The sequence below is a fragment of the Algibacter pacificus genome (genome assembly GCF_008033385.1).
Lineage (GTDB): Bacteria > Bacteroidota > Bacteroidia > Flavobacteriales > Flavobacteriaceae > Algibacter > Algibacter pacificus.
This window is the reverse complement of sequence record NZ_VOGY01000005.1, coordinates 173,015-288,357: the sequence shown is the minus strand read 5'-3', so window position 1 is coordinate 288,357 and position 115,343 is coordinate 173,015. Positions and strand designations below refer to the sequence as shown.

The following is a 115,343-nucleotide window of genomic DNA, read 5'->3' as shown; positions in this document are numbered from 1 at the left end:
CGCAGGAACCTATAGCGACGGGAAATTATACACCCGAAGTTTAAAACGTGGCGATGTGCGTCGTATTTTTGAAAACTTAGTGTTTCACGGGGCAACCGATCAAATTTTAGTTGATGCTCATCCGCATATTGGGACAAACAAACTCCCAAAAGTGGTTCAGAATATTCGGGAAACCATTTTAAATTATGGTGGCGAAATACATTTTGAAACCCGTGTTACCGATTTCATTATAAAGGATAATACTATTAAAGCCATTCAGCTTTTAAATAAAGAAGAAATCCCTGTTGATAAAGTCATTTTAGCAACCGGGCATTCCGCACGAGACATCTTTTATTTACTTCATAAAAAAGACATCGCTTTAGAAGCAAAATCATTTGCCATGGGCGTTCGTGTAGAGCATCCGCAACATATTATCGATTCTATTCAATACCATTGCTCTGGCGATCGTCACGAGCTTTTACCCGCCGCCTCTTACGGATTGGTACAACAAGTTAACCATCGTGGGGTATACTCATTCTGTATGTGTCCTGGCGGATTTATTGTTCCGGCCGCAACTGCAAACGGTGAAGTGGTCGTTAATGGTATGTCGCCATCGAAACGAAATAATTTATTTGCGAATTCAGGTATTGTTGTTGAGATTGATGTGCACAAAGATTTACCAAAATATGAAAAATTTGGGGTATTGAAAGGTTTAGAATATCAGAAGAATTTAGAACGTTTAGCTTTTACCGCAGGCGGAAGAAGTCAAGTCGCACCCGCGCAACGTTTAACCGATTTTGTAGACGGTAAGTTATCGTCTAGTTTAAATCCTACTTCATATCAACCCGGATTAAACTCAGCACCTTTACATTCCCTTTTACCAAAATTTATTGGAAGCCGATTACGAAAAGGTTTCCAAGCATTTGGACAAAAAATGAAAGGATATCACACCGAAGAAGCTAACGTTGTTGGTGTAGAATCTCGAACCTCATCGCCCGTATCTATTCCTAGAAAAGACAACCTAGCACATCCTGAAATTTCAAACTTATTCCCTTGCGGGGAAGGTGGCGGATACGCTGGCGGCATTGTTTCTGCCGCTATGGATGGCGAACGTTGTGCTGAAGCTGCAACCAGAAACTTATAATTCTATATTGATTTTTATTAGAAATCTAGCTAAAACCATTAAAACTATAGATAATAGTTAATAATTCTTATTTTTGCACACTAAAAATAGATTAACTTATGAACGCATATATTTTTCCAGGCCAAGGCGCACAATTTTCAGGAATGGGTTTAGACCTTTATGAAAACTCACCTTTAGCACAAAGTTTATTCGAAAAAGCTAATGATATCTTAGGCTTTCACATTACCGATGTGATGTTTGAAGGTTCTGCGGAAGACTTAAAAGAAACCAAAGTGACCCAACCGGCTATATTTTTACACTCTGTAATTTTAGCAAAAACATTAGGTGAAAACTTTAAACCTGATATGGTAGCAGGACATTCCTTAGGTGAATTCTCTGCGTTAGTAGCTGCTGGTGCTTTAACCTTTGAAGACGGTTTAAAACTCGTTTCTCAACGTGCTATCGCCATGCAAAAAGCTTGCGAAATACAACCAAGTACTATGGCCGCCGTTTTAGGTTTAGAAGATGCTGCTGTTGAAAAAGTATGCCAAGACATCGACGGTGTTGTTGTTGCAGCAAACTACAACTGCCCGGGTCAATTAGTAATTTCGGGAGAAGTTGAGGCTATAAACAAAGCTTGCGAAGCTTTAAAAGAAGCCGGAGCACGTCGAGCATTAGTATTACCTGTTGGTGGTGCTTTCCACTCACCAATGATGGAACCAGCTCGTGAAGAATTAGCAGCAGCCATTGAAAACACAACCTTCAGCAAACCAAATTGCCCCATTTATCAAAACGTAACAGCCACTGCTATTACCGATGAATCGGAAATAAAAGCCAATTTAATTTCGCAACTTACTGCGCCTGTACGTTGGACACAATCTGTACAACAAATGATAGCAGATGGTGCTACTTTATTTACTGAAGTGGGGCCAGGAAAAGTACTTCAAGGTTTAGTGAAAAAAATTAATAGAGCTTCAGAAACCGCTTCTGCAACTTTAGATACCTCGAAGTAAATGAAACTTACCAAACGCTCCATTTACATTTTTGCCGTTATTATTTTAACTATTGCTGCCGATCAAATTTCGAAAGTATTAGTTCGAAATACTATTGTTGGTCGTACCGACACGCATCCAGGCGAACGTATTTCTTTAATAGGCGATGCTTTCATTATGATGAATGTTGAAAATACGGGCGCTTTTTTAGGCATGGGAAGCGATTTAAACCCAACCCTTAGAATTATTTTATTACTCATTCTACCTATCGTGGTTTTAGCTTTTGTTTTACGTCATATTTTAAAAGATACCAGTTTAGATAATTGGTCGCTTTTTGCTTTTGCAAGTATTATAGGTGGCGGAATTGCTAATGTTTACGACCGCGTCGTTTATGGCTCTGTAACCGATTTTTTCTTTATTGATTTAGGAGGTGTTTTTAGAACCGGTATTTTTAACCTCGCCGATATGTCGGTGACGGCTGGAATGATTATTTTGGTATTTATGAGTTTTAAGAAAAAGAAGAAAACTGAAGTATAAAAAGATTTATAGACTCGCTGTGCTTTTAAACTCTAAAGGATTGAGCTAATTTGCTGTCTTGATAATTATTAGACATCAATTTTATAAAAAATAAAAAGCCGTTTGAAATTAATTTCAAACGGCTTTTTTATATTCTTAATTGAAGGTTTAAAATTTATTTACCTCTTACTTTACATTCCCATTTCCATGCAGAACGCATAGCATCATCGAGAGACAATTGTGTTTTCCAACCTAATTCATCATTGGCTTTATGGGTGTCTGCATAAGCAGAAATAACATCGCCCTCTCTTCTTCCTACAATTTTATAATTTAATTTTTCACCAGAAACCTTCTCAAAAGATTTAATAACTTCTAAAACAGAACTTCCTGTTCCTGTTCCTAAGTTAAAGGTTTCATAACTGGCTTTATTCTTATTTTCTAGTAAACGTTTTAAAGCTATAACATGCGCTTTTGCTAAATCTACAACGTGAATATAATCACGAATACAAGTACCGTCAGGTGTTGGATAATCGTCCCCAAAAACAGAAAGTTGCTCACGTAAACCAATAGCCGTTTGCGTAATAAATGGTACTAAATTTTGTGGCACTCCAATAGGCAATTCACCAATTTCAACCGACTCATGTGCACCAACGGGATTAAAGTAACGTAACGCAATGGCTTTTAAATTAGGAGAGATTTTACAAGTATCTTTAATAATTTCTTCTCCAATTTGTTTGGTGTTCCCGTAAGGCGATTCCGCTTGTTTTACTGGCGCATTTTCGGTAATTGGTAACTCATCTGCTTGTCCGTAAACCGTACAAGATGAGCTAAAAATAAATCCTGCCGATGGCAATTTTCGCAATTCTTTTAAAATATAAACTAATGTTCCTATATTATTTTCATAATACATCAATGGTTCATTTACACTTTCACCAACCGCTTTACTCGCTGCAAAATGAATCACACCTTTTATATCATTATGCTTTGCAAAAAAGGCTTCAACCTTGTCTTTTTCTTTTAAATCTAATTTTTCAAAAACAGGCTTTTTCCCAGTAATGGCCGTTATACCGTCCAATACATTTTCTGAAGAATTTGATAAATCGTCAATAATTACAACCTCGTAACCTTCGTTTTGTAATTCTACAACCGTATGCGAACCAATAAACCCTAGCCCGCCAGTAACTAATATTTTATCCATGTATAAATTTTATTATCGTTGATGTTATGTGTTCAATTTGATCATCTTCTAATTCGGTATGCATTGGTAAAGAAATCACATCTTTTACTAACTGATTTGTTACCGCAAAATCGGCTTCATTATATCGAGAATCTAAATAGGCCTTTTGTAAATGCAAAGGAATTGGATAATATACCCCGCAAGGAATATCATGTGCTTGTAAATGTTTTACTAAAGCATCTCTATCAACACCTTTTACGCGTAAAGTATATTGATGAAATACATGGCAATCACAGGTATCACAAATTTCGTTACAGTTATTAACTTTAGGGGTCGTAATACTTGAAATCCCCTCAAAAGCTTTAGTATATTTTGTAGCTGCTGCTTGTCTCGACTTATTGTAAGTATCCAAATGCGGTAATTTAGCATTTAAAACTGCAGCTTGAATACTATCTAAACGAGAATTAACGCCAACGACATCATGATGATAACGTTCGTACATACCATGATTTACAATACCACGAATGGTATGTGCCAAAGCATCATCATTTGTAAAAATAGCGCCCCCATCCCCGTAGCAACCTAAATTTTTAGAAGGAAAAAATGAAGTAGCTCCAACATTCCCAATGGTTCCTGCCTTTACTTTTTCACCATTTTTATAAGTATAATTGGCTCCAATAGCTTGCGCATTATCTTCAATTACAAATAAATTATTGGCTTCCGCAATTTCCATTACCGCTTCCATATTAGCACACTGTCCAAATAAATGTACAGGCACAATTGCTTTAGTTTTTGGTGTAATCGCCTTTTTTAAAGCCTCTATATTTATATTGAAATCATCTTCATTAACATCGACCAAAACCGGCGTTAATTGCAGTAAAGCAATAACCTCAACTGTTGCAGCAAAAGTAAAATCGACAGTTATAACCTCATCGCCCGGTTTTAAACCCAAGCCCATCATAGCAATTTGTAAAGCATCGGTACCATTGGCACATGGAATTACGTGTTTTACCCCTAAATACTGCTCTAAATTACTTTGAAATTTGTGAACTTGTGGTCCGTTTACAAATGCGGTAGTTTCAATAACTTCTTGAATAGTAGGGTTTATAACATCTTTTATATCGTTATACTGACCTTTAAGGTCAACCATTTGAATTTTCTTCATCTAAAATAAATTTAAGCCCTATATAAAAAAGACTTATTTTAAAGCACTCCTTTCGTTTGTTTATTTAAATTTAAACAGCTACGAATTTACAAAATTCATTCACGCCAACCAATCAATTTATTTTAAAGAATGTATTTTAGCAGCAAAGAAAAAAAGTTGCGTTTTATTTATAACATACTCATCCATTTAGCCGATTTAGCTTTAAAAGCTATTGCTCCATTTAACGCCAAAATTAAAAGTGGTGTCATGGGCAGAAAAAACACGTTTAAAACATTAAATACAGGACTTGGTAAAACCGATAAAACCCTCTGGTTTCATTGTGCTTCTTTAGGGGAATACGAGCAAGGTTTACCCGTATTTAAAAAACTACGAGCACATTATACAAAGCATAAAATTGTACTTTCATTTTTTTCTCCTTCGGGATATGAAATTAGAAAAAATTCGCCCATTGCAGATATTGTGGTCTATTTACCCATGGACACTAAAAAGAACGCCAAAAACTTTTTAGATATCGTAAACCCCGAACTCACTATTTTTGTGAAATATGATATTTGGCCAAATTTTTTAAATGAAGTAAAACGAAGACACTTACGCGCTATTCTTATTTCGGCGGCTTTTAGAAAAAATCAATCGTATTTTAAATGCTATGGCGGAAATTTACGCGGGGCGTTATTTGCTTTCGAACATATTTTTACACAAAATGAAACCTCTAAACATTTACTTGAATCTATAAACTATAATGCCGTTTCGGTATCTGGAGATACCCGTTTCGATCGTGTTTATAGCCAATTAGAATTGGATAATACACTCGATTTTATTGAAACCTTTAAAGACAATAAACTTTGTATTGTTGCTGGAAGCACCTGGCCTGAGGGCGAAAAAATGCTTTCTAATTATATAAATTCAAAACCTTCAGCAGACATCAAATTTATAATTGCACCACATAATATAAAAGATGGACAAATAAATCAGTTACAAGAAAACTTAAAAGTGGATACGGTTTTATATTCCGAAAAAGACCGAGCTAACCTAAAAAATGCCAAGGTATTTATTGTAAACACTATTGGTATACTTACTAAAATTTACAACTACGCCGATATTGCCTACGTTGGTGGCGCCATGGGAAACACAGGACTACACAACACTTTAGAGCCCGCCGTATTTGGCATTCCTATTATTATAGGAAAAAACCATAAAAATTTTCCAGAAGCCCAGGCTATGATAGACATAAAAGGATTGTTTTCAGTTGAAACTCAGCAAGAATTTAATGCAATTTTGGATAAATTGATTGAAAATTCAATCTTTAGAACGTCGTCTGGCGAAAATAATTCAAAATATATCAAAAAAAACAAAGGTGCCGTCATCCAAATACTAGACTATCTACGTATATAGCATGAATTTGATACTAAAAGCGAAACTATAATTAACCCTTTTTTTCAATTTAGGTATTAATTTCATAATTAAAATTAACACTCTAAAACACAAAAAAAATGAAAAAATTATTATTTAGCGCAGCTCTATTAGTAGCTTTAGGCATGTCTTTTACATCATGTAGAGATGAGAAAAAAGGTGACTCTATTAAAGATGCTATGGAAAATGCTGCTGAAGCTACTGAAAACGCGATAGAAGATGCTGCTGAAACTACAAGTGATGCTGTTAAAAATGCAACCGAAGCTACTGAAGAAGCTTTAGAAGGTGCTACTGAAGCAACAGGAAATGCTATTGACAAAACCGTTGATGCTGCAGAAAACACTGCTAACAAAGCAGGAGAAGCTGTAAATGATGCCGCTAAAGCAACTGGAGAAGCTGTTAATAAAACGGTTGATGCTGCAGGAAAAAAAATAGATAAAGCTGCCGATGCTGTGAAAGCTGAAGCTAATAAATTAAAAAACTAATTTATTATTACTTTAAACAAAACGAAAAAACCACCTTTAATTGGGTGGTTTTTTTATGCATTATAATGAACGCTATATGTCGATAAAAACGTATTCTAACTAGAAATAGCCTTAGCCACAATAAATCCGCCGGTCCAAGCATTCTGAAAATTAAAACCACCTGTAACGGCATCAATATTTAAAACTTCACCAGCGAAATAGAGATTTTCGTGTTTTTTACTTTCAAAGGTTTTAAAATTCACTTCTTTTAAATTCACTCCACCGGCCGTAACAAATTCTTCTTTAAAGGTGCTCTTTCCATCGACACTAAAAACGGCAGCGGTTAACTGATTTGTTAAAGCTTCCAATTGCATTTTATTTAAATCTGCCCAACGGGTTTCGGTGGTTATTTGCGAAGCCAAAACCAATTTATGCCAAAGGCGTTTTGGTAAATCGAATTCCGTAGATTTAAAAACCGTTTTTTTTGCTAAATCCTGTTTCGTTGTTTTTAAAACATCTAAACAACTTTCAAAATCCTGACGAATAAAATTAACTTCAATTTGAAATTTATAATCCCGTTTTGCTAATTCTATCGCCCCAAAAGCAGATAACTTTAAGATGGCAGGCGCACTCATGCCCCAATGCGTAATTAATAACGGCCCTTCACTCCTTAAATTAGTATTTACCACCTTTATTTCTACGTTTAAAGCCACCACACCGGGAATCTCCGTAATGCGCTCATCTTTTATGTTGAATGTAAAAAGCGACGGTACAGGCTGAGAAACCGTATGCCCTAAGCCTTCTAAAACTTTCCAAATTTTAGGATTACTTCCTGTAGCAATCACCACTTTTTCTGCTGAAAAATCACCTTGAGTGGTTTCAATTTGATATGAAGATTCGAAATGTGTTATCGTTTTTACGGCGTGATTCTTAAAAATTGCTACGCCATATTTTTCTGCTTCACCTAAAAAACAATCTATAATAGTTTGAGAGGAGTTACTTTCGGGAAACATACGTCCATCGTCTTCGATTTTAAGCGGTACGCCTCTGTTTTCAAACCATTCAATAGTATCGCCCGTCATAAATTGATGGAACGGTCCACGCAATTCCTTTTCACCTCGCGGATAATTTTTCACCAATTCTTCTGGCATAAATTCGGCATGCGTAACATTACAGCGTCCGCCACCAGAAACCTTAACCTTGGTAAGTACTTCGCCACCACGTTCTAAAATAGCCACTTTTAAATCGGGGTTTTGTTCCGCAATATTAATAGCACTAAAAAAACCTGCAGCACCTCCTCCAATAATTATAACATTGTATTCCTTCATAAGTTTAAAAAACTCAGTAAATTTACCATTTAAATTTTAAAGCATAAATGAACAAACTTATTATATTATTATTAATCTTAAACGCAAGTTGCGAAAATGAGAACATTAAATTTCTTGCCGAATTACCGAAATCTTTAGATGAAGTTTCTGGAACGGAAACCACAGTAAACTCCGATTATATTTGGATGTTGAATGACGGTGGGAATGCATCAAAATTATACGGTGTTTCAGCTAAAGGCAACATAAAAGAAGAATTAAAAATAGACGCAAAAAATAACGATTGGGAAGATTTAACTTCGGATGAAGAAGGCAATCTTTATATTGGTGATTTTGGAAACAACGATAGTAAACGTAAAAACCTATCCATATTAAAAGTTAAAAAGAAAGCCTTAAACGACAAAGGTAAAATTGACGTTGATCGTATTTCTTTTAGCTACCCCAACCAAAAGAAATTTCCACCTAAAAATAAAAACTTATATTTTGATTGTGAAGCCTTTTTCTATTTCAATGGCAACTTTTACTTATTTACAAAAAGCCGAGTAGAAAAGGATTTTGGGAAAACCACTTTATACAAAGTTCCTGCTAAAAAAGGGAAACATGTTGCCGAACTTTTAGGAACATTTAATACCTGTAGCGATATGGATTGCTGGATTACATCGGCTGATATTAGTGACGATGGTAAAACGGTTGTATTGTTAAGTCCGAAATCGGTTTGGACCTTTACAAATTTTAAAGGTGACGATTTCTTTAACGGAACATCTACTGAAATACCACTTAATGGACGCATCTCTCAAAAGGAAAGTATATGTTTTAACAACAACAACACGCTATATATTACAGACGAAAAAGCCCATGGTAGCGAAGGGAATTTATATCAATTCCATTTAAAATAATGTGTTTTTAAAACCCAAAACCAACTTTAAAAGCGAAGCGCAAACCATCGTCACTATTAAAGGCCGATACATTTAAAGTTACAACATCTGAGGCATTGGCAAACACACCTCCACCCATAGAAGTATTCCATTTATTGGAATTAAATGCGGCATTACCATCGAGAACTAAATGGTTATCAATCCAAACACGACCATAATCGAAACCACCATAAACACCTATTTTTAAAGGTAAAAAAGCCGTACGAACTTCGGTAAGATTTAAACGTAAATCGGTGCTTTGGTAAAACGAATTTTTACCCGAAAACCGTTCGTTTCTATACCCACGTAAACCATTATTAGCCCCAATATTTGCGGCTTGATAAAACTCGAAATCATCGCCAAAAATAAGATGCGCTTTGGCATTCGTTGCTAATACCAAATTCCCACTCTTAATGAGTTTATAATCGAAACCAAGTTCTGGAATTACATATCCAAACCCTTTAGATTCATCTACATTTGTTTTATACCCAACCTGTAAACTCGTTTGCATTCCTAAGGTTGGGAACGCCTTATTATCTTTGTTTTGATAAGAATACAACGCATTGGCGCCTAAAAATTTCTTATGATTTTCAGCACCATTTTCAATATAAAATGTATTTATAAATCTATTGGATGATTCTTCAACCTCTATATCCTCATAACTTACACTTACTTTTATATGGCTCCCTAAATGACTACGCCAATTTAAAGACGGCGCAAAAGACAGTGTACTATATTTAACACGGTTATAATCTAAACTATAAGTATCCTCATCGTCCACATTTAAATTGGGAGTACTGTTACCAAAACCGAAGAAGTTAATAGCATAATTGGAGCTTGTAAATTTAGCATTTAACCCTAAATTCCATGATCCTAAAACATTGGCAAACTCGCCTGTATATTCAAAATCAAATCCGCTAGTTGCAAAATAATAGGCTGCTCCAAAAATATGTTGCGAACTAAATGGGTTACGATCGAAACCATAATTTGTATGCGTATTTAAAACCCCCATTTTAAACCCATCGTCTGGATTAGCACCTATAATAGGAACTAATTGATTGGTACTGTTTTTTAATTTTCTAAAATCGTAGACATTGGTTTCATAATCATCGGTGAGTTTATTGCTTCCTAAATTTGTTTCGATGGTATTTTTTTTCGATTTAAAATCGTAGAATCGCACTTTTTTACCATTTTCAACAGTATAGGTATCGTTATTTTGTCCCCCAATTAAACGTACTTTAATAAAGTGGTCTCCACTACCAAAAACTTTAAATTCATCTTCATCATCTAAACCGTAAACCCAAATTTCTTTAGTGTCTTCTTTCGAATAAGTATTCTCAAAAAACACCATTCCTTTTTCACCATTTTTTATTCGGCTTGCCGTTACCTTTGTTGTACCATTTGGCAATCTTTCAATTTCAAATAAATCATCTTTATCTGTACCTACAATCACTACGCAATGGTTTATAACCTCGTAATAGTCCATGCCGTAGGTTGATAAATTTTTAATACGCTCGATAAACGTTTTCTTAATTTCTGCAATGGATTCCTCTCGGACTTCCTTCGGAAAATTAGTAAAAGCCTTATCAATAACGCTTTCGGTTAAATGGTCTTGAATGAACTTAATTTGTTCTTCCCATTGGGCTTTACTCGTTTTATTTAGTAAAGCAATATCCAAAGAATACGGACTAAAATTGAAACCTTTAATATTTCTAACATCATCATCAAAGCCTTCCATAAGTTTTAAAGGCGGAATAATTCGAGTGGCTATTTGCATTAATCCACCATCGCCCATAATGGAAAATACCTGATCCCGATCTCGTGGAATAGGTTTATAAATCACTTGGTTGGTTTCTTTATTTTCAAACTCAGCCCAACGCCATTGGTCGGTGTGTCTGTCCCAGTCTCCAATAACCATATCGAATAAACGGGCTCTAAGGAAAGTAACTTCATCAACTTGATACTTTTCGTCTTTTCGAAGTTTTTTCATTAAATCGGAAGTGCTTTCAATTTTGTTAGCATAACCAAAACTAGCGACTTCGCCATGACCATCGGAAACATGTTCTTCAATCATATATAACTCATCACCAAAGCTAGTATTAAAATCTTCCAATGCCTTTTGTTTTGGCACATAATACAATGTTGGATTGGTGTGAAATAATTGAACCGCATCGGATAAATCGCCGGTTACAAAGGCTGCATAAGGGTGAGATCCCGTGTAAAAATCTAAAAGAATACTCTCGGTTAAGGTGCCTTCAAATTCGCCTTTTATAAATTGATCTTTAAACGCCATAGCCTGTAAATACACCGTAGCACTTTTTCTAAGTGCCCGCATCACATAGCGTTTTCCGTTTTCATCGATTAAATGCAAAGATTTAGATTGGTGCCCACCCCCTTTTCTGTACGGCGATAAACCTCCAAATAAAGTATCTAAATTTACCGTAGGCGCTTCTATTTTTGTGCCATAAAATTCGCGGTAACGATCGCCCCAAATGGCTTTATGAAAACCACCTTTATCCACCTCATCGGCGCTATAAATAGATGCTGTTTCTGTTTTAGGAAATGTATTTTCGTAAATTGATTTATCTTCTCTAATATCTGGTCCATACACTTCTGTTTGATAAACAACTTTATTTTCTTTAGCTGAATAAAACCGAACAAATGATGAACCGTCTTTAAAAATATCCAATCGAGCATAACCAGCTTCACTTGTAGAAAAAGCATCGTTCACATTTCTAGTTGGCGTAGATTTAGATCCAGCACCACTAATTATTTGTACTAAATTGCTCTGCTCTAAATACTGTAAATTATGCTCGTGACCTGAAACCAAAATTACTTTTTCGTTTTCTTGAGCCAATGTAACCACACGCTTTTTTAATTCATTGTATCTTTTATTTTGTAAATCAGCAGGGGAAACTCCAGTAGTTTTTCGAAGTAAATTTTTTAAACTTCCTAATACCGGTATGGGTTTTAAAGTTGAATTAAAACTATACTCACCACCGTGCGAACCATTAGTAAACATGGGATGATGCAAGGCCAGTATGGTCGATTTTCCTCTCGCTTTTTTTATCAAACTTTCCAATTCTTCAAAAAATTGCGACCGCGTTTTTATTTCGCAATCATCGTTCATTGTTGGGTGGTTATCCCAATTAGTCAAATACCATTCGGTATCTACAATAATTATTTCAACATCATCGGAAATTTCTACTTTCTCAATCGGGCAGCCATTTTCAGGTAAAAAGGTGTTTTTCCCTAAAACGTCTTCAACATAATTTTCTTGACGTTTTAAACCTTTTAACCCATCACTATACCAATCGTGATTTCCCGGAATAAAAATAGTTTCACCTTTAAAATTCTTTACAGCATCCGTTTGAATTTTCATTTGATATTCTGCAAATTCACGACCTTTGTCGCTTTTTTTCGGAAACCCTTTTGGGTAGATATTATCACCTAAAAACAATACGGTGCTTTGCTCTGGTGCATTATTAATTTCATTTCTGAAAGCCTTAAGTCCCGCAGATTCCGAACCTATTGGAGAATTTCCTGCATCGCCAATTAAATAAAACGAATAACTAAGTTCTTTATTAGGAAACTGAACATTTGCAACATCATTAATTTGCGTTTTATAAGTGGCACAGGCATTTATAAAAAACACTAAAAAAGATAATATAATGTAGCGTAAAGTTTTAGTCATAATTAACGGATATTAATTTTTACAAAAATAATTGTTTAAAAAGAGAATCTTGATGATATCACTTAAGAAAACGACCTTAATCAATTTAATAGTCCAAACCATTATAAACACCAAGGCAGTAGAATGCTTATTCCTCTATAAGAGTGGTATTAAAAATAACGCCACTCGCTAGTGTTTTATGCACTGGGCAGCGTGATGAAATATCTTTTAATCGTGCTTTTTGAGTCTCATCTAAATCTCCAACCAACTTAATTTTTTTGGTGATATGATCTAAATAGGATGGTTTTTCCAAATCTAAACCTAAATCGTCACTATGTTTTTTAGAATGTGTCACGTAAACAAAAACCTCTTGTAAATCCCATTTTTTACGTTCGGCATACATTTTTAATGTCATAGCTGTGCAAGCTACCAAAGCCGCATTTAAATATTCGTAAGGCGAAGGGCCAAAATCATCACCACCAATAGAGGCTGGCTCATCGGCAATCATGCTGTGGTTTTTGGACTGTATGTTAGTAGTAAAATGATCTTCAGTAAGATTTAAATGCCCAACAAGTTGTTCGCCATTGGTTTCCAACATATCATTTTCTTGAGGCTTAAAATAACGTTGCACCCAAGTTCCAATCATATTTCCCGCATAAATACTATCTCTTGAATTTGATAATAAATGGTCGGCATCATCTAAAGTTACAAAACTTTTTGGGTGCTGTGCTTTATGATAAAGTTCTTCGGCATTTTTAATCCCCACCACCTGATCTGTTGGCGCATGCATAATTAACAGCGGTTTTCTTAAGCCCTTAACGATGGACGGCAAATCGGTTTTACCAAAATCTTCAACAAACTCGTTATCAATTTTAAAAGGCCTTCCCCCAATATTAACTTCAACTTCTCCTTTATCTTTTACGGCATCTATACCGTGAGAAAATAAATGCGTAACATGACTTACAGTAGATGGTGCTCCAATGGTTGCAACGGCTTTTACATGATCCAACTTTGCTGCGGCCGAAAGCACTGCTGCTCCACCTAAAGAATGCCCAACCAACAACGATGGTGCGCCATAATTAGACGACATAAAATCACTCACAGCTATCAAATCTTCAACATTAGCCGAAAAATGACTATCGGCAAATTCACCTTCACTTCTTCCTAAACCTGTAAAATCGAAACGTACTACTCCAAAACCATAATTTGTTAAGGCGCGGCTAATATTTTTTACAGCACCTAACGAACTTGTACATGTAAAACAATGTGCAAAAATGGCATAATGATTCGGCTTTTGGTTTGCCGGCAACTCTAATTGTGCCTGTAACATTAAGCCTTTTTTATTTTCTATTTTTAGTCTAGTGCTCCTCATGAATTAATTTTGAATATCAGTCGTTTATAAATCGGTTTCCTTAACATTAATTAACATATTTTGAAAATTTGTCGACTAATACTTTTAATTTCGGGTTAATAAACTGTTTGCAAAATGGTTTTTCGGGATTCTTTTTATAATAATTTTGAATGGCCTCTCGCGATGCTTTAAATTCTGAAAAAGGTAAAATTTCAGTGATTATTTCGTCTTCAAAAATATTTTTAAAATCATTTAAAATGTGAATAGCTTTCTTTTCTTGTACTTCGGAAAATGTATAAACCGCAGATCGATACTTATCGCGCATAGAATGATTACTCGTGCTTTTATGGGTATACAAATGAATTTCAATTAAAACTGATAAAGCAATCTTTTCTTCATTAAAATGAACAATCACAGCTTCGGAAAACGAGGTGTTTCCTTCAACGGAAGCCACATAACCTTGTTCTACTTTTACAACACCTTTTAAAGCTTGAAAAACAGCCTCGGTGCACCAATGACAACCACCACCTAAAGCTATTTTTGAGAGCGTCTTCATTTTAAAACATTAGTTCCATTGCAGTGCTTTGCGTTCTGCCCAATATTCAGATACATTGGCTTTAAAACTTGACAGTTCTTCCAATTCTAAAGGGGATAAAATAAAAGTGTTCACCTTTAAATTTTCTTGCAACTGTGTGTTATTACCTGCGCCACTTAACACCATACTTCCCGGAATAGTTTGCGCACAATACTGTAAACAAACAGCATCTATACCAACCTGATATTGATTTGCTAAACGCTCTAAAACCTGATACATTTCGTCGTAATTCGGATAGTTTTTATTCCTAAAAACGCGTCCGTTGGCCAAAGCTTCTTTTATAACAATCGATTTATTTTCCTTAGCCAAAATACTATAAACATCTTTTAAACTTTGGTCTAATAAATTATACGTGACTTGAAAAATATCGAATAACGGCTCTCCTTCAACCTCAACGGTTAAAGCCCTTTTTAAAACCTCTACTTGATTAGTTCCCGTAGTCGTAATTCCCATTTTTATACGGTGCGTCTTTTTTAAAAAAGCCAAATAATCTAAAACAGCTTGGTTTTCCAACACGCCCGTTTCAAACGTTGTGGAATGTATTTGATACACTTTTAAATACGGTAAAAACTGTTTAGAAACCTCCCATTGTTCTTTCAGTTTTTCTAAACTATGCTCTTTAACTTCGTGAACTTTAGCATTGGGATCAAAATTTGCGGTATAGGTATACCCCCATTTTGTAGCGATTTCAATAGTATCATCATCTTTAGTTTTTAACCAATCCAGCAGTAATTGTTCCGCCAAACCATAACCTGGCGCCGTATCAAAATACCGAACCCCAAGATTATAAGCATTTTCTAAAACCGAAAAACTTTCATTTTTAAAAGCTTCTAAATTTGATGTATTAGAAGGATTTTGACGCACATTTATATATTGCGGTCGTCCTAAAGCTGCTGTTCCTAAACCTAATTGCATTTGTTTTTCTTTTAATTTTTATATTTACGAACTACAAGATAACATAGAGCAGCCCACTTTATGGCGCGCCCATTCTGGTCTTTTTACAAACCATTTTTCATGTTCTGGTTGTTCATCGTATGGTTTTTTCAAAAGATTGAAGAGTTCATCAATTAATTTATAATCCCCTTTATCGGCATCATCAATAGCCAATTGCGACATATAATTACGAAGCACGTATTTTGGGTTAACACTATTCATTTGAATTTTTCTATCTTCGGAAGAAACCGTTTCTACTTTTAAACGTTTGGCATAACTTTTAAACCAAGTCTGCCATTTTGTTTCAATCTCACCTTCAACTTCATTTAAATTATAAAACGCATCTTTAATGATTGAAATACCTTCGGAAAGATTTTCTTCTGAAAAACGACTTAAATTTCTGAAGAAAATCGTCATATCCGTTTCAGTTAACTGCAAATTTTCTTCTAATTGCTGAATTAAAATTTTATCATTTTCAGCTTCATTTTCAAACCCTAATTTATTCCGCATCATCCTTAAAGATTGCGTGTCGAAACCGGTTTGATAGCTATCGAGAACAGCTTGCAACGGTTCCACATCTTCAATTAACGGATACAAGGCATTGGCGAGTTGGTACAAATTCCAAAGTCCCATATTGGGTTGATTTCCGTAACGATAACGCTTATGTTGACTATCGGTGGTGTTTGGGGTCCAGCCATAACTAAAATCTTCTAACCAGCCGTAAGGCCCGTAATCTATAGTTAAACCAAGGATAGACATATTATCGGTATTCATAACGCCATGCACAAAACCTACCCGTTGCCAATCCACAATCATTTTTAAAGTGCGCTGAGCAACTTCTTTAAAAAATGCGATATAGGTTTCTTTTGAAGGTTTTCCTAACTCTGGAAAAAAGTTAGATATGGTATAATCTGTCAATAGTTTTAAAGTTTCAGCATCGCCTCTAGCCGCTAATATTTGAAAACTTCCAAAACGTAAAAAACTAGGTGCAACTCGAGAAACAATAGCGCCTTTTTCGTAAGCCGAATTCCCATCATAAAGCATATCCCGTAAAACTTGATCGCCCGATAATGCTAAAGACAAAGCTCGCGTTGTTGGAACGCCTAAATGAAACATGGCTTCGCTACATAAATACTCCCGAATGGAAGACCGTAACACCGCCAAACCATCGGCCGTTCTAGAATATGGTGTTTCACCGGATCCTTTTAACTGCACCGCCCAATGTTGCTGGTTATGCTCAACTTCAAATAAATTAATAGCTCGACCATCGCCTAATTGCCCGGCCCAATGTCCAAATTGATGCCCGCCATAACACATAGCAAAAGGCTTTGTGTTTGGGTAAACTTCATTTCCTGTTAACACCTTTAAAAAGGTTTCACTTTTAGCCTCTGCTGCTGTTAAACCTAAATTTTCAAGCATTTCTGGAGACACATGCAACAACTCTGGTTTTGCCGTTTGCTTTGGTGTTACAAAAGAAAAACAAGCTTTTTCCACCTGACGTCTTGTGTTTTCAAGATTAGGATCGGCTGGTAATTGAGTATTAAAAGTGTCTTTTATGTTGAGTTTCATACTATTCTAATTTTGAAAGGAGATAGATTTAAAAATATTATCCCTTCAATTTATCGGCATGCATACTTCGTAATTTAGCCAATTTCGGTGTAATTACAAAACTGCAATAGCCTTGTGTTTGGTTTTCTCTGTAGTAATTTTGATGTTCTTTTTCGGCTTGAAAAAACTGAGGTAATTCCGTTATTTCGGTAACTATCGGGTTTTCAAAATAAGGTTTTACTTCTTTTAAAACAATTTCAGCCATTTGCTTTTGTTCTTCATTATGATAATAAATTACAGAACGATATTGCGTGCCTTTATCTGCACCTTGTCTGTTTAAAGTAGTAGGATCGTGAGTGGTCATAAAAATAGTTAAAAGATCTGCGTATGAAATAACATCTACATTAAAAGTCACTTGAATCACCTCGGCATGCCCGGTTAAACCAGAACAAATTTCCCGATACGTTGGATGCCCAGGAACATGTCCACCAGCATAACCTGATACTACTTTTTCCACGCCTTTTACTTCCTGAAAAACGGCTTCGGTACACCAAAAACAGCCGCCTCCAATTGTGGCTAATTGTATATTTTTATTTTGCATGTGTTTAAAATTTAAACCTGTTGTTCTAAAAAAACAGATTGGTATATGAATTAAAGCTCAGCCTTTTCTAATTGCATAGATTCCGAATTCACGCAATAGCGCAACCCGCTAGGCTCTGGACCATCGGGAAAAACATGCCCTAAATGCGCATCGCAAACATTACACATCACTTCTACACGCACCATACCCAAAGTAGTATCGCGCTCGTATTTAATCGCATTTTCTTTTATAGGTTGGGTAAAACTAGGCCATCCCGTTCCGGAGCTAAATTTTATAGTAGAATCGAAAAGTGGTGTATTGCAGCACACACAATTATATTTACCAGCATCATGAACTGTACAAAGCGCACCACTATGCGGATGCTCCGTTCCTTTTAGACGTGTTACTCTAAATTGCTCTGGCGTTAATAGCGCTTTCCATTCGGCTTCAGTTTTTTCTACACGTTTATCCGGTTTTGGATTTCCTTTTACTGAAAAATTAATAATGTCTTTCCAAGTTAGCATACTTTTTCCTTTCTTTTAATTTAATAGATGCTTTATTAGAATATTTAGTCGAAAATGAAATATAAATCTTACTATTTCCCAAATCGCTCTTAAATATGAAAGCATTCACGAAATTTACGACAAATATCATCGTTACTATAGTAATTCTAATTTCATCTTTTAAAGTTTTGTACTTTTACTAAATAATCTTTTTACACATTTTAAATATGCTGATCGCTAAAGCTGAAAAATTTGTTATTAATCTGCTCAACGAAAAATTGACCCCTGAGTTTACTTATCATAACATTGCGCACACACAACTTGTTGTAAATAAAGCTGAAAAATTAGCCGAACTCGCAAAACTTGATGATAAACAAAAGGAACTCCTTTTAGTTGCGGCGTGGCTCCACGATACCGGGTATACCGAGAACCCTAAAAACCACGAAGATGCTAGCGTATTAATAGCTGAAGGCTTTCTAAAAGCTGAAAAATGTAGTGCTGAGGATATTGCTACCGTTTCTAGCATGATCATGACCACCAAAATGGGAGTTATGCCCAATACAACTTTAGAGAAAATTATTAAAGATGCCGATTGTGCACATGTTGGAAGTAAAGATTATTCCGACACTTCGGAGTTACTTCGGAAAGAATTGGAACTTACCTCGAATAGAAAGCTCTCTGAAAGTGAATGGCTAGAGGAAAACATTAAGTTTTTAACCAAAAAGCATCGGTTTTTTACTGCAGAAGCGGCATCTAACTGGGAAAAACGCAAAGGAAAAAATCTAGCTAATTTATTAAATAGAAAGAAAAAACTAGATTTAGACAAAGGCAAACTTACCCAGAAAAAAGCCGAGTTACAATTCAAAAAAGAAAAGATAGAATTACCAGAACGCGGTATTGAAACCATGTTTCGTGTTACCCTAAAAAACCATATCACCCTCAGTAATATTGCGGATACCAAAGCTAATATTTTATTATCCGTAAATGCTATTATTGTATCGTTAGTATTATCGAATTTAGCATCTAAACTCGACAAACCTTCTAACGATTATTTAATTGTACCTACTATTATTTTTGTACTATTTACAGTAGCTTCTATTATTTTATCCATTATGGCAACACGACCAAATGTGACTAGAGGAAAATTTACAAAAGAAGATGTTGCTAATAAAAATGTGAATTTATTATTCTTCGGAAATTTCCATAAAATGAGCCTGAACGATTTTGAATGGGCTATGGGAGAAATGATGCAGGATCGTGATTACCTTTATTCTTCAATGAAAAAAGATTTATACTTTTTAGGTTTGGTTTTAGATAAAAAATACAAAATACTGAGACTGACTTACGGGGTATTTATGACAGGTATCATTGTTAGTGTTATTGCCTTCATTATTTCGTTTTTTTATGCTGGAATAATCTTCTAATTTATTCGGCGGGCGATTAAATAAAGCGACTCTTTTTCAACAATTATATATTCTAAAACGAAGGAAATTAGGCTTTAATTTCGGTCATTAAATCATCGTAAGTATAAAAGGCTTTATCTTCTTCATTCTTATGATATAACACACTTACTCTAATCGCTTTTAAACCGGTTACAGCCTGTAAATCTTCGAGCTCTACAATTTCCACATCGGTATCTACATAATGTTTAGCTTGCAGGAATTTAATGTATTGTAAATACTCAATTTCATCTTGTTTTTGAGAATATACAATACTAATTTTTCCTTTTTGCGTTACCCGTTCAGAAGACCCTTTTATATGTGCTTTATCTACACGTTTTTTAACAATTTCATATCGTGCATTATAGGTTCCATCAACATCAAATTGCTTTTCGTCCATTCTAAAACTAATGGTTAAAGGCTGATTAAAAACCAAAACCATAGAAGCCACATCGAGAGCCACAGGAAATTTGTGCTGCATTTTATAAAACTCGTTTTCCATTTCGCACATGACTTGCAATTGCCACAAACGGAGATTATATAAATAAATAGGATTAAAAGAATCCTCTTTAGTAATGGATTCTCCCACATACATGTTGTGCTCTACACCATCGGTTTTAAAACGTTCGAAATAATGCGGATACATTTTTTGTGCGTCTTCTTGTTTTTTATCCAGCAATGCCGCCATAGACTTATTTATTAAAGCTACGGTCTTATCATATTGCTTTCTATGGTTATAAAGCACATGAACCTTTTTATCTATAGCATTAAAATAAGATTCTATCTCTGGCTGTAAATCTTTTAAAACTTTCATGTGTTCAAAAGCGGTTTCCATCTCATTTTTGAAAAATGATGAAATTTGCTGTTCACTATCCACCTGAAATTGGTTTAACCCCTCTAAATACTCATCAATTTGATAAATAAATTGCTCGTAAATGGGTAAGTTTTCAATTTGAAACGCTTTTTCAAAAATAGATTTCGCTATATTTAATTGCAACGTTAAATCTTCTTTTGTTGCTAAATTTCTAGCTTCCGAAGACCCTTTAATATCTATTTGACCGTAAAGCGGATAAACATTTTCAAAGGCTATTTTTTTAAAAGAGGCCTGTTCGCCACTCATTTCAGATTTTATAAAATTCTTAGCCTCTTTAACAAATCGCCAATGCACACTAGAATGAATAGAGGTACATTCTTTTTGAATAATGGCTTCAATTAAATTTTCTTCTTCGTTTTTAGAACGCTCTACAGCCGAAATAATATACGGCATAACATCGACTAATTTATTTGCATTAATGCTGTTGAGTTCTTGGGGTGTGTTTGAAACTATTTCAATAATTCCCATTAAACCATCATCATTAGCAATGGGAGCAAAAATGGCACTTTTAATCCCTTGTTTTTTTAAACTTGTTATATGTGGAGGAACTTCTCCGGTTGTACATTTAGATACATCGTCAACATTAGATACAGAAAACACTTTATTCTCCTTTAACAAACGATTATATGATAAACAACAAAGGGCATCGGCACATTTTTTAGTTTGGTCTTCACCTAAAAGATAACTGCTCATGCCATCTCCATAAATGCGCTCAAAAATGTCCTCTTCTTCATTATAAATTGAAAAGCCAACTTTTAAATTTTTAATACCAAAAAGTGAGCTAAAAATATCGTGAAATCCAGCGATAAGTTCAGATTTCATACTTTTATCATCACTAATTAAGTTCGATTTTATATTAGAAATCGATTGATCATCGGTAACATCAAAAATATTTGAAATGGCAAAACCTTTAAACGTGTAGCTGTTTGGAGGAAATTTCTCTTTCCAAAGGTCTATGTTTTCATAATTATCGAGTAACTCATCGTAATCGGCCTGAGTTATTTTAGGAGCATTTTCATTTGGAATAATTTCACAAAAATCTGCATTGTATAAAATTTTATAATAGCGAAGAATGCCGTTAGCATCTGGTATTTCGTAATAAAATGGCCGTTTAAAATTAATATGAAAATCGTAACAAAACCCCAAAATAATAGTACAAGCCACGATATAAATATCATTTTCGGGCATGTTTTTCATTTGAAGTTTAAAATCCTTACCTGCCGTTTTTACAATATTTTTAAACCGTTCGGAAGCATTAAAAATTAAATCGTGAAAAGGAGCCGAAGCTGTTTTAATTTCATTATTGGTTAATAACGGACTAAAGATGTCTTGAAGAATAAAAGCAATTTCTTTTTCGCGTGCTTTTATGGCAGAAATATCGCTAAAACCATCACGTAACTCTGGGTATTTCTTAACTATATCCAAAATACCTTTTGCTTTATTTGCCATAAAAACATCGTCACTTAGCAACAACGCATCATAATGTTTCAATAGTTTATTGAAACTTATTTTTATGTTTAAAGGAGACTCTATATTGTCGTTTATATCCATTATGGGTTTTCTTGTAAAACAAAGTTACAAATTAAATAGGTTTGTCGTAGGTTTTACATATTCCTAACTCAAAAATCGCTATTTTTTTTACTTATAATTATAAAAAAACGCTTTTACATTCTAAACTTACAAATGGTGTAAATTATGAAAAAAGTAAAAGCGTTTTCTATTTTATTTTATTGGTCTGTTATGACATGGCAATATATAAACCGATAACCATAGCAACCACTACAAAACCTACTGGTTTTAAATATTTCCAGTTAACAATATCCACTTGTTTGGTATAGGTTTGAACATAATCTGTTTCTCGTGGGTAAAAATGACTTACCACATACATAATGATAATAGTTAACACAAATAAAATACCCATAAGATGTAAGAAACTAATATCTGGTTTAATAACATACAACGTGATTAAATAAGTAACTACACTAAATAAAATAGCAATGTTTGCTGCCTTTCCAGAAACACGTTTAGAAAACACCCCAATAACAACAATAGCTAAAATTGGCACACTGTGTGTTCCGTTAAGCTGTTGCAAGTAGGTGAAAATTCCTCCCTCTACACCATACAATAATGGTGCTATTCCAATAGAAAACAAAGCGAGTATAATACCAAAGGTTTTACCTGCTTTTACCACTTGTAATTCGGTAGCATCTTTATTTATATATTCTTTGTAAAAATCTAATCCGAAAAGTGTAACCGAACTATTTAAAGCACTATTAAATGAACTTAAAATAGCACCAAAAAGCACCGCTGCAAAGAAACCAATATAAGCCGCAGGTAATACTTTTTTAACAAGCATTGGATAAGCTTCATCTGCATTCGCCAAATCGCCATTAAAAATATAATACGCAATAATACCAGGAAGCACTACAATAATTGGCCCCAAGATTTTAACAAAAGCAGCTAGTAAAAGTCCTTTTTGACCTTCTTTTAAATTCTTTGCACCTAAAGCACGTTGTATAATAGCTTGATTGGTTCCCCAGTAATAAAAATTAACAATAATCATTCCTGTAAAAAGTGTCATAAAAGGCACATCGGATTCTGGTCCTCCAATAATATCAAACTTCTCTGGCAATGCTGTTGTTAATGTGGTTAACCCCGTAAATACATTTCCATCTCCAATATACATTAAACCAAAAATTGGAATTAAAGATCCTCCAACTATTAAGCCCACTGCATTTATTGAATCGGATACGGCCACGGCTTTTAATCCTCCAAAAATGGCATAAATACTACCAATAACCCCAATAGAAATCACGGTAACCCAAAGCGTAGCTTCTGGCCCCATACCAATCATTTCAGGAATACCAAACATGGTATTTAACGCTAAGGCTCCCGAGTATAAAACGGTAGGTAACATAGAAATAGCATACCCTAAAAGGAATAAAAGAGAAACAATAGTTTTAGTCGTTTTTCCATAACGGTTTTCTAAAAATTGTGGAATGGTTGCAATACCACTTTTAAGATATTTAGGTAACAACACAAAGGCTGTAAATACCATGGCAATTGCGGCAAGAACCTCATAAGCCATAATTGGGGCACCATCTCTAAACGAGACACCGTTCATTCCAACAATTTGCTCTGTGGATAGGTTTGTTAATAATAAAGACCCTGCAATTACTGGCCCCGTTAAACTCCGCCCACCTAAAAAATAGCCATCTGAAGATGTTTCATCTGTTTTTCGTGTAGACCACCACGCAATAAAGGCTACCAATAAAGTAAACCCTGCGAAAGAAATAATTCCCATAATAATTAATTTGGTTTAGTTAATATTCTATATTTAGTTTTTATGCTTACTTATTTTTAATAAAGCAATGCCTATGAATACCCCTACAAGGTATAAAAAATATTAAAAATAAGTGTTATACAAACACTTTTTAAAATGTTATAAAAAAAACTGTAATTTGAAAAAAATAATTCAACTACAGATTAAAATGTTTTTCTTTTTTATACCAAGCTTCATCAAAACGATATAAAAAAGCACCTCTTCTCGACTCGGTCATATCTTTTTCTTCTAGCTTGACTAAATAATTCATTTGCGATACTTTTCTACGAAAGTTACGCTTATCTAATGTTTCGTCTAAAATACCTTCATAAAGTGCTTGTAACTGTGGAAGCGTAAATTTTGAAGGTAATAAATTAAATGCTATAGGAAAGTTTCTAACGCGACGACGCATTCTTTTAATAGCAATATCAACCATATCATTGTGGTCAAAAATAAGTTCTGGTACCTCTGTTATAGGAAACCACTGGGCATTATACTTTTCAATTTGATCTTCAGTATAGCTCGATTTTAAAATCATGGCGCTATAGGTTGAAGAAATAACACGATCGAATGAACAACGATTTACTTTTCCGAAAGTTTTAATTTGCTCCATATAAATATCTTGCAAACCAGATAAATCGGATAGTATCCTATTGGCAGCTTCGTCTAAATCTTCATCAAAGCCAACAAAACCGCCAATTAGAGACCATTTTCCCTTTTCGGGTTCATCTTTCTTTTTTATTAATAACAGCTCTAGTTTGTTATCATTAAATCCGAAAATAATACAATCTACTGATACTTTAATCTGCTGAATAGTCTGCTCTGTTCTGTTCGATTTAATCATTCAGTTACAAATAAAATTCAACAAATTAAAGTAGCGTTATTATTGATTACCTTTATTATAATCTTCTAAAAACTTAGCTAAACCACTATCTGTTAAAGGGTGTTTTAACAATCCTGTAATTGAAGATAAAGGCCCAGTCATAACATCAGATCCTAATTTAGCACAGTTAATTACGTGCATCGTGTGACGTATAGACGCTGCTAAAATTTGTGTTTTAAAACCGTAGTTATCGTAAATCATTCTAATTTCGTCAATCAGGTTTAAACCATCGGTAGAAATATCATCTAAACGTCCTAAAAACGGAGACACATACGTCGCTCCCGCTTTTGCGGCTAATAAAGCTTGACCAGCAGAAAACACTAAAGTTACGTTGGTTCTAATCCCTTTATCAGAGAAATATTTACAAGCTTTTACACCATCGGCAATCATAGGTAATTTTACTACAATTTGTGGGTGTAAAGCCGCTAAGGCTTCACCTTCTTTTACCATACCGTCAAAATCGGTAGAAATCACTTCGGCAGAAACATCGCCATCGACTAAATCACAAATTTTTTGGTAATGCGCTAAAATATTTTCAGCACCTGTAATCCCTTCTTTTGCCATTAATGATGGGTTTGTTGTTACGCCATCTAAAACGCCTAAAGCTTGTGCTTCTGCAATTTCGCTTAAGTTTGCTGTGTCAATAAAAAATTTCATATTCTTCTTTGTTATTGTTTATTAAAAGCTAAATGTCGCACCCAAAACACAGTAAACCTGTAATTCTGGACACGACATTATTTAAATTTTCTAAACTGTTTTTAAATATTCTAATACTTGGTTGCTTACTTTTTCGCCTGTAAAACCAAATTTTTCGTCTAATACAGATGCTGGTGCAGAGTAACCAAAATGGTCTAAACCAAATACTTTTCCGCTATCTCCCACCAAACCTTCTAAATTTACTGGTAAACCTGCGGTTAAACCAAATAATGGTGTGTTTTTAGGAATTACAGAGTTTTGGTATTCTTTAGATTGTAATCTGAAAACACCTTCTGAAATTACCGAAGCAATACTCACTTTTAAGTTGTTTTGAGATTCTAATATTTCAGCTGCTGCGAATAATGTAGCCACTTCCGAACCGTTTGCGATTAACACCACATCTGGATTTTCTACTGCTTTCACTAAGTATCCTCCTTTTTCAGCAGCTAAAGCTTCTTCGTACCTTGAAGAACCTTGCGCTTCAATATCTTTAATTCCCTGACGAGAAAGGATTAAACCTGTTGGCGTATTTTTATTTTCTAAAGCCATTTTCCAAGCAACGCTAGTTTCTGCAGAATCTGCAGGACGTAACGCTAAGAAACTTGGGTTTCCGCTATGATTTTTTAATTTTTCTAATAAACGAATTTGAGCTTCTTGCTCAACAGGTTGGTGTGTTGGTCCATCTTCACCTACTCTAAAAGCATCGTGCGTCCAAACATATTTTACACCTAATTCTTGAATACCACTTAAACGAATGGCTGGTTTCATATAATCTGAAAACACAAAGAATGTTGCTACCACCGGAATAATTCCACCGTGAAGCGCGATACCATTTGCAATACAAGCCATAGTTAACTCAGCAACACCAGCTTGTAAAAATGATCCTGAAAAATCACCTTTTTTAAGCGCATGTGTTTTCTTTAAGAATCCATCAGTTTTATCGGAGTTTGATAAATCGGCAGAAGACACAATCATGTTTTCTACATTTTCAGCTAAATACCCTAAAACTCCCGAAGACGCGGCTCTTGTTGCTAAACCTGCTTTATGTGCTATTGAAGCGAAATCTAATTCTGGTAATTCCCCAGATAAAAAGAAATCTAATTTTGAAGCCAATGCCTCATTCGCTTCTCTCCAAGCTGCTATTTCGGCTTTCTTTTCTGCTGCTTTTGCTGTTTTTTCAGCAATAAGATTTTTATAAAAATCTTTAACTTCAGGAAAAATATCGAAAGGACTTTCAGGATTTGCTCCTAAATTAATTAGGGTTTTTGTGTAATCTGCTCCGGTTGCTCCAATTGGCTGTCCGTGTAATTCACAGTGCCCTTCAAACATAGCTCCATCTGCAGTAACACAGCCTTTACCCATTATAGTTTTACCTATAATTAATGTTGGTTTTTCTGTTTGGTTATTGGCATCGGTTAATGCTTTTCTTATTTCATCATGGTTATGCCCGTCGATAGTAACAACGTTCCATCCCCAAGATTCATATTTCATTGCTGTATCTTCAGTCGTTACTTCATCTGTAGAAGTAGATAATTGAATATCATTAGAATCGAAAAACATAATAAAGTTACTCAATCCTAAATGTCCAGCTATACGACCGGCACCCTGAGAAATTTCTTCTTGAATTCCACCATCTGAAATAAAACCATAGATTTTATGATTCATCCAATCTCCAAAACGCGCTTGTAAAAATTTAGCTGCAATGGCTGCACCCACACCCATAGTGTGTCCTTGACCTAATGGTCCAGATGTATTTTCAATACCACGTTTTACATCAACTTCTGGGTGACCTGGAGTAATAGAACCCCATTGTCTAAAGTTTGCAACATCATCTTTAGCATAGTTTCCTAAAAGGTAATATTGTGCATACATTAAAGTTGATAAGTGACCAGCATCCATGAAAAAACGATCTCTAAATGCCCATTCCATATCCGATGGATCGTAATTAAAGAACTCTGAGTATAAGATGTGCATAAAATCGCCTCCACCCATTGGACCACCTGGATGACCTGATTTCGCTTTTTCTACCATGGCTACAGCTAATGCTCTTATATTATCTGCCGCTTGTTGATCAATTTGTTTGTTCATTTTAATTTATGGTTAATTTTTAATAACTCTCACTTCAATAAATTCACCATTCTAAAAACAACCAAACGCTTTTAAAATGGTATTTTACAAATGTACTATTTAAACTTCAATTAAGTGTTTTAAGGACACTTAATTATTTAAACGTTAAATTTGCGCCGTAAAAATACATTTAATTTAATCGATAGACCTAATAAAGATGTAACGTTTTATATAACAAATCACGCATTTTGTAAATAGTATGGTTTATAAATTGAATATTTAAAAGATAATAGCTATCCTAAGTTTTATTTCTAAGATACACACCGTTGTAGATATATAGTTTATAATCGTAAAAAAAGATATATTTTAGAACAAAACATTTAATATTCCAAATATTATTAACTCTATAAAGGATAAGCAGTATTACATAAAAAAAAGCCCTCGTTGTTGATACTCTACTTAAAGAAATTGATAACACTGGGCAAAATTATGCACCTGATAAACATGGTTATCATTGACTTTATATAACCTAGATGAGACAACAGTTACAGTTTTAACAACATGTAAACAATGACTTTATTTGATAATTCGATTTAGTTTTCCACTTTTAAACAAAAATTATAAAACTATGCTATATTCAGTATTTTATAAAAAAATAACTGGGCTTTTGGAACAAAAAAAATATTGATTGAGTTATCAAAATTTTTAAATAACTTTTAAATTTCATAAAAATTAAAAATTATTTATAATTGGAAAATACCATATTAACCAATACATTTAAAATAACCGATTTACCGTCTTTATTATCAAAGACCTACAAAGCTTGGGATGCCGAAAACCCATTTAGATTGAGCGCTGTTGTTGCATATTATGCTATTTTATCTCTTCCTGGTTTACTAGTTATCATTATAAATGTAATTGGTTCCATATGGGGAACAGAAATTGTTCAAGGTGAATTAACAGTTGAAATATCTAAAGCATTAGGACGCGATGTTGCAAATACGGTAGAAACAATGATTTCTGACACTCAAGGTGGAAATAAAAACTTAATTTCCACAATAATTGGAATTGGGACACTCATATATGGTGCCTCTGGCGTTTTTTACCATTTACAATTATCTCTTAATCAAATTTGGAAAATTGAATCTTTACAACTATCGTTTTGGCACATGCTTATTAATAGAGTCCGAAGCTTTACCTTTATTTTAGTTTTAGGATTTTTGCTATTTATTAGCTTTATACTTACTACAAGTATTTCCGCACTTTCAAGTTTTTTAAACGATATATTTCCAGATGCTGTTGTGTATTTAGCCTATGTTTTTGATATTATATTTTCATTAGCACTAATATCAGTATTGTTTGCGCTCATGTTTAAATATTTACCAAACGCCATTATAAAATGGAAATCCGTTCGGGTTGGAGCCATTATTACTGCTATTCTGTTTGTTCTAGGTAAGTTTTTAATAGGGTTATATTTTGGACGTGCCGACTTCGACTCTACTTACGGTGCCGCAGGAACATTTATTCTTATTTTACTTTGGGTATCATATTCTTGTTTAATACTTTTCTTTGGAGCCGAATTCACAAAAGTTTATTCAGAACAATACGGTTACGGTATTCAACCTACCGAACACTCAAAAAAAATATAACACTTATATTTCCTCTTGTTTCTAAATTAAAATTAATAACCAAATTGATTTACCATTACAGTTAACATCATTATTTAAAGGGTTACTATTTTACTTAACTATTGTATAGTTTTAAATACAGATTAAGAGTAGATAAAACAAGAAACAAATCTATGCTTTTCCTATTTTCGAACTATAAACTCTTCAACATATATTATGAAACACATTAGCCATAACCTTGTCAACCAGTTATTTTTATTATTCATAATAATTTGTATAGCAGGGCTTATTTTTTTTGAAATAACGCCCTATTTTTCAGGTATTTTAGGCGCAATAACTTTTTATGTACTGTTACGAAAACCAATGAAAAAATTGGTTAATAAAGGCTGGAACCCTCAGCTTTCTGCAATAACATTATTGTTTTTATCTGCTATTGGAGTTTTAATTCCTGTTATTGGCACAGTGTTCATGCTAGAGAATAAGGTTAGCCATGTTACCAATAACTCGGAACATGTTATCAATAATCTTAAAGCTAAATTAGAAAATTCTGAAAATTACTTAGGATTCGATTTATATTCTATGCTCGATATCTCTAAAATATCCTCTGTTGTTTCGGAAAAACTACAAAGCTTTGCTGGAAGTACTTTTGAAATTGCTATATCTATTTTTATCATGTATTTTTTACTATTCTACATGCTTACAAATCGAAAAAAATTAACAGGAGAATTATATGAGTATATTCCTTTAAAGAAAAATAGTTTAAAAATAATTAGCAAGGATATAAATACTATGGTGCGTTCTAACGCCCTGGGAATACCGCTTGTAGCCATAGCACAAGGCCTAGTAGCTTTATTAGGATTCTTTATTTTTGGAATTGAGCATTCAATATTTTGGTTTGTTTTAGTAACCATAGGCTCTATGATTCCATTTATAGGTGGTTTTTTAGGTATTCTACCAGCCTTTATCGTGACATATGCTGGAGGAGAGGTTTTTGCAGCCTGGGCCATTTTAATTTACGGCATCCTAATTGTTGGATCTACAGATAATTTAATTCGGCTCTTTGTTCTAAAAAAAATAGACAATGTACACCCTTTAATTACACTTATAGGAGTAATAATTGGCGTGCCTTTGTTCGGCTTTATAGGATTAATATTTGGGCCATTACTTATAAGTCTATTTATAGTTGTTATTAAAATTTACAAAGAAGAATATGGGGAGCCAAAAGGTAAAACTATTGAACATTAATTACATCTTAAAAAACAAAAAAACATGGGAGTTATTTCTAAAAATGATCATCAAATAAAATTGTATTATAATTCTGAAACCTCAACAGGTAAACAATCTAAAGCATACGTTGAAACTTCTGATAAAAAAATTATAACTATTAATATTTCTAAAACAAAACTAACAGGTACGCAATGGACAGAAATTGCCAGCACCTTAAACCTTCACATTTCCGAACTAGTAAACCAACAACATCCTGATTTTATTAAAAAATACGGGAATGAAAAAGTGAACTTAGAGCATAGAGATTGGTTAAAACTTATAGAAAATCATCCTGCAGTTATAAAAGCGCCCATACTAATTAACGGAAAGGATTTTATAGTAGTAAAAACCCCTTCCGAAATTGCAAAATATTTAGAGAACGAATAAACTATTTTATATACACCGTTTTCTTATTTACAAAGGCCAACATACCTTCTTTAGAAAGCTCTCGCCCATAGCCAGAGTTTTTGGTGCCTCCAAACGGTAATCTTGGATCGGATTTTGTCATTTCATTTATAAAAAATGATCCATCTTCTATGTTATCTATTTGCATTCTAGCAGCCTCAATATCTTGAGTAAAAAGCATAGTTCCTAAACCAAATTTAGTGTGAGACGCTATTTTAATAGATGCGTCTCTATCCTTTACTCTTATCACTGCAGCAACAGGTCCAAATATTTCCTCTTCAAACAACGGCATACCTTCTTTTACATTTGTAACAATGGTAGGCTGGTAATTTGCTTTCTCACAACTATTACCCCAATATACTGTTGCTCCCTTTTTAAGAGAATTATTTACCTGCTCGGTTATTGTTTTTGCTAAATCTGGTCTTGCTAGAGTGGCTATATCTGTATTTTTGTCCATAGGATTTCCTCTTTTTAAAGCCACTACTTTTTCTTTTAATCTTACTAAAAACTCATCGTAAATGGCATCTACTACAATAAAACGTTTTGCGGCAATACAGCTTTGACCAGCGTTAGCCATTCTAGAACTAACAATAGTATTCATGTGTACATCCAAATCGGCATCTTCCCAAATAATACAAGCATTGTTTCCACCAAGTTCTAAAACTGTTTTCTTTAAATTTTTGCCAGCAAGTGCTGCAATATCGCTTCCTGCTTTTTCGCTTCCCGTTAAGGTTACCGCCTTAACAACAGGATTTTCTATCATTGATTTTATTTGTTTATGCCCTACCACTACAGTTTGAAAACACCCTTTAGGATAACCAGCTTCTTCAAATAAATTTTGAATAGCCATAGCACAACCTGTCGTATTAGATGCATGTTTTAAAATAGCGGTATTCCCTGCTGTTAAAGTAGGGGCAGCAAAACGCAACACTTGCCAAAACGGGAAATTCCATGGCATAATTGCTAAAATACAGCCCATAGGGTCATAACTAATAAAACTTTCTTGTGCATCGGTTTCAATAAGCTCATCAGATAGAAACTTAGCGGCATTTACAGCATAAAAATCGCACACCCAACTACATTTTTCAATTTCTGCAAGACTTTGTTTTATGGGTTTACCCATTTCTAGGGTAATTAATTCGGCTAATTCTAGTTTTCTCTTTAATAAAAGATCACTTAATATTTTTAGATGTTTTACTCTTACCGAAATTGCTTCTTTTTTCCAATACTGAAATGTGCTTTGAGCCATTTCTAAAACTTGATTTACTTGATGACTAGAATGCTGATTATATTCTGCTATTTGTTCTCCGTTATACGGGTTTACTGTTACTATTTTTTTCATACTATTTTTTATTTATTCTAAAAGCCTGCTATCCCAACACGACAAGGAGTTTTATTAGCGAGCAGACATTAGATTATCTTTCTAACACTTGTTTTAAAAGTAAATAATTATTTGGTTTTAATTATTATTATAACTTAGATAAATGGGATATCCCTATTTAGAGATCGCAATTAAGCATCCAATGGACACCAAATTTATCGGTACATCTTCCATATAGTGCGCCCCACTCTTCTTTATTAAAAGGATTATTTACTTGACCGCCTTCCGAAAGCTTTTTAAAAATATCTTTTGCTTTATCAGGATCGTTAAAAGCGATACTCATGTGCATTTTATTACCAGTGTTTAAAGGTGTATCTGGCGAAGCATCATAAGCTAAAATATGAACACCGTTACCTTTTATTTCTGCATGTTGTAATTTTTTTTGATAAGAATCTGGAATATCAATTTTAGAATTTTCATATGTTATTCTTTTTATTATATCTGCTTGAAAGCAATTGGCATAAAAACCTATGGCTTGTTGGCAATTGCCTGAAAAGGCTAAATATGGTTTTACGTTCATAATAATTTGTGTTTTTATGTTGCCTAACAATACTATAAAAATCAGGTAAAAAACCTTAACTCAAATCATGTCTAGGTTAACTGAAAAAACAAAAAACGCAAAAAATGGCACCTAATTTCAAATGCGTTAAGCTTTATGCGGTTTCAATCAATTAAACTTATAAAATCGAGCTAATTTTGAGTAAAACATGATGTTATATGGTTAGCATCTTAAAAAAAGAAACCAGTAACTTTTAAAACTTAGAACTATGTTACGTTGGACAATTACATTTATAATTTTAGCCATTATTGCTGCAATATTTGGTTTTGGCGGGATTGCCGAAGGCGCTGCTAGTATTGCCAAAATATTGTTTTTTATATTTATTGCTCTTTTTATAATTTCTATTATTACTGGAAAAAGAAAAATTTAACCTCAGGTTTTACATTTATATTATCTAAACGAGTATTCATCAATACTCGTTTTTTTATTTTTTAAAAACAAATTAAGGATTAAGCCATTCCTGTATTTTTTTTAAACGCATATTTTACTATATCTACGCTAGTAATATTCCATTAAACACCAACAAAATAACACTTCCTAAAAAAGTTCTATTAAACAATTTAAATATTAGAATTCTATTTAAATTGACTACATTTACTTTGTAATGAGCAGTTATTGGTTATTACTGAAATATTGATTTTATGAAAATATACGTGTCTTTTGATTTTAATATTACCCGAAATGTGATTCTTAAAGAGCAATTAGACAAATTAGGTGTTTCTTTTGTTATTAATAATGCTAAAGAAATAACTATTAATGACACATTAACACCAGAACAAGAATTAAAACTAAAAACATCTTTACAAAAGTATGGGGTAACAATCATAGATAATCAAACCACCGAAATAGTACAACGTATAAAAGATACTATTAATGAAATGTTAGAAGATGAAGACGCAAAATTAATTAAGGTATCTTCTTATTTAGCCGATAAATTAAACTACTCTTATGCTTATTTATCGAATCTTTTTTCTGAAAACACCTATACGTCCATAGAAAACTTTGTAATTTTAAAAAAAGTAGATTATGCCAAAGAGTTAATAGCAAATACGGATTTAACCCTAACCGAAATCTCCTACAAACTTAATTACAGTAGTGTTGCTCATTTATCGGCTCAGTTTAAAAAAACAACAGGCTTAACCCCTTCTGGATTTCAAAAAATAATAAAAAAACGTAAAACATTTAATGCTAATAATTAATATCTAAACTTATGTCCCTAAATATTTTAAATGTTTTTCTTGCTGATGATGATGAAGATGACAGATGGCTATTTGAACAAGCCTTAAGCCAATTAAAAATAAAAACATCGCTTGCGTTATTTAAAAATGGAAAAGAAATAATGGATTACTTAAAACAAGTAGAACATATTCCTCATATTATATTCCTAGATTTAAATATGCCTATTAAAAATGGAATGGAGTGCTTATTAGAACTTCGTAAAGACCCTAATTTAAAAAAAATACCAGTAGCTATTTACTCCACCTCATCTTCAGAAGAAGATATTGAAAATACTTTTATAAATGGAGCAAACATTTATATAAACAAACCCAATAGTTTTGCTGCTCTTAAAGAAGTTGTAGATAAGGTATTGCAGCTAAACTGGCAATACCATACCTCTAATTTAAGCAGGGATAACTATTTATTTAGAATATAAAAAACACCATGCGTTTTAGAGCAATAAAATCTTCAATAAAATCATACAAAATAGCTTCAACCATAGCTATTGCATTGTTGCTATTGCTTTCTAGTATTTCATATAAGCAAAATAAGGCTTTAAAAAAATCGGCTGAATTGGTTTCCAAATCACTAATGATTGATAAGGAAATAAATACGCTATTTTCCTATTTCAGTTTAATAGAAGCTCTAGAATATAAAGCGCTAATATTAAAGGATACAACATTTTTTAACACCTATATCGATTATAAAAAACAATCCAAAACTTCCCTCTTAAACTTAACCGAGCTCACTAAAGATATTCCAGAACAACATAAATACCTGGACTCCATCAACCTATATACAGACAGTTTAGAAATTGCTGTAACAAAGCTTAACACCTATCATAATGAACCCATTGTTGAAAAGGCAATAATAGCTGAACTTGATAATTTGTCTAGCATACTTAACACCATAAATTCTTTTAAAATAAGTATGATAAACAATAAAGAGGCCTTACTTAAAGAACGTAAAGCAACATATAAAACTGAAACTTTTCTCACACCTTTCTTTTCTTTATTTTTAGTGGTCTTTGCGCTCATTGTTTTTATAATAGCCTTTATAAAAATAAACAACGACAGTAAGAAGTTATTAAACACACAAGCCTTTATAGATAAAATTATTAGTAATAGTAACAATATTATCACCTACTTAGAACCTGTAAAAGATGCAGATAATAAAATTATTGACTTTCGAATTGATTATGCAAATAATAAAATTTCAGAACAAGCCGGTAAAACTATAGAACAGGTAATTGGTAAAAACATTTCAGAAATATTTCCAACACTTTTTACAAACGGTGTATTTGAAATATATGTAAAATGTGTCACCACTGGAGAACCCCAACACTATCAAAAAGAATATCATTTTAATAATAAAAATCAATGGTTTAGTAGTACCACGTCTAAATTAGCCACCGGTGTAATTATTACAACAGTTGATGTTACTAAAGAAAGAAAAAGTAAAGAGGATTTAAGTAAATTAAACAGCTATTTTTTTGAAAAAAACACCATTTTAAACAATGCAGAAACCCTAGCTAAAATTGGAAGTTATAGTTGGTACGTAACCACAAACACCATAGAACTCTCTGAAAATTTCTACAAACTATTAGGTTTTGCTCCTAATGAATTTGAATCAAACTTTGAAAATTTTAAAAACTTTATTCACCCAGATGATTTAGTTAAATATCAAACAAAAAATTCTCAGGCTTTAAAAAATAAACATTTTAAAGATTTTATTTACAGGGTAATAAACAAAGAGGGAAAAGTAAGATATTGGCGAACCACAGGTGAATTTATTATTGAAAATGGAAATGAAAAAATAGTAGGCATTGTTCAAGATGTAACAGAAAGTATAAAAACAGATATAAAATTACGAAAAAAAAACAAAGCGCTTAAGCGTTCCAACGCCGAGCTAGAATCTTTTAACCGTGTAGTTAGCCACGATTTGCAGGAACCCTTGCGTAAAATTCAAATGTTTATTTCTATATTGAGTGAAGCTGAGGCCGATTATTTATCTAACCAAAACAGGGTTTATTTTGATAAAATTGATAATGCTGCAAGCCGAATGCAGTTACTTATAAAAAACCTGTTAAGCTATTCTAGAATTGATAGCACGCATGAAAACTTTGAAACCATAGACTTAAATAAAAAGCTTGAAAAAGTTGAAGACAACCTTTCTGCTAGAATTCTAGAAACCAATTTAAAAATAATAAAAAAAAACCTCCCTACTATACAAGGTATTCCGTTTCAAATGGAACAGTTATTTAATAATTTGCTTTCTAATGCCATTAAATATAGAGACTTAAACAAAGATTCTAAAATTTTGATAGACGCATCAATCGTGCATAAAGATCAAATACCGCTTCCTGATAAAAAGACATCAAAAAACTACCATAAAATTGTAGTGAGTGATAACGGCATTGGTTTTGATCAAGAGAATGCCAAAAAAATATTTGATATTTTTGAACGATTACACCAAAAATCAGCTTATTCTGGAACAGGAGTAGGACTGGCAATTTGTAAAAAAATAGTGGAAAACCATCATGGTTTTATCTACGCCACTGGAGAACATCAAAAAGGTGCTATTTTTTACATTTATCTTCCTATCGATATTAAATAATTTAGACACACATTCATCTTAAATCTAGCTTTCTTCAACCTTATTTTTAGCACCGCTGTTTTAAATAACATCGTTTTATGCTTCAACTATTTTTCATATAAACACTTAACGTCTAAAAAACAAACACAAAACCCTGTTTATTAAACAGATAGACTTTTTTGTTTAAGAAAAACCAATAATTATATAACAATATCCTAAAACTCTGTAACGCCTAAAGTGTTCCATTGGATGATCTTTGTAGTATACAAAGACAAACACTTTAAGGCTCTCGCTTAAAAACAAATAATCTAAAAGTGAGTTTTAAAATTTTATAACAAATTGTAACATGTCCAAAATTTTATATGGTTTAGCCATTTTATTTTTAATAGCATGGGGAATAGGCTTCTTTATATATAGCTTAAATCTATTTATACACTTGTTATTATTTGCGGCTGTCGTTCTTGTTGTAATTAACATCCTTAAAGAAGACCTCTAAATTATTAATCACATTTAAACAAAATATCATGAAAACTACACATATTAAAACAAGTAAGTTAGAAAAAATTTTTAATGCGTTACATGAAAATTTTGGAGGAACTTTAAAAACACTTTCCAATGAGTTTATACTTCACTTAAACGATCCATTTGGTACAGGAACTATAAAAGGTATTTCTTTAAAAAATGGAGTTTCTTACTTAGAATTTGATATTAATTTAAATCACGAGGTGACTTTAAGTATAAATGCTACCGAAAATTTACCCATTTACTTTGCATATTGCTCAGCAGGTGAATTAGGACATCGATTTGGAAGTAAAAGCAAACAAAGATTATTAAAAAAATACCAAACAGGCATTTTAACTTGCCAAAATGCAGAAGAAAATAATTTATCTTTTAAAAAGCATACACGCACCAAAATATCCTTAATCGTGGTTAATACAGCTGTATCTGAAAGTTATGAAGGTTTTAATTTTAACAAAAAATTAAGAGACACCTTTTTTAAAAATAACACCATAGATAATTCGATTTACATTGGCTCTTTTAACTTAAAAATTAATAATAAAATAGGAGAATTAAAAGCCATCAAGCAAAAAGGAATTGTTAGAAATTTGATGATTGAAGGTATCGTAAATTTAATACTTGCCATGGAAATTCAACAGCGCGCAGATGATTTAAAAAATGTGGCTAACGATACAGGTAGCTTAACCAAAAGTGAAATGGAAATTATTAAAGAAATATCAGAACAAATAATTAATTCTCCCGAAGAGGATTACACCCTAAAATTATTACGTAAAAAATCTGGACTCTCTGCTAGCAAATTACAAGAAGGCTTTAAAATGTTACATAATAGAACTGTAAGAGATTTTATTATTAATGAAAGAATAAAAAAATCTGAACAATTAATAAGAACTACAGATTTAAATATTTCAGAAGTCGTTTATAGCATTGGGTTTTCAAGTAGAAGTTATTTTTCTAAAATATTTAAGCAAAAATATGATTGTAGTCCAAAATACTATAAAGAAAATCAAAACACGTTAGCTGCAACAGCATAAAATATAACTTAAAACCATTATTGGCAGCATCCTAAAAAGGACACTATCCTAAAATCTGTACAAGTCCCAAAAATCAGGGTTAAGTTATTTATAGCTTAATCCTGTTTTCAAATTTAGCTAAAAATTGATTTATTATAACATCACAATTTTACTACCGCTTGTAGCTGTAATTGTATTGTTATTTGGCTTTTAGCCATGCTAAATATTGTTTCTGGAATAGGAATTAGACGTCTAATTCACACACTATTCGGTCTTGCAATAATTGCTGTATTATACAATATAATTTATTAATTAATTGAACTTAAAACTTAAAATACACCTGTCCAACAACTAGTTTTTGGACAGGTGTATTTTTAGATAAGAGATTGTAAAATACTAATTTCAAAAAACACAAAATTTTGGATACATTCGAAAAAAAAAATCTCAGATTAATTTTTAACCTGAGATTTGCAGATATATAATATCTGCATGCTATTAACTAAACTTACTTAATACTTATCGATTTCTTTTTTTAATTCCTCTTTAGTTTTTCCTGTTTTCTCTTGAAGTTTACCAAGCATTTCGTCAAACTTACCTTCGGCATATGTAAGATCATCATCTACTAATGCTCCATATTTTTGTTTTAAACTTCCTTTAGCTTTGTTCCATTTTCCTTTTAATTGTTCTGTATTCATAATACTGGTATTTTATTTACTAACGATTTCTTGTTTTAATTTATACTCTATTCTTACGCTTAAAAATTACTGTTTTGCTTTAGCGTTTTCTTCAGATTTTGCACTCATTCTGTTTACAGTATATAGCGGAGCAAACTTTAATTTGAGACCCGCAATTTTTATATTATCTGCGCTTGATAAGCCTTCATTTTCTACGGTGTTTTTTCTAGAATCTATAGCTTCATATAATAATTTTATTTCATCCCAATCTTCTCTAGAATATGAATCTTTATTTTTTTGAACGGTGTTTACAAAGTTTTCATAAACACTCAAAATATTATCTTTATTAATCCATTTAAAGGTCATGTCGCCATCTACATAGTTAGAGCCTAATAAGGTTTTCTTTATTTTATTCTTCTGATTTTGAGCTTCAAGTTTTTCTTTTTGAGCCATAATATTTTGTCTCAGAGTTTCATACTTAAGTTCTGCGTTCTTTATTTTCTCTTCAAAATCTATTTTATCTTCAAGCTTATCAATCTCGTTTGTGGCCTTATTTTGCACCATTTTAAATTCATCTTCTATGGCGCTCCAGCTTTCCATTGCATTTTCTGTTTGAACATTATTAATAGAATCGACATAGTTTACTAAATTAGCGGTCATTTTTTCTGCTTTAGAATTATTCTTAGCACAAGATGCTAGGAAAAGAGTTCCTACTAAAACTCCGGGTATTAAATAATTTAAAGGTTTCATCATTTTCATCATTTTCATTTTTAATTAATATTAATTTCTATACTACAAAGATGCAACCCTTGCTAGGGTTTCATGTTACAGCATTTTTCAATATGTTTATAATATTCCCATATTAGGTATAAAACTTGTTTATTCTTGGTTTCAAGCTTGTTTTAAAACAAGGGTATGGCATGTATTTACGCTTTCTTTCCATTTCCTGTTAAAGTACTTATCAAACCACTTTCAACATTAATCCATAAATAATTAAAGAAAGATTTAGTTGTTTGCCGCCCAACCTCAATTTTACCATGTCTGTAGCCTTCTCCATCGGTTTTAGAGCCATCATTTACAAATAGATTACCAATAGTGGTAAACAGTTTATTCACTTGGTTTTTATCGTTTATAATCTCAAATTTAAAATTGTCGTATTTCATTTTTAAATCGCCTTGAGATTCCAAATTATTTCCACTAAAGGTGAAATAAATTTGCTCAATTTCACCATCTGCTTTAACATTTAAATTCGATTTGAAAAATGCATTGGCAATTTCTGCATTAAAGTTTTTTAATGCTCCGGATGCCAAAAACGTATCTTGCTTGTTATTTATATCAAAACGAACATCTAAATGCATGGGCGTTTGTCCCATAAATTTAGAATCTACTAACAATACCGTTTTACCGCCTTTTTTATAAGTGTTTGATAGTTGACTTAAACAAGCATTTATACTATCAAAAAATATTTTCCCAGCTTTATCTGTATCTTCAATTCGCTCGGCATAACTCATATAAGCATCATTAATATTTATTTTAGAAAAAGCGAAATCGAAATCTAATGCCCTAAGCATTTTACTATACATTCTTTTTATTCTTAAATCATCTGCTACTCTTTTATCTCTATAAACCACTAAATTAGGTTTGCTAATGTTGCTAGAATCGGCTGCTACAAAAAAGGTATTGTTATTAAAGCCAAAATCAAGTTTATATATTGCTATTTCGGGAATATGAAGTTCAAAATAATCCCGCTCAACATTTAGTTTTGTTGATAACACCTCCCTGGTGAATTTTGGATTTATACAGAGATTTTTTAAACTTAATTGATTGTCTTCGATATTTAAATCCTGAATTTCTAAAGTTTCAAAGTTGCTTAAATTTGTAAAAAATTCTTTAGCTTTTATCTTAAAACCATCATAATGAAATGGTATTTTCTCTTTTAATTGAACAGGGTTTGTTTTACACTTGTTTAATGTAAAATGGATGCCGTCTAGGCTTGTAGACACCATGGAACCGTTATTTTGATACAATTTAAATGAGCCATTTATTATGGAAATTTTATCTACAACAATATTTTTATCAAATTGATTATTATCTGTAACATTTTTTTGTTGTAATTGTTTTAAGAGGTTTCGATAGTGCTGAAGGTTTGGGTTTTCTAATACTATCGCATCCAAAGCAATTGTATCATACATTAAAAAATGCCAAAAACTTAAGCCAGAAACCATAAATTTATCCATCTTAATTTGAGAAATTAAATCTTTATTTGAATTAAATAATTGAATAGAAACCCGATACAGCTGAATATTTCCCGCTAAAATAGAGGTGTTTATTTTTGCATAATCCAGCTTAATATTGGGTGGTAATTTTGTCTCTATGCCGTTAACAATTTCATTTTTAAATCTATTCTGAAGAAAGAAAAAACCAATAATAATACAGCCTATAAGTATTCCAATAATTATCTTTAATCTGCGCATGCTAATATTTTTTTATGAATTACAAATTCTATTAAAATTTTAACTTTTTGTAACTCAAAAGCAATAATAGTTAGTCCATTAGCGGTAATCTTTTTTATTTGTTAGTTTGAACAATTATATTGTGATTGAAATAAAATATATGAATAAAACGATACCAAATATTATAGCAAACCGTGTAAATAAGGCGCTATCTTATTACCCAAATTTAAAGGCCGTTTCAATTGAGTTTAAGATTAAAAAAAACATAAAAAAGTCCACAATGCAAGCACAACCTAAATGGGATTTTTTATGGAAATCTAGAAAAAACCGATCGTATATTATTTTAATTAGTAATACGTTTAAAATTGAAGGAAAACAATTTAATACTTTAGATATTCCAACTGAAGTTTTTATTGGGTGGATTGGACACGAATTAGGACACATTATGGATTATGAAAATAGAGGAAAACTAAGCTTAATTTGGTTTGGAATAACCTACTTGTTTTCTCAAAAATCTATTAAACATGCAGAACGCACAGCAGATACTTTTGCTGTTGCACAAGGTATGAGAAGCTATATTTTAGCAACCAAAAATTTTATACTTAATAACGCCTCAATTTCTAAAAAATATAAAAATAGAATTATAAAATACTACCTGTCTCCAGAGGAAATTATGGAGTTAGTAGAACAAAAACCATAGCGCTAATTTTAAAAAAAAAGAATTAGTATTGATAATTATTTGAGTAATAAGGCTTTTATAAAAAAGCTTACTTCTGCTGTTGTTTTACAAAAGTTTCCCAAGTTTCAAATTTATCTTCACCCATAACACGCTCCATTTTTACTTGTCCGCCCTTTTTTTTATTATGGTTACTCCATTCATGAAAAACAGCAGGTTTTATAAGTTTTACTTTTACACCTTTTAGTGCCTTAGCCCGAGCAACTTCATAATTGTTATTGGCACTTTTTAAAGCGTTATCTAACTTGTTAGCAATTTCAACCGTGTCTAATGTTGTATTTTCTGTTCCCAAATACCAAGAATGATAATAATTGTCATCGAAACGTTTAGCAGAAATGGTGTATTCTGTAATTTTAATTTTAAAAAAATCTTCGAGTTCTTTTACGGCTACATTCATTTTATTGACCGATAATTGAGAACCTACTACATTCAAAAAGAATTTTGTACGTCCTGTAATTTTTATTTCGGCGCGTTCAATATTAGTAAATTCAATGGTATCACCAATTAAATAGCGCCACGCTCCAGATACGGTACTAATTATAAGTACATAATCCTGATTTAATTTCACGTCCGCAAGCGTTTTCACTTTAGCATTTGGTACTAAAGAACCGTCTTCTTGAATATATTCTGGTTGAAATGGTACAAACTCATAATAAACACCTTCATTGGTTGCTAATTGCATGGCCGAAGTTTCTGGTCGAGCTTGAAACGCCAAAAATCCTTCGGAAGCCAAATAGGTATCTATAATGGTTATTGGTTGTCCTAAAAGAGCATTAAAACTTTTTTCATAAGAATCGAAAGCGACACCCCCAGAAGTATAAACTTGTAGATTAGGCCAGATTTCGTGAATATGTTCAACTTTATGATAATTTATCACTTCTTGTAGCATGAGCTCCATCCAAGAAGGGATACCACTTAACGCACCAATATCCCAATTTTTAGCATTTTTGGCTATTTCTTTTACACGTAAATCCCAATCGTCTATTTTAGCTATTTTATCTCCAGGCTTATAATAAGGCTTAAACCAAAACGGAATATGGCTTGCGCTAATGCCGCTAATCTCGCCTTCTAAATAACCTTTGTTTTCTTGTAATTCGGTAGAACTGCCAAGCATCATTATTTCTTTTTCAAAAAAATCTGCTGGTAAATCAAAGTTATTTAAAGCCAAAACTTGATCGATTCCTGTTTGCCGGATGGCTTCTAACATGGCATTGGTAACAGGAATTTTTTTACTTGTTTTCCCTGTGGTTCCAGAACTCAAAGCAAAATAATTTGGAGTACCTGGCCAGGTTACATTGTCTTTACCCTCGTGTAGTTTGTACCACCATTCGGTATTCATTTTATTGTAATCAAAAAAAGGAATGTTTTTTGCAAAATCTTCAGCTGCCGTTTCCGAATTTAAAATTTTAGTGAAATGATAATACTTACCAAACTCTGTATCTTTCGCTTTTTCCAATAATTCTTGTAACACCTTTTTTTGTGCCTCAACGGGATTATAATCTGGTGTTAATTTATCGGTAACCTGGATTACCCCCTTAATTACATTGCCTAAAATTGCCATATTGTCGTATTTTAAAACTTATAAAGTTATGTTGTAGAGATGAATCATTGGTTTTAATTCAATGGTTTATCTTATCTATCCAAATCCTTAGATATATATAAAAATAAATATTTTAAGGGTTACCATTGTGCTGCAACACGTGCTTTATTAACTCAAATAAAACACTATTTAAATAGCGATTACAGTAAAGGCGTAAAAAGCCTTGCTAATCCTTCTAAAAATTTATTGTAAAACAGACGAGCGTTGTGTGCCTCTAAAGTAAGTAAATTGCCTTTTTCGCAATTTTTTAAGAAACTATTAGAAGCTTTTATGGCGACTTCTTTATCGTAAATAAGAGCGTTGGTCTCAAAATTTTGTTCAAAACTTCTGTAGTCAAAATTACCAGAACCTATAGAAACAATTTCATTATCTACTATAATAATTTTACTGTGTAAAAAATTACTGCTTTTGTAAATTTCTATACCGACTTCTAACAGTTCTTTAAAATAAGATTGCATACTATATGCTGCTAATACGGAATCTGATTTTTCTGGGACTAATAATTTTATTTTAACACCCCCTAAAGCAGCTATTTTTATCCCTTCTAGCAAAGGTTTACTAGGCATAAAATACGGGTTTGCAATATAAATATAAGTATTGGCAATGTTAATTAAACTTAGGTATTGGTATAAAATAGTAGCGTGATCAAAATCGGGTTCGCTAGCAACAATTTGAGTTTTGGCGTGTCCTGATTTTTTAATTTTTGGATGGTATTTATCTTGAAATAAATGTTCACTATTGGAAGCAAAATAATAATCTTTTATAAACACCTTATGTAAACTATCTACGGCAGGACCTTCTATACAAATGTGCTTATCATCCCAAATCCCAAGTTCTGGTTGAGAACTAATATATTTATCACTAATATTTACACCTCCGGTAAAACCAATTTTACCATCTATAATTATTATTTTTCGATGATTTCTAAAATTAATTGAAAAAAGAATAGTTCCAAACTTTAAAGGCATTACAGGAAAAACCTCTATCCCTAAAGCTTTAAACCTTTTAATTATTTTTCGCTTTAACCAAAAACTACCAAGGGCGTCATAAATTATTCTAATTTCGACACCTTCTTCTTTTTTACGTTTAAAGATATCGTATAATCTATCTAAAATAACACCTTCTTCTAGTATGTAAAATTGGATATGGATAAACTTTTTAGCAAGTTCTAACTTATCAAAAATAGTTTTATAAGTGTTTGCGCCACTATTTAAAATGGTAATAGCATTACCTTCGACTACTGGAAATTGAGAGGTTTTTTCGAGTAATAAAGCTAGTTTTGTTTTTTTAGAAGATTTAAAAACCACTTTGTTATCGATAGAATTCTGTTTTAAAAATTTCTGGTCATATAACCGGCGTTCTAAAATACGTTTTAAGGTAAATATTTTAAACTCTCGTCGGTTAATACCAAATAGCAAATAAGAGATACCCCCTGCATAAGGTATAAAAACTACAACTAGTATCCAGCCTAAAGATCGTGAAGGATCCGAACCGTATAATACTATGCTAACTACTGTAGCTAATACAGTAATGATATAAATTGCAATAAAAATAGTTAGCATAAGTTTTAGTTAAAAACTAGAATTGTAAGTTACGCCATTTTTATTTATTATTAATATTCTCTGCGTTAGAACTTTGTGCTTTAGGTACTTTTGTAAAAAACTCTGCTACGGCTGTTACGTTTGCGGGACCGTAGGGCACTAAAACCGTACCTTTAGAATGGTTGCCAGCTTCAATAACGTATAAAATAGACATGTCTGAAGGGTTTGTCATACCTTCAAATCTATGCTCTGCAACAATAGAAATTGCATTTGGAGAAAACCCTTTTTTAGAGTTTAAATCTATCAACTTTTCATCTTTAACTTGAAAACTTGATGTATATCCTTTGCTTTGATATTGGTCTATATAGTATTTTTCACTTTTTTTCATTAGTATTGGGTTTCATTTATTTATTATAACTTTTGTTCACTTTTTTAATCCTAAACATTTTTTAAGTTTAAATCCCAATAATATGGATATGATTCAAACCTCTGCTTTTTACCTTATTTTTTAAAAATTTTTTTAAGTAAAAAGAGTATTCCAAACCTTTTAAAGGCGTCCACCGCTGGCATTATCCAATTATTAGGTGTTAGGCTCTCTTGGGCGGAGTGGGCAGAGTGTTTAATTTCTTCATATGCTATTTTACGCTCAAGGCTTAATCGTTTTATTTCAAGTTCTATTTCTGTAAAAGAATTATAAGTTCTCATTGTTTTTAATTTTGTTAATCGAAAAACGATTTAGACATTTTTCTCAATATTTTTTTATCCACATACTTCCTAAAAGCATAAGTTATAACACCAATTAATAACAACAAGCCTCCTACTATCAAGAGCCCTAAAGACATACTATTTAAGAGTTCCCCCAAGGCAATAGCTCCAGCAATAGCTAAGAAAATAAATCCTAAAAAAATAAATCCACCAACCAGCGCTAGTTTAATTAATACACTAAAAGAAAGCGCTAGTTGCTGAAATATTTTAAGCTTTAAATATTCCTCTGTACTTTTAATATAGTTCTCACTAGATTTAATAGCATTCGATGTTGATTTATTTATGGATTCAAAAATATTCATTAGGCTTTTTGATATTTTTTATTTTGTTTTTTTAAATCTGCTAATTTATTTTCTAAGGTACTTATTACATCTTCTGTTTTGTGACTTACATCTGAAACAATAGATTCTACTTGCTCGTCTAATGTTACTTTTTTACTATGAGCAGAATTGACTACAGTATCTTTTATTTCAGAAGCTTTTTCTACTAAATTGTCTTTAGCTTCTACAGCTCCAGTTGCTATCTTTTTTCTCGTGTTGGCCCCTTTATCTGGCGCATATAAAATACCTAAAGCTGCTCCTGCAATAGCTCCTGCAAAAATTCCGAAAATGGTGTTTGATGTGTTGTTATTCATTGTTTTAAGTTTTTAAAGGTTCATGTTATTTTATTGAAAGGAACTGTTTTACAAATCCTTACACTCCAAAATTGATAAATTTATAATGTTCTGGTTAATTCAATGCGTGAAAAGATTGACTTAAAAAATATTTTTAGATTTTATCAAATAGATGCTACAATGTGGTCATGTTAGATTTTCTATAGCCTTTCTATTAATTCTATCCTCTGCTATTTCGTTTAAAATATTATCCACATCATAGACTTCTCTTAAGGTTTCTTGCAATTTATCGGCAATTTCTGTGTGGCCTAATTCTTTTGCAAATCTAATAGCTGTTCCATAACCTGCTATTTCATAATGCTCTATACGTTGTACTTTTGCTATTATTCCAACATCTAAAACTTCGTGGTTTGCTGCTTTTTTTGTTAGCTTTTTTATGTCTTTTATAATTTCTTTTACGGCATAACTATTTTTACCAGATGGAGATACATTAATCTCCCTACAAATGGTTTCCAATCTACTTTTTTGTTTTTTAGATTCTATTAACTGATCCTCAAAGACTTTTGTTAATTTCTTATTGTTAACGTTATCGGCTATAAACGGAAGCGCAGAAATTAATTGCGTTTCTGCACTAAATAAATCTTTTATTTGATGTTTAAATAAATCGTCCAATGTTTTCATACTTGAATGTTATATTTTTTAATTAAGCTTATTTTAAAGTTATGATGCTGATTGCTGTAAATAGCTGACGCTAAAACATTATTTTATAGCGTTCTACACGAAATAATTTGGACTAAAAACCTAACGTATTCCATCCATTGTTACATATCGATTAACGCGCCTCGCATTTAAAAAAAATTCTCAACAAGAGAGTCTTAAAGAATAAGATAAAAATTACAAAATTATTTTTTACTTTGTTGCTCCTTAATCGTGCTATTATCTAGATCGAATTCATCTACTTTGGTGTTATTTATTTTAGGATTACTAGGGTTTTTCTGTTCAACTTGTCTTTTAAATTTTCTGTTTTTTTCAATTTCTCCCATTACATTTTTTATTTTTAAATTAATAATTCGGTTTATTTAGTAAACAAATTTTATAATACTTGTATACTACTACTTACAATAGTAATTATTTTAAACACCATGCATTAACGCTAAAAAAGTTATAGTTAACACAAATAAAAATCTTATAATATTAAAAGAAAACCCTCTAATTATATAACATTATAAATAGGGTTTAAAATATCTTTGTAAACCTATTAAGTCCGTTTTTAATTTTAAAAAAAACCTTAATTTGATACACCGAAGTATCATAGAGGTATTATTTTAAAATAAATTATAACTAACTATAAAACCGTAATTTGAAAAAAGTAGCTAAGTTTTTTTTAAAGATAATAGTCGCATTTGTAGCACTTTTTTTATTAATAGTGCTTACTTTACAAATTCCCTTTATTCAAAACGTCGTAAAGCACAAAACGGTGTTTTATTTACAAAAAAAAATAAATACTAAAGTTGAAATTGGCACTATAGAAATTGGATTACCAAAAAAAATTATTCTTCGGGATTTTTACTTTGAGGATCAAGCTAAAGACACTTTGCTTGCAGGAAAAACTTTAAAAGTTGATGTTGATTTATTGCAATTACTAAAGAATAAAGCCGAGATTAATTCTATTTACTTAGAAGATTTTACAGCAAATATTCAGGTAAACAAAGACTCCGTTTATAATTTTGATTACATTATTAATGCTTTTGAAACTCCAAAGTCTAATACTAAAAAAGGAGATGAAGAAAGCATGCAGATTTCTATTAAAAAAATAGAACTAAATACCATAAAATTTAGATACGCAGATGCGATTTCAAACAACAATGTTCATTTATTTATAAATCATTTTGACACCACTATAAGCACATTTAATCTAGATCATTTAGCGTTTAATGTTCCCGATATTAATTTAAATGGGTTAAAATTAAACTTAAATCAAGGTTTTGTAGAAGCTTCAAAAACAGCAGTAACAACTGTTAAAAACGACACTAAACCAAATGCTTTAAAACTTAATTTAAAAAATATTAATCTTGAAAATATTGATATAAATTATAAAGATGCTATTTCAAATCTAGACGCTAAAATTCAGTTTAAAAATTTAAAAACTACTGTAAACACTATCGATTTAGAGCAACAACTTGTAGCTTTAAATGCTATAGAATTAAATAATACAAACGGACAAATTACTTTAACAAAATCGGAAAAAGTAGAAACCGAAATAGAAACGGAGACCTCTAAAAACTCTTCAGGTTTACCCTGGAAAATAGATGTTAACGCAATAAATATAACCGACCTTAATTTTGCTTTTGATAATAACAATAACATTGAAACTAAAAAAGGCATGGACTTTAATCATTTAGATTTTAAAGATCTTGCTTTTAAAGGAGATACTTTTGCAATCCATAAAAATACCTACAGCGGAAACATAAAGGCACTTACTTTTAAAGAAAAAAGCGGCTTACAGTTAGACGCGTTTACCACCAAATTTAATTACACAACTACCGGAGTTTCTCTTAAAAACCTGTATTTAAAAACGCCTCAAACAACAATACAAAATGCTATTTCGGTAAGTTATTCTTCTATAGAATCGATAAGTAAAAACCCAGAAAATGTAGGTATTAACGTTAACTTACTAAACAGCAAACTTAGTTTTAAAGATGTTATGTTGCTCGCTCCTCAACTTAGTGCCAACCCCATTTTTAAAAACAAGCCCAATACCATTGTTAATTTTAATGCTAAATTAAAAGGAAAGCTAAGCAACTTAAATATTGAAACTTTTAAAGCGCGCATTATGGCTTCGACTAAAATAGCTATGCATGGCACAATTAAAGGTTTGCCAGATATAGATAGTAGTGTTTTTAATCTTACCGTTTTAAACTTTGAAAGTACAGCAAAGAGTATTTATGCTTTCACACCTAAAAACACCATTCCTGAAACCATTCAACTACCCGAAACCTTTAACATTAAAGGAACTTTAAAAGGAGGTATCAATGCTTTTAAAACAGATTTAGCTTTCAAAAGTTCTCTTGGTAATGCACTCGTCAATGCCACTTTTAATAGCGCCATTAAAAACAACGAAACCTATAAAGTAAATGCGAGTTTAGAAAACTTTGATGTTGGACAACTTATAAAAAACAACCAACTGGGTAAAATTACTGCAAACGCTGATATAAACGGAACTAGTTTAAACCCTGCAACCGCTATAGCTACTTTAAAATCAACCATTGTTAAAACCAATTTGAACAACTACGATTATAAAAATATTGGAATTAACGGCACCTTTGAAAATGGATTATATAAAGCCAATGCTCACTCTAAAGATCCCAATTTAACGTTTAATCTTGATGCAAAAGGCGCTTTAGATTCTATAAAACCAACACTAAACGCTAAGTTAAACATAGAAATTGTTGATGTAAATAAACTCAATTTTTATACCGATTCTTTAAAAATGCGCGGTACGGTTTCGGCTAATTTCAACAATTTAAATCCAGATAATTTAAACGGAACTATAGAAGCTTCTAATTTTTTAGTTGCCTTAAAAGATGAACAATTCCCGATAGAAACCATTACTATTAATGCCGGTTCTAGAACAGAAAAAGATTCCATCACACTAAAATCTCAATTTGCAAACGGAAAAATTACGGGAAATTATAAACTTTCTTCACTAAGCAACCAACTAATAAACTCTGTTTCAAAATATTACAAAACAAACACCGCATACGCCAAAAATAGCGAGCCACAGCAATTGGATTTTGACTTTATTTTAAACAATGATCCAGTAATTCAGCAATTAATTCCCAATCTTAAAAATCTATCAGAAATTAAACTTAGTGGCGCCTATTATTCGGTTAATGATTCTTTAAACGTGAACGTCTCAATTCCAAGTTTAAATTATGCAAATAATGAAATTTCAAACGGAGGATTAACCATAAATACGCGCGATAACACTTTAACATACAACCTCTCTTTAGGAAGCCTTAAAAACCCACAATTTTCAATTCCAAAGACAAATATTTCAGGGCAATTAAAGGATCATATTATTGATTATGAACTCAATATAAAAGATTTAAAAAACAAAGAGGCTTATTTGATTTCCGGAACGGTTAAAGACAGTTTAGGCGCTTCTATTATTAATTTTAATGCGGATAAACTGATTCTTAATTATAGCAAGTGGACTATTGATAACGATAATTTAATTCGTTTAAAAGGACAAGATATTTTAGTGTCTAATTTTAGTATCCAAAACAACAAACAATCCTTCTCCATTCAATCAAAAAACAACCAAACAAACGCACCAATTGTTGTCGATTTTAAAGATTTCAGATTAAAATCATTAACCAATATCGTTAAATCTAATTTCGATTTTGGAGGCACAATCAATGGAGAAACCACCATTAGTAATATAAACACAAACCCTTTATTTAGTGCCGATGTAGCTATTGAAAATTTCAAAATTAAAAACGACACCGTTGGCACTATAAATATTGAAATTAATAATAAAACCACTAATTTATATAAGGCAAAGCTAGCTTTAACCGGGTTTGATAATCAAGTAAATATTGATGGAGATTATAATATTAGTAAAGAAAGTTTAGACTTTACTGCCGATATTAAAAAACTAAAAATGAAATCTTTACAACCTTTTAGCCTTAATAATTTAGAGGAAAGTGTTGGTTTTTTAAGTGGAAAAATAGGCGTTACAGGGAAAGCTTCAAACCCCGAAGTTATTGGTAACCTAAAATTTAATGCGGTTGGTTTTGTAGTGACCTCCTTAAATTCAAGATTCAAATTAATTAATGATGCTATTACTTTTAAATCTAACAAAATAATTTTTGACAACTTTAAATTAAAAGATGAAAACGATAATCTATTAAAAATAAATGGATTGATAAACAGTAAAGATTACACTAATTTAGGATTCGATTTAAATGTAGTTGCCAATAATTTTAGAGCTATTAACTCTAAAGCCCAAGACAACGATTTATTCTATGGCGAACTCTTTTTAGACAACAATTTAGGGATAAAAGGCACTTTTAACAACCCAATTATAGATGGAAACATTAAAATAAATGCGGAAACAAAATTTAATATTGTGCTGCCACAAGAAGATCCTTCTATTGCAGACAGAGCTGGTATTGTAGAGTTTGTAGATCAGGATCAGCCTACATTAATATCCATGGAAGATCCTACAAAACAAATTACGCAAACGGAAATTAAAGGTATTGATGCCTCTGTAAATATTACCGTAGATAAAGAGGCCGAAATTTCAATTATCATAGATCAATTAAATGGAGATTATTTAAAACTTCAAGGTGAAGCAGATTTAACTGGTGGTATCGACCCCTCAGGAAAAACAACCTTAACCGGTAAATATGAGTTTACAGATGGTGCTTATGAAATGAGTTTTAATTTAATTAAGCGAAAATTTGAAATAGAATCGGGAAGTTATATTCTATGGACCGGAGAACCCACCACGGCAAACATAAATATAAACGCTATTTACAATGTAAAAACTGCGCCGCTAGATTTGGTGGATGATCAATTAATTGGAGTTACTACCGAAACAAGAAACACTTACAAACAAAAAATCCCTTTTGAAACGAAATTAATCATGAAAGGGGAACTATTACAACCCCAAATTACATTCGATATTATTCTACCTGATGGAAACAACAACATTTCGACAGAAATAATTAATACCACCAAAGCAAAATTAGAACAAATAAGACGTGATGAAGACGCCCTTAACAAACAGGTTTTTGCACTTTTGTTATTAAATAGATTTATAGGAGAAAATCCCTTTGAAAGTGAAACAGGCAGTACAAGTAGTGCTTTTTTAGCCAAACAAAGTGTTAGTAAAATTTTATCCCAACAGCTCAATAATTTAGCTGGTGATTTAATTTCAGGTTTCGAGCTAGATTTCGACCTCGAAGCCACAGAAAATTACTCAACAGGAGAACGCCAAGAAAGAACCGATCTAAACGTGGGGCTTTCAAAACAATTGTTAAACGACCGCTTAAAAGTTTCTGTAGGAAGCAGTTTTGGTATAGAAGGTGAACAATTAAAAAACGAACAAACTACAAATCTTGCTGAAGATGTTACTATAGATTATTTAATTACAAAAGATGGTCGGTATAAACTAAGAACATATCGAAAAAACAACTATCAAGTAGCACTGCAAGGTCAAGTTATAGAAACAGGTGTTGCTTTTATAATTACAATGAGTTATAATAAATTTAAAGCGTTATTTCAGAAAAAGACAAATACAGGTCGCAAAAAGAGAAAGAACAATGAAAATTAACAACCCAACACCATTACTTTTTTTAATAGCTCTTTTTTATGGATGCAGCGGAACACGTCACATTCCAGAAGGCGATTTATTGTATATAGGGCATACTATAAAAGTGGAAAAAGGGAATGAATCGAAAAAAACCAGAAAAAAAATAGCCTCTAATTTAGATGATTTAATTCGGCCAATTCCAAATAAATCCTTTTTAGGCATGCGGCCAAGTCTTTTTTTTTACAATATTTTCAATAACGTTAAAAAAGATAAAGGCTTTAAACATTGGGTAAAATACAAACTTGGTAGAGCTCCAGTTTTAATGAGTAAGGTCGATTTGGAATACAACAGGCAAGTCATTCAAAATTACGTTGAAAACAATGGCTTTTTCAATGCAGGCTCTAAAGCAGATTCCTTAAGAAAAGGCAAAAAAGCAGAAGCCGAATACAACGTTAAATTAAACAACCAATACAAAATAAAAGCAGTTGTTTTCCCGAAAGATACTTCGGTTCTTGCTAAAGAAATAAATAAACTAAAGGAAAATAGTTTTTTAAAAATAGGAAAACCTTACAATCTAGATCTCATTAAGAAGGAACGAAATCGCATTGACTCAAAATTAAAAGAACGTGGTTTTTACTATTTTAATGAAGATTATATTTTAACGCAAGTAGATAGTACCGTTGCAAAACACGAAGTGAATTTACTTTTGAAAATTAAAAAAGAAACCCCTCAAAAAGCAAAAAAACAATACAAAATTAACGATGTTTTTGTATACCCAAGTTTTAATCTTAAAAAAGATACCATTGCCAATCGAAAAGCAGATACGCTGAACTACCAAGATTTAACTATCATTGATAATAAAACCGTTTTTAAACCCTTCATTTTTAAAAAAACCTTGTTATTCAACAAAGGCGATCTATATAATAGAACAACCCACAACTTATCATTAAATAGACTAATAACTTTAGGAACATTTAAATTTGTTAAAAACGAATTTAAAGTAACAAACTCTACCAACCAGCAACTAGATGCTTATTACTATTTAACACCTTCACAAAAAAAATCAATTCAAATTGAAACACTAGCAAAAACAAATTCTGCCAATTATTCTGGAGGCGAATTAAATATTAATTGGAGTAATCGAAACACTTTTAAAGGCGCCGAATTATTAAAAATATCTGCTTTTTCCGGGTTAGAAGTTCAAGTTTCTGGACAAAATAAGGGATTCAATGTCTATCGTTTTGGAGGCAATGCTAACTTAATTTGGCCTCGTTTTATTTCACCTTTCAGAATGTCTTCAGGTAGCGCTTTTGTTCCTAACACTACGGCAAGCTTAGGCTATGAGCATCAAAAAAGAACAAAATTATATGCATTACAAACATTTAATGGTTTGTTTGGATATACTTGGAAAGAAAACGAACGTAAAGAACACAATCTTAATGTTCTAAATATGGCTTATACATCATCTAGTAATATTTCCAGTTTATATAAATCTCAAATTACCGAAAGTCCTTCACTGCAAAAAATTATAGATAAGCAGTTTATTTTAGGGAGTACCTACGCTTATACATACAGCAATACCATGTTGAAAAACAGAAAAACAAACACCTATTTTAAGGGTAGTTTAGATCTATCTGGAAATTTATCCAGTTTAATTTTAGGAGCAAATGATAGCGACAATCCAAAATCAATTTTAGGCGTTCCTTTTAGTCAATATGCAAAAGTAGAAGCCGAATTTAGGTATTATTATAATTTTGATAAAGAAACTACTTTGGCAAATAGAATTATTGTAGGCGCAGGAATGCCTTACGGAAACTCTAAAGACTTGCCGTTTATTAAACAGTTTTTTATTGGTGGAACAAGTAGTATAAGAGCCTTTCAGGCAAGATCTATTGGCCCCGGATCTTATAATGGTACCGCAACGAGTTCTGCTTTTTTACCAGATCAATCTGGCGATTTAAAACTAGAGCTAAACACGGAATTACGTACCAAATTGTACCATTTTGTAAAAGGTGCCGTTTTTGTAGACGCAGGAAATATTTGGTTAATAAATAAAAATAATGAAAAGTCAAGAGCTCAGTTTTCTGGAGATTTTTTAAAAGAATTAGCTGTAGGTACAGGTATAGGGTTACGTTTCGATTTTAATTTCTTAATTCTAAGAACCGATTTAGCATTCCCTATAAGAAAACCTTATCTCCCAGAAGGAAACCGATGGGTTATTGATGGTATTAACTTTGGAGATAGTACTTGGAGAAATGAAAACTTAATATTCAATTTAGCTATTGGATACCCATTTTAAGAAATCATACTTAAAAAATAAAAAAGCCTCAATACAAATAGTATTAAGGCTTTTCCTTTAGGTTGTGCGGGCGGGGAGACTCGAACTCCCACACCTCGCGGCACTAGATCCTAAGTCTAGCGTATATTTGACCAAATAAGAACAAAGTCATTCATTTACAATTACTTAGGGTGTTTGTAATTTTATTTGATATCATCTAATATCAATTAATTTCAGTATTTGTTGTACCTATGTTGTACCTAGAGAAACTAATAAAAGTGTATCTTTGCATAGGTTTTAAAACCAAATGTTGTACCTGATTTGACTTTCGTGCTAAAACAGGTCAATTATGTCATCAAACGCAAAAATAGTACTTCGTAAAAAACCGAATAGGAAAGGTCTATATCCTCTTGCTATTCGAATTACCAAAAATCGTCGCTCAACTTATCAATATATAGGTCATTACATAGATATTGAAGATTGGGATAAAAAGAATATACGTGTAAAAAAATCTCATCCAAATTCTGTCAGTTTAAATAGTTTATTATCTCAAGAAATTTCAGAAGTAAACAAATCTTTAATTGCTTTACAAGTAAAAAATAAAGATGCTTCAGCAAATCAAATTAAGAACGAATTATACAATTTAGGTAAAAACTCTACATTTTTTGAACTTGCAAATGAACATTTAGATGATTTAAAATTATCGAATAAACTAAATCGTTTATCATGTGATAAAGCTTGGGTCGGCTTCATATTAAAATTCCATAAATCAAAACAACTTACTTTTCAGGAAATTGATGAACGTTTCTTGAAGAAGCTAATGATTACTTTAAAGTCAATACATTCTTTATCTGACACATCGATTATGAATATACTTGTTCTTTTGCGTTTACTATATAATCGAGCAATAAAACAAAAAATTATTAGTAAAGAACTCTATCCTTTTGGCTCAGATAAAATACGAATCAAATTTCCAGAGACAACAAAAATTGGGCTTACTATTTCAGAGATAAAAAAGCTACAATCGTTAGAGAATTTGACTTTTAGAGAAATCCATGCACGGAACATATGGCTTTTTAGTTTTAATTTTGCAGGCATGAGAGTCTCAGATATTTTAAGAACTCGTTGGTCTGATATTTATGACCAAAGATTTCACTACAGAATGGGTAAAAATTCTAAATTGTTATCATTAAAAATTCCAGATAAAATATCAGTTGTCTTAGAAAGTTACAAAATGGATAAAAAAAGTGATGATGATTTCATTTTTCCTGAACTAAAAAAAGCTGATTTGAATAACCCTAAAGATGTTTTTAATAAACTAAAAACTGCTAACAAAAAATTAAATGACTGTCTTAAATCGATTACTATAAAAGCTGGAATTAAAAAGAAGGTTACCATGCATATTGCTCGACACAGTTTTGGGAATATCGCTGGAGACAAAATTCATCCTAGAATACTTCAAAAATTATATAGACATAGTGATTTAAAAACGACCTTAAATTATCAAACTAACTTTATCCATCAAGAAGCAGATGACGCTTTAGAAGAAGTAATTAACTTTTAAGTTATTTTAAAAGCTCTTCGGAATAATAAAAATTTGCCGGTAAGCCACCTGTATGCCAAAAGAGCACATTGGAGTTTTTTTCTACCTTATTACTTTTCAGATGATCTATCATTCCGTAAAAAGCTCTACCAGAATAAACAGGATCTAACAATATACCTTCACTTTGAGCCAATTGTTTTATGGCCATCTTTTCATTTTGAGTAATTACTCCATAACCAGGTTTGTCGTAACCTCTAATAAGTGTTGCCTCTTTAATTGAGTACGTTTTTTGAATACTCAATTCTTTTTGACCTTGATGTAGTATCTCTAAAACAGCATCGTCTAATGCTTTATCTCCTAAACCAATTTTATCAATACTGATTGGCATTAACTTAATATCAATACCAAATAAATCCACTCCAAGTCTAAGTCCTGCTTGTGTTCCTCCTGAGCTTGAAGCAAAGAAAATATAATCGATTTTTAATTTCTTTTCTGAAAGTTGCTTCTTTAATTCTTTAACTGCATCGACAAAACCGTAAGCCCCTAGTAAGTTCGAGCCACCATAAGGAATTTCATATACTTTTCTTTTCTGTGCTTCTAAATCTTGCTTTAATTTGATTATATCCTCCCCCTTTCTATTATCTCCAGTAAAGTAAATTTTAGCTCCTAAAAGATGGGAAAGCAACAAATTACCATTGTAATTCTGAGGTTCTATACCTCCTAACAACAAATGGCATTTTAATCCAGCTTTAGCGCAAGCCGCTGCTGTTTGTCGGCAATGATTAGACTGTTGAGCTCCTGCAGTAATTATGGTATCACATCCTTTTTCTAAAGCATCATAAATAAAGTATTGTAACTTCCTAACCTTGTTTCCTCCTGATGCTAGTCCAGAATTATCATCTCGTTTAATAAATAAATCAAAATCAGGATATTTTTTAGATAGATTATCTAATCGCTCAAGTGGTGTTGGAAAAACACCTAAACTGTATTTTTTATATAACATTATAAGCTAATTTTTGATTAACACTAATATATAGTATCTTTAACAGTAATGAAAATTAAATATAATATTTTGTTATTCAAATACTTATATGCTACCCAAAGAGCAAAAATATCATTTCACACCTGAATACGTTTATTCATCTTCAATGCATTGGATAGTATTATTTATATGTATTGTAATCAGTATAATCATTGTTCTTCAACTTTTAAAAATAATATTTAGCAAACAAAAAACAATCAAAGCTTCTTACAGATATTTGATTTTAGCTATTCTTTTTCTATTATATAATATACTTAATGGCTTATTACCTAATACATCTCTACCTGGTCCTTTGTTCTTGCAATACATAACAACATACAGTATTTCCATTATTATGTGTATTTACCTTATTTGGTATTTATATATTGAGTTTAATATTATCACACCAAACCCTTTTTTCAAAATCAAAAATCTAACAATAATACTAACTCTGTGCTTTCTGTTTTTATTCATTATACCATATTATTATACAAACTCGCTTAGTTTTTCTAGAAGTCTGTTTTTGGTATTACCTATATTTATGTCCATAACATTTTTGATATATTTCTTTATGACCATAAGAAAAGAAGTTAAAAGACAACGTTACTTCAAAATTCAAACTTACTTAGGTCTTACTTCTATATTATCTGTAATTCTTTTGCCTTTATTAACATATTTTGGAGATTTTCAACCGATTACCCAGCCTCTAGTAACTATGGCATTCTTTTTAGTTACCATTATGGAAATTAACAGCTATTCATACAGGTTAAAAAACACTTACATATTAAAACGTAATATTGGAAAAGAATATAGTTTCACAAATAGAGAAAATGAAATTGCCATCCAAATTATCAAAGGAGATAGTTATAAAAAAATATCCAAGAATATGTTTATTTCCTATGGAACAGTAAGGAAACATGCTTCTAATATTTTTATAAAATCTAATGTTTCCAACAAAGAGGACTTTGTAAAAAAGTTTAAAGGTTAAACATAAACACTAAAATACATGTGAACAAAAATTCACATACGAAATACGCAAAAAATACACAGGTATAATTTTGATTCTATTATTATTTTAAACAACTTAGAATTAAATTGAAATAGTAAACCTTAAAAAATCTAAATTAATAGAAGCATTAATATGATCGATTATTACTAGTTTCCCTCATTTACTTCTTTCATATCATCCTTTTAAATTTTACATTCTTCTTAGAAACAACTATTTCTTTATTAAAATGAAAGAATGGATTTTAAAAAGAAAAACAAGAATCTACTTTTCGATTTGGATGAGATAAAATATAGTTCCAATGGAATTATTGAGCGTTCAAATAAATCCATAATTGCATGTCGAAACCTTCTTAACACATATAGAAAATTAGTAGTCATCGATGGTTTTAAATCTACTGAAGAAGAAATAGAATTTTTTAAAAAAATAAAGCAAATTCCATTTAGTCAACTCATTTATTATTCAGAAATCCGCTCTTTTGAAATTCAATTCCCTAAAGTGGGCAGCAGCCAACAAAGAAAATATGTTAAAAAGAAATTGAGCAAACTAAATCGGTTCTTTTTATACAACATGGACTTTGTACAATATATTGAATCCAAACAGACACATCTAGACAAGCAATTCTTCACTAGAGATTATTTTGATAATGTTCCTATAACATCTTCAAAATTTTACTTTCAAGACCCAGACTTCTGTACACCTTATGATTTACTCCTAGGTAAATTAAAAGCATCAAAGCGTTTTATCAATTATTTACAAAACCGATTATTGGATGCTAAGAAATCAATATACAAGAATGAATTAGAATTGAACAATCTTACAGAGCTAGAATGGACATCTTCAAAAACAGCCCTCACAGAATTGGTCTATGCTTTATACCATAGTAGGGTCATTAATAACGGAAAATCTGACATTAAAGAAATTGCATCTACCTTTGAAAGCATATTTCATTTTAAACTGGGCGACTACTATAAAACCTTTGCTGATATAAAATCCCGAAAAATTAGTCGCACCAAGTTCTTGGATGTCCTTTCCGCAAGCTTACTTTCTCATATAGAGAACTCAGAAGAATAACGCTTCGAAAAACATCGTACTCGGTTTACCTTACGCTTTTAAATTTATACTCCAAAAAAGGAATTACTTCATATTAAAATAAATAATTTCCGTACCAAAGCACATCAAATAACACCATTTATCAAGATGTTAAATTTTGACCCTACTACGGTTTAACTACTGATTAAATGCCAACAATACTATTCAAATTTGTAGAACGAAAGTCAAATCAGGTCAAGGACTATCATTTTAGTTAAAAGCAAAATGGTAGTTCTTTTCTAAAAACAGTTCTACTATGCCAGCAACAATTATTACTACAGATGATCTAATGGATTTCAAACTTGAACTACTTGATGACATCAAAAAACTTTTAAATAAACAAGCGCAAGGTAAGCTGAAGAAATATCTAAAATCTTCAGAACTCATGGACTTACTTCAAATTAGTCCTGGTACTCTACAGAATCTTCGAATTAAAGGTACACTACCCTACACAAAGGTTGGTGGCATCATTTTTTATGATTCCGAAGAAATTCAGAAGGTTATGGACAATAATCGAGTACATCATAAAACGGAATAAATATGTATGAATTATATAAAACATCTCAATGCTGTATTTCAAAAATTCTATGCAGACAAAAGGTTAAATACAACGCATGTAAGCTTATATATGGCTTTGTTTCAGTTTTGGAATTTAAACCGATTTCGAGAAGAATTTTACATAGACAGACAAGAAGTTATGGAACTCTCAAAAATTGGTTCAACAGCAACTTATCATCGTTGTTTAAAACAGATGGATTCATGGGATTATCTAAAATATTTCCCTTCACATAATCCATATAAAGGCAGTAAAATCAAGTTGTTCAATTTCGGTACAACCTCTGAACAAGTTGTGAATGAGTTTGAAACAAGTACTGAACAAGCATTGATACGTAATACAAACATTAATAAACAAATAGAAAACATAAATAAAACTAAGCTACCAAAAAATGAATTTGAAGTCATTGATTTTTTTAAAAAGAAAAAATGGCCTGATAATGAAGCAAAGAAATTCTACAACCATTACCAAGGCATCGGTTGGAAAATTGGTGGTAAAATAAAAATTGAAGATTGGCATGCTACCGCAAGTAATTGGATGCTAAAAGCCAAAGAATTTGAAACTGCAGATGCAGTTCCTCAAAAAAAGGACAACCTGAGAACCAATAAAAACAAAGATTATGGTCAACCCTTGTAAAATAGTCGAAGAACACAAAACGTATGACATTGGCACGTTTGATGGCAAAGAAGTGACGTACGATTTTGAAAAAATCTTAATTTACCTCGATGTCAAAGGAAAAATGCTCTTTGGTAACGGTTTTAAAATCTACGAAGAAGACCATCCAATCATTTTAAAACTCTGTCATTATTTCATAAAAGACAAAGCAAACTGCGAGAAAAACGAGATAGATCCAGATAAAGGCATTTTACTTTCCGGACCTGTAGGGTGTGGCAAAACAAGCTTAATGATTTTGCTTAAAAACATCGTTCCGTTGCAAAAACCATACATCCTGATTCCTTCCAGAAACATTGTATTTGGTTTCAATCACATTGGTTATAAAACCATTGAAGATTATGGTTGTAGGCAGTTTTTCTGTTTTGATGATTTAGGCGTTGAACCTATTGGAAGACACTACGGAAAGGACTGTAACGTCATGGGCGAAATCTTACTCTCACGTCATGAACTTTTTATAAACCATCATATAAAAACACACGGAACTACAAACCTAAATGCTGAAGAATTGGAAGATTTATATGGCAATAGAGTACGAAGCAGAATGCGAGAATTATTTAATCTGGTAGCATTCGATGAAGACTCTTGCGATAAAAGAAAATAAAAAACTAAGAAATTATGAAAATAGCAACTTTTAATGTCCAGAACTTATTCCATAGAGACAGAAGTCTTCTAGAAAAACCAATTGAAAACTTAATTCCCGATTGGACAATAGAGCTTGATACACTCATGCTTGAACCTTCTAAATCATTAAGCCAACAAGATCGAATTAGAGAATTATCATTTTTAATTGGTTTTGAAAAATCAAGTCCTCGTCCTTATGCTGTTTTGAGACGAAAAGCAGGTTTTCTGTTTATGAAAGGTTTAAGCCATTCTATTGATAACAAAGCTGGTAATATCACAGATTGGAATGGATGGATAAAACTTCAAACCGTTCCTATTCATCCCAAATCAACACAACATAAAGCACAAGTTATCGCCAACGTAAATCCAGATATTTTACTGCTACAAGAAATTGAGGACAGAGCATCGTTTGAGGACTTTAACCAACTCATTCTACCAGAATTTGACTGCAAACCTTTTAACCACTCTTTTGTGATTCAAGGTAACGATATGCATAGTTTAGAAATGGGAATAGCATTACGACAAGGCTACAATCTAGAAGCTGTTAGAACTCACAACATAAATTCTATTTCTAACGATGATGGTAAAAATTTAATTGAATATGAAATTAGCACACCATCAAAAGAAATTATTTGGCTATTAAATGCATATTTAAAAAAGCCAACAAAAGACAGAACACAATCGGATAACATTAGAAAAAAACAAGTTTGCAAAATTGCTGAAGTTTATAACAAACTGATAGCTGAAGGTAAAGTCAATGTCATCATAGCAGGTACATTTAACGCACCATCTTATTGTAATTCTTTATCGCCTTTAATTCAAAATACAGACCTAAAAGACATCACAAAACACCTATCGTTTGAAGTGGATATAGACAAAGGAAATGACTCTACTTATTATAGATTAGGCGCTTACAGAATGGGTGTAAATATTAAGCAGAAAGATTATATGCTCTTCTCTCCTGCTCTATTCAATAAAATGAAGGATAGTGGATTAAACCGTAAAGCAATGTGGCCAGAAAAACAGCCACAATGGTCTATTTACAAATCTGTTACTAATAGAAATGTTGCTGCTAGTGAGCATCCTTTGGTTTGGGGGAAGATTGAGAAGTAATGGGATGAATTTCTCTTTATAAACTATCAATTTATACAGCCAAAAACCTCAATACCGGTAGGTAAAGGAATAGCGTTCGGAAGCGTATGAATAAGTTGTTTTAATTTGACTTCTTTTGATAAAGCTTATGAAATAAAAAGAATTAATTCTTCCTCAATAATTACACAGAATGCAATATCTGATTAATCAATTTCAATCAGAAATCACATTTGGCATACCACAAGAATCGCACATCATCACTTTGTCTTTTATGTTACATAAAATGATCCTTCCACAATTTTTGCATGATATTTATTTTACTTTAATTTTAGGAATTATACCTAAAAACATGTTCTGTTCTGTTCCCGGAAAGCTAGGAATCCACTCAACATCATTTTCTTTTGGTTCATAATGGTATTCCGTCGTTGAGAAAATTATTTGAGCTCTTTTATTGGATACGGTTGTTTTAAGCTTATCTATAAAAGCTGCAAAATGCTCTGTTTCTATATCGTGTTGTTTTGGGGTGTCAAATATTAAAAATTCAAAGGCAGACAATTCAGATGAGATATAGATATCAAAAAACGCCGCTTTAATAGCTAAAATAACTCGTAGCAACGTGCTTCCACTTAATTGGGATAATTTTTCTGTTCCAAATAAGATATTAAAGTCTGAATCAATATTAATGTTTCTCGATACATTTTTGGTACTTAAAACATCTAACCATTCCGTTATTTGTTTTTTAAAATCCGTTCTAAACTTTAATTGTTTTAAGTCAACGGTAGAATTTCTATCATCTAAAGAGGCAATAGTATTATGCAATTGCTCTCTTTTACTTATAAATCTATTATACTTTTTTTCTTCTAGCTCAAGCCTTCCTACTATTTCCTTTTCTCTCTGTAAATCAATAATTGATCTTGTAAGTTCACTAATAGTATTAACTAAATTTTGAGCAGTACCTCCAGATTGCTCTTCAGATAAATTAATTTTTAGTTTTTTTATTTCACCTTCAATATTATCAAAGTTTATGCAAAACTCATCGAGACGTTCCTTTTGATAACCCAGGTTTCGGTCTAAATCTTTAGTTTGATCTTTCAGGTACAACAGGTTTTTACCATAAGATTCAGAACTGCTCAAAAAAAGTTGGCAACCTCTATTACTACATATTTCATCAAATGAACTAAATACACGTTTAGCCTCTTCGTTCAAGGAAAGTGTATTTATTTCAATTTCAATTTCATCTTTGATTTTGCCAAAACCATTGATTCTTTCCCTTAAATCTCTAATTTTAGAATCTGTACTGTTTTTTTCAGACAACTTCTCATTTATCAAAGTTTGAATTGCTGAGTTAGTGCTATAAGATGTATCTTGATTAGAATTAAGCTCATCTAATCTATCTTTCAATTTTTGAAGACGATCTTCTACATCTATTTTGGACAGCAACGAACCTTTTCTTTGAAGAATTAAAGTTTCAATAAAATTTTCTGTACTTACAATTTCTGAATCAATTAAGCCTAGTTCCTTTTTATTTTCTATTAAATCCTTCTTTTTTTCGTAAGAGTTTTTTGCAATTACTCCAATAGACATGCGCACCATTTCAGCATATTGGTCTTTAATAAAGTTAGATTGCGCTTTGTATGCGCTAGTGTAGCCAGAATCTTGATCTACATAAAATAAAGGAAGTAATGTTGAAACATAGGGGAACGTTGGAAGGTTTTTTAAGGATGTAAGGGCAGCGGTTGACAACCCTAATAAATCGAAAAGATATACGGATAAATCTTTCTCACTATAAAAAACTTTATTATTTTCAGAATCATCTCCTATAATTTCATCATAAACATTACATTCAACATTAAAACTCGAAGACAATTCTCGTTTGAAAACTATGATATTTTCCTCATGTGAAGCCTTTAATACTACAGATTTGCAATTTCTTAGAATATCCTCACGAAACTTTACAGGATAACCCATTGCGTAGGCTATTGAATGGATTACAGGTGTCTTTCCACATCCATTAGGCCCATAAAGCTGTGTAATGTCGTCCCCAAACGTTAGCTGCTCCGATTCCCAACCGTCTAACTCAACATGCTCTATTTTTAATTCTAATAATTTCATACTATGCCTATCGCTATTTGTTTTTCTGCTCTAATATCTCTGTATTTTTGTTCAATTACTCGTAAATTATATCCTAAGTCAGTATCATCATCTATTGCCTTAGAAATAACCTTTTTTCCCATGTCCGTAACCTTTATCCTAGAATCTTGAATATCAACTTCAATTAAATTAGCTGTTTCAAGAAAAGTCAAGGCCTTAACTGTTCTCATTCTTAAATTTGCGGACCATCCCAAATATTGAGAAGAACCTTTAAATCCTTTGAAAGCTCTCTCAAAACATTCTCCTATTAATTGCCCTATCTCATCACTTTTGGGTTTGCTTCTTGATTTTGAAAGTAATAAAATAGTCATCGCTATCAACGGTAAATGAAAAAGCGCTTCATTACTTAGTCTATGAGAAATAGATGTTTTCGGATTATCAAGTGTTAATGTTACATCTCTTTCCTCTGCCTCATTAAAAAATTCTTTATAATTCATTGTGACTCATTTCTTACGATTACAGAAAAAACTCCACCGAGCAAAAGTTCATTAGTCAAAGTTTTTGAAACATCCTTGAGATCGTTACTTAGGTTTGCTATTTCTTTTCTTAATTCCTCAAGTGATTGATTCTTATTTGCCCACTGATTTGCAATTAACGCTACACGATCCATAATAAAATTTAAATCAAACTCTGGAATATTATGTCGTTTTTCTCTATACCAAATATCCCAATTTACTTTGCATTTAGAAGCATATTCAATCATTTGGTTACTGGCACCACCCTGACTTAATAATCTTTGAATTATTGAAGCATTTTTAATAGCTTGAACATCACCTCCATCATTTAAAAGATTATACGCTCCTCTAGATATACTAAGAATATCTAACATATCTTCTAGACAAATGCCTGCAATTTCATCAAGATCAGACTCGTCACAATTTAATACGAGTTTAGTGAACGATTTTCTTTCAACTAATGAAACTAGGTTATTAATAATCTCCTCACTTTCTATTTTTTTTAAATCAATTTCACTATACTTAAAAATAGTGTCTCTTGCTATCGCATAAAAATTTTCATCTGAAGGTAGCAAGTATGATTTATTAGGTTCAAGCTGAAGTTTCTTTATTGCTTTTAAAACCTCTATTTCATCAAGAGGGGCATCTTTTGAGAAAGCGGTATTAAAAGTTTCGAGCAATGATGCATAGTGTTTGTTGTCTTGATCATTGTCTAAACACGCTTTCATGCATGATTCTACATCGTCATCAAAATGTATATTAGTGAGAAAAATAACCTTTCCACAAGAATTATTAAACTTAACCGTATGTATCAATAATTTACCAGCAAAGCTATGTTCTATTTTATCAATTGATGCTTGCTTCTTCTTTTTGTATAAACCAAAAATTTCATTAATGCCCCATTGGTGATTAAGCTTATTTTTCGTTTTTACCTGATAAAAATTATAAATCTGTTGTCCATCAACATTTAGTCGAGTTACAAAATCATCTTGATAATCACAATAAACTCTATCTAGTTCGCCTCCTTCCAATAAAGTTAAGCATTCATAAGCTGCCCCTCTAAATTGCCCCTGGTATCTAGCAATAATATCTCTCCCCACAACCTCTCTTGGAACTACTTCATGTAATTTTGGATTTTCAGTAGCACTTTTATTTTCAGCCATATATTGCAACACAGCCTATTGGCTTTATAATTTCAGATATTCTCATACTTATTTAAGTTTAAAATAAAACTTAAATACATTCAAGTATAATTTTTTGTCTAAAATAAGAAATTATTTATATTATTAAGTGAGGTTTTCCGTAATCTATAATATTACTTTTACTCAAATTTTTAGTAGTACATTTTGTTCAATTTTAATTTCAAATAAATACGTGAGTTATATTCTTAGTTCGATAATCTTCTTTTAATTGATTTCAATATCACTATTAAAACCCTTTTAATTACCACCGTAATTTCCATAAAAAATTCACTCATAATCCTAAAAATTTAATAATCGATTGAAGTATGACCAAAGCAATAGCATACTGAGATTTTTCTTTAGTTAAGTAAATAGCCTCATCCGTTTGAGATAAGAACCCAAGTTCTAAAAGAACCGTTGCATTACTATTGTCGTTACCTCGCAACACCTGAAAATTGCCATATTTGACACCTCTGTTATTAATACCAAGTATATCAGTTAATCCTTTTTGAATAGTAAACCCTAAATAGGCAGATTCTTCAGCTTGCACTTCGCTTTTAGGATGAATAAAAACTTCTGTTCCCGATGCTGTTCTGTTTATAGCTTGATTGCAATGTATGGAAATAAATATATCAGCTTTTAGTTTTTTGGCTAGTTGTGTTCTATCGCCTAGCGATATTAATGTGTCCGTATATCTAGTGAGAAATAATTCCAAAAGATTTTCAAACAGCTTATCATTAAGCAACACTATTTTAGAAGCGATACTCAAAGCAATATCTTTTTCCTTAATGCCATTTCTGGTTGTTGCGCCCGCATCTTTTCCACCATGTCCAGGGTCTATTACTACAATAGGATTTATTGCTTTGTCTTTACCATTCTGCGCATAAGATAGATTTAGAAAAACTAGGCAGAATAGTAAGACTATAATTTGATTTAATGTGCTCATAACAATCGTTTTAGATTACACAATATTCAAGAAATCAATCACTTCCTTAATAATCTTCAAAAGTTTAACACCAATTAGCGTTAAAATTTAGAGATTTTCTTCCTTCACCTTCATTTCATAATAGATTTCACAAAATAAAATTAGAAACTGCCTCTACAGGCTAAACCAAATAATTATGAAAAAATCAATTTTTATCTTACTTGTATTCTTGATGACATCAGCGTCAAGCTTTGCACAAATTGGTGGTATTGAAGATTCTGTAAACGATGTTTCAGATACCATTAGAACCATTTTCCCAATCATTCTAGGTGTCATCTTTCTTGTTGGATTCCTATTTAATGCTGGTCATTTCTTTGGCGAGAACGCAGACCTTAAAAAAGGTATTACTCGTGTTTTAGTATTTGTTCTAATTGCTGGTGCTGTGGTAGGCATCTTCACTTACTTAATAACTATCGTAGTATAATGACCCTCATCGAGGGCTTTATTAGAGCAGCTGTATGAAGAAATACGAAGTATATAAAAACATTAGGAAACGGGCAGTCATTTTTGGATTGCCTATTTCCCTGTTTGCCTTAATGATGGTTTCTATTCTTGCGTCATTATTAATCATCATTTTCTCTTTCAGCTTTGTGATGATAATTAGCATTCTGATTTTCAATGCAGCTTTATATGTTGCCTTGACACGCATAACCAACGATCCACAACTTTTTCAGATGGCAAAAGCTTTTCCGCAAATCATTAGTAACAAAAGAAATTCAGGTTTCGATTATGAACAAGATTAATATTTCAGCATATCAACCCATTGTAGATATTCAAGACCATATCATATTTGCCAACAATGGCAATGTGATTTTATGCTATGAAGGTAATCTGCCAGAAATTTATTCCTTATCCGAAAAGGATTTTGAGGATATGCATAGTGCATGGTTTCAAGCTTTAAAATCATTACCTATTGGAACTGTAGTTCACAAACAAGACATTTACCTTAAGAAATCTTATTCTTCAGAACAACTTCCAAACACCACCTTTTTAGAAAAAGCCACACACGAGCATTTTAAAGGTCGTGGACACATAGAACATAAATGTTATTTGTTCTTCATTTTAACTAAGAACAAAGCACTCAACAATCCGAAATACGTCAATCCCTTCAGGAAAATTTCAAAGGGAATTGTACAAGAATTAGATGATAACATTAAGAGCTTTGCTAACTCTGTAAGCGATTCTGTTTCCTTTATAAATAATAGTAGAAAAATAGAATTTCTTCCGTTAAACGCAGAAGATATTCAGCAATTAACTAGTAGTTATTTCAATGGTTTCAATGAAGGATTTGACACCGATATTTTACTAGAAAAGAAAAGCGTCAATGTTGGCGAAAACCATTTTGATGCGCTTGCCATCAACAGCGAATTATGCTTTGGCGAAAACGTACAAAGTAGCAAAACCAATGAGAAATTTACATCAGACGATTTTGTGTTTCATCAAGGGTTTATTGATGGCTTAGGACTTACACTTAATGAAAACCATATTGTTAACCAGATTCTTTATTTGGACGACAAACAAAAGTGGCGCAAGCTACTCGATAAGAAAATAGAGGAGCTTAACAAAAGTTCCAATTTTGGTTCACAGAACAAAGTCGTACTTGGGAAAATTCAGCACATTCTGGACCAAATCAATGCAGATGACAATTCACGAATCATTCGCGGTCATCTTAATATTGTGTATTGGTCGAAAGATGCTAAAGAACTAGACAAAATAACTTCTAAAATTAAAACGGAATTTAAGGAATTGGATATTATTCCTTACTATCCGCGTGGCGAAGAACGCAAAAATTATATTCTTAACAGTTACTGCTGTTTTTCTTCTAATTTTTCAAATAACGATTTGTATGTAACCGACTTAAAACATGCGCTCTGTCTGTTTATCAATAACACCAATTACAAATCCGATAAAACGGGAATCATCTTTAATGACAGGGAACATAACATTCCGGTATTAAAAGATGTTTGGGATGAAAAAAAGAAACGCATTAAAGCACGAAACTTTGCCATATTTGCGCCAACTGGCGAAGGCAAATCGTTTTTAGCCAACAATATTTTGCGCCAATATTTTGAAAGTGGTGTAAGATTGGTCATCATAGATTTAGGTGGTTCTTATACCAAATTCGCCAAACTCTATCCTGAAAAATATACCGTATTACGATATGAAAGCGGAAAGAACCTAGGTATCAATCCTTTTTACATTAGTGACGTAAAAGATTTGACACCTGAACGGTTAGAGGATTTATCAGTATTTCTTTTTGAATTATTTGCTTCAGATTTAAAAGTAACAAAAGCGCAATCGGTTTCCGTTAAAAAGATACTGCGCCATTATTACAATAGCACTTCTGAAAATCATTCTTTGGAAGGTTACTACAACTTTATAGAAAGGCATCAGAAAGATCTTCTGACTACCCTTAAAATCCATCCCGACTACTTCAATGTTACGAGTTTTTTACACGTCATGTCTGAGTATGTTGGCGATGGTCTATATAGTTTTCTATTTGAAGTCAGCGAAGATCAGACCTATAAAATTGAGGACAAACGATTGATTGTTTTTGAACTAGACGAGGTAAAAGACAATAAGGAAATTTTATCCGTAATGTTGAAGCTCATTAAGTCTGCCATTCAAAGAACCATTTGGAAAAACCGTGCTGAAAAGGGCATTATCCTTTTCGATGAGTTTGCCAAACAACTGAAGTTTGAAAACGTACTGGAAAGTGTCGAATTCTATTACCAAGCCATACGAAAACAAAATGGTGCAATTGGCATTATTCTACAATCCATTAATCAGCTTCCGAATAATTCAACATCTGCCAGCATTCTAGAGAATACCCAAGTCATTTACAGTCTCAATAATGAAAAAGGCTATGAAGAATTAGTCAAAAGACTCAATCTATCTAGCCACGACCTGAACCAATTAAAATCCATAAAAAACAATCTTTCTGGTCCTCGGAAGTATACCGAAATGTTTATCAAAATAGGTAAGGAAAGCAACATTTTTCGCCTTGAAGTTCCGAAAGAAGTTTATGCAGCCTATTTAACCGATGGACAGGAAAACGAAGACATAATGAAGTTCTATGAAGAACATCATGACATGCAAAAAGCAATAATTCAATTCACATCTAAAACGTAATATTATGAAAAACAAAATCAGAATTTTAGTAATGGCAGTAGCATTAATGCTATTAATTCCATCAAAGGCAACAAGCCAAGGAATGCCAACTTATGACAACACCAATTTTATCAGTTTGGTAAAACAACTTGTAGAATCAGGTAAACAGACAGCGCAAATGATTAAGTCTGTGAAATTTTTAAAGGATGCAAAAGAAGCGATAGAGAAAGTTTCGAGTGTGGTGCAACAACTTAGAGCGGTTGAAGAAATTGCACAAAACAATCAGCGTCTTATCAATGTTATGCAAAATGATTTGCAAGACATTTTGAACTCGCCTTATATAAAACCAGATGAAGTTACTAAGGTTGTAGAATCATTCGATACCATAGTCCAAAACTCATTGGACACCGTTGAATTTATGAGTGAAATCTTATCCAGCGATAATCTAAAAATGAGTGATGCCGAACGTGCAGAAATCCTAAAAGAAAAAGAATTGGAATCAAAGGAAATGGTTTCCAATATCAAGACAAAAACGAAACGCTACAAGGATATTATTTCCTTCAGAAAAATGCAGGATAAAGTCAATAATCGCGAAACAAATTATTAGAAATGACCGCAACCATCTTTTTAGGGATTGGGCTAGAGTATATCGATACGGTGTTCCAGACGATACAGAACAGTAGTTTCTCGCAATACACCATAGCAGGAATGAAAACACTTGCTGTTCTGTTCTTTCTGGTTAATATACTGAAGAAATATAACGAAGGTATTGCAGATAAGGATGGTTATTCTTGGGGATTGAGTCCTGGGGAACTTGCAAAGAATTTTGCGGTTGTGCTTTTGGTTATTTTTTCAACGCAGGTGTTAGGGTTTTTCGATGGTATTTTAGTAGCCATTGAAGGACAATATCGAGGGACTGCACCTGCGCTATTACCATTGCAAATGCAAGACATACCTTTAGAGGAAGATGTAAGTCTTTTTGATGCCGCAAGTTCAGCAATGACGCTTTTGTATGAAGCATTGGTAACGCCATTATATGGTTTCAAGATATTGGCGTTTATCCTGAGTACGATACTATGGATATTGGATTTGTTTATCTATCCACTATTCTTAGCAGAACGTTTTTTTCTTTTAGGAATAATGCAAGCATTCTTCCCATTGGTCATTAGTTTGGCGGTTTTTGAAAAGTTTCGTTCTCTTGCTTATACATTTTTCAAGCTGTATGCAGCCGTGTATATGCTCGTGCCAGCTTTCTTTCTCGTCAATGTATTTGTGAACGCAATTTATACAGAAATCAATACCAATTTTTGGGTCAACCTATTTGGGACCGATACAGGTCAAGGCTTTTTCGCTCCTGTTGTTCAATTAGGTTCTGTTGCATTTATCGTGTTTCTAAAATTCAAGCTTTATAAACGAGCCACATCTTTTACACTCAGATTATTTACTGCCTAAGTCAGATTAAAAATATGAAAACACCATATAAAAATATCTACAACGTTTTAAAACTCAATCGATTTATTGTTTTGGCAGTTGTCATTTGCGCATTGTTATCTAGCATTTTTTCAGTTTGGATGGCATTTACTACTAACAAAAATGCAATGAATAGTGCATTTGCCATTAATACAGATGGTAGCATTATTCCATTAAAGCTAGTGAGCCAAAAGGAAAATTTTAGAGTTGAAGCTTTGGCGCATTTAGAATTGTTTCACACCTATTTCTACAACATCGATGCAAGCAACTATGAGAAGAATTTGAAAAAGGCACTTTGGTTGGGTAATAGCTCTGTGGATAATCTTTATCGCCAGAAAAAAGCAGATGGTGTTTATAATCGATTATTGCAATTTTCCTTAGTTCAAAAAGTACTCAGCATCGATTCAAAAATAAACGACAATAATGGTGTATATAGTTTTACCGCTACAACCATTTTTGAAATCAATAGAGGAACAATAATCGATACTTATGAATTAGTTTCCACCGGAAACCTAATTATAGTTGACAGAAATTTTCCTAACAATCCACACGGACTTTTAATTACAAATTATTTCGAAAACACCTTAAAAAAACTTAGTGATGAAAATAGAAAAGAATAAAATAGTTTTTATAGCAGTTTTAGCTATTGTTTTCATATTCCTTATTTCCTATTCCGTGATGGTAATGGGCGATGATGACAATGAAAACGACAATCTTGAACAGACCTTGATACCAGATTTGGAAGAAAATCAAAAAGAGTATGATTCTAAATTGGATGCTCTTAATGATCTGAAAGAAGTACGTGAAAATAATGCACCTAGTATATATGATGAAAAATTAATCGATTCTATGGGTTATTACGATCCTGATCTACCAGAACGTGAAAAGAAACGCATTGTCGATAGTATTTACGATGCTGGTAAGATTCAATATTCAGAAGAGAGATATGCAAACTTCGGTCAAAAGAAAGTCGAAAAGAAACAACCTGTAGAAATTGATTCTACAGAAATACTAAGAGAACTTAAAATCCAAGCTAAGGAATTGGGCCTTGAACATCAACTGTTTTTTGCTGCTGCGCCAAAACCCAACGAGCTTGCAATTATTGGAAATACAGATGCCACCATTTATGTGGTTGTTGATGGCGACCAAGTTGTAAAAGCGAATACCAGGTTGAGAATGCGACTTACTAAAGCTGCAACTATCAATGGTAAACTGATGCAAAAGAACACACCTGTTTTTGGTTTTATTAGTTTTCAACCTAATCGTGCTTTAATTTCCATAGAAAACATTAGGCATCATCCAACAAAGCTTAAAGCTTTCGATTTACAGGATGGTAGTGAAGGCATTTATGTAGAAAACAATTTTCGAGCTGAAGCTACAAGCGAGGTTTTGGACGACGTAATAGGCGATATCAATATACCAACTGTTCCGCAAGTTGGTGGCATTACAAAAGTATTAAGACGTAGTAACCGAAATGTAAAGGTTACTGTGCTGAACAATTATAAACTTATTTTAAAACCTAAATTATGAAACAGATACTATTTACATTAATTGTGTTGATTTCCACTTTTTTGGAAGCACAAACAACAGAAATCCTTGATACTATTTATGCTAACGACAGCAAAAATGTCGCACTCTTTTTTCCAGAGCCTATACGACAAGGCATTACTGGCTCAGAAAATTTTGTATTCACTTACAATCGTGAAAAAGAGCAATATTTCGGATTACTGCAAGCCCAACCAGGAAAAGAAAGTAATCTGCTGGTAATCAATAGAAATGGCTCAATTTTTTCGTATATTGTAAGGTATAAAGCGCAGCTTTCAAAACTCAATTATTTTGTCCCATTATCTAACAGTATTGGGAATGAAAAGCCAAAATTGGCAGACTCTATTCAGACTGAAACTTCTGAAAAAAGTATTGATAATGACACGTATTATTATCAAAAATTCTGCTCTTATCTTCTTGACAGAAGACAATACCTTGGAAGATTTACAAGGCGAAATGATGGTGTCATTTTAAGACTTGAGAATATCGTTTTTGATAAAGAAGAGCTCTATTTCGTTATTCAAATTAGGAATAATTCTACTTTGGATTACGATTTGAATTTCTTGAATCTTTCCATCGAAACTCGACAAAAAGGAAAAAAGAAATCTTTACAACGGTTGTATCAAGAACCTATTTTTAAACATCATCTGCCTTCTAAAATCGCGGTAAATGAAACGGTAAGATTTATTTATGTCATGCCAAAATTTTCATTATCCAATGACCGAAGAGTAATTTTAGAACTGAACGAGAAAGCTGGCGAACGAAATATTGAACTGAAAATATCACATAAATATATCAATAACCCAAATTAATAATATTATGAAAAAAATCGTTATTTGCTTACTCGTATTGCTGTTCCTTTCTTGTGCCGAAACTAAGATTTCAGGACCAAGTGCCACAGCTAAAATTGTTATCGAAAGCTTTTATGAAAAGGATGAGAAAGCTTTGAAAGCCAACTCGACACCACAGGCATATTCCAACTATATAAATACTATAAATATGTTCAACGTTACGGTAAAGGATGATTCCAACTTTTCCGTTTTGCGGGATACGATTATGGGAAATGTGGCTTGGGTAAAATATACCACCGCCTACGATAAGGCACCAGGACTTTTTAAACTAGTTAAACAAAATGGTAAGTGGCTGGCAGATGCCAGAGGTTCAAAAGATAAATCGCCTTTTTAAAAGGATACTTACTGATTTTTTTAGAGATTAATTTCCCAATAGCCTTGTGTGCCACCGTGGCGTTTTATAAACCCTTTGGTTTTGAGCGCATTTATATGTTTGCCCACAGGGGATTCATTGATGCCTAAAGTTTCAGCTATTTCAGTATAAGTAATAGTAGTATTGGTTGCAATAAGTTTAAGTACTTCTTTTTGTCTTTTAGTAAGTGCGTCTATAGCATCTATTGCACCACCTGTTACACCACCCATTGCACCACCTGTTACACCACCTTTTTGACCAACTTCTTTATCATCTTCTCTAATAGTGGATTCATCAGCAACTTCTTTAGCAATAAAAGTCATTCTAAGAAAGTTATCGGAAAAACTAAAACTCTCTTTTCCATAGTGTTCTAAAATACGAGGAATGCCAGAACCTAATTGTTCAACCAGTTCTAAATCTTTAAAAATTCGCATCAGTTCCTTATTTCGTGGAACTGAAAAGCCTTCAAAAAATTCTTGCTTGCTCAATCCTTCCGGAAGACCACCAGCTGATGTGATTTCGATTCTATCGGTAAAAATCTCAAACTTTGGGGTAATCTCATTGGTATAGTCATTATGCACAAACGCATTAATGATGGCTTCTCGCAAGGCGATGGGATGCCAAAGGTTGGCTTGTTGTCTTTCTTTTGATGTGATTTTTGTGGTTGTTCTGTTCTCGACCGCAATTTTATCTATCACTTGTTTAGTAGCCTTAACTAAACATTCGTGACCATATTCGTTGCTTTCTATTAAGTCTGTTCTGGTTATGCCTGAATATTTGGCGACTTTAATTGAAGTGTTATTTTTGTCTGCCAAAAGATAGCCGGCATAATTAAAAGCACCATCTTCCGTAAGTAGTTCCAAGTTCTTTGCAAAAGCTTTACCAAGGGTGTACCCAGATTCTTCGTAGTAGATTTTCAACTGGCTAAAGCTTAAATCCTGCCGACCAGCTTTAATCTTGCTTATGGAATTTCTAGTACGCTTGGCAAAGAGCTCGTCAATCATTTTTTGTGGCATCGGTTCAGCTGCTGAACCCAAACGAATAAAACAACCCTTTTCGCTCATCCCATATTTTTTAAGATGATATGGTTTTTCTGGACCACTCGCCAAAATGATTTTTAGGATGTTTTTTCCATCTCGTTCTTCACTAACAATATCAAACAAACCAAGTGCGGAAGGTCGAATATTGTTCTTTAATCTATCCTTAATCTTCAGCTGGTCGCCATCTGCATCTGCCAATCCGTAAGTATTTCCATCCTTATCGATGCCAATATGAATAATGCCACCTTCACGATAGTTCAAGAAAGCAATGACCTCTTTTTCGAGTCCATCGGACAATTCTCGTTTGTATTCTATGCGGTTTGTTTCGGTCATTTTTTTACATTCCGCTTATTAATTCCTTCGCCTTGTCCAACGTAAATGCTCCCTTAACATCATTCTTGTCAAAAACCATAAAATAAGCAAAGTCGTGTCCAGCTTGTCTTTCCCATTCGTTTCCGAGTCTGCATTTTCCTTCGCTATCAGAACCATCCAAATGGTCTCCTTTCGTTTCTATCAAAATTGTTTTTCCAGATTTAGTTCTCAAAATAAAGTCAGGATAATGATTGGCTTTAAATCCGTTAATGTAAAATCCTTTTCCTCTTTCTAAATTTCTATGCCAAAACTCAATATTTGAAGAAGTTCCAATTTCCATTATCACTTTTTCCTCAAAATTGTTCATTGTTCCTTCTTTTTCATACAATGAATTACCGATTGAAGAACCAACTTTTCCAGGAACGATTTCCTTTCCTAATTTCCAGTTTTCTTTTGCAGTTATACGCTTTGATTTAATCAAATCCATAAATCGGGTTTCTGCGTAATTGTCAGAAAGTTGTCTAATTTTAGCTTTTATTTTGTCTGTATAACTCCATTTTCTAACTAAAATATCACGCATTTGTTCTGCGTTCATTCCGTTTAATATTCTACCAACATAAACTTTTATTTCTTGGTCTGGAATAGGATACATATTTCCAATAATCTGCATTATTTGATGCGTTATATCGCTTATTTGGGCATCTTTTGGTTTTGCCAAAATGTATTCTGCAATTGGGTCTTTTACTTGACTTTCTTCAATTTTTACCCAATCTGGTGTGTAATTATCTTTTACAGTTTCTGTTAAATCTACTTTGTATAAATCGGACGATATTTTGTCAAAATCTATTTTAATATCTTCATCAGAAAGTTTAAAATCCTTTAATAAAGATTCTCTGTTTAATAATTCTTCGTCTGTTCCAAAGATGTCGCTTGCTGTTACTTTTAGAAAAAATTGAGGAAAATCTATTTTATCAATAATTTCCTTATTTGTTTCTTTTACACGATAACGTTTTACTTTATCTCCCATTTCTTGAAAAATATTTTCGTCAACAGGTTGTTTTCCCTGTTCCTTTATTTGTTGTTCTAATTCATTATTTTCTTCTTTAGAAATTGATTCCATTTCTTGATTGAAAGGATTATTTTCAATTTCTTCTTCACTTGCATTTGGGTCAAATGATATTCGCTTTTTATCAATCGTTTCTTCTTCGGTTTCTTTTTGTTGTTCTGGAAATAGAAAGGATTCAACAGGATTTACAACCTCTGTTTGTTTTTCTTCTTCTGTCATTTTATCCGAAACTCTGTGTTCATTTCCACTAAATCCAGATGCTTTTAAACCTTCAACAATACTTTGTAAAGTTTCATTGAATTTTACCGAAGCTGTAAGTACATATGAAAGGTTTAATTGAAACGCTTTATGTCTTTGAACGTATGGTTGGCGTAATACTCGACCTAAAATTTGCTCAACATCTACTGCACTTGACTTATCAGCTAATGACGCTAAAATGTATGCAAATGGACAATCCCAACCTTCTTTTAAAGCGTTAATTGTTATGATATAACGAACTTCGCAATCTTTACTTTGTAAATCTGGTATATTTTTAAGTTCGTCAATATTGGCAGTTTTTATTTTGATTTGATTTTCTGGAATGCCTAAACCCAATAATTGTTCTTTTAATTTTTCAAAAGTAGTGTTGTCGTCTTTTGTTTTAGGTTGTGCTTGAAACAAAACGATTGGTCGAATGTATTTTCCTCCATCAGCTTCTTCCTTTTTTGCGAGAATTTCCAATTTTCGTTGTAGATGCAAAGCATTATTTATAACCTCTGTCTTATCGTGATTGTTGTAAACGATAACAGGAAGTTTAACCATATGTTCCTTTTTTAATTCTATAGCAGGAACTAAACTCACAATATTGCTATTGTCTTTTGGTGTTGCTGTTAAATCTAAAATAAAAGATGGGTTTAAGTTTTTGAGCATTTCTATGCTTAAATCACTTTCTGCATTGTGGCTTTCATCAACTACCAAAACTGGATGTAAACTTCTTATTACATTTATTAGAGCTGTGTCGTCAACATCTTCCAAAAGGTGCTTTCTGTTTGCATATTGAGGAACAAAAGATTCTAATTGCCCGTTTTCTTGGTAAACCTTTCTGTCTTCCTTATTTTTTGCTCGTAAACTGGCAAAACTTAAAACAAAAATGCTCAACTGTTCTTTTACAACTGTTGGATTGAAATTTGAACCTTGTAGCAAATCTTCTTTTTGGTAAATCTCAACTTTGTGATTGAAAAGTGCATTTAACTTTTGGCGATATGGATGTTCTGGACTTGATAAAGCATTTACGGTTTGTTGTAATAAATTACTCCAAGGAACTAACCAAATAACTGCTTTTGTTTTGCCTGTGTCGTAGGCTGAAAAAATGGAATGCAAAGCATTTACAGCAATAAAGGTTTTTCCGCCAGCAGTTGGTACTTTTATACAAACGTGGGCTGATTTTGGAATGTTATTTTTATAAGGTTGCATTCCTGTATTATCTAAAGGATTATATGGTCCAATTTTATCTTCCCAATACTGATTGAATGCAGTTGAAACATTTTTATGTTCTTGAACATATTCCAAATATTCTTCAAGATTTTCTATTACTTTTTGTTGGTAGCTTTTTAGTTCCATAATTTAAAATCTTGTAATGTCTCTTGGTATTTTTTTGAAAATTATGTTGTTTTTTGCCATAAAGTCTTTTGGTAGCAAACAATTATCTGCGTAAACAACATATTGTTCTCCTTTCATTTTTATAAGTTCTAAAGCGTCAAAATCTAAAGTGGTTAGCTTGTTTTTTTGGTAGATAAAGTAATAGACCGAATCGTCTTTTTTACCTAAAAAGTAATTAGTTTCGCTTGTTTCTGTAAAAGGTGTTCTAGTTTCTGAAAACCAAATGTATTCACGAATTTTTTCTATACCAACTTGTTCGTTTAGGTTATGGTTGTTGTCAAAAAGAGGTAAACCTAATTCGTAAAAGTCAAATGCGCCATCAGTACCTTCAACTTTTTTACTGTCTTTTCCATAACCTTTGGTAACTCGTTTTACTCTTTCGGCAGTTATATCATTTGCATAATCTTCCATTTCTACCAAAATGAACTTCCTATTACCATCATCTTGTTTATTAAGGTTTAAAACAGCGTGTGCTGTTGTACCAGAACCCGCAAAAGAATCTAGTATGATTGCATTTTTGTCTTCAAAAGAATTAATGAGAAGTTCTAATAAATTTACTGGTTTGGGATAGTCAAATTTTCCTTTTCCAAATATGTTTTCTAAATCTATACTCCCAGAACTTTTTAAGCTAATAATTGACCGAAGTAAAAAATCCTTTACTTCATAAAGATATTTTATGGAACTTGGTTGAGTATTTTCATCTTTAGCAAACCATATTTTTCCACATTTATAAGAGCCATCAGCTAGTTCTTCTATGCTTTCATAGTCTAAATACTCGTCAAAGGTTTCTTTTTTCCAACGCCAACCTCTGTCTGGTACTTTACAGGGTTTCTTTGTAACAGGATGAAGAATATCGAATGTTGGTCCATAAGTTTGTCCATTTGGCCAACTTAAATTTATCTTGCCAAATAAATCATAATTTGAATCTAGGTTATTGTACAAAGTTATACCTCTGTCATATCCATTTTTTTTGAAAAGTTTATTTAGTTCCCTTTTTGTTTCTAATATATCAGATTTCTTTTTTTTGTGTTTTGAAACTAAGTCCAATACATCATCTAAACCTTCTTTTAATTGTACAAACCTGTGCTGGCTTGACTTTTCTTTCGAGTAGAGTAATACATATTCGTGAATATTACCAATGCCTTTGTCATTTTTTGGCACTCTTTTGTTCCAAATTAGTTGTTCAATGAAATTATTTATACCAAATATTTCATCTAGCATTAGTCTCAAATTGTGTACTTCGTTTTCATCAATTGAAATAAAAATTATACCATCATCCGATAATAATTTATGTAATAATTTTAACCTTGGATACATCATACATAGCCATTTGTCGTGTCTCGTCAAATCGTCCACTCCAATTGATGCGACTTTGTCATTTTCTTTGGCTTTTAATGTTGCGTTTAGCCATTTCTTTATTTTTGGATGATTTACATTATCATTATAAGTCCAATTTTCTTTACCAGTATTGTAAGGTGGGTCAATATAAATGCATTTTATTTTTCCTTCGTATTCAGGTAATAAACTTTTTAGAGCTTCTAAATTATCTCCTTGTATAATTTTGTTTCCGCTTTCGGTTGGTTTGTCTTGTTCTCCTTTTTCCGAAGTAAAACCATATTTGTGTTCCAAAACTCTATAAGGCACCTCTTGATGATGGCTTATAACTTTATCTTTTCCTATCCAATTGAGTGTTGGCATATTAGTTTTATTTATCTTTTTTTTGTTCTACAATAATTTCCTTTTCGTAATTCTTTAAAATGGAATTCGATTTATATAAAACTCTACCACAAGGAATTTTTTTACTTGAATCACTTAAATGTGTATGTTGGTCATCAAAAAATATATGAGCACCAAAAGCTTCTAAAACTTTTTCTTTTGGTAAACCACCCATAAAATAAGCTTCATCAACATATACATTCCATTTTCTCAAAGTTTTAATCACTCGCATATGACTCGGTGCGTTACGTGCTGTGACTATTGCAATTCTTAAAGGTGAAAGTTCTTTTTCAATTGGAAGAAAGTCTTGAATATCTGACAACTTCCTTAAAAGCACCGCAAAAGGCCCATCGTTTAATGGAACATCCTCATTCTCTTTTTCGTGTTTATGAAAAGCTTCTATATCTTTAGTTTTATAAATTATTTCAGACTCTTCAGAAAAAACGACCGCATCAGCATCAAAAGCAAATTTCACTCTGTCGGTTTCAGGTTCAAAGTTTTCTGGTGGGTCGTAAATTAATGCAGTTGCACAATTTGCTGTATCCACTATTTTTTGAACATCACTTTCGTCACGTGAAAGAAACAAGTCAATATCAAAAGCATCTATAAATGGTGCAAGTGGTTCTCCACCCGAAAAAGCCCATCGTGTTATTGGTAAATCATAATGCTCGATTGCTTTTAATACTCTTACACCTGTTTCAGGACTATTTCTTGACATTACAACAACCTCGACAATTGGACTCTTTTTGTCTACGTGTGTGTTGAGTTTTAATAAAGCTTCAACCAATGGAAACGCAGTTCCTTTTTCAAGTAACTTGTCTTCATTTGCTAATTGGAAATCTCGAAAGCCACGAATATTTTTTTCTCTAAAAATTTGCTCTTCTTCCTCTAAATTGAAGAGTGCTCTAGAAGAAACACCAACTACTAATATTTTTGAAAAGTCTACAGGCATTTATTTTTCTTTATTTGATATTATCAATTCTTTCACGTCCACATCTAAAATATTGGCAATGTCCATTAAGGTTTCCAATCTCGGTTGTCTTTTATTTTGAGCGTAAGAGTGCACCATATTGTAGCTCTTTCCCAATTGTTCAGCCAACCAGATTTGTTTTATTCCTTTTTGTTCTAAAACCTCTTTTATTCGGTTCATTTGGGATTTTTTTAATTCAGTTCACTAAAGTAAAGAACATTTTCAATATACTCACTAAATGAGTATTAAAATTATCATATGAATAATATATAATTGGCAAGGCGCGAATTGTTTTACTTAAATATAGACCGCGCCTCATCATAAACCCGTTCAAAATTAGCTTCTAAATCAGCTTTAGAAAACTGTTTAGTTTCATTAGTAAGTTCCCTTTTAATTTCGGCTAATTTAAACTGTACCATCTTATCCCTACCATCGGCATAAGTGATAAACTCGCCCTGTTTCAACCTAAAAAATAAGTCCGCCCGAATCTTTGGGATTTCCTTTTCGCCCGTAGTAATGCGCGTATCAAAATCAAGGTTATATCCTCGACTGATACTCTTGGTTGGGTCTTTAATAATTTCAAAAAAGCGTTCGTAATATTTTGCGGTGTCCGGGTCATTGACCTTTCCGAAAAACTGATAGGATAGGTTACTCAAAATCGCCTTACTTGCTTTATCCCCATACATCATATCGTTCTGTATTTTATCCTGCATCACGTAAATGGTTGAGATGTTATAACTACGTAATGTTGCCGGAATGCGGTGCATATTCAATAAACGAATTGTAGGTGCTTCTTCCATTAATAGAAATGATGGTTTTGAGTTTCTCACGCTCATTTGCTTGGTAATAGTGTGAATTATTGTAGCAATTACTGGTGAATAGGATGTTTCAAATTTTGGGTTGTTGACTATTGAAATTACTGCTGGATTTTCTTCGCTATTGATATCGAGTGGCACTTCATCTGCGGACAATGCCATAAAAATACGTTGTGTACTAATTCGTTTGAGCGCATTGGCCAAGGTGCTTTTTACACCAGCAGTCTGTCTTTCAGAATCTTTGCCACTAATAAAAGCATCTGCCATCGCCCTTGAGGTGGTGTTGGTTTCCAGAAACTGGATTAGGCTTTTTGTATCAAGAAATTGATAAACAGCTATCAAATGGGGTAACGTACAGTATTTTGGATATTCCGTTTTTAATTTCCAAATCAATCCACCAATCAAACCTTCCGCAGCATCGTTGAAGAATTTTGTTGTTCCCGTAGTTCCGCTTTCTCTTTGTTCTAATAGATTTTCGATTAAGACCCTTGAAACCTCATTAACGCTTTCCTCGTTCTCTAAATAACGTGGCGCAATAGGATTTACCCTATGGATGATTTTATCGAAGGAAATGACCTTAAACGGAATATCGCTATCCTTGAAAAGTGGATATGCCATTTCGGTCAATTCAAAATCTTTGTAATCGTGAATGATTCCGCAAAAGCCTTCTTTTTGGAAGTGTTTAAGAAATCCGTAAACGACACTTTCGGTTTTTCCGCTTCCAGCGGATCCGATGACGGATGCGCCACGTTTAATATTATCTAATTTGAAATTTCCTTTGGTGGTCGCAAAGTTGACTTGGTATTTACTATCTCCGTTTTGCGAGCTTTCTGTTTTATGCAGAAAAACGTATAGTCCTGTATTAATTAATAGTAGCGGACAAACTAGATACAACAAAATGAATGTTAATTCATTTCCAGCAGCAACATAGAATACGAGAAATGACAGTATTGCGATATTCAAAAGAAACGCATACTTACTTACCCGAAACATCGCATAGAAAACAGTAATGGTAAAACCAATAATTGAAAGTGTCGTTATGATATTATCTATCTGCATACTACTTATATTCCGATGGAACTTGATTTAATTGCTATTTCTGCACCACGTCTTAACCGTTTGAAAATCCGAAATGCGATTTGTGTTTGACTAACTGGAATACTTGGCACTATCGGCAATCCCGTTTTTGTAATCATTTTGAAAGCCAATGCCTTTTCATTTGCTGGTAATTTCATCAAGGCAGCGAAATAGAGATTGGGATTTTTTACAAAATCTTTTCGTGCTTTGTAAGTCTCGGCAAAATTGCGTTTGTACCCAAAATTCTTATCGAAGGACTTTTCTGCTCTTTCAAAAAATTTGTCTCGGTCAAAACCTCGTTTTACGGTTTCCCCATTCAACTTCACATCGGAAGCTTTGTATTTGCTTCCGGGTGACAAACTGAATCGGTTTGATGCATCCTTTCGGCTCACTATGATGTGGATGTGACTTTGGTTTCCATCTTTAGCCATTCCCTGGACAATTCGTTTTCCGTTTTGTTGATGTGGTGCTTGCCGTTCCAGTTTGGCGATTTCCTTTTTCATTTTTTTGATATTCCCTTCAGCTCGTCCTTCTTGAATATTTCTAATTTCAGTTTTTAGCTGAAGTATTTTTGTGGCAAAAGGTTGGTTCTTTTTTACCTGAAAATCCGTCCCTTTAAATGTGCGTTGGTGTTCGACTTTCGCATAATATTTTATGTCGTCGATAATGACAGGTCGCCCTTTAATTTCTCTATTAAATGAAGCCACATAATCTTTCATCAGCTCGCGAGTATATCTTTTTAAATCTTCGCTACTGTTCTGAAGTTTTCGCAATTCATATTTTGAAGGGCTCACGGTAATTGAATAGAATCTTGGCTCGTGCTTTTCCAATTTTGCGGTATTTCCATCTATTTCTTTGACTACTTCTTCAGCGGAAATTTCATCGCCATATGGATTGAAAAAATGTTCCATTTCGTGTTGTTCCAATCCTTGGTTTTCCTTCTCTAAATAGCCAACAAAATCTGCTGAACTTTTGGAAAAGTTACCGCCCATTTTTTGAGGTGTGATTGTGATGTACATAAGCTAAATTTTTAAAGTTCATTGTTGGTGTTTCGCTTTTACCGCTTCGCTCTCCCTTTGGTCGTGAATCTCGCAGACTCGATTTCGCGAAAGCGTACTTCCTTCTTTTCCTCAACATATTTTTTTTCCAAAATGAGCGGCTTTTTTTTGGGTTCGTCCATTACAAAAAGGGATTGCAACATTGCAACCGTAGGTTTGGTTTGGGTCTTTTCCACGTCTCGCATTATGGCGATAACTGCATTTATTCTTTTGAGTAACTTGGCTTCGATAGTACGTCCTGTTGGTCCCAGTTTTTCCTTTGGGGATATCTCATTATAGAGGAAAAAATCAAGGATATTTTCCATCGCTTCGGTGTGCGTTTTAAAGTGCTTTTTGGAAAATCCCTGAAACCTTTTTGCAGTTTTCCGTTTGAACCTGATAGTGATGAATGAGTCCATTTTCTTTCGCTTTTTTAAAGATTTGACGTAAATCCATCCCTGTTTACTGGTGTTTCAAGACCATTTGACGCAAATCGATGGATTTTTTATATTTACTTTATTTTTAAGTGCTTAAAAATCAATAGATTAAAATGAAAATAGAATAAGTAACGCGGCGCAGCCCGTTACCCTCTTGCTATTCCTTTTCGTCCAGCTCGCTGGACAAAAAAAATACCATTTCATCCAAAAATGTAATGGCTTTTTAACGATTGCTAATTGTAATTCAATTTTTTAAGAGTGTTATTCTTGAAGTTTAAAAGTATCTTTAAGGAATGGCTCTTTTTGTTGCAGAATATAAAATAACATGACAAAAAAAACCTCTAAATAATTAGAGGTCCTGGGTTAATAATTCAATTATAAATCTTCTAAATGTTAAAAACATAACTATAAGTGTATAAATTTTTAATCATTTCTTCGTCTATCAGGCTATCATAATCTGCGCCAGTTTCGTCAACATACTTTTTAATGGAATCTCCATAAAGATATGTAACGTGTTCTCTTGAAACTTGTAAAAGTTCCTCTTGCTTTTCCGAACTCAAATCTTGAAATTTAATATAAATCATATCTCAAAAATTTAATATTCACTTGGAAGCATCAGCGTATTATCTACAAAAAATAATCGCAATTCATCCAAAGGAAAATCGGTTACATTATATCGGTGCGTTTCAAAAATTTTATCATTTCCATCGCTATAATTAATGATGGCTTCGCATTGCTTTTCAAACTGTTCCTTTTCAGAAAGTCGTTTAAAATCGATGGTAATAAATTCACTTCTGTTCGATAAACTTTTTGCAATTACGGATACATCTGTAATCAACCAAAAGCATTCCGCTTCGTTGGCTAAATATTTTAATCCATCTGTAAAACGAGTTCCAATTAATGGAATTTTAAAGAACATTTCTGTACCACAAAAATGTTGCAAATCGGCTTTTATTTTGTTAACTTTATCATTCATTGTAATTCTATTTAATAAGATTAATAATGAAAAAGAGAGCGCATCTTTCCACAGGAACGCTCTCTTTTAATTTTCAATTATTCCGTAGCGTTATCGCCTTTAATTCCTAAAAGCAAGATTTCATCTACGACCACTTCGGTAACGTATCTTTTTTCTCCCTCTTTGGTTTCATAAGAGCGTGAAGTCAATTTTCCCTCTAGTGCTACTTCTTTTCCCTTGCCTACATACTTTTCTACGATTTCGGCAATTTTTCCCCATGCTACAATATTGTGCCATTGGGTGTTTGTCACTTTTTCTCCATTAGAATCTTTGTAAGATTCATTGGTTGCGATTGAAAATTTTGCAACTTTCTTTCCGCTTTCAAGGTTTGTGATTTCTGGCTCGTTCCCTACGTTGCCAATTAACTGTACTTTGTTTCTTAGAGTACTCATAATTAAAAAATTTAAAGATTAAAATTTACCAATCTGAACCATTCAGAAAGGCTTTGTTATTGATTTACTTATTATATCCAGAGCGTTTTCCTTTTTTTGTTTTTTTAACTTTTGTTCCGCTTCCTTTTTATTGATTTTGTAAGATTTCATAAGATTCATTTTAGATTTACTTCCCATAGAGCCGACGCTGTTACCTTCTTTTTGTTGCTTAGTGCTTTCGATATTCAGCTTTGTTTAGACATATAAAAAGTGCGAGGCACGAGCCTGGTTATGCTGTCGTTCAAAGCTGAATGTTGTTATTTTGCTGTCAAAAAAAGGTATGACGGTGTTGGATTACGGAAGTGATTCTAAAGTCGCTGTGAAATACAATATCATAGGAAGTGGAACAAAATGCAAATACATTTTTCCTTAATTGGCGGACTTGATTCACGCTTTTTACTAGGAATGAAGTGTTCCTTTCCAGAGAAGCGGAAAGGATTAACGGAATGGAAAGTCAAAAGTGTGGATTAGGTCCAAGACTTTTGTTAATGAAGCTCTTTTTCTGGAATGTAGTTTTTACGGAATGGAAGGAAATGTGCTGAATGGGATAGTAAAATAAATTCCCCTCGTAAATTGAATATTTATTTTTAAAACAGCTTCTCTTGAATATCTAAAATACCATCTTCTTTTGAAACTTTATTCTTTTTCAAAATACCCTTTAGAGCTTTTCTTCGTTTATCATAAATCCATAGTCTCAGATTTTTTAAGAGTCCTTTTTCATAATCAGACAGTTCTTTTGGTGCTATTTCAGTCATAACTTCTAATTGTCCATTGTTTGTAGACTGCATTGCATATTGAAGCCCTAGCCATGTATAAATATTTACCCATTCTGTTTGCATAGGTGCTTCATAAGTTCTTGGCATCATATAGGCTAAAGTCTCTGTAAGCGATGCGATTTTATCTCCTGTTATTGAGCAAATTATTCGTGATAATTTGATTCTACCGAGAATGTCTTTTGGTATGGTATCTTGCCATGCGGATTTAAAAACAATGATTGGACTGGTAAGGCAATCCATAAAATCGAAAACGAAATCACTCTTATCCTTTTTAGTTGGTTTTACTACTTTTTCTTTTGCTGATATCGGCTTACATTCAAAACCGAAATCGAACTGAACTACTTTTAAATTTTCCATGATGTAAGATTTTAAATTAAACGCTATCTAATAATACTTGATAATTCACAGGATGCTTTTCTCTGTAATAAGCTAAATGACTTTCTCCACTATCGACATCGTAATTTTCACTACTTAATTGATAATGTTCTTCTGCTTCTTGTAATGTCATGTCGGGTTTTTCGGATACTTGTTTCATAATTCTAAGATTTTTTGATTAAACAATATTTGAGCAGTACCTAAACGGAAGCTAAAATCACAGCTCAAAAGGAAACGGAATAAATAAGCGTTGGATGATGGGTAGGCTTTATGCCGTAGTCTTTTGATGGGTGTATTTTACGAGTTTACCTTTGCGCTGATATTGATTGAATACTTTCTACTTACCCATTTTCATGAACGACTATATAAAAAAATAAGAGCCAGCACGAATGCTGACCCTTACTTCCAACAACAAAAGCTAATCGTTTAATTCCTGAATTTTCTTTTCAAGATTTCCTATTCGCTCTTTCAAACGTGTTTCACGCTTGTTTCTCTCTTCTACATATTCCTTTTCAATATTGGCAATTTTGGTTTTATAATACCCTTGCATCGCATTATAGAATGAAATGTTCGTTAAGTTATTAACGTGATTGCTTTCGCCAAAATGTACTTGCTTGGCAAGAATGTACCGAATCAACTTATAAAAGGTTTCTTTTTTGAAATTCTTTTTGAAGTTCTCGACAGTTTCCACATCAGTCTTCTTAGATGTGTTGCCCAATAATTTCGAAAAGTGTTTTTGTCGACCTACATAATCCACATTGTTTTCAAATACCGTTAATGAGAAAGCCACCATTTCATCTGTTGAAAGTGCTTTCTTCTTTTCAATATAATCGGTTTGGCGAATCATCTGAACCATATCCTCAAACTGCTTGTTATGCTCAATGTGTCTTTTACGAATTTCTCTTTCATTGATTTTTACAATTTGTTCTTCAGGTGTACAATCCGCCATTTTTCTATTGGCCATTGGTTCAGAATATGTAGAATTTTCAGTTTTTGAATCTTCTTTTATCTTCACAAAAACTACTTTGTGTACATACGTTTTTGGATGAAACATGATGCCATTTACAAATCCATTTTCTTTTGCGGAATTGTGTGTTTCCATTTCTTCCTTGTAATTATCAACCGCTTCTTCAAGTTCAGCTTTCAGTTCGTCTTCAGAATAGTCGTAATGTTGGTATTCTGTCTTAATTGCTTCTATTGTAGGCTCAATTGGCTCTTCGATTATTTCAACATCATCCAGAAGGTAAACTTTCAATCCATTTTTTTCCAATTGCGATATAATGAGTTGGTTACTTTCGTCATTTGCCCAGTATTTGCGAATTTCAGGAATCAACAACACATTCTCTGTCTTCGATTTATCAATCAAGTTCAAAAACGACTTACTTTTCTTCGTTTCATAACAAGCTGATTTTGTACACACCATTTTACCATCGCCGAACAAATTGCCTTGATTTGCTGCGTTGAACGGACATGTTGTACAAGCACCAACTTTAGTAATCAATTTTTCATCGACTACATCAAAAGGTGCATTCTCTAAATCATAGGTCTGGTTTTTAATCATCTGATTAATTTGATGTGCATTAAATTCTTCTCCCATTGTTTCCAGCATCATTTGCTGTTCTTCTGGCTCGAAAAGTGCAACACCTGCTCCTAACGAAATAGTCATTTCGCCATTACGAACAAACACTTTAAAACCTTCAATTAGACCTGCTAATTTTAAACGTTGTCTTACAAAGTTTTCTGTTCTTCCCAACCGTTTTGAAATCTCCGTTGGCGAATATTTTTCACTTAGGAATGCTACCGCCTCGGCTTCTTCGGTAGGCTCAACATCTTGTCTTTGCAGATTTTCAATAATTTGAATTTCCAAAACATCATTATTATCATATTCCCTTACGATACTCGGAATTGTTTTCTTTTTCGCTAATTTGCTTGCACGATACCTACGTTCTCCCATTACAATGATGTAATCTTTTCCAGATTTTCGGACTGTAATTGGTTGTAGGACACCGTGTTCTTCAATGCTTTCAGATAGTTGCTTAAGTGCTTCCTCGTTAAAGGATTTTCTTGGTTGCATTGGGTCTGGGATAATCCTTCCAATACTTAGCTCTTGAACTTGAAGTCCAATGGCTCTTTGTGTCAATTTCTTTTTGACCTCATTTTTAACGGTGGTTTTTGCCTTTCCGTTTTTACTTGTAGTACTTGCTGTTGTTGTCATAATACTTAAATTTTAGATTAAACAATATTTTTGCAGAACCCAAACGGAAGACAAAATTTCTGCTCAAAAGGAAACGGAATAAATAAGTTGGGGCTGAAGAAATGGCTTTATGCCGTAGTCTTTTGATGATAATATTTTGCGAGTTTATCTTTGTACCAATATTGATATAGAAATCTCTCCTTCTTTTTTAAGCGTACGCTATTTCAAGGTTTTATATTGGGAATGTAGTTTTCCTGCTCCCGAAGTTTCAGGATTTGGCAGGATCAAGCGAAGTGGAAATCTAAAACTTTGGAATTGTGTCCATGACCTTTGATAGTGAAGCTCTTTTCTTGAAATGTAGAGCAACGAAATGTAGGGAAATCTGCTGAGTGGCTGGTTAACTTTTAGGTTAGATACCTAATTTCGCATCATCTTTTTTTAGCACTTCACATGTACCATTTAGTAAAGTTTCTAACTCCAACCATAAAAATTTACGTAGAGTAGGAATTTCATCTTCCTTTAAATGCTTTTGAATAGAAAGACGTAATTGGTGCAAACATTCGTAGTCATTAGGGTAGAACATTGTAACATTATTATGCTTATATCTTTCTTTAATTTCATTACTAAATAATGTTATGTACTGATTTGTATTTTTCTTTAAAGCTTCAAATAAAACCTGACCATCTAAATGAGCTATAAAATCTTTGTTGAATTTTTTATCTTTAAAAAGCTCATTTAGTTTTTCATATTCCTCTTGAGCAAGCACCTCAATAAGTTGATTACTTTCCTCTATAATTAACTCTTTATCAAGTGCTGTATGAAGCTCTATAATTTTATCTCTTATAGGTTGTACAATTGGATTACTTACTTCAAAGTGAATCATGTTATCGTAAAATCTACGGTCTATTTCCTTTTTTTTAGAAGCAATCTCAATACCTGTGAATAGCTTTTTTTCTATCTCATCATTAGTATAATCTATTAGACCTTTCTCTGCAAAGAAATGATAGAAGCCAGATAACTGCTCATAAGAATACATACTGTAAGCTCCTTCTTCTAAATACTTTAATACATCTGTGGTATAGGTTGTAAACTCATCGTCTGTAAATTTCCTAAAATTGTAACTCATAAGATTGCTAAAAGCATCTTGTTCCTTTGTCGGTTGTTCTGGTTTTCTTTTTTCCAATTCTTTAGATAGCTTATCCACATTTAAATAACCTGATAGCACATAAGTGTAAACACTCTCATAGAAATGATAATCTTCTAATCTGTTACTTACATACTTTAGATAAAATGTTTCCGCATAAGTTTTTTCCTTTTCGGGCTCTTTCTCTTTCTTCTCGCTTAAAATATTGACCACTAGTCTATCTGACTCCAATTCTTGATACCAGAAATGTGTTGTATTACCGAGTGCTTTATAGTCTTCAGATTCGTTAGATTTCAAAAAGCCTCTTTTAAATTCAACAGAAAGAATAGCTGTTAAGAACAGTAGTTCTTTTTTTAGTTCTTGTTCAATATCAATAGTGCTTTTGAAAATATTTTGAAGGCTATCTAAGAAGAATGAAATAATCCTAATATTATCTTCTTCTTGCTCATCAAATATTCGGAATATATAGTTTTCGTTCTTCTTTAAAAATAATAAAAAAGCGTTATCATTTTCATATTTATTAAAGAGCTGCGGAAGTACACTTTTAAGTTCAGGCTTATAATTTAATACTCTTCCTATAACTTTTTCTTTAATGCTATAGTAATTAGTTTTTTGATTTTCATCTGTCTCAAAAATTTTGTCTTCATCCGCTAGGATTAAGCATTTAAGATTTTTGTGTTCTACAAAGCCATTAATAAAACCTAGTAGCTCTTTCATTGGTATTCTACAACGTTCTAAATCATCGAAACAGATGAATTTCTTAGAGAAATCAAAATTATCTACACCAATGCCTTGAAACAAATCAGATGGGTCAACCTTGATAAAAGCTTTACTAGCGGATTTTATAAGATTACCACTAATTGTTGCTAACATTTTTAATGTTTTGTTTTGTGCTTTATCAAAATACGGTATGAGTTTAAAGAAAAGTTGTTTTTGTAACGCATCTATGGTTTTTATTCCATTAAGAGATATGTAGATGGTATCAAGATTCTTTTTTTGAATTAATGGTAATAATGTGTCTTTCCAGAAAAATGTTTTTCCTGTTCCCCAACCACCATTTAGAAGTAAGGCATATTGGGTGTTTTGCGTTTCTATATACTCTACAACTATTGAAGCTATATTTTCGGAATTCATTTAAAAAAGATATTAGCTCTACAAGTTAAACAATAGTATAAGATTAATTTATAAAAATTAATCTTATACTATTTATCGCTTTAATTCTTTTAATCAGCCCATTTCATGCGCTGCAATCTTACAGCATTTAATATTGCTAATAAAGCTACACCTACATCCGCAAAAACCGCTTCCCACATTGTAGCCAAACCACCTGCGCCCAAAATCAGAACTATTACTTTTACTCCAAATGCTAAAACAATGTTTTGCCAAACTATTTTTCGGGTGGAACGACCTATTTTAATTGCTCTGACTACTTTTGAAGGTTGGTCAGTTTGAATAATAACATCTGCTGTTTCAATCGCTACATCACTACCTAATCCGCCCATTGCGATTCCTACATCGCTTGCTGCTAAAACTGGTGCGTCATTAATCCCATCTCCAATAAAAGCAATCTTATTATTAGGGTTCTGTTTTAAAATTTCAACTTCATTTAATTTATCTTCTGGTAGCAAACCTCCTTTGGCATTTTCAATTCCTAATTCTCTTGCTACTTGTTGAGTGATGGAATCTTTATCGCCAGAGAGCATCATAATGTTTTTAATACCTACTTTGTGCAATGTTGTAATTGTTTCTTTTGCATCCTCTTTTAATTCGTCTGCTATCACAACATAACCAGCGAACTTATTATCTATTGCTACTAATACTATGGATTCTACAATAGAATCAGTTTCAGTTGGAACATCTATATTATTGGCAAGCATTAAGGCTTTGTTTCCAACTAAAATTGTTTTACCATTTACAATCCCTTTTAAACCTTTACCTGCGATTTCAGAAACGTCTTTAGCTTCAAAATCTTCTCCGTCTTCCTTATACTCCATTATGGCTTTTGCGATAGGATGTGTGGATTGCTCTTCCATAGCCATTAAGTACTTCATAAAATCAGATTCTTTCCAACCAATAGCCTTTACTTCTTTGATTTTAAAAACGCCTTTGGTAACAGTTCCAGTTTTATCCATTACCAACGTGTTAATTTTGGTCATTGCATCTAAAAACGAAGCTCCTTTGGACAAAATTCCATTTTTTGAAGCTGCTCCTAATCCGCCGAAGTAACCCAACGGAATGGATATTACCAAAGCACAAGGACAGGATATAACCAAAAATATTAAGGCACGATACAACCAATCTCTAAACACATAATCATCTATAAAAAAGTATGGTAAAAATGTAACAGCAATAGCCAAAAACACTACGATAGGTGTATAAACTCGTGCAAATTTTCTAATGAACAATTCGGTTTTAGATTTTCTCGCTGTGGCATTCTGTACCATATCGAGAATTCGAGCAATTGAACTATCCTTAAATTCTTTTGTGGTTTCAATTTCTATAACACCATCCATATTAATACTGCCTGCAAATACTTTTTCGCCTTTTGCAATCGTATCAGGTTTGCTTTCTCCTGTCAAAGCCGCTGTGTTAAATGAACCTTTTTCGGAAAGTAGAATACCATCCAAGGGAACTTTTTCTCCCACGCGTACTTGAACTTTTTCTCCAATTTCAACCATTTCTGGACTTACAGAAGTGTAATCATCATTGCGATAAACTAAAGCCTCATTTGGTCTTACGTCGAGCAATGCCTTAATGTTAGATTTCGCTCTGTTGACTGCTGCGTTTTGAAATAATTCGCCAACTGCATAAAACAACATTACTGCAACGCCTTCAGGATATTCGCCAATAATAAATGCACCAATTGTGGCTATCGACATCAAGAAAAATTCTGTGAAAACGTCGCCTTTTTTGATACTTTCCCAGCCTTCTTTTACAACAGGGAATCCTACTGGTAAATATGCTATACCATACCATCCAATTCGTAACCAATCATTAAAAAATGCAACATTAAAATAATCTAAAGCAATGCCAATAATTAGCATTGTAAAACTAATTATAGCAGGTATATACGCTTTAAAAATATTGGTTTGACCACTATGGTCGTGACCATCATCGTGACTGTGTTCTTTTTCAGAATTTGGTTTGATATCTTTTAAGTTAAGTTTCTTTTTTTTCATCATTAATTTAATACTTCAAATTTAAAATTGTTTATATCCACCTTCTCACTTTTTTTGCATACTCAAAATAATCCTTTCCAAACTCTCTTTTCAAAAATTCTTCTTCTAACCTAATTTGTGTATTTATACTTATAGTTGATAATGAAATTATCAATAGTGTAAAAGCATTTGGAATGACCAAAAACAATCCCATATTCGCAATCATAATTCCTAGAAAGATTGGGTTTCTGGAAATTGAAAATAATCCTTTAGTTACAAGTTTTGTCTTATTTTTTTCATCAATTCCAATTCTCCACGAATTAGCCATATGTGATTGAGCAATCCAAACTACGATTAGAGAAATAATTAAAAATCCCCAACCAATTATAGATAAAATTTCATTTTCTATATACCAAAAAGGAAGTAAGTATTTATACCACTCAATCTTAAAAGCGTAAATACCAACAATAATCAACTCAATAAACGTTATAGCAGTAAATACCTTTCCATTAAAACCATGAGCATCATCAGCTTTATTAAAGGTCAATGGATTAATGCCTGTTTTACTTTTTAACAACAATGACCTTACGACAAATACGAGCAAAAAGTAAACGACTTGAAAACTAAATAGCAACATCGATTTTTTATTTTGATTATTTACAACAAAAATGCTTTAAATATCTATGCAATGGAAGTGCATTTATTGACCACTACACTTATCACAAATCCCTTTTACTACCAAGTTTACATTTTCTGAAACAAAACCGTCAGGCACTTTAATTTGAGGGATTTTATGTTCTGTTAAACAAATGGTTTCATTACAGTTATTACAATGAAAATGCAAATGCAAATCGGTTTCAATCTCGCAATTACATCCCTTTTCACATAAAGCATATTTTGTAATTCCTGTACCATCGTCTATTTGATGTACAATATCATTTTCTTCAAACGTTTTTATTGTTCTGTATAAAGTTGTTCTATCTGCTTTTTCAAAAGCATTTTCAATATCACTCAACGTGACAGCTACTTGGTTCTCTGCAAGGAACTTATAAATCAATAAACGCATTGCCGTTACTCGTATGTTTTTTGACTCTAAAAATTGTTCTATTGTTTCCATAATTAATGTGCGTGTTCTGCTTCGCCCTTTTTCATTTCAGCAATTAAATAATATGCATTATTATAAGCAAATTTCATGGTTTTATCTTGCTCTTCAGTAAATTGAACAGCAATCCAATCGCCATCTTTTGCCCCTAAAAGCACTTCAATAGGTTTAAAACTCCAAGCTTCATTTTCTCTTTCTACGGAAAAAACATAAAATCTATCGCCTTCTTTTATAATAGCACTTTCTGGTAGTGCATTTGTTTCTGCATTCTCAACTTGAATTTTACCTTGTATATACATTCCTGGAATTAAATTACCTTTTTTGTTTTCAATTTCAGCGTGTACGTGAAGTGCTTTAGGGTTATCTTCAAAAGTTTTACTTACCGAGTAGATTTCTGCTGTGAGCTCTTCGTCTGTATTAGATTGTAAATTGAATATCACTTTTTGACCTTTTTTAACTTTATAAACGTCTTTTTCGAACACCATTAAATCTGCGTGAACGTGATGCGTGTTTACAATTTCAAAAAGTTCAGTTTGTGGTTCTACATATTGTCCTATTTTAACTTCAACTTTTTGTACAAAACCTTCTATTGGACTTCTTAATGATATGCTTTGAGCAATTGTTCCATTTCGTACTGATGACGTGTTTATGTTTAATAGTCTTAATTGCGCTTCCAATCCATTTACCATCGCTTTAGAGGCATCATATTCCGCTTCTGCTTTTTGAAAATTTGCACCAGAGCCAACTCCTGCATCATATAATTTTTGTTGACGCTCATAGTTCTTCTTTAAAAAATTACTGTTGCTAAAAGCATTCAAATAATCAGTCTGCATTTTTATAATATTAGGGTGCGATAAATAGGCAACTACTTGATCTTTATTAACTTTATCGCCTTCAATTACTTTTATAGATACCACATTTGCACCAACTACAGACGTAATAGCCGCTTCGTTTTGTGGTGGTACTTCCAATGTGCCATTAGCTTCTACATAACCGCTCATATTACGCAATGCTAAGGTGTCTGTTTTCATTTTTAAGGCATCAAACTGTTTCTGTGATAGCATCACTTCTTCTTCATCACTATGAGCTTCTTCAGCTTCTGGCTTTGCATCTTCATTGTGAGCATGACCATCGCCTTCTTTGTGGCTTTCTTTATTTCCACAAGCAACAACTAAAAGTGTAACTGTTAGTAGTGCTAAGATTATATATCGTGTGTTTTTCATTTTCTTATTTATTAAAATATTGTAGTTGAAATGTACTTCCTAAATAATTTATTAGTGCTTCTTGAGCTTGTAATTCAGATTGAATAGCTTCTTTTATGAGTTGTGTAAACCCTGTATAATCTATCTCTCCTTCTTTATAGGCAAATAAAGCACCCACTTTTTGTTCTTTCACAAGTGGTAACACTTCATTTTTATAGAAAAACCAAGACGTCTTCCATTTTTGATAATTCTCTTTTGATTGTAGAAACTTGGATTGTAGGTCTTGTTTTTTGAACTGAATGTTCGTTTCTGCAATTTCCTTATCGATTTTTGCGGTTTTAACTTTCGCTTTATTAGTACCTGACAAAAAAGGAATTGAAATACCTGCTTGATAGGTGTAAAACCCTGAATTTCCATTTACGTTTTGTAATCCACCTTGAAGATTTAACTTGGGTAAATTATCTGCTTTGGCAGCCTTATATGTTGCTTCTGCTTCTGTTACCTGTAATTGTGCTATGCTATTTAAGGGATGTTCTTCTAGGTTAAACGTATTAACATCAATGTCGCTAGTAATTTCAAAATCATTAGGAACCGTATAGAATGTATCAGAAACCAGCCATAGATTTAACTGTTGTAATGCAATAGCATAGTCACTTTTTGATTGCATAAATCTATTTTGAATCTGTAAGGCTTGATTTTTAGCTGCTGAATATTCTAACCTTGAAATAGCTTCTACTTCAAAATTCAATGCTACAGCTTTTTCAAAATTGGTATATATAGAATCTAACTCTTTGTATAAATTATAATTTCTTTTACTCTGCAAGGCATTTGCCCACGCCTTTTTCACTTCCAATTCTAAATCTAATTCTGAAAGCTGAAAAGCCTTTTGAGCTAATTGAATGCGTTGTTCTTGCAATCGCTTTTTTGCAGAAATACCAAACACATCAATATTGCTTTGACCAATTCCTATAGTAGTATAAATACCATTTCCATTATTAACTTCTTCGCCTCCTGTAAATATTTGGGTCGTACCAAAATCATAAGCTGTACTTTTTAACTGCTCTTGTTTTGTGATTTCCAATTGCTTTTGCTTTAAAATTGGATAATTACTTTTTGAGAGTTTTACAGATTCCTGTAATGTTATTTCGGGAAGTGTGTCGCTTATCTGTTGTGCATTACTTTGTGCTGAAAAGCCAAACATTAACAGTAAAACTGCTGTTGTTGTAACCAACTTTCTATTCGGTTTAAACTTAAAAGATTTGTTTTCTACCCAATGGTACAAAATGGGTAACACGAACAACGTAAGTAATGTAGAAGTTAATAATCCACCAATAACGACAGTTGCTAATGGTCGCTGCACTTCTGCACCAGCTGATGCCGAAATTGCCATAGGTAAGAAGCCTAAAACATCTGTAAAAGCAGTTAACATTATAGGTCTAATTCTTCGTTTTGTTCCTTCTATGATTCTATCCTTAAGATTGGTAACGCCTTCTTCTTTCAACTCATTCAGCCCGCTTATCATTACCAGACCGTTAAGAACAGCGACGCCAAACAAAACAATAAAACCTACACCTGCTGAAATACTAAATGGCATATCCCTTAACCACAATGCTACTACACCACCAATGGTTGCCATAGGAATCGCGATGTAAATCATTAAGGTTTGTGGCAACGATTTTAAAGCAAAATAAATAAGTACAAAAATGAGTAATAACGCAATTGGAACTACAGTTTGCAATCTGTTACTTGCACGTTCTAAGTTTTCAAATGCACCACCATACCTAATAAAATAGCCAGTTGGTAATTCAAGTTTAGCATCTAACTTTGATTTAATCTCGGTTACTAAAGATTTTACATCACGGCCTCTTACATTAATACCAACATAGGTCCTTCTGTTTGTATTATCCCTGCTTATTTGCATTGGGCCTGCTTTGTAGCTTATATCAGCAACTTCACGAAGTGGAATTTGAGTACCAGAGGGTAAATTGATATATAAATTTTGAACATCTGAGATATCCTTTCGGTTTTGAGAATTTAATCTTACCACTAAATCGAATCGCTTTTCGCCTTCAAAAATAATTCCTGCTGTACCACCTGCAAAAGCCGATTGAACAATTTGATTTAAGGTGTTTATTTGCAGTCCGTATTGTGCTAATTTATTTCTATTGTAGGTAATGGTCATTTGTGGTAAGCCTGTTGTGGCTTCGGCTTTCATATCTCCAATACCTTCTGTACCTGCAATAATTTGAGATATTTCTTCTGCTTTTTGAGACAGTACATTTATATCTTCTCCATAAAGTTTTATAGCAATGTCCTCTCTAACACCTTCTAGTAATTCGTTGAAGCGCATTTCGATAGGTTGTGTAAATTCATAGTTAACACCAGGAACGATTTCAACCGCTTCTTTCATCTTCTCTATCAATTCATCTTTTGTAGTGGCCGTTGTCCATTCGCTTTTTGGCTTCAGAATTACAAAAACATCAGCCAAATCCATTGGCATTGGATCTGTTGGAATTTCGGCAACACCAATTCGACTTACAATTTTCTCTACTTCTGGAAATTTTGCTTTTACAATTTGTTCGATTTTTGTAGTCGTTTCAATAGTTTCAGTAAGGGAACTGCCAGGTTTTAAAATAGCGTGAAATGCAATATCGCCTTCATCGAGTTGTGGTATAAATTCGCCACCCATTCGTGTAAACATAAAGACTGCAATACCGAATAGAACAACAGAAACACCTATTATTAGTTTTCCTTTTTTTAAGGCTTTTTCTAATAAAGGTTGGTATTTACGTTCTACCCAATGTACAAATTTGTCGCCATAAGATTTTTTGTCTGACTTTGGTGCTCTTAAAATCAAAGCAGACATCATTGGCACATACGTCAAACAAAGAACCATTGCACCAATCATTGCAAAAATGAAAGTCAATGCCATTGGTTTGAACATTTTCCCTTCAATGCCTTCTAATGCCAAAATAGGAAGGAAAACAATTAGAATAATTAGCTGACCAAAAAAGGCAGCATTCATCATTTTTTTTGAAGCATCTGATGCAACACCATCACGTTCTTTAGATGTCAGTTTTCTTTTCTTTAATACTTGTGATGCTATAAGAAAAACGGTGCTTTCTACAATAATTACAGCACCATCTACAATAATACCAAAATCTATTGCTCCTAAGCTCATTAAATTAGCCCAAACATCAAACACATTCATAAGGATAAATGCAAACAACAACGATAACGGAATAGTGGATGCCACTATTAAACCACCTCTCCAATTTCCTAATAAAAAGATGAGTACAAATATTACTATTAATGCACCTTCAATAAGGTTTGTTGCTACAGTTGATGTAGTTTCTGCTATTAACTTACTTCGGTCTAATAAAGGTTCAATAATCACACCTTCTGGTAATGACTTTTCTATTTGAGCCATTCGCTCTTTTACATTCTCAATAACATCGTTTGAGTTTGCTCCTTTAAGCATCATTACCAAACCACCTACAACTTCTCCTTCGCCATCTTGTGTTAATGCGCCATAACGAATAGCTGACCCAAATTGTACTTTGGCAATGTCGCCAATAGTTATAGGAATATTATTGGTGTTTTTTACTGTGATTTTTTTAATATCATCCAAACTACGTACTAAGCCTTCGCCACGAATAAAATTAGCTTGATGGTTTTTTTCGATATATGCACCACCTGTATTTTGATTGTTGGCTTCAAGTGCATCAAATATGTCTGTTATTGTTAATCCTATTGCACGCAACTCATTTGGGTCGACTGCTACTTCATATTGTTTAATTTTTCCGCCAATAGCATTAACTTCAACAACACCTTCTACCATTGCCATTTGACGTTGAACTATCCAATCTTGCATGGTGCGCAAATCAGTAACCGAATATTTGTCTTTATATTCTGGTTTGACTTTAAGTGTGTATTGATAGATTTCCCCTAGACCAGATGAAATAGGACCCATTGAAGGTTCTCCGAATCCCTCGGGAATTTGTCCTTTTATGTCGTTGAGTTTTTCAGCGACTAATTGACGTGGCAGATACGTTCCCATATCATCGTCAAAAACAATGGTAACAACTGATAAGCCAAAACGAGAAATGGAACGAATTTCTTGAACATTAGGCAGATTGCTCATTGCAACCTCTACTGGATAAGTAATAATTTGCTCAATATCCTCTGTTCCTAAATTTGGTGCTTGTGTAATGACTTGTACTTGGTTGTTGGTAATATCTGGAACAGCATCGATTGGTACTTGAGTCATACTCCAAATACCTGCTCCAACAATGGTAAGCGTAAGCAAACCAATAATGAATTTGTTATTGATTGAAAAATCAATGATTTTATTAATCATAGAAAATGTATTAATTCAGTTAAACTTCTCGATATAATTCTAAAATGAAAATTAGAATTACTCGAAATGAAAAGAGCCATAATAGGCTTGAAATTGGATATAGTTATCCTTAAAAAAACTGAATTAAGCCCTAGGTGGCTGTAAAATGGAAGTAGTAAAATCTTTTTCTGTACCGTTTAAGTAAAGAAAATCTTGAGTAGATATATAAGGAAAATTAAATTTTAAATCTGCAAATTGAAAATATGTTGCATTTATATGGCAACATTGGCAAATACAAAAAGGCGAACATAAATCTGAATCTTGGTGCTGATGGTCATTGTCCATGCCTTGTGAAATCTCAGTTTGCACCTCATTATCAAGCGTAGCATTATCTTCGCAAGGCGCTAAATTAAGCGCGAAAATATAAATTGATAATATAAAGGCTAAAAATTTCATCGTAGCAAAGATATGCATTATTTAATGCAATGGTGTTGCAAATAACGTAGGCATGTAACTTTTATAATAGAAGAGCCTTAATTAACAAGGCTCTTCTATATATTATTATTATTATTATTATTATTATTATTAATGGTCATGGTCTGAATGACCCTCTTCCTTTTTATCTCCTGATTGATTCATTACCATATCATGTTCATATTTACAACATCCTGGCAGATTACTATATGCTTCTTCGCTTCCTGCTACTTTTTCAGTATCATAACCTGATGCTGCAATTGCGTTATGGATTGCCATTGCATCTGTTTTAGTATCGTCAAAAGACACGTCAATTTTCTTTTTATCGACATCCCATGTTGCATTTGCCACACCTTCAACTTTGTTTGCAGCTTTTTCAATGGTTTTTTTACACATTCCGCAATTACCTCTAACACCAAAAGATATATCCGCCATAGCCATGTCTTTAGATACTTCCGTTTTTGTTTCTGTTGTTTCTTGCTTGGTTTCGTTTTTACAACTTGTTAAACCTATAGCCATTACTACAGCTACACTTAAAATTACTTTTTTCATTGTTTTAAAAATTAATTGTTATTATTCTATTACTTGTTTTACTTCTCCACAGGTTAGCATCGCACCACCAAAATATGGGTTGATTACTTTTTCTTCCCTGCTCAACCAGTATGCACCATTGTTATCGTCTACCATAGGGCAAAACTCAACAAAGACTTTTTCATTGATACCAAAGGTTTGAATTGTACTAATTAAATGTGATGAGAGGTGCTTAAAATGATTTCGTTGTGATTCAATATTTGATGTGTTTGAAATTGATAGTGCCGATGCTTTTATTTCTTTTTCTAATGACATCCAATGACCATGAGCCTCTTTATCTTTTAATAGCTTCATATCAACCTTAGATAAATTACCCAATAGTCTTTTTGATTCTGTTATTACATTATTAGATTCATCTTTAAGCAAAGCATCTTTTAATTTGATATAATCATTAAAAACAACTTTAATCTGATTCTGAAAGTCCTTAGACACTTTTATCCTCTCATTCATATTAGAATGATTCTCATTATTTGCTGAAGGATCCTTTTCCATTCCAAGATGTCCTTCATGACCAGTCATAACTTTACCACCTTTTTTATTCATCATTGATTTTTTACCTTGTAATTGCGCTGCTCCATCAACAGTAAACGTTCCATTTGTTACTATCTCATCGTCAATACTCAAACCCTCTAACACCTCATAATTATCGCCAATTTGATTACCTAATGTAATAATGCGCATTTCAAAAACAGGTTGAGTAGGGTCTGTTTTTATATAGACAACTGAACGTTCTCCTGTCCATAAAACGGCTGTAGATGGAATAGTCAATATTTGTTCGTTACTTGAAGAAATTCCTTTAATATTTCCTTCAACAAACATTCCTGGCTTAAAAACATTCTGTTTATTATTAAGCACCGCTCTTAATTTCACAGTTCTTGTTCTTGTATCTAAAACAGGATCTATAAAATCTACTTTAGCTTTGAATTCTTTATTAGAATAAGTATTGGTAGTGACTGAAATTTCTTGTCCTTTTTTAAATAAATCGATTTGATTTTCATACACATCAAAATTTGCCCAAACCGTGTTTAGATTAGCTATTTTGAGTATAGGTTGACCTAGTTTAATATAATCGCCTTGTTGGACTAATTTATCTGAAACCGTACCTGAAACCGTTGCATATACCGGAAAGTTTTCTTTAACCTTACCAGAAGTTTCAATTTGATTAATTTGATTTTCAGAGAGCTTCCACAATTTTAATTTGTTACGTACAGCCTTGTACAATGCAGGTTGTGATTCCTTTAATGAAGCTGCTGTGATGAGTTCTTGTTGCGCTGCATATAATTCTGGCGAATAGATAGTTGCCAATAACTGCCCTTTTCTAACTTCTTCGCCTGTAAAGCTCACATTTAGACGTTCTATTCTTCCAGAAAAATAACTGACTTGGACTGCATTAGCTTCTTCATTCTCTACAATTTTCCCAGATAATTTAATGATATTATCTTCTGTTTTACCATTGCTGACAATTGAGGTTTGAATATTTGCCAACGCCATAGCGTTTTCTGTAAGCTTGAATTGGTCTGCTAATAATCCTTCAGAACTACTTTCAGCAGGAATTAAATCCATACCACAAATAGGGCAATCTCCAGATTCTGGTTGCATAATCTGTGGATGCATTGAGCACGTCCACATTTGATTAACTTCAGATACTGCATCATGATTATGTTCAGTTTCTTTAGCAGCTGAATTACCAAAAAGAAACCATCCTAACAAAAGTCCTACTGCTAATATTCCTATGTAAATGACTAATTTATTATTTTTCATTTTCTAATCGTTTTATCATTGCTTTCATTTCTTCTATTTCCTTACGTTGCGCTTCAATAATAGCATTTGCTAATTTTTTGACTTCTGGGTCTTGAATATCTGCTCGTTCACTTGTTAGTATGGCAATAGAATGATGAGGAATCATCCCTTTTAACCAAAGCACATCTCCTACAATTGGTGCTTGTGCTCTAACTAATCCTAATGCACTTACAAAAAGCACTAGGCTTCCTATAAGTATTGCTATATTCTTCTTTTTGTTTTTATACATTTTCAGCATGAATAATAGCATAATAACTGCCATCGTTGAAATTCCTAAGCAAACCATATAAAAGCGAGTCAAGCTGAAATATACATGGTCTATGGCATAGGTATTTAAGTACATGGTTATATACATTGCTATAAATGACAACCCTAACATTAAAAAAAATGTTTTATAGTTTCCTTTATTTGAGTGTTGATTTGAATTTTCCATAATTATTTGATTTTATAGTTAAACTTTAATTGTTCTTAATCTTAATGCGTTGGCTATAACTGAAACAGAGCTAAAACTCATTGCTAATGCTGCAATCATAGGCGAGAGTAAAATTCCGAAGAATGGGAACAAAACACCTGCTGCAATCGGCACACCTAATGTGTTATAGATAAGTGCAAAAAATAGATTCTGTTTAATGTTTTTCATTACAGCATCGCTTAAATTTCTGGCTTTTACAATACCGTGCAAATCGCCTTTTACCAAGGTTATCATGGCACTTTCTATAGCTACATCTGTTCCTGTACCCATTGCGACACCTACATCACTTTTAGCAAGTGCTGGTGCGTCATTAATACCATCGCCTGCCATAGCAACAACCTTTCCTTTTTCTTGTAGTTTCTCTACTTCTTTAAGTTTATCCTCAGGCAACATACTTGCTTTAAAATCTGTAAGATTTAATTCTGTTGCTACTGCTTGTGCTGTGTCGTGATTATCGCCTGTTAACATGATGACTTCAATACCTTTGTCTTGAAGTTCTTTAATGGCTTTGGCGCTAGTTTCCTTAATTTTATCGCCTATTACTACATAACCAGTAACCTTTTTATCTATTGATAAATAAGAAACAGTTTTACCTTGCTTTTGATAGGTTTTAGCTTCTTCCTCCATTTCCGAAGTTATCTCTGCATTGGCATAATCCATCATCTTAGGATTTCCTAATGCCACCTTTTTATTATTAACAGTAGCTTTTACACCTTTACCTGTAACGGCACTAAATGTTTCAGATTTTAAAATTTCAACATGTTGTTCTTTTCCATATTTAACGGTAGCTTCTGCTAATGGATGTTCGCTGTTTTTGTTTAACGAAACAATATATTTCAGAATGTCATTTTCGCTAAAATCAGTATCAAAAGAACCTACTGTTTCAACGGTTGGTTTTCCTTCGGTAATTGTTCCTGTCTTATCTACGATTAGTGTAGTAACCTTACCCATTTTTTCAAGTACTTCTGCATTTTTAATCAATACGCCATTTTGAGCACCTTTACCAACACCAACCATTACAGACATGGGTGTTGCCAATCCCAATGCACAAGGACAAGCTATTATTAAAACAGCAATAGCATTCACAAAGGCATAAACATAAACTGGTTCTGGTCCCCAAATTGCCCAAACTGCAAATGTTAGTAAAGAGATAATGACCACAACAGGCACAAAATAACCTGATACTTTATCGGCCAAATTTTGAATTGGCGCACGACTTCTACTGGCATTGTTAACCATGTGGATGATTTGAGAGAGTAACGTATCACTCCCCACTTTTTCAGCTTTCATTAAAAAAGATTGGTTGCCGTTTATTGTTCCGCTACTTACTTTATCATTTACTGTTTTATTAACAGGAATTGGCTCTCCAGTAATCATAGATTCGTCAATGGTTGTATCTCCTTCTGTTATCGAGCCATCCACAGGAATTTTATCGCCTGGTTTTACTTTTAGAATATCATTTAATTCAATAGCATCGATGGTTACTTCAACATCTTCGCCATCTACTACTTTTATAGCTTTATTGGGTGCTAGCTTTAACAATTCTTTTACTGCTGAATTGGTTTTACTATGCGCACGAGCTTCTAAAAGTTGACCTAAAAGCACTAATGTTAGGATAACGGTTGCTGCTTCAAAATAAACGTGTACTGCTCCAGATTCCGTTTTGAACTGACTTGGAAAAATGTCTGGAAAAAACATACCAAAAACACTAAATAACCAAGCTACACCAGCACCTATTCCAATAAGTGTAAACATATTAAGATTCCACGTTTTTATACTTTTATAGGCACGTTCAAAGAACATCCAAGTAGCATAAAATACAACTGGAATGGATAATGCAAACTGAATCCAATTCCAATATTTTTGTTCCATGATGTCATACAATGGATTATTGGTCAGCATTTCGCTCATTGCGATTAAGAAAATTGGCAATGTGAATATTACTGCAATCTTAAACTTCTTTAATAACTTTTTATAGGTTTTCTCTTCCGCTGAACTATCTGCTTCCATTGGTACTAAATCCATTCCGCATTTAGGACAGGCACCTGCTTCATCTTTTATAATTTCTGGATGCATAGGACACGTCCATTGTTCTATTGAAGTTGTGGATAGATTTTGTTCTTCGACTAAATCCATTCCGCAGACAGGACAATCTCCTGATTTATCATAGGTCTTTTCGCCTTCGCAATGCATTGGGCAATAAAATGTACCTGAGCCTTTACCTTTTGGCTGTTTTTCCTTTTCTACTTTTGTATGAAGGTCTTCTCCTGATTTATGAATACTATACTTTCCACCACCCTTTTTTAAAGCTTCTTGAAACTTCTCTATTGGAATATGAGATTCCATTTCGATGGTTGCTTCTGCTTTTTCTAAATCAACAGAAGCCTTTGAAACACCTTTCACTTTTGAAAGTGTTTCTTCTACGTGACTGCGACAACCGTTGCAAGTCATTCCGTGTATGTGATATGTGTGTTTCATTATTGCTTTGTTAAATAGTTAATAATTGTAGTTTTCACATAGTAGGTTTTAACCGACTCTATTTGGTTCATTTGAAACTTCAATTGCAATTCTTGTATGTCCAAAACGTCATTAAAATCAACCGTTCCTGTTTCGTAATTTTTAATAAGAATCTCTTCAGCATCATTAGCTTGCTTTAAGTTCTTAGTTTGGGTTACATAACTTATTCTAGCTGAAACCTTATCGTTTACTGCTTTATCTAATAGTGTTTCTAAAGTATTTGTACGCTCTTGTTTTTGTGCCAAAATCTCTTGCTGTTGCAACTCATTTTGTTTGGTTTTGGATTTGTACTTATTATTGAATATGGGAATAGATAGGGATACCATTGGCATAATTATATCTTTTCCATTGTCACTAAAATCCATGTTAGGACGTTTATCAACATTGATATAATCTAAGCCGAAACCAATCATTGGACTGCTTTCTTTTTGGTTTAATAATTCAGATTGCTCTACCGACTGATAGAGTTTATCGAATTTCAGTAATTCAGGATGTAGGTCCAAATTTTCAGAAGTTATTTCAAAATCTTCTGAAGGAATTATTAACTCGTTAACAACAGAAACTTCTAAATCTTTATCACGATTTAAAAGCTTATTAAAAGTAGTTTGTTCTGCTAAAAACTGTTGACTCAAAACATCTTTTAATTGTTGCATTTCGTTTTGACGCATTTGTAATCGCAAAACATCTACAGCTGAAGCTTTCCCAACTTCAACCGATGTTAAAGCCAATATTTCGTAAGTTTTAAGTAGTTTAATATTCTCGCTTAATACGTCTTGTTTTGCGTTATTAGCGTAAAGGTTGTAATAGGATTGTGATACCGAAACCATCAATTTTCTTTTGGCAATAACAATATCTTCGTATTTAGCATCTGCCAAAGCGCTCACATAGTTTTCTCTTGCTGTTATATTACCAAACCAAGGCAACATTTGTTTAGCGGATACTTTGAAGCGTTGCGCTCCTGTACGTGTTTCTGGTTCGCTTACGAAGTAACCCACTCCAAATTCGGTATTAGGTAATGTATTTACTTCATTCACTTTTTCGGAAGCAATACTATACTGTAATTCAAACTTTTGAATTTCAGGATTGTTATTTAATGCTTCATCAATAAGTGTTTCTAGTTCTTGTGCATTTGAAACACTAAAAACTAATAAACCTATGAGTGTATAAATTATTCTTTTCATTTGTTTGCTCTTTTCAATTTAAACTCTTCTCTCCAGCTATATAATACGGGTACAATAAAGTAAGAGGTAATGTCTATAACCATTCCGCCAAATATTGGAATTGCCATAGGTATCATAATATCACTTCCTTTTCCTGTGGATGTCAATACTGGTAAAAGCGCCAAAATGGTAGTTACAGTAGTCATTAAACACGGACGAATACGTTTTTTGGCAGCTTGTAAAGCGGAAGCTCTAATACTCTTTTTATCAGAAGGTTTTTCACGGTCAAAAGTTTGCGTGAGGTATGTTGCCATAACGACACCATCATCAGTAGCAATACCAAATAATGCTATAAAACCTACCCAAACTGCTACACTCAAATTGATGGTTTTCATATTGAAAAGGTCTCGCATATTTTCTCCAAATAAACTGAAATTGAAAAACCAATCTTGACCGTACAGCCATATCATTATAAAACCACCTGCAAATGCAACCGTTATTCCTGTAAAAACCATTAATGACGTAGTAACAGATTTGAACTGGAAATACAGAATCAAGAAAATAATAGCAAGTGCTAATGGAACGACTACAGAAAGTGTTTTTTCAGCTCGTAACTGATTTTCATAAGTTCCTGTAAATTTATAGCTGATGCCTTTAGGAACAGTTAATTCTCCTGAATCTATTTTTTGCTGAAACAAAGCTTGCGCATTTTCAACAACATCAACTTCCGCAAACCCATCTAATTTATCAAACAACACATAGCCAACTAAAAAGGTGTCTTCACTTTTAATGACTTGCGGACCTTGTTCATATCTAATAGTTGCTAATTCACTTAATGGAACAGGACTTCCTTTTTCAACAGGAATATAAATACCTTTTATATCTTCTGGATTACCACGCAGTTCTCTTGGATATCGCACCCTAACAGCATAGCGTTCTCTTCCTTCAACCGTTTGCGTTATAGCCATACCACCAATTGCTACTTTCAGCACACTTTGTACATCCTCTATAGACACACCATAACGTGCTATTTTTTCTCTATCAATATCAATAAGTAAATAAGGTTTCCCTACAATTCTATCTGCAAAAACAGCTTGCTCTTTTACACCTTCAGCTTGTTTAAGAATGGTTTCTAGTTGCAATCCAAACGCTTCAATTTGTTTTAAATCTTGCCCTTTTACTTTTATTCCCATAGGTGCACGCATACCTGTTTGAAGCATGACCAATCTGGTTTCTATGGGTTGTAATTTTGGTGCAGAAGTAACCCCTGGTAATTTGGTAACTCTAACTATTTCATTCCAAATATCATCAGGACTATTAATTTCTGGTCGCCAATTGCGATAGAATTCTCCATCATTATCTTCAATTAGTTGAGCATGTCTAACTTTTGTAAAAACAACATTTTCTGAATTATTAGGGTTGGCGATAAATGTTCCATCTTTCAACTCAAAAGCACCATCGTCGTTTACTTTGTAGCGTTGTCTTTTTCCTTTTGAGTTACGCATGTATTCAGACTTATACTGAATCATGTTTTCGTACATAGATAAAGGCGCAGGATCTAATGCAGATTCTGTTCTACCAGACTTTCCTACTACGGTTTCAATTTCTGGAATGGTGGCTACAGCCATATCCAATTGCTGAAGAACACGTTTATTTTCGGCAACACCTGAATGTGGTAATGAGGTTGGCATTAATAGAAAAGAGCCTTCGTTTAAAGATGGCATAAATTCTTTTCCTGTATTATTCATAATCCATCCTCCAGAAACTAGAACAGTTGCTGGAATAATTAAAAACAATAACTTGTTTGCTAAAGCCCAATTTAAAAATTGACCATAATACCTTCTAAAAATTGAAAATATTCCTAAAATTCCAAAGCAAATAATAGCCACAAAAATTAAGTTTACTAGAATACTTCTGTCAAAACCTAATGGTCGCCAATATTCGGCAAGTAAAAATATAATGGCAGTACATGAAATAATAATATTTACAAGATTGCTGTTTTTCTTATTTAGTTTACCTAAAACTCCGAGTAAACCTGTAATACCAAAAGCAACTAAAATAATCCCTAGCCAATATCCAGTAACCATAATTGCGATTCCAGCAATTATTAAAGCACCATTTATAATGTATTTAAATGAACTTTTAAGTGATGTTTTTCTGAATAAATAAGCTGCGAATGGTGGAATTAGAAACAAAGCAATAACCAAAGATGCTGATAATGCCATCGTTTTGGTAAAAGCTAAAGGTCTAAACAATTTTCCTTCTGCACCAATCATTGTAAATACAGGCACAAAGCTGATGATTGTAGTTAATACCGCTGTTAAGATTGCTCCTGAAACTTCGGCAGTCGCATTATAAACTACTTCATTTGTAGTTAACGCTGTACCATCTTCTCGTAACCGTAATTTTTCATCATCGAGATGGCGAATCATATTCTCTGCTAGAATGACGCCTACATCTACCATAGTTCCAATAGCAATAGCAATACCAGAAAGTGCTACAATATTGGCATCTACGTTAAACAGTTTCATCGTAACAAATACCATTAATACTGCAACAGGCAACAATCCAGAAATTAAAATAGAAGCTCTTAAATTGAAAACCATAACAATAATAACCAAAATGGTAATTAATATTTCTAGTGTTAATGCTTCATTAAGTGTATCTAATGTTTCTTGAATAAGTTCGGTACGATCATAGAAAGGAACGACTGTTAATTGTGATGTTCGTCCATCAGCCAATACTTTTGTTGGTAATCCACCTTTTAGTTCTTCAATTTGAGCTTTTACATTGTTAATGACCTCCATTGGGTTAGCACCATATCGCGCCACTACAACGCCACCAACGACTTCAGCACCTTCTTTGTCTAATAAACCTCTTCGTGTTGCTGGACCTAATGATACTTTACCAATGTCTTTAATCTTAATTGAAGTAAAATCTTCGGAAGTCACTACAGCATTTTCAATATCTTCAACAGATTTCACATAACCCAAACCACGCACTAAATATTCAGCTTGATTGATTTCTAAAGTCTGCGCACCAATATCTTGATTGCTACTTTTAACCGCTTTTACAACTTGGTTTAAACCAATGTTATATTGACGCATCAACTCTGGATTGACATCAACTTGATACTCCTGAACATAACCACCAATGGAAGCTACTTCAGAAACACCACTTGCAGTAGATAAAGCATATTTTACATAGTAATCTTGAATGCTACGCAGTTCGTGTAAATCCCAACCGCCGGTAACATTTCCGTTTTCATCTCGACCTTCAAGAGTGTACCAAAATATTTGTCCTAAACCCGTGGCATCTGGTCCCAATGCAGGATTAACACCTTCTGGTAATAATCCACTTGGTAATGAATTGAGTTTTTCTAGAATACGACTGCGACTCCAATAGAATTCTATATCTTCTTCAAAAATGATATAGATACTTGAAAACCCGAACATAGAAGAACTACGAATGGTTTTCACTCCTGGAATACCGAGTAAAGAAGTCGTTAAAGGATAAGTAATTTGGTCTTCTATATCTTGTGGCGAACGACCATCCCACTTTGTAAATACAATTTGTTGGTTTTCTCCAATATCTGGAATGGCATCTACCGCTACGGGGTTGCTTGGTAAAAATCCTGTGTCCCAATTAAAAGGTGCGTTTACAGTTCCCCATCCAACAAAAAGGACGAGTAGCAGAACTGCTACGAGTTTATTTTCTATTAAAAATTTGATGCTTTTATTTAGCATTAGCTTTGATTATTAAACAGTTAGACATTGGCGTTAGGAAAACACCGAATACAGCAAATTATCCTTATGACATCATACAGTCATAGGATAAAACAGTCTATTGTTTAAAAATCAAATTAAATAAGTCTCGTCAATCTTGAAGATTTCCTTTATGACGAGTGGTGGTTCGTATGCTTCGTAAGAAGATACATTATTATCTAAACCTTCAAAAAGGTTAATATAAGTGTAAACAAATGAAGCAATGAATACTTGTTGCTCAAAAGAAATTTTGTCAACTTGTAATTGCAGTTCGTCTTGACCATCTACTACCAATTGTTCATCATTACAACAGTTCTTTTTTATAATAGAACAACCCTCAGTTGAAGGTTTTTCCATTTCCATTCCGCATCCTTCCGCTTTATTGAACATAGCAGTTTTAACCAAAGTATCTCCACAATAATGCATATTAAGCGTAAATGACATTGTAGAGAATAACACTACAAAAGCCATTGCCAAAGACATTATTTGATGGAATATTTGTTTCATACTGATTGCAAAGTTACGAAATTTTAACAACACCTTGTTTTGTTTAACAGAAGTTTAGAGGTTTAGAGTTTACGCGTTGTTACCATTTTTCCATTTTAGAAAGTACTTTTTTATATTTCAACATTTGTATATCATCTTTACAATATGGATGCTCTAAAAGTTCTTTAAGTTTACCTATAAACTCTTTTGAATCAAATCCCTTTTTCTTTAGAATATCAAATAAAACAAGAGCTTGTTCTACTCTATATTGAGCTTTTTTTAAAAATTCTTCTCCATTTTCTGGATTTTCATAATGGTTTTGAATATCAAAATGTTTATCAATATCTCCTTTGTATGCTACTAATAAGTTTTCAGCATTCTGTTGGGTAACTCCATTTGTTGTAAATACATAGTCTCTATCTTGAGTAAGTCTATTAATTCGTGTTTGACCATCTGCATAGTCATTAGGATGTATCTCTAAATAATGTGAACGATCCAAGGGTAATGTAATAACTGCTTTAGGATCATATAAACCTTGAAATTTATTTGTTTCAAAATGTCTTATTGAAACGGGGTTATCACACGTTATTATTGGTGCATTGGTGTCATTAATTTTAATCACATTTATTGTACAATCATATTTGAACTGTACAAAATTCCCCCATTGTTCTAAATGATTTACTAAAAAAACTGTTCTTGCACGTTCATTATATTCTTTTTTAACTACCTCAATATCATCAATATGAAATTCCATTTTTTCTCCATACAAATTCATTTTAATAATACCTTCTTTATTTACTGTATGTGAAGCAGTATCAAATATTTGGTTATTAAAACTTTTTTGATGATTTAAAATCCTTGGTGTGCGGAAATATAATGATAGACATACATAAAGTATTTGGATTTTTTGCTCTTGCGTAACCGTAAGCAGTTTTTCGTCAATAAGTAACTTATATACTTTTGGAAACTCACTATCAACATTTTCAGCATAGTGTTTTTCTAAGGCATATTTTATTTCATCTGATTCAGCTGGTATTGTATAAATATTCTTTTCAAAACAAATATCTTTAGTACTAATTTGCTCTAATAGCATATCATTATCCATTTTGTAAACATCCACAAAGTGATTTCTTTTTCTTCCTTCAACTGCAAAGTTCTTTAAATATGAACGTGGTATATAATGTTGTTTTATTGGATTTGACATTATTCTATTATTTTGTTGAGACTTCTTGCTTCATAAAAACACGCCAAGTTGAAGGAAATGGTTGGCTCTTATAGTGCCTACTGGCAACATGAGCGACACTATCGAAAATGTGCTTAAAGATTTTAAAATCTTTTTCTAATCCAAAAAGTTTAATCTCTTCTAAAACTTCTTTTTTATAAGTTTCAACATCCTCATAAAGCGTTACTGAATGTTTTGTTGTGCCTTCGCCATGACTATAATCTTGAATACAAATTTTATTTTCCATTTCTTTAAGCGGAAACCAAATCTGTAAATTTAAGTCTGTAAAAAGTTCCGTAGAAATCTTCCTTACGAACTTGTATAAATCTTCATCATTAAATACTAAAGCATATTCAGCCAAAATAGGAATTATCATAGATGATTGGACATCACATTCTTCTTCGCCATTGTGAATATCTACCAGCTTTTCATAACTTTTTCTAAACAAAGGAAAAAACTTATTAAGCTTATAATTATTGTTAAAACCTAAAGTCATTTCAGAAATCCATTTTTTGGCTGGGTCGAAGTTTCTTGTAAAATTCATTAGATTAAGTGCTAATGCAATTTCAATACTATGGACATCGTATTCTGGATATTTTGAAGGTGGATTGTTCTGAATAAACAGACATAATCCATTACTAATTGAAAGTGCGCTTTGATAATAGGTTTGTGCTTGTTCTTCATTTCCTTCTCGATAATGGATTCTAAACTCTTGTATTTCGGTTAAGCCTATGATTGCTATTATTCCTATTTCCTCCCAAACATTCAAGCTATATTCTAAACTATTTCTACTGTACTTGTATATGCTGTGTTCAACTTTATAGTGTTCAACTACTTTATTGAAATAATTGACACCTATTGTTCTTTTTAATGAGTGAATTTTGTAAAATTCTTCCCTGACATAGCTTTTCTCTAAATGATTACCTTCTTGTATAAAATGCCAAAATAAAAGTAAACAACGTTCACTTGCAAAAATAGAAGGCTTTAAGTTATTATTTTCCTGAGACCATTTATAAATGATATTTAAACACAATCTTACCAGCCTCAACTTTTTTAAGATTTGCCTTTTCTGCTTGGGTTGCTTCTCTAAAATTTGCTGAATAAGCGCATAGAAATGTTGTAAATCATAATCTGGTAATTCTAGAAATACTAAGGACTTTCTTAACAGCGATTGGTACTCCTGCGGAAATAATTTTTCATTTGCCAAATAGTCGTCAAGCATAGCACTTATTTCGCCTGTTCCCCAAAAATCGTACTCAATAGTATCTGTTGTGTTTTGTTCGACATATTGTGTCCAATCGCTAAGTACATTTTGATTTCTTACTCCATTTGTACTAACAATTATTTTTATAGGAAGTTTTTTGAGATTTGTTGTTAAAGAAATAGGTATATAAGTATCCTTTATTTGGTTTAAAGTAGAGCGAATTGCATTTATATTTCCATCCCAAGTTGTTCTTGTTAGATTGCCTTGTTTCACAGCTAACAAAAACACTTTTTTAATACCATCTTCTGGATCTATACCAACAGCAGAAATATCCACACCAAATTGACGACCTTTCATTGGTTTTGAAATGGTTGTGAATTTCATTCCAACTAACAAATCAGTCAGTAAAGTATCAAGCTCTTTATCCTCTTTTAAAAGATTTATGTATTCGCTTAATAAAAATCTCATTGTCTTCTTTTAAAATTTTGCCAATACAATCTTTCTTGTGCTTGACCTATTGGGTCAATAAATTCGCCTCTTGGCATTTCGCCAGAATGAGATATAAGTGCTGGTATCATCTTTTCCGTGTATTCGCCTTCGTATTTTGAGAATATAGATTTACCTGCTCTATAATTAATTGTTTTAAGAGATTTAAAAAAGGAAGGGCTTTCTGTTTCACTTTCTTTAAATGATTTACTGAATTTTTTACCTTCGATTTTATTATAGTAAATAAGTCTTCGTTCTGAAGGTGCAAACTCTTTTAAGTTTTCTAAATTTGAATATGCCTTATATTTATATTCGCCTTCTTTTACAATATCGTTAATTATTTTTTTGAGCTTTCTACTTGCAGTCTTCTTTTTTAAGTTTAAAAACTCTATCGCAGAATAATAATTAAAGATGATATGGTTGATAAACAAATCAGCTAAAAACGGAACGACTTCTTTGTTATCTGCTTTTTGTTCCAATATAGAATACACCAAGGAAATTGAGGTGTCCTTATCATAAACGAA

99 protein-coding genes (2 of these 99 running past the window's edge) are annotated in these 115,343 nt (G+C 32.6%); 35 read left to right on the top strand and 64 right to left on the bottom strand.

Annotated elements, in window-relative coordinates; all coding sequences use genetic code 11:
* The 3 genes from FQU21_RS10015 to lspA form a co-directional block, all read left to right on the top strand.
* On the top strand, nucleotides 1-1,123 hold the 3' portion of the coding sequence (locus FQU21_RS10015) for an NAD(P)/FAD-dependent oxidoreductase (protein ID WP_147677859.1). The gene continues 434 nt to the left of window position 1, outside the view; only the last 1,123 of its 1,557 coding nucleotides appear in the window; its start codon lies beyond the left edge, outside the window; the stop codon is at nucleotides 1,121-1,123.
* 98 nt (nucleotides 1,124-1,221) lie between these two features.
* Nucleotides 1,222-2,115, top strand: a complete 894-nt coding sequence (gene fabD / locus FQU21_RS10010) for an ACP S-malonyltransferase (RefSeq protein ID WP_147677858.1) — start codon at nucleotides 1,222-1,224, stop codon at nucleotides 2,113-2,115.
* On the top strand, nucleotides 2,116-2,631 hold the full coding sequence (gene lspA / locus FQU21_RS10005) for a signal peptidase II (protein ID WP_147677857.1): 516 nt from the start codon (nucleotides 2,116-2,118) through the stop codon (nucleotides 2,629-2,631).
* Between the two features lie 154 nt (nucleotides 2,632-2,785).
* Here lspA and galE read toward each other — a convergent pair whose 3' ends face one another.
* Nucleotides 2,786-3,808 (bottom strand): UDP-glucose 4-epimerase GalE, encoded by a 1,023-nt coding sequence (galE, locus tag FQU21_RS10000; protein ID WP_147677856.1) that lies wholly within the window; start codon nucleotides 3,806-3,808, stop codon nucleotides 2,786-2,788.
* Nucleotides 3,801-4,952 (bottom strand): DegT/DnrJ/EryC1/StrS family aminotransferase, encoded by a 1,152-nt coding sequence (locus FQU21_RS09995; protein ID WP_147677855.1) that lies wholly within the window; start codon nucleotides 4,950-4,952, stop codon nucleotides 3,801-3,803. Before FQU21_RS09995 ends, galE begins: the two co-directional genes overlap by 8 nt.
* Before the next feature lie 129 nt (nucleotides 4,953-5,081).
* Between FQU21_RS09995 and FQU21_RS09990 the strand changes: the two genes are divergently transcribed.
* Nucleotides 5,082-6,344 carry a 3-deoxy-D-manno-octulosonic acid transferase gene (locus tag FQU21_RS09990; RefSeq protein ID WP_246124819.1) on the top strand — a complete coding sequence of 421 codons (1,263 nt, stop codon included), beginning with the start codon at nucleotides 5,082-5,084 and terminating at the stop codon, nucleotides 6,342-6,344.
* Nucleotides 6,345-6,442: 98 nt separating this feature from the next.
* Nucleotides 6,443-6,847, top strand: coding sequence for a Tim44 domain-containing protein (locus FQU21_RS09985; protein ID WP_147677854.1), 405 nt, complete (start codon nucleotides 6,443-6,445; stop codon nucleotides 6,845-6,847).
* A 95-nt stretch (nucleotides 6,848-6,942) separates the two neighbouring features.
* Here the strand turns inward: FQU21_RS09985 and FQU21_RS09980 are convergent, their stop codons facing one another.
* On the bottom strand, nucleotides 6,943-8,154 hold the full coding sequence (locus FQU21_RS09980) for a BaiN/RdsA family NAD(P)/FAD-dependent oxidoreductase (protein ID WP_147677853.1): 1,212 nt from the start codon (nucleotides 8,152-8,154) through the stop codon (nucleotides 6,943-6,945).
* Nucleotides 8,155-8,201: 47 nt separating this feature from the next.
* Between FQU21_RS09980 and FQU21_RS09975 the strand changes: the two genes are divergently transcribed.
* Complete coding sequence (locus tag FQU21_RS09975; protein WP_246124818.1) at nucleotides 8,202-9,047, top strand: hypothetical protein; 846 nt, start codon at nucleotides 8,202-8,204, stop codon at nucleotides 9,045-9,047.
* 7 nt (nucleotides 9,048-9,054) lie between these two features.
* Here the strand turns inward: FQU21_RS09975 and FQU21_RS09970 are convergent, their stop codons facing one another.
* From FQU21_RS09970 to msrB, 7 genes are all read right to left on the bottom strand, one after another.
* Nucleotides 9,055-12,759 carry a metallophosphoesterase gene (locus FQU21_RS09970; protein ID WP_147677852.1) on the bottom strand — a complete coding sequence of 1,235 codons (3,705 nt, stop codon included), beginning with the start codon at nucleotides 12,757-12,759 and terminating at the stop codon, nucleotides 9,055-9,057.
* A 127-nt stretch (nucleotides 12,760-12,886) separates the two neighbouring features.
* Nucleotides 12,887-14,110 (bottom strand): bifunctional alpha/beta hydrolase/OsmC family protein, encoded by a 1,224-nt coding sequence (locus FQU21_RS09965; RefSeq protein WP_147677851.1) that lies wholly within the window; start codon nucleotides 14,108-14,110, stop codon nucleotides 12,887-12,889.
* A gap of 46 nt (nucleotides 14,111-14,156) precedes the next feature.
* Complete coding sequence (locus tag FQU21_RS09960) at nucleotides 14,157-14,645, bottom strand: peptide-methionine (S)-S-oxide reductase (protein ID WP_147677850.1); 489 nt, start codon at nucleotides 14,643-14,645, stop codon at nucleotides 14,157-14,159.
* Between the two features lie 9 nt (nucleotides 14,646-14,654).
* Entirely contained in the window at nucleotides 14,655-15,599 is a 945-nt protein-coding gene (locus tag FQU21_RS09955) for an aldo/keto reductase (protein ID WP_147677849.1), read from the bottom strand.
* A 24-nt stretch (nucleotides 15,600-15,623) separates the two neighbouring features.
* Nucleotides 15,624-17,186, bottom strand: a complete 1,563-nt coding sequence (locus FQU21_RS09950; protein ID WP_147677848.1) for a protein adenylyltransferase SelO — start codon at nucleotides 17,184-17,186, stop codon at nucleotides 15,624-15,626.
* Between the two features lie 37 nt (nucleotides 17,187-17,223).
* Nucleotides 17,224-17,766: a peptide-methionine (S)-S-oxide reductase MsrA gene (gene msrA, locus FQU21_RS09945; RefSeq protein WP_147677847.1), complete on the bottom strand. Its 543-nt coding sequence runs from the start codon at nucleotides 17,764-17,766 to the stop codon at nucleotides 17,224-17,226.
* Nucleotides 17,767-17,816: 50 nt separating this feature from the next.
* Complete coding sequence (msrB, locus tag FQU21_RS09940) at nucleotides 17,817-18,269, bottom strand: peptide-methionine (R)-S-oxide reductase MsrB (RefSeq protein WP_147677846.1); 453 nt, start codon at nucleotides 18,267-18,269, stop codon at nucleotides 17,817-17,819.
* Between the two features lie 206 nt (nucleotides 18,270-18,475).
* Here msrB and FQU21_RS09935 point away from each other — a divergent pair, with 206 nt between their 5' ends.
* Nucleotides 18,476-19,672 (top strand): Pycsar system effector family protein, encoded by a 1,197-nt coding sequence (locus FQU21_RS09935; protein ID WP_147677845.1) that lies wholly within the window; start codon nucleotides 18,476-18,478, stop codon nucleotides 19,670-19,672.
* 67 nt (nucleotides 19,673-19,739) lie between these two features.
* Here FQU21_RS09935 and FQU21_RS09930 read toward each other — a convergent pair whose 3' ends face one another.
* From FQU21_RS09930 to FQU21_RS09910, 5 genes are all read right to left on the bottom strand, one after another.
* The gene (locus FQU21_RS09930) at nucleotides 19,740-22,112 is read right to left on the bottom strand and encodes a GAF domain-containing protein (protein ID WP_147677844.1); all 2,373 of its coding nucleotides are present in this window, start codon (nucleotides 22,110-22,112) and stop codon (nucleotides 19,740-19,742) included.
* Between the two features lie 187 nt (nucleotides 22,113-22,299).
* Entirely contained in the window at nucleotides 22,300-23,865 is a 1,566-nt protein-coding gene (locus FQU21_RS09925) for a solute:sodium symporter family transporter (protein WP_147677843.1), read from the bottom strand.
* A 175-nt stretch (nucleotides 23,866-24,040) separates the two neighbouring features.
* Entirely contained in the window at nucleotides 24,041-24,727 is a 687-nt protein-coding gene (locus FQU21_RS09920; protein WP_147677842.1) for an NUDIX hydrolase, read from the bottom strand.
* Between the two features lie 39 nt (nucleotides 24,728-24,766).
* Nucleotides 24,767-25,423 (bottom strand): fructose-6-phosphate aldolase, encoded by a 657-nt coding sequence (fsa, locus tag FQU21_RS09915; RefSeq protein WP_147677841.1) that lies wholly within the window; start codon nucleotides 25,421-25,423, stop codon nucleotides 24,767-24,769.
* Nucleotides 25,424-25,513: 90 nt separating this feature from the next.
* Nucleotides 25,514-27,550 carry a transketolase family protein gene (locus FQU21_RS09910; RefSeq protein WP_147677840.1) on the bottom strand — a complete coding sequence of 679 codons (2,037 nt, stop codon included), beginning with the start codon at nucleotides 27,548-27,550 and terminating at the stop codon, nucleotides 25,514-25,516.
* Nucleotides 27,551-28,278: 728 nt separating this feature from the next.
* On the opposite strand from FQU21_RS09910, the gene FQU21_RS09905 reads away from it, so the two are divergent.
* The 3 genes from FQU21_RS09905 to FQU21_RS09895 all read left to right on the top strand — a co-directional run bounded on the left by FQU21_RS09905 (nucleotide 28,279) and on the right by FQU21_RS09895 (nucleotide 30,810).
* Nucleotides 28,279-29,178, top strand: a complete 900-nt coding sequence (locus tag FQU21_RS09905) for a YihY/virulence factor BrkB family protein (protein ID WP_246124817.1) — start codon at nucleotides 28,279-28,281, stop codon at nucleotides 29,176-29,178.
* 195 nt (nucleotides 29,179-29,373) lie between these two features.
* Nucleotides 29,374-30,402, top strand: a complete 1,029-nt coding sequence (locus tag FQU21_RS09900) for an AI-2E family transporter (RefSeq protein WP_147677839.1) — start codon at nucleotides 29,374-29,376, stop codon at nucleotides 30,400-30,402.
* 24 nt (nucleotides 30,403-30,426) lie between these two features.
* On the top strand, nucleotides 30,427-30,810 hold the full coding sequence (locus tag FQU21_RS09895; protein ID WP_147677838.1) for an arsenate reductase family protein: 384 nt from the start codon (nucleotides 30,427-30,429) through the stop codon (nucleotides 30,808-30,810).
* Between the two features lies 1 nt (nucleotide 30,811).
* Here the strand turns inward: FQU21_RS09895 and FQU21_RS09890 are convergent, their stop codons facing one another.
* Together FQU21_RS09890 and FQU21_RS09885 are read right to left on the bottom strand one after the other, a co-directional pair.
* Nucleotides 30,812-32,170, bottom strand: a complete 1,359-nt coding sequence (locus FQU21_RS09890; RefSeq protein ID WP_147677837.1) for an NAD-dependent succinate-semialdehyde dehydrogenase — start codon at nucleotides 32,168-32,170, stop codon at nucleotides 30,812-30,814.
* A gap of 157 nt (nucleotides 32,171-32,327) precedes the next feature.
* Nucleotides 32,328-32,729, bottom strand: a complete 402-nt coding sequence (locus FQU21_RS09885) for a VOC family protein (RefSeq protein WP_147677836.1) — start codon at nucleotides 32,727-32,729, stop codon at nucleotides 32,328-32,330.
* A gap of 247 nt (nucleotides 32,730-32,976) precedes the next feature.
* Here FQU21_RS09885 and FQU21_RS09880 point away from each other — a divergent pair, with 247 nt between their 5' ends.
* The 6 genes from FQU21_RS09880 to FQU21_RS09855 all read left to right on the top strand — a co-directional run bounded on the left by FQU21_RS09880 (nucleotide 32,977) and on the right by FQU21_RS09855 (nucleotide 38,131).
* A complete protein-coding gene (locus FQU21_RS09880; protein ID WP_147677835.1) occupies nucleotides 32,977-33,138 on the top strand; it encodes a DUF1328 family protein in 162 nt (53 codons plus the stop codon).
* Nucleotides 33,139-33,409: 271 nt separating this feature from the next.
* Complete coding sequence (locus FQU21_RS09875) at nucleotides 33,410-33,967, top strand: helix-turn-helix domain-containing protein (protein ID WP_147677834.1); 558 nt, start codon at nucleotides 33,410-33,412, stop codon at nucleotides 33,965-33,967.
* A gap of 11 nt (nucleotides 33,968-33,978) precedes the next feature.
* Entirely contained in the window at nucleotides 33,979-34,422 is a 444-nt protein-coding gene (locus tag FQU21_RS09870; RefSeq protein ID WP_147677833.1) for a response regulator, read from the top strand.
* An 8-nt stretch (nucleotides 34,423-34,430) separates the two neighbouring features.
* On the top strand, nucleotides 34,431-36,602 hold the full coding sequence (locus FQU21_RS09865; protein ID WP_147677832.1) for an ATP-binding protein: 2,172 nt from the start codon (nucleotides 34,431-34,433) through the stop codon (nucleotides 36,600-36,602).
* Between the two features lie 325 nt (nucleotides 36,603-36,927).
* On the top strand, nucleotides 36,928-37,077 hold the full coding sequence (locus FQU21_RS17865; RefSeq protein WP_147677831.1) for a lmo0937 family membrane protein: 150 nt from the start codon (nucleotides 36,928-36,930) through the stop codon (nucleotides 37,075-37,077).
* A gap of 28 nt (nucleotides 37,078-37,105) precedes the next feature.
* A complete protein-coding gene (locus FQU21_RS09855; protein ID WP_147677830.1) occupies nucleotides 37,106-38,131 on the top strand; it encodes a helix-turn-helix domain-containing protein in 1,026 nt (341 codons plus the stop codon).
* Between the two features lie 488 nt (nucleotides 38,132-38,619).
* Here FQU21_RS09855 and FQU21_RS09850 read toward each other — a convergent pair whose 3' ends face one another.
* From FQU21_RS09850 to FQU21_RS09840, 3 genes are all read right to left on the bottom strand, one after another.
* Nucleotides 38,620-38,805, bottom strand: a complete 186-nt coding sequence (locus FQU21_RS09850) for a CsbD family protein (protein WP_147677829.1) — start codon at nucleotides 38,803-38,805, stop codon at nucleotides 38,620-38,622.
* Between the two features lie 66 nt (nucleotides 38,806-38,871).
* Nucleotides 38,872-39,537 (bottom strand): DUF6565 domain-containing protein, encoded by a 666-nt coding sequence (locus FQU21_RS09845; RefSeq protein WP_187269362.1) that lies wholly within the window; start codon nucleotides 39,535-39,537, stop codon nucleotides 38,872-38,874.
* Nucleotides 39,538-39,710: 173 nt separating this feature from the next.
* Nucleotides 39,711-41,258: a hypothetical protein gene (locus tag FQU21_RS09840; protein WP_147677827.1), complete on the bottom strand. Its 1,548-nt coding sequence runs from the start codon at nucleotides 41,256-41,258 to the stop codon at nucleotides 39,711-39,713.
* Nucleotides 41,259-41,397: 139 nt separating this feature from the next.
* Between FQU21_RS09840 and FQU21_RS09835 the strand changes: the two genes are divergently transcribed.
* Nucleotides 41,398-41,937 carry a hypothetical protein gene (locus tag FQU21_RS09835; RefSeq protein WP_147677826.1) on the top strand — a complete coding sequence of 180 codons (540 nt, stop codon included), beginning with the start codon at nucleotides 41,398-41,400 and terminating at the stop codon, nucleotides 41,935-41,937.
* A 67-nt stretch (nucleotides 41,938-42,004) separates the two neighbouring features.
* Here the strand turns inward: FQU21_RS09835 and FQU21_RS09830 are convergent, their stop codons facing one another.
* From FQU21_RS09830 to FQU21_RS17445, 8 genes are all read right to left on the bottom strand, one after another.
* Nucleotides 42,005-43,534 carry a GH3 family acyl-acid amido synthetase gene (locus FQU21_RS09830; RefSeq protein ID WP_147677825.1) on the bottom strand — a complete coding sequence of 510 codons (1,530 nt, stop codon included), beginning with the start codon at nucleotides 43,532-43,534 and terminating at the stop codon, nucleotides 42,005-42,007.
* 179 nt (nucleotides 43,535-43,713) lie between these two features.
* Entirely contained in the window at nucleotides 43,714-45,135 is a 1,422-nt protein-coding gene (gene cls, locus FQU21_RS09825; RefSeq protein WP_147677824.1) for a cardiolipin synthase, read from the bottom strand.
* Between the two features lie 40 nt (nucleotides 45,136-45,175).
* A complete protein-coding gene (locus FQU21_RS09820; protein WP_246124816.1) occupies nucleotides 45,176-45,502 on the bottom strand; it encodes a hypothetical protein in 327 nt (108 codons plus the stop codon).
* A 113-nt stretch (nucleotides 45,503-45,615) separates the two neighbouring features.
* The gene (locus tag FQU21_RS09815; protein WP_147677822.1) at nucleotides 45,616-45,819 is read right to left on the bottom strand and encodes a DUF6327 family protein; all 204 of its coding nucleotides are present in this window, start codon (nucleotides 45,817-45,819) and stop codon (nucleotides 45,616-45,618) included.
* A gap of 14 nt (nucleotides 45,820-45,833) precedes the next feature.
* Nucleotides 45,834-46,181 (bottom strand): hypothetical protein, encoded by a 348-nt coding sequence (locus FQU21_RS09810; RefSeq protein WP_147677821.1) that lies wholly within the window; start codon nucleotides 46,179-46,181, stop codon nucleotides 45,834-45,836.
* Nucleotides 46,181-46,513, bottom strand: coding sequence for a YtxH domain-containing protein (locus tag FQU21_RS09805; protein ID WP_147677820.1), 333 nt, complete (start codon nucleotides 46,511-46,513; stop codon nucleotides 46,181-46,183). The genes FQU21_RS09810 and FQU21_RS09805 overlap by 1 nt, the downstream gene beginning before the upstream one ends.
* Before the next feature lie 165 nt (nucleotides 46,514-46,678).
* Nucleotides 46,679-47,173 (bottom strand): YciE/YciF ferroxidase family protein, encoded by a 495-nt coding sequence (locus tag FQU21_RS09800; RefSeq protein WP_147677819.1) that lies wholly within the window; start codon nucleotides 47,171-47,173, stop codon nucleotides 46,679-46,681.
* Nucleotides 47,174-47,394: 221 nt separating this feature from the next.
* Nucleotides 47,395-47,535 carry a hypothetical protein gene (locus FQU21_RS17445; protein WP_187269361.1) on the bottom strand — a complete coding sequence of 47 codons (141 nt, stop codon included), beginning with the start codon at nucleotides 47,533-47,535 and terminating at the stop codon, nucleotides 47,395-47,397.
* Nucleotides 47,536-47,852: 317 nt separating this feature from the next.
* On the opposite strand from FQU21_RS17445, the gene FQU21_RS09795 reads away from it, so the two are divergent.
* The 3 genes from FQU21_RS09795 to FQU21_RS09785 all read left to right on the top strand — a co-directional run bounded on the left by FQU21_RS09795 (nucleotide 47,853) and on the right by FQU21_RS09785 (nucleotide 56,656).
* Nucleotides 47,853-52,835: a translocation/assembly module TamB domain-containing protein gene (locus FQU21_RS09795; RefSeq protein ID WP_456236599.1), complete on the top strand. Its 4,983-nt coding sequence runs from the start codon at nucleotides 47,853-47,855 to the stop codon at nucleotides 52,833-52,835.
* A complete protein-coding gene (gene tamL, locus FQU21_RS09790; RefSeq protein WP_147677817.1) occupies nucleotides 52,825-55,113 on the top strand; it encodes a translocation and assembly module lipoprotein TamL in 2,289 nt (762 codons plus the stop codon). The genes FQU21_RS09795 and tamL overlap by 11 nt, the downstream gene beginning before the upstream one ends.
* A gap of 328 nt (nucleotides 55,114-55,441) precedes the next feature.
* Nucleotides 55,442-56,656 (top strand): site-specific integrase, encoded by a 1,215-nt coding sequence (locus tag FQU21_RS09785; RefSeq protein ID WP_147677816.1) that lies wholly within the window; start codon nucleotides 55,442-55,444, stop codon nucleotides 56,654-56,656.
* A gap of 1 nt (nucleotide 56,657) precedes the next feature.
* On the opposite strand, the gene FQU21_RS09780 is transcribed toward FQU21_RS09785, so the two are convergent.
* Nucleotides 56,658-57,638: a D-cysteine desulfhydrase family protein gene (locus tag FQU21_RS09780; protein ID WP_147677815.1), complete on the bottom strand. Its 981-nt coding sequence runs from the start codon at nucleotides 57,636-57,638 to the stop codon at nucleotides 56,658-56,660.
* Nucleotides 57,639-58,227: 589 nt separating this feature from the next.
* Between FQU21_RS09780 and FQU21_RS17440 the strand changes: the two genes are divergently transcribed.
* The 6 genes from FQU21_RS17440 to FQU21_RS09750 all read left to right on the top strand — a co-directional run bounded on the left by FQU21_RS17440 (nucleotide 58,228) and on the right by FQU21_RS09750 (nucleotide 62,719).
* The gene (locus FQU21_RS17440; RefSeq protein ID WP_187269360.1) at nucleotides 58,228-58,644 is read left to right on the top strand and encodes a helix-turn-helix transcriptional regulator; all 417 of its coding nucleotides are present in this window, start codon (nucleotides 58,228-58,230) and stop codon (nucleotides 58,642-58,644) included.
* A gap of 255 nt (nucleotides 58,645-58,899) precedes the next feature.
* A complete protein-coding gene (locus FQU21_RS09770) occupies nucleotides 58,900-59,736 on the top strand; it encodes an RteC domain-containing protein (protein ID WP_147677813.1) in 837 nt (278 codons plus the stop codon).
* Between the two features lie 274 nt (nucleotides 59,737-60,010).
* On the top strand, nucleotides 60,011-60,292 hold the full coding sequence (locus FQU21_RS09765; RefSeq protein WP_147677812.1) for a helix-turn-helix domain-containing protein: 282 nt from the start codon (nucleotides 60,011-60,013) through the stop codon (nucleotides 60,290-60,292).
* 6 nt (nucleotides 60,293-60,298) lie between these two features.
* Entirely contained in the window at nucleotides 60,299-60,946 is a 648-nt protein-coding gene (locus FQU21_RS09760; protein ID WP_147677811.1) for a hypothetical protein, read from the top strand.
* Nucleotides 60,930-61,586 (top strand): P-loop NTPase family protein, encoded by a 657-nt coding sequence (locus FQU21_RS09755; RefSeq protein ID WP_147677810.1) that lies wholly within the window; start codon nucleotides 60,930-60,932, stop codon nucleotides 61,584-61,586. The genes FQU21_RS09760 and FQU21_RS09755 overlap by 17 nt, the downstream gene beginning before the upstream one ends.
* A 14-nt stretch (nucleotides 61,587-61,600) precedes the next feature.
* On the top strand, nucleotides 61,601-62,719 hold the full coding sequence (locus tag FQU21_RS09750) for an exonuclease/endonuclease/phosphatase family protein (protein WP_147677809.1): 1,119 nt from the start codon (nucleotides 61,601-61,603) through the stop codon (nucleotides 62,717-62,719).
* A gap of 291 nt (nucleotides 62,720-63,010) precedes the next feature.
* Here the strand turns inward: FQU21_RS09750 and FQU21_RS09745 are convergent, their stop codons facing one another.
* The 4 genes from FQU21_RS09745 to FQU21_RS09730 all read right to left on the bottom strand — a co-directional run bounded on the left by FQU21_RS09745 (nucleotide 63,011) and on the right by FQU21_RS09730 (nucleotide 67,431).
* On the bottom strand, nucleotides 63,011-64,810 hold the full coding sequence (locus FQU21_RS09745; protein ID WP_147677808.1) for an SMC family protein: 1,800 nt from the start codon (nucleotides 64,808-64,810) through the stop codon (nucleotides 63,011-63,013).
* The gene (locus FQU21_RS09740; protein ID WP_147677807.1) at nucleotides 64,807-65,286 is read right to left on the bottom strand and encodes a hypothetical protein; all 480 of its coding nucleotides are present in this window, start codon (nucleotides 65,284-65,286) and stop codon (nucleotides 64,807-64,809) included. Before FQU21_RS09740 ends, FQU21_RS09745 begins: the two co-directional genes overlap by 4 nt.
* The gene (locus tag FQU21_RS09735; protein ID WP_147677806.1) at nucleotides 65,283-66,467 is read right to left on the bottom strand and encodes a dsDNA nuclease domain-containing protein; all 1,185 of its coding nucleotides are present in this window, start codon (nucleotides 66,465-66,467) and stop codon (nucleotides 65,283-65,285) included. Before FQU21_RS09735 ends, FQU21_RS09740 begins: the two co-directional genes overlap by 4 nt.
* A 310-nt stretch (nucleotides 66,468-66,777) precedes the next feature.
* A complete protein-coding gene (locus FQU21_RS09730; protein ID WP_147677805.1) occupies nucleotides 66,778-67,431 on the bottom strand; it encodes an N-acetylmuramoyl-L-alanine amidase family protein in 654 nt (217 codons plus the stop codon).
* Nucleotides 67,432-67,606: 175 nt separating this feature from the next.
* On the opposite strand from FQU21_RS09730, the gene FQU21_RS09725 reads away from it, so the two are divergent.
* From FQU21_RS09725 to FQU21_RS09685, 9 genes are read left to right on the top strand one after another with little or no spacing between them, the layout of a single operon-like run.
* Complete coding sequence (locus FQU21_RS09725) at nucleotides 67,607-67,894, top strand: hypothetical protein (RefSeq protein WP_147677804.1); 288 nt, start codon at nucleotides 67,607-67,609, stop codon at nucleotides 67,892-67,894.
* Between the two features lie 34 nt (nucleotides 67,895-67,928).
* On the top strand, nucleotides 67,929-68,213 hold the full coding sequence (locus tag FQU21_RS09720; protein WP_147677803.1) for a hypothetical protein: 285 nt from the start codon (nucleotides 67,929-67,931) through the stop codon (nucleotides 68,211-68,213).
* A complete protein-coding gene (locus tag FQU21_RS09715) occupies nucleotides 68,200-70,602 on the top strand; it encodes a TraG family conjugative transposon ATPase (protein WP_147677802.1) in 2,403 nt (800 codons plus the stop codon). The genes FQU21_RS09720 and FQU21_RS09715 overlap by 14 nt, the downstream gene beginning before the upstream one ends.
* Nucleotides 70,603-70,606: 4 nt before the next feature.
* Nucleotides 70,607-71,188 carry a conjugal transfer protein gene (locus FQU21_RS09710; RefSeq protein ID WP_147677801.1) on the top strand — a complete coding sequence of 194 codons (582 nt, stop codon included), beginning with the start codon at nucleotides 70,607-70,609 and terminating at the stop codon, nucleotides 71,186-71,188.
* Nucleotides 71,189-71,190: 2 nt separating this feature from the next.
* The gene (locus FQU21_RS09705; RefSeq protein ID WP_147677800.1) at nucleotides 71,191-72,033 is read left to right on the top strand and encodes a hypothetical protein; all 843 of its coding nucleotides are present in this window, start codon (nucleotides 71,191-71,193) and stop codon (nucleotides 72,031-72,033) included.
* Nucleotides 72,034-72,047: 14 nt separating this feature from the next.
* Nucleotides 72,048-72,671 (top strand): conjugal transfer protein TraK, encoded by a 624-nt coding sequence (locus FQU21_RS09700; RefSeq protein WP_147677799.1) that lies wholly within the window; start codon nucleotides 72,048-72,050, stop codon nucleotides 72,669-72,671.
* Entirely contained in the window at nucleotides 72,652-73,581 is a 930-nt protein-coding gene (traM, locus tag FQU21_RS09695; protein WP_147677798.1) for a conjugative transposon protein TraM, read from the top strand. Before FQU21_RS09700 ends, traM begins: the two co-directional genes overlap by 20 nt.
* Nucleotides 73,578-74,408 (top strand): DUF4138 domain-containing protein, encoded by an 831-nt coding sequence (locus FQU21_RS09690; RefSeq protein ID WP_147677797.1) that lies wholly within the window; start codon nucleotides 73,578-73,580, stop codon nucleotides 74,406-74,408. The genes traM and FQU21_RS09690 overlap by 4 nt, the downstream gene beginning before the upstream one ends.
* Nucleotides 74,409-74,415: 7 nt before the next feature.
* Nucleotides 74,416-74,781: a hypothetical protein gene (locus FQU21_RS09685; RefSeq protein ID WP_147677796.1), complete on the top strand. Its 366-nt coding sequence runs from the start codon at nucleotides 74,416-74,418 to the stop codon at nucleotides 74,779-74,781.
* 20 nt (nucleotides 74,782-74,801) lie between these two features.
* Here FQU21_RS09685 and FQU21_RS09680 read toward each other — a convergent pair whose 3' ends face one another.
* The 31 genes from FQU21_RS09680 to FQU21_RS09540 form a co-directional block, all read right to left on the bottom strand.
* Nucleotides 74,802-76,172 (bottom strand): RNA-binding domain-containing protein, encoded by a 1,371-nt coding sequence (locus FQU21_RS09680; protein ID WP_147677795.1) that lies wholly within the window; start codon nucleotides 76,170-76,172, stop codon nucleotides 74,802-74,804.
* A gap of 4 nt (nucleotides 76,173-76,176) precedes the next feature.
* The gene (locus FQU21_RS09675; protein WP_147677794.1) at nucleotides 76,177-78,816 is read right to left on the bottom strand and encodes a DEAD/DEAH box helicase; all 2,640 of its coding nucleotides are present in this window, start codon (nucleotides 78,814-78,816) and stop codon (nucleotides 76,177-76,179) included.
* 3 nt (nucleotides 78,817-78,819) lie between these two features.
* Nucleotides 78,820-80,553, bottom strand: coding sequence for a site-specific DNA-methyltransferase (locus FQU21_RS09670; protein ID WP_147677793.1), 1,734 nt, complete (start codon nucleotides 80,551-80,553; stop codon nucleotides 78,820-78,822).
* A gap of 7 nt (nucleotides 80,554-80,560) precedes the next feature.
* Nucleotides 80,561-81,523, bottom strand: a complete 963-nt coding sequence (locus tag FQU21_RS09665) for a 5'-nucleotidase (RefSeq protein ID WP_147677792.1) — start codon at nucleotides 81,521-81,523, stop codon at nucleotides 80,561-80,563.
* On the bottom strand, nucleotides 81,524-81,721 hold the full coding sequence (locus FQU21_RS09660) for a helix-turn-helix domain-containing protein (protein WP_147677791.1): 198 nt from the start codon (nucleotides 81,719-81,721) through the stop codon (nucleotides 81,524-81,526). It abuts the gene before it with no gap.
* 113 nt (nucleotides 81,722-81,834) lie between these two features.
* Nucleotides 81,835-83,415, bottom strand: coding sequence for a type IV secretory system conjugative DNA transfer family protein (locus FQU21_RS09655; RefSeq protein WP_147677790.1), 1,581 nt, complete (start codon nucleotides 83,413-83,415; stop codon nucleotides 81,835-81,837).
* Nucleotides 83,416-83,420: 5 nt separating this feature from the next.
* Nucleotides 83,421-84,452 carry a MobB family relaxase gene (gene mobB / locus FQU21_RS09650; RefSeq protein WP_147677789.1) on the bottom strand — a complete coding sequence of 344 codons (1,032 nt, stop codon included), beginning with the start codon at nucleotides 84,450-84,452 and terminating at the stop codon, nucleotides 83,421-83,423.
* A 38-nt stretch (nucleotides 84,453-84,490) separates the two neighbouring features.
* Nucleotides 84,491-84,889, bottom strand: a complete 399-nt coding sequence (locus FQU21_RS09645) for a BfmA/BtgA family mobilization protein (RefSeq protein WP_187269359.1) — start codon at nucleotides 84,887-84,889, stop codon at nucleotides 84,491-84,493.
* A 404-nt stretch (nucleotides 84,890-85,293) separates the two neighbouring features.
* The gene (locus tag FQU21_RS17435) at nucleotides 85,294-85,467 is read right to left on the bottom strand and encodes a hypothetical protein (protein ID WP_179354348.1); all 174 of its coding nucleotides are present in this window, start codon (nucleotides 85,465-85,467) and stop codon (nucleotides 85,294-85,296) included.
* 35 nt (nucleotides 85,468-85,502) lie between these two features.
* Entirely contained in the window at nucleotides 85,503-85,883 is a 381-nt protein-coding gene (locus FQU21_RS09640) for a DUF6876 family protein (RefSeq protein WP_147677787.1), read from the bottom strand.
* Nucleotides 85,884-85,960: 77 nt separating this feature from the next.
* Nucleotides 85,961-86,314 carry a single-stranded DNA-binding protein gene (locus FQU21_RS09635; RefSeq protein WP_055436643.1) on the bottom strand — a complete coding sequence of 118 codons (354 nt, stop codon included), beginning with the start codon at nucleotides 86,312-86,314 and terminating at the stop codon, nucleotides 85,961-85,963.
* Nucleotides 86,315-86,940: 626 nt separating this feature from the next.
* Nucleotides 86,941-87,486, bottom strand: coding sequence for a hypothetical protein (locus FQU21_RS09630; protein ID WP_147677786.1), 546 nt, complete (start codon nucleotides 87,484-87,486; stop codon nucleotides 86,941-86,943).
* Nucleotides 87,487-87,502: 16 nt separating this feature from the next.
* Nucleotides 87,503-87,664: a hypothetical protein gene (locus tag FQU21_RS17430; RefSeq protein ID WP_179354344.1), complete on the bottom strand. Its 162-nt coding sequence runs from the start codon at nucleotides 87,662-87,664 to the stop codon at nucleotides 87,503-87,505.
* Between the two features lie 258 nt (nucleotides 87,665-87,922).
* Complete coding sequence (locus tag FQU21_RS09625) at nucleotides 87,923-89,719, bottom strand: ParB/RepB/Spo0J family partition protein (protein ID WP_147677785.1); 1,797 nt, start codon at nucleotides 89,717-89,719, stop codon at nucleotides 87,923-87,925.
* Between the two features lie 388 nt (nucleotides 89,720-90,107).
* Nucleotides 90,108-91,976 (bottom strand): P-loop NTPase fold protein, encoded by a 1,869-nt coding sequence (locus tag FQU21_RS09620; RefSeq protein WP_147677784.1) that lies wholly within the window; start codon nucleotides 91,974-91,976, stop codon nucleotides 90,108-90,110.
* Nucleotides 91,977-92,065: 89 nt separating this feature from the next.
* Nucleotides 92,066-94,021, bottom strand: a complete 1,956-nt coding sequence (locus FQU21_RS09615) for a heavy metal translocating P-type ATPase (RefSeq protein WP_147677898.1) — start codon at nucleotides 94,019-94,021, stop codon at nucleotides 92,066-92,068.
* A 31-nt stretch (nucleotides 94,022-94,052) separates the two neighbouring features.
* Nucleotides 94,053-94,547 carry a methyltransferase family protein gene (locus FQU21_RS09610; RefSeq protein WP_226543850.1) on the bottom strand — a complete coding sequence of 165 codons (495 nt, stop codon included), beginning with the start codon at nucleotides 94,545-94,547 and terminating at the stop codon, nucleotides 94,053-94,055.
* A gap of 153 nt (nucleotides 94,548-94,700) precedes the next feature.
* The gene (locus FQU21_RS09605; RefSeq protein WP_147677782.1) at nucleotides 94,701-95,117 is read right to left on the bottom strand and encodes a Fur family transcriptional regulator; all 417 of its coding nucleotides are present in this window, start codon (nucleotides 95,115-95,117) and stop codon (nucleotides 94,701-94,703) included.
* Between the two features lie 2 nt (nucleotides 95,118-95,119).
* Complete coding sequence (locus FQU21_RS09600) at nucleotides 95,120-96,325, bottom strand: efflux RND transporter periplasmic adaptor subunit (protein ID WP_147677781.1); 1,206 nt, start codon at nucleotides 96,323-96,325, stop codon at nucleotides 95,120-95,122.
* Between the two features lie 4 nt (nucleotides 96,326-96,329).
* Nucleotides 96,330-100,664 carry a CusA/CzcA family heavy metal efflux RND transporter gene (locus FQU21_RS09595; protein ID WP_147677780.1) on the bottom strand — a complete coding sequence of 1,445 codons (4,335 nt, stop codon included), beginning with the start codon at nucleotides 100,662-100,664 and terminating at the stop codon, nucleotides 96,330-96,332.
* Nucleotides 100,665-100,787: 123 nt separating this feature from the next.
* Nucleotides 100,788-101,099: a DUF6660 family protein gene (locus FQU21_RS09590; protein ID WP_147677779.1), complete on the bottom strand. Its 312-nt coding sequence runs from the start codon at nucleotides 101,097-101,099 to the stop codon at nucleotides 100,788-100,790.
* A gap of 129 nt (nucleotides 101,100-101,228) precedes the next feature.
* Nucleotides 101,229-101,669, bottom strand: coding sequence for a heavy-metal-associated domain-containing protein (locus FQU21_RS09585; protein ID WP_147677778.1), 441 nt, complete (start codon nucleotides 101,667-101,669; stop codon nucleotides 101,229-101,231).
* Between the two features lie 21 nt (nucleotides 101,670-101,690).
* Entirely contained in the window at nucleotides 101,691-103,469 is a 1,779-nt protein-coding gene (locus FQU21_RS09580) for an efflux RND transporter periplasmic adaptor subunit (protein ID WP_147677777.1), read from the bottom strand.
* Nucleotides 103,459-103,941, bottom strand: coding sequence for a DUF305 domain-containing protein (locus FQU21_RS09575; protein WP_034043590.1), 483 nt, complete (start codon nucleotides 103,939-103,941; stop codon nucleotides 103,459-103,461). The genes FQU21_RS09580 and FQU21_RS09575 overlap by 11 nt, the downstream gene beginning before the upstream one ends.
* 18 nt (nucleotides 103,942-103,959) lie before the next feature.
* Nucleotides 103,960-106,458, bottom strand: a complete 2,499-nt coding sequence (locus FQU21_RS09570; RefSeq protein ID WP_147677776.1) for a heavy metal translocating P-type ATPase — start codon at nucleotides 106,456-106,458, stop codon at nucleotides 103,960-103,962.
* Nucleotides 106,458-107,678 carry a TolC family protein gene (locus FQU21_RS09565; RefSeq protein WP_147677775.1) on the bottom strand — a complete coding sequence of 407 codons (1,221 nt, stop codon included), beginning with the start codon at nucleotides 107,676-107,678 and terminating at the stop codon, nucleotides 106,458-106,460. The genes FQU21_RS09570 and FQU21_RS09565 overlap by 1 nt, the downstream gene beginning before the upstream one ends.
* Nucleotides 107,675-111,403, bottom strand: coding sequence for an efflux RND transporter permease subunit (locus FQU21_RS09560; RefSeq protein WP_147677774.1), 3,729 nt, complete (start codon nucleotides 111,401-111,403; stop codon nucleotides 107,675-107,677). Before FQU21_RS09560 ends, FQU21_RS09565 begins: the two co-directional genes overlap by 4 nt.
* 111 nt (nucleotides 111,404-111,514) lie before the next feature.
* Nucleotides 111,515-111,928 carry an HYC_CC_PP family protein gene (locus tag FQU21_RS09555; RefSeq protein ID WP_147677773.1) on the bottom strand — a complete coding sequence of 138 codons (414 nt, stop codon included), beginning with the start codon at nucleotides 111,926-111,928 and terminating at the stop codon, nucleotides 111,515-111,517.
* A 79-nt stretch (nucleotides 111,929-112,007) separates the two neighbouring features.
* Nucleotides 112,008-113,111, bottom strand: coding sequence for a DUF4238 domain-containing protein (locus tag FQU21_RS09550; RefSeq protein WP_147677772.1), 1,104 nt, complete (start codon nucleotides 113,109-113,111; stop codon nucleotides 112,008-112,010).
* 7 nt (nucleotides 113,112-113,118) lie between these two features.
* Nucleotides 113,119-114,801, bottom strand: coding sequence for a hypothetical protein (locus tag FQU21_RS09545; protein ID WP_147677771.1), 1,683 nt, complete (start codon nucleotides 114,799-114,801; stop codon nucleotides 113,119-113,121).
* Nucleotides 114,798-115,343, bottom strand: the final stretch of a protein-coding gene (locus FQU21_RS09540; protein WP_147677770.1) for a hypothetical protein. Its footprint extends 1,035 nt past the window's final position; only the last 546 of its 1,581 coding nucleotides appear in the window; the start codon falls outside the window, past its right edge — the gene reads right to left on this strand; the stop codon is at nucleotides 114,798-114,800. The genes FQU21_RS09545 and FQU21_RS09540 overlap by 4 nt, the downstream gene beginning before the upstream one ends.

Coding starts and splice junctions, on each gene's coding strand:
- FQU21_RS09700 (WP_147677799.1), top strand. CDS start 72,048: ATGAAAACACCATATAAAAATATCTACAACGTTTTAAAACTCAATCGA.
- msrB (WP_147677846.1), bottom strand. CDS start 18,269: ATGCTAACTTGGAAAGACATTATTAATTTTTCAGTAAAAGGAAATCCA.
- FQU21_RS09840 (WP_147677827.1), bottom strand. CDS start 41,258: ATGCGCAGATTAAAGATAATTATTGGAATACTTATAGGCTGTATTATT.
- lspA (WP_147677857.1), top strand. CDS start 2,116: ATGAAACTTACCAAACGCTCCATTTACATTTTTGCCGTTATTATTTTA.
- FQU21_RS09800 (WP_147677819.1), bottom strand. CDS start 47,173: ATGAAAACATTGGACGATTTATTTAAACATCAAATAAAAGATTTATTT.
- FQU21_RS09855 (WP_147677830.1), top strand. CDS start 37,106: ATGAAAACTACACATATTAAAACAAGTAAGTTAGAAAAAATTTTTAAT.
- FQU21_RS09805 (WP_147677820.1), bottom strand. CDS start 46,513: ATGAATAACAACACATCAAACACCATTTTCGGAATTTTTGCAGGAGCT.
- FQU21_RS09630 (WP_147677786.1), bottom strand. CDS start 87,486: ATGGAAAATTTAAAAGTAGTTCAGTTCGATTTCGGTTTTGAATGTAAG.
- FQU21_RS09685 (WP_147677796.1), top strand. CDS start 74,416: ATGAAAAAAATCGTTATTTGCTTACTCGTATTGCTGTTCCTTTCTTGT.
- FQU21_RS09890 (WP_147677837.1), bottom strand. CDS start 32,170: ATGAAAAAAATAGTAACAGTAAACCCGTATAACGGAGAACAAATAGCA.
- FQU21_RS09750 (WP_147677809.1), top strand. CDS start 61,601: ATGAAAATAGCAACTTTTAATGTCCAGAACTTATTCCATAGAGACAGA.
- FQU21_RS09670 (WP_147677793.1), bottom strand. CDS start 80,553: ATGCCAACACTCAATTGGATAGGAAAAGATAAAGTTATAAGCCATCAT.
- fsa (WP_147677841.1), bottom strand. CDS start 25,423: ATGAAATTTTTTATTGACACAGCAAACTTAAGCGAAATTGCAGAAGCA.
- FQU21_RS09865 (WP_147677832.1), top strand. CDS start 34,431: ATGCGTTTTAGAGCAATAAAATCTTCAATAAAATCATACAAAATAGCT.
- FQU21_RS09930 (WP_147677844.1), bottom strand. CDS start 22,112: ATGGATATAAACGACAATATAGAGTCTCCTTTAAACATAAAAATAAGT.
- FQU21_RS09690 (WP_147677797.1), top strand. CDS start 73,578: ATGAAACAGATACTATTTACATTAATTGTGTTGATTTCCACTTTTTTG.
- msrA (WP_147677847.1), bottom strand. CDS start 17,766: ATGCAAAATAAAAATATACAATTAGCCACAATTGGAGGCGGCTGTTTT.
- FQU21_RS09875 (WP_147677834.1), top strand. CDS start 33,410: ATGAAAATATACGTGTCTTTTGATTTTAATATTACCCGAAATGTGATT.
- FQU21_RS09745 (WP_147677808.1), bottom strand. CDS start 64,810: ATGAAATTATTAGAATTAAAAATAGAGCATGTTGAGTTAGACGGTTGG.
- FQU21_RS09730 (WP_147677805.1), bottom strand. CDS start 67,431: ATGAGCACATTAAATCAAATTATAGTCTTACTATTCTGCCTAGTTTTT.
- mobB (WP_147677789.1), bottom strand. CDS start 84,452: ATGTACATCACAATCACACCTCAAAAAATGGGCGGTAACTTTTCCAAA.
- FQU21_RS09620 (WP_147677784.1), bottom strand. CDS start 91,976: ATGAATTCCGAAAATATAGCTTCAATAGTTGTAGAGTATATAGAAACG.
- tamL (WP_147677817.1), top strand. CDS start 52,825: ATGAAAATTAACAACCCAACACCATTACTTTTTTTAATAGCTCTTTTT.
- FQU21_RS09965 (WP_147677851.1), bottom strand. CDS start 14,110: ATGAGGAGCACTAGACTAAAAATAGAAAATAAAAAAGGCTTAATGTTA.
- FQU21_RS09760 (WP_147677811.1), top strand. CDS start 60,299: ATGAATTATATAAAACATCTCAATGCTGTATTTCAAAAATTCTATGCA.
- FQU21_RS09955 (WP_147677849.1), bottom strand. CDS start 15,599: ATGCAATTAGGTTTAGGAACAGCAGCTTTAGGACGACCGCAATATATA.
- FQU21_RS09960 (WP_147677850.1), bottom strand. CDS start 14,645: ATGAAGACGCTCTCAAAAATAGCTTTAGGTGGTGGTTGTCATTGGTGC.
- FQU21_RS09590 (WP_147677779.1), bottom strand. CDS start 101,099: ATGAAATTTTTAGCCTTTATATTATCAATTTATATTTTCGCGCTTAAT.
- FQU21_RS09980 (WP_147677853.1), bottom strand. CDS start 8,154: ATGAAGGAATACAATGTTATAATTATTGGAGGAGGTGCTGCAGGTTTT.
- FQU21_RS09735 (WP_147677806.1), bottom strand. CDS start 66,467: ATGGCTGAAAATAAAAGTGCTACTGAAAATCCAAAATTACATGAAGTA.
- FQU21_RS09770 (WP_147677813.1), top strand. CDS start 58,900: ATGGATTTTAAAAAGAAAAACAAGAATCTACTTTTCGATTTGGATGAG.
- FQU21_RS09845 (WP_187269362.1), bottom strand. CDS start 39,537: ATGATGAAACCTTTAAATTATTTAATACCCGGAGTTTTAGTAGGAACT.
- FQU21_RS09850 (WP_147677829.1), bottom strand. CDS start 38,805: ATGAATACAGAACAATTAAAAGGAAAATGGAACAAAGCTAAAGGAAGT.
- FQU21_RS09815 (WP_147677822.1), bottom strand. CDS start 45,819: ATGAGAACTTATAATTCTTTTACAGAAATAGAACTTGAAATAAAACGA.
- FQU21_RS17865 (WP_147677831.1), top strand. CDS start 36,928: ATGTCCAAAATTTTATATGGTTTAGCCATTTTATTTTTAATAGCATGG.
- FQU21_RS09605 (WP_147677782.1), bottom strand. CDS start 95,117: ATGGAAACAATAGAACAATTTTTAGAGTCAAAAAACATACGAGTAACG.
- FQU21_RS09720 (WP_147677803.1), top strand. CDS start 67,929: ATGAAGAAATACGAAGTATATAAAAACATTAGGAAACGGGCAGTCATT.
- FQU21_RS09870 (WP_147677833.1), top strand. CDS start 33,979: ATGTCCCTAAATATTTTAAATGTTTTTCTTGCTGATGATGATGAAGAT.
- FQU21_RS09680 (WP_147677795.1), bottom strand. CDS start 76,172: ATGACCGAAACAAACCGCATAGAATACAAACGAGAATTGTCCGATGGA.
- FQU21_RS09560 (WP_147677774.1), bottom strand. CDS start 111,403: ATGCTAAATAAAAGCATCAAATTTTTAATAGAAAATAAACTCGTAGCA.
- FQU21_RS09920 (WP_147677842.1), bottom strand. CDS start 24,727: ATGATTAAATCGAACAGAACAGAGCAGACTATTCAGCAGATTAAAGTA.
- FQU21_RS09615 (WP_147677898.1), bottom strand. CDS start 94,021: ATGAAAAAAAAGAAACTTAACTTAAAAGATATCAAACCAAATTCTGAA.
- FQU21_RS09900 (WP_147677839.1), top strand. CDS start 29,374: ATGAAACACATTAGCCATAACCTTGTCAACCAGTTATTTTTATTATTC.
- FQU21_RS09580 (WP_147677777.1), bottom strand. CDS start 103,469: ATGAAAAATAATAAATTAGTCATTTACATAGGAATATTAGCAGTAGGA.
- FQU21_RS09835 (WP_147677826.1), top strand. CDS start 41,398: ATGAATAAAACGATACCAAATATTATAGCAAACCGTGTAAATAAGGCG.
- FQU21_RS17445 (WP_187269361.1), bottom strand. CDS start 47,535: ATGGGAGAAATTGAAAAAAACAGAAAATTTAAAAGACAAGTTGAACAG.
- FQU21_RS09975 (WP_246124818.1), top strand. CDS start 8,202: ATGAACAAACTTATTATATTATTATTAATCTTAAACGCAAGTTGCGAA.
- FQU21_RS09555 (WP_147677773.1), bottom strand. CDS start 111,928: ATGAAACAAATATTCCATCAAATAATGTCTTTGGCAATGGCTTTTGTA.
- FQU21_RS09925 (WP_147677843.1), bottom strand. CDS start 23,865: ATGGGAATTATTTCTTTCGCAGGGTTTACTTTATTGGTAGCCTTTATT.
- FQU21_RS09640 (WP_147677787.1), bottom strand. CDS start 85,883: ATGAATGATAAAGTTAACAAAATAAAAGCCGATTTGCAACATTTTTGT.
- FQU21_RS09660 (WP_147677791.1), bottom strand. CDS start 81,721: ATGAACCGAATAAAAGAGGTTTTAGAACAAAAAGGAATAAAACAAATC.
- FQU21_RS09645 (WP_187269359.1), bottom strand. CDS start 84,889: ATGGACTCATTCATCACTATCAGGTTCAAACGGAAAACTGCAAAAAGG.
- FQU21_RS09665 (WP_147677792.1), bottom strand. CDS start 81,523: ATGCCTGTAGACTTTTCAAAAATATTAGTAGTTGGTGTTTCTTCTAGA.
- FQU21_RS09885 (WP_147677836.1), bottom strand. CDS start 32,729: ATGAACGTAAAACCATATTTAGCCTTTTCAGGCAATTGCCAACAAGCC.
- FQU21_RS09935 (WP_147677845.1), top strand. CDS start 18,476: ATGCTGATCGCTAAAGCTGAAAAATTTGTTATTAATCTGCTCAACGAA.
- FQU21_RS09765 (WP_147677812.1), top strand. CDS start 60,011: ATGCCAGCAACAATTATTACTACAGATGATCTAATGGATTTCAAACTT.
- FQU21_RS09565 (WP_147677775.1), bottom strand. CDS start 107,678: ATGAAAAGAATAATTTATACACTCATAGGTTTATTAGTTTTTAGTGTT.
- FQU21_RS09895 (WP_147677838.1), top strand. CDS start 30,427: ATGGGAGTTATTTCTAAAAATGATCATCAAATAAAATTGTATTATAAT.
- FQU21_RS09675 (WP_147677794.1), bottom strand. CDS start 78,816: ATGGAACTAAAAAGCTACCAACAAAAAGTAATAGAAAATCTTGAAGAA.
- FQU21_RS09705 (WP_147677800.1), top strand. CDS start 71,191: ATGACCGCAACCATCTTTTTAGGGATTGGGCTAGAGTATATCGATACG.
- FQU21_RS09600 (WP_147677781.1), bottom strand. CDS start 96,325: ATGAAAAACACACGATATATAATCTTAGCACTACTAACAGTTACACTT.
- FQU21_RS09655 (WP_147677790.1), bottom strand. CDS start 83,415: ATGCAGATAGATAATATCATAACGACACTTTCAATTATTGGTTTTACC.
- FQU21_RS09970 (WP_147677852.1), bottom strand. CDS start 12,759: ATGACTAAAACTTTACGCTACATTATATTATCTTTTTTAGTGTTTTTT.
- FQU21_RS09880 (WP_147677835.1), top strand. CDS start 32,977: ATGTTACGTTGGACAATTACATTTATAATTTTAGCCATTATTGCTGCA.
- traM (WP_147677798.1), top strand. CDS start 72,652: ATGAAAATAGAAAAGAATAAAATAGTTTTTATAGCAGTTTTAGCTATT.
- FQU21_RS09740 (WP_147677807.1), bottom strand. CDS start 65,286: ATGAATTATAAAGAATTTTTTAATGAGGCAGAGGAAAGAGATGTAACA.
- galE (WP_147677856.1), bottom strand. CDS start 3,808: ATGGATAAAATATTAGTTACTGGCGGGCTAGGGTTTATTGGTTCGCAT.
- FQU21_RS09725 (WP_147677804.1), top strand. CDS start 67,607: ATGAAAAAATCAATTTTTATCTTACTTGTATTCTTGATGACATCAGCG.
- FQU21_RS09985 (WP_147677854.1), top strand. CDS start 6,443: ATGAAAAAATTATTATTTAGCGCAGCTCTATTAGTAGCTTTAGGCATG.
- FQU21_RS09810 (WP_147677821.1), bottom strand. CDS start 46,181: ATGAATATTTTTGAATCCATAAATAAATCAACATCGAATGCTATTAAA.
- cls (WP_147677824.1), bottom strand. CDS start 45,135: ATGCTAACTATTTTTATTGCAATTTATATCATTACTGTATTAGCTACA.
- FQU21_RS09990 (WP_246124819.1), top strand. CDS start 5,082: ATGTATTTTAGCAGCAAAGAAAAAAAGTTGCGTTTTATTTATAACATA.
- FQU21_RS09585 (WP_147677778.1), bottom strand. CDS start 101,669: ATGAAAAAAGTAATTTTAAGTGTAGCTGTAGTAATGGCTATAGGTTTA.
- FQU21_RS09625 (WP_147677785.1), bottom strand. CDS start 89,719: ATGACAACAACAGCAAGTACTACAAGTAAAAACGGAAAGGCAAAAACC.
- FQU21_RS09595 (WP_147677780.1), bottom strand. CDS start 100,664: ATGATTAATAAAATCATTGATTTTTCAATCAATAACAAATTCATTATT.
- FQU21_RS09570 (WP_147677776.1), bottom strand. CDS start 106,458: ATGAAACACACATATCACATACACGGAATGACTTGCAACGGTTGTCGC.
- FQU21_RS09710 (WP_147677801.1), top strand. CDS start 70,607: ATGAAAAACAAAATCAGAATTTTAGTAATGGCAGTAGCATTAATGCTA.
- FQU21_RS09780 (WP_147677815.1), bottom strand. CDS start 57,638: ATGTTATATAAAAAATACAGTTTAGGTGTTTTTCCAACACCACTTGAG.
- FQU21_RS17430 (WP_179354344.1), bottom strand. CDS start 87,664: ATGAAACAAGTATCCGAAAAACCCGACATGACATTACAAGAAGCAGAA.
- FQU21_RS09575 (WP_034043590.1), bottom strand. CDS start 103,941: ATGGAAAATTCAAATCAACACTCAAATAAAGGAAACTATAAAACATTT.
- FQU21_RS17440 (WP_187269360.1), top strand. CDS start 58,228: ATGACCATAAGAAAAGAAGTTAAAAGACAACGTTACTTCAAAATTCAA.
- FQU21_RS09545 (WP_147677771.1), bottom strand. CDS start 114,801: ATGAGATTTTTATTAAGCGAATACATAAATCTTTTAAAAGAGGATAAA.
- FQU21_RS09950 (WP_147677848.1), bottom strand. CDS start 17,186: ATGAAACTCAACATAAAAGACACTTTTAATACTCAATTACCAGCCGAT.
- FQU21_RS09820 (WP_246124816.1), bottom strand. CDS start 45,502: ATGAAAAAAAGTGAAAAATACTATATAGACCAATATCAAAGCAAAGGA.
- fabD (WP_147677858.1), top strand. CDS start 1,222: ATGAACGCATATATTTTTCCAGGCCAAGGCGCACAATTTTCAGGAATG.
- FQU21_RS09635 (WP_055436643.1), bottom strand. CDS start 86,314: ATGAGTACTCTAAGAAACAAAGTACAGTTAATTGGCAACGTAGGGAAC.
- FQU21_RS09830 (WP_147677825.1), bottom strand. CDS start 43,534: ATGGCAATTTTAGGCAATGTAATTAAGGGGGTAATCCAGGTTACCGAT.
- FQU21_RS09550 (WP_147677772.1), bottom strand. CDS start 113,111: ATGTCAAATCCAATAAAACAACATTATATACCACGTTCATATTTAAAG.
- FQU21_RS09785 (WP_147677816.1), top strand. CDS start 55,442: ATGTCATCAAACGCAAAAATAGTACTTCGTAAAAAACCGAATAGGAAA.
- FQU21_RS09995 (WP_147677855.1), bottom strand. CDS start 4,952: ATGAAGAAAATTCAAATGGTTGACCTTAAAGGTCAGTATAACGATATA.
- FQU21_RS09755 (WP_147677810.1), top strand. CDS start 60,930: ATGGTCAACCCTTGTAAAATAGTCGAAGAACACAAAACGTATGACATT.
- FQU21_RS09910 (WP_147677840.1), bottom strand. CDS start 27,550: ATGAACAAACAAATTGATCAACAAGCGGCAGATAATATAAGAGCATTA.
- FQU21_RS09715 (WP_147677802.1), top strand. CDS start 68,200: ATGAACAAGATTAATATTTCAGCATATCAACCCATTGTAGATATTCAA.